At 73.4% G+C, this 115,343-nt stretch carries 92 protein-coding genes and 1 riboswitch (2 of these 93 only partly in view); of the genes, 66 read left to right on the top strand and 26 right to left on the bottom strand.

All coding sequences use genetic code 11. The features are described from left to right. The 3 genes from AB0C73_RS13820 to AB0C73_RS13810 form a co-directional block, all read left to right on the top strand. Positions 1 to 305, top strand: partial view of a CinA family protein gene (locus AB0C73_RS13820; RefSeq protein WP_362528684.1) — the 3' portion only. 238 nt of this gene lie to the left of the window's left edge; only the last 305 of its 543 coding nucleotides appear in the window; its start codon lies beyond the left edge, outside the window; it ends in the stop codon at positions 303 to 305. A 109-nt stretch (positions 306 to 414) separates the two neighbouring features. Continuing rightward, positions 415 to 798, top strand: a complete 384-nt coding sequence (locus AB0C73_RS13815; RefSeq protein ID WP_362528681.1) for a helix-turn-helix transcriptional regulator — start codon at positions 415 to 417, stop codon at positions 796 to 798. A 262-nt stretch (positions 799 to 1,060) separates the two neighbouring features. Beyond that, on the top strand, positions 1,061 to 1,330 hold the full coding sequence (locus AB0C73_RS13810) for a hypothetical protein (RefSeq protein ID WP_362528678.1): 270 nt from the start codon (positions 1,061 to 1,063) through the stop codon (positions 1,328 to 1,330). Positions 1,331 to 1,363: 33 nt separating this feature from the next. Here the strand turns inward: AB0C73_RS13810 and AB0C73_RS13805 are convergent, their stop codons facing one another. Continuing rightward, positions 1,364 to 2,185 carry a DNA-formamidopyrimidine glycosylase family protein gene (locus tag AB0C73_RS13805; protein WP_362528676.1) on the bottom strand — a complete coding sequence of 274 codons (822 nt, stop codon included), beginning with the start codon at positions 2,183 to 2,185 and terminating at the stop codon, positions 1,364 to 1,366. Between the two features lie 57 nt (positions 2,186 to 2,242). After that, positions 2,243 to 6,880, bottom strand: coding sequence for an ATP-dependent helicase (locus AB0C73_RS13800; protein WP_362528673.1), 4,638 nt, complete (start codon positions 6,878 to 6,880; stop codon positions 2,243 to 2,245). Between the two features lie 579 nt (positions 6,881 to 7,459). Here AB0C73_RS13800 and AB0C73_RS13795 point away from each other — a divergent pair. From AB0C73_RS13795 to AB0C73_RS13785, 3 genes are all read left to right on the top strand, one after another. Further along, positions 7,460 to 8,242, top strand: a complete 783-nt coding sequence (locus tag AB0C73_RS13795; protein WP_362528737.1) for an AraC family transcriptional regulator — start codon at positions 7,460 to 7,462, stop codon at positions 8,240 to 8,242. Between the two features lie 209 nt (positions 8,243 to 8,451). Continuing rightward, positions 8,452 to 9,099 carry an AzlC family ABC transporter permease gene (locus tag AB0C73_RS13790; protein ID WP_362528735.1) on the top strand — a complete coding sequence of 216 codons (648 nt, stop codon included), beginning with the start codon at positions 8,452 to 8,454 and terminating at the stop codon, positions 9,097 to 9,099. Next, on the top strand, positions 9,096 to 9,404 hold the full coding sequence (locus AB0C73_RS13785; protein ID WP_362528670.1) for an AzlD domain-containing protein: 309 nt from the start codon (positions 9,096 to 9,098) through the stop codon (positions 9,402 to 9,404). The genes AB0C73_RS13790 and AB0C73_RS13785 overlap by 4 nt, the downstream gene beginning before the upstream one ends. Before the next feature lie 29 nt (positions 9,405 to 9,433). On the opposite strand, the gene AB0C73_RS13780 is transcribed toward AB0C73_RS13785, so the two are convergent. Continuing rightward, the gene (locus AB0C73_RS13780; RefSeq protein ID WP_362528667.1) at positions 9,434 to 10,378 is read right to left on the bottom strand and encodes a hypothetical protein; all 945 of its coding nucleotides are present in this window, start codon (positions 10,376 to 10,378) and stop codon (positions 9,434 to 9,436) included. Between the two features lie 79 nt (positions 10,379 to 10,457). Between AB0C73_RS13780 and AB0C73_RS13775 the strand changes: the two genes are divergently transcribed. The 4 genes from AB0C73_RS13775 to recX all read left to right on the top strand — a co-directional run bounded on the left by AB0C73_RS13775 (position 10,458) and on the right by recX (position 13,906). After that, positions 10,458 to 10,652: a DUF3046 domain-containing protein gene (locus AB0C73_RS13775; protein ID WP_362528664.1), complete on the top strand. Its 195-nt coding sequence runs from the start codon at positions 10,458 to 10,460 to the stop codon at positions 10,650 to 10,652. A 58-nt stretch (positions 10,653 to 10,710) separates the two neighbouring features. Then, positions 10,711 to 12,009, top strand: coding sequence for an AI-2E family transporter (locus AB0C73_RS13770; RefSeq protein ID WP_362528732.1), 1,299 nt, complete (start codon positions 10,711 to 10,713; stop codon positions 12,007 to 12,009). Positions 12,010 to 12,204: 195 nt separating this feature from the next. Then, entirely contained in the window at positions 12,205 to 13,335 is a 1,131-nt protein-coding gene (gene recA, locus AB0C73_RS13765) for a recombinase RecA (protein ID WP_362528661.1), read from the top strand. 4 nt (positions 13,336 to 13,339) lie between these two features. Continuing rightward, positions 13,340 to 13,906 carry a recombination regulator RecX gene (gene recX, locus AB0C73_RS13760; protein WP_362528658.1) on the top strand — a complete coding sequence of 189 codons (567 nt, stop codon included), beginning with the start codon at positions 13,340 to 13,342 and terminating at the stop codon, positions 13,904 to 13,906. Positions 13,907 to 13,966: 60 nt separating this feature from the next. Here recX and AB0C73_RS13755 read toward each other — a convergent pair whose 3' ends face one another. The 5 genes from AB0C73_RS13755 to AB0C73_RS13735 form a co-directional block, all read right to left on the bottom strand. Then, on the bottom strand, positions 13,967 to 15,673 hold the full coding sequence (locus AB0C73_RS13755) for an FAD-dependent monooxygenase (RefSeq protein ID WP_362528656.1): 1,707 nt from the start codon (positions 15,671 to 15,673) through the stop codon (positions 13,967 to 13,969). 170 nt (positions 15,674 to 15,843) lie between these two features. Continuing rightward, positions 15,844 to 16,785 carry an amino acid ABC transporter permease gene (locus tag AB0C73_RS13750; RefSeq protein ID WP_362528654.1) on the bottom strand — a complete coding sequence of 314 codons (942 nt, stop codon included), beginning with the start codon at positions 16,783 to 16,785 and terminating at the stop codon, positions 15,844 to 15,846. Then, positions 16,782 to 17,429 carry an amino acid ABC transporter permease gene (locus AB0C73_RS13745; RefSeq protein ID WP_362528652.1) on the bottom strand — a complete coding sequence of 216 codons (648 nt, stop codon included), beginning with the start codon at positions 17,427 to 17,429 and terminating at the stop codon, positions 16,782 to 16,784. The genes AB0C73_RS13750 and AB0C73_RS13745 overlap by 4 nt, the downstream gene beginning before the upstream one ends. Positions 17,430 to 17,590: 161 nt before the next feature. Further along, entirely contained in the window at positions 17,591 to 18,508 is a 918-nt protein-coding gene (locus AB0C73_RS13740) for a glutamate ABC transporter substrate-binding protein (RefSeq protein ID WP_362528650.1), read from the bottom strand. A 207-nt stretch (positions 18,509 to 18,715) separates the two neighbouring features. Next, complete coding sequence (locus tag AB0C73_RS13735; protein ID WP_362528729.1) at positions 18,716 to 19,444, bottom strand: amino acid ABC transporter ATP-binding protein; 729 nt, start codon at positions 19,442 to 19,444, stop codon at positions 18,716 to 18,718. A gap of 289 nt (positions 19,445 to 19,733) precedes the next feature. On the opposite strand from AB0C73_RS13735, the gene AB0C73_RS13730 reads away from it, so the two are divergent. After that, positions 19,734 to 20,438 carry a response regulator transcription factor gene (locus AB0C73_RS13730; RefSeq protein WP_362528647.1) on the top strand — a complete coding sequence of 235 codons (705 nt, stop codon included), beginning with the start codon at positions 19,734 to 19,736 and terminating at the stop codon, positions 20,436 to 20,438. A gap of 23 nt (positions 20,439 to 20,461) precedes the next feature. Then, complete coding sequence (locus AB0C73_RS13725; RefSeq protein WP_362528645.1) at positions 20,462 to 21,922, top strand: HAMP domain-containing sensor histidine kinase; 1,461 nt, start codon at positions 20,462 to 20,464, stop codon at positions 21,920 to 21,922. A gap of 30 nt (positions 21,923 to 21,952) precedes the next feature. On the opposite strand, the gene AB0C73_RS13720 is transcribed toward AB0C73_RS13725, so the two are convergent. Beyond that, entirely contained in the window at positions 21,953 to 22,951 is a 999-nt protein-coding gene (locus AB0C73_RS13720) for a TAXI family TRAP transporter solute-binding subunit (RefSeq protein WP_362528642.1), read from the bottom strand. A 464-nt stretch (positions 22,952 to 23,415) separates the two neighbouring features. On the opposite strand from AB0C73_RS13720, the gene AB0C73_RS13715 reads away from it, so the two are divergent. From AB0C73_RS13715 to AB0C73_RS13700, 4 genes are all read left to right on the top strand, one after another. Continuing rightward, complete coding sequence (locus AB0C73_RS13715) at positions 23,416 to 24,579, top strand: four-carbon acid sugar kinase family protein (protein ID WP_362528638.1); 1,164 nt, start codon at positions 23,416 to 23,418, stop codon at positions 24,577 to 24,579. Continuing rightward, the gene (gene pdxA / locus AB0C73_RS13710; RefSeq protein ID WP_362528635.1) at positions 24,576 to 25,610 is read left to right on the top strand and encodes a 4-hydroxythreonine-4-phosphate dehydrogenase PdxA; all 1,035 of its coding nucleotides are present in this window, start codon (positions 24,576 to 24,578) and stop codon (positions 25,608 to 25,610) included. The genes AB0C73_RS13715 and pdxA overlap by 4 nt, the downstream gene beginning before the upstream one ends. 92 nt (positions 25,611 to 25,702) lie before the next feature. Next, a complete protein-coding gene (miaB, locus tag AB0C73_RS13705) occupies positions 25,703 to 27,235 on the top strand; it encodes a tRNA (N6-isopentenyl adenosine(37)-C2)-methylthiotransferase MiaB (RefSeq protein WP_362528633.1) in 1,533 nt (510 codons plus the stop codon). Positions 27,236 to 27,530: 295 nt separating this feature from the next. After that, positions 27,531 to 28,238, top strand: coding sequence for a class III extradiol dioxygenase subunit B-like domain-containing protein (locus tag AB0C73_RS13700; protein WP_362528630.1), 708 nt, complete (start codon positions 27,531 to 27,533; stop codon positions 28,236 to 28,238). Positions 28,239 to 28,338: 100 nt separating this feature from the next. On the opposite strand, the gene AB0C73_RS13695 is transcribed toward AB0C73_RS13700, so the two are convergent. Both AB0C73_RS13695 and AB0C73_RS13690 read right to left on the bottom strand, forming a co-directional pair. Next, positions 28,339 to 28,608 (bottom strand): antitoxin, encoded by a 270-nt coding sequence (locus tag AB0C73_RS13695; RefSeq protein WP_362528627.1) that lies wholly within the window; start codon positions 28,606 to 28,608, stop codon positions 28,339 to 28,341. A gap of 31 nt (positions 28,609 to 28,639) precedes the next feature. Beyond that, a complete protein-coding gene (locus AB0C73_RS13690; protein ID WP_362528624.1) occupies positions 28,640 to 28,891 on the bottom strand; it encodes a hypothetical protein in 252 nt (83 codons plus the stop codon). A 113-nt stretch (positions 28,892 to 29,004) separates the two neighbouring features. On the opposite strand from AB0C73_RS13690, the gene miaA reads away from it, so the two are divergent. From miaA to hflX, 6 genes are all read left to right on the top strand, one after another. Then, positions 29,005 to 29,943, top strand: coding sequence for a tRNA (adenosine(37)-N6)-dimethylallyltransferase MiaA (gene miaA / locus AB0C73_RS13685; protein ID WP_362528621.1), 939 nt, complete (start codon positions 29,005 to 29,007; stop codon positions 29,941 to 29,943). Positions 29,944 to 30,051: 108 nt separating this feature from the next. Then, positions 30,052 to 30,516: a hypothetical protein gene (locus tag AB0C73_RS13680; protein ID WP_362528726.1), complete on the top strand. Its 465-nt coding sequence runs from the start codon at positions 30,052 to 30,054 to the stop codon at positions 30,514 to 30,516. A gap of 110 nt (positions 30,517 to 30,626) precedes the next feature. After that, on the top strand, positions 30,627 to 31,502 hold the full coding sequence (dapF, locus tag AB0C73_RS13675) for a diaminopimelate epimerase (RefSeq protein WP_362528619.1): 876 nt from the start codon (positions 30,627 to 30,629) through the stop codon (positions 31,500 to 31,502). Between the two features lie 236 nt (positions 31,503 to 31,738). Then, the gene (locus tag AB0C73_RS13670) at positions 31,739 to 33,886 is read left to right on the top strand and encodes an HD domain-containing protein (protein ID WP_362528616.1); all 2,148 of its coding nucleotides are present in this window, start codon (positions 31,739 to 31,741) and stop codon (positions 33,884 to 33,886) included. Between the two features lie 97 nt (positions 33,887 to 33,983). Next, positions 33,984 to 35,648, top strand: a complete 1,665-nt coding sequence (locus AB0C73_RS13665; protein ID WP_362528613.1) for a M1 family metallopeptidase — start codon at positions 33,984 to 33,986, stop codon at positions 35,646 to 35,648. A gap of 123 nt (positions 35,649 to 35,771) precedes the next feature. After that, positions 35,772 to 37,265 (top strand): GTPase HflX, encoded by a 1,494-nt coding sequence (gene hflX, locus AB0C73_RS13660; protein WP_362528610.1) that lies wholly within the window; start codon positions 35,772 to 35,774, stop codon positions 37,263 to 37,265. Between the two features lie 80 nt (positions 37,266 to 37,345). Here the strand turns inward: hflX and AB0C73_RS13655 are convergent, their stop codons facing one another. Together AB0C73_RS13655 and AB0C73_RS13650 are read right to left on the bottom strand one after the other, a co-directional pair. After that, the gene (locus AB0C73_RS13655; RefSeq protein ID WP_362528608.1) at positions 37,346 to 38,530 is read right to left on the bottom strand and encodes a hypothetical protein; all 1,185 of its coding nucleotides are present in this window, start codon (positions 38,528 to 38,530) and stop codon (positions 37,346 to 37,348) included. A 168-nt stretch (positions 38,531 to 38,698) separates the two neighbouring features. Then, positions 38,699 to 39,874: a hypothetical protein gene (locus tag AB0C73_RS13650; protein ID WP_362528605.1), complete on the bottom strand. Its 1,176-nt coding sequence runs from the start codon at positions 39,872 to 39,874 to the stop codon at positions 38,699 to 38,701. Between the two features lie 413 nt (positions 39,875 to 40,287). On the opposite strand from AB0C73_RS13650, the gene AB0C73_RS13645 reads away from it, so the two are divergent. From AB0C73_RS13645 to AB0C73_RS13625, 5 genes are all read left to right on the top strand, one after another. Next, entirely contained in the window at positions 40,288 to 41,727 is a 1,440-nt protein-coding gene (locus tag AB0C73_RS13645) for a diaminobutyrate--2-oxoglutarate transaminase family protein (RefSeq protein WP_362528723.1), read from the top strand. Positions 41,728 to 41,776: 49 nt separating this feature from the next. Next, entirely contained in the window at positions 41,777 to 43,684 is a 1,908-nt protein-coding gene (locus AB0C73_RS13640) for an IucA/IucC family protein (RefSeq protein ID WP_362528603.1), read from the top strand. A gap of 169 nt (positions 43,685 to 43,853) precedes the next feature. Next, entirely contained in the window at positions 43,854 to 44,552 is a 699-nt protein-coding gene (locus AB0C73_RS13635; protein ID WP_362528720.1) for a GNAT family N-acetyltransferase, read from the top strand. A gap of 160 nt (positions 44,553 to 44,712) precedes the next feature. Further along, positions 44,713 to 46,470, top strand: coding sequence for an IucA/IucC family siderophore biosynthesis protein (locus tag AB0C73_RS13630; protein ID WP_362528717.1), 1,758 nt, complete (start codon positions 44,713 to 44,715; stop codon positions 46,468 to 46,470). Between the two features lie 50 nt (positions 46,471 to 46,520). Further along, entirely contained in the window at positions 46,521 to 48,506 is a 1,986-nt protein-coding gene (locus AB0C73_RS13625; protein WP_362528600.1) for an ATP-dependent DNA helicase, read from the top strand. 188 nt (positions 48,507 to 48,694) lie between these two features. Here AB0C73_RS13625 and lexA read toward each other — a convergent pair whose 3' ends face one another. After that, entirely contained in the window at positions 48,695 to 49,483 is a 789-nt protein-coding gene (gene lexA / locus AB0C73_RS13620; protein WP_265864878.1) for a transcriptional repressor LexA, read from the bottom strand. Between the two features lie 525 nt (positions 49,484 to 50,008). Between lexA and nrdR the strand changes: the two genes are divergently transcribed. The 3 genes from nrdR (at position 50,009) to AB0C73_RS13605 (ending at position 54,513) form a co-directional block, all read left to right on the top strand. Continuing rightward, entirely contained in the window at positions 50,009 to 50,518 is a 510-nt protein-coding gene (nrdR, locus tag AB0C73_RS13615; protein WP_362528597.1) for a transcriptional regulator NrdR, read from the top strand. A gap of 179 nt (positions 50,519 to 50,697) precedes the next feature. After that, complete coding sequence (locus AB0C73_RS13610; RefSeq protein WP_362528594.1) at positions 50,698 to 53,604, top strand: vitamin B12-dependent ribonucleotide reductase; 2,907 nt, start codon at positions 50,698 to 50,700, stop codon at positions 53,602 to 53,604. A 255-nt stretch (positions 53,605 to 53,859) separates the two neighbouring features. Next, positions 53,860 to 54,513 (top strand): DUF6215 domain-containing protein, encoded by a 654-nt coding sequence (locus AB0C73_RS13605; RefSeq protein WP_362528591.1) that lies wholly within the window; start codon positions 53,860 to 53,862, stop codon positions 54,511 to 54,513. Positions 54,514 to 54,605: 92 nt separating this feature from the next. Here the strand turns inward: AB0C73_RS13605 and AB0C73_RS13600 are convergent, their stop codons facing one another. Continuing rightward, entirely contained in the window at positions 54,606 to 55,145 is a 540-nt protein-coding gene (locus AB0C73_RS13600; RefSeq protein WP_362528589.1) for a TerD family protein, read from the bottom strand. Between the two features lie 126 nt (positions 55,146 to 55,271). Between AB0C73_RS13600 and AB0C73_RS13595 the strand changes: the two genes are divergently transcribed. Then, complete coding sequence (locus AB0C73_RS13595) at positions 55,272 to 56,093, top strand: arylamine N-acetyltransferase (protein WP_362528586.1); 822 nt, start codon at positions 55,272 to 55,274, stop codon at positions 56,091 to 56,093. A gap of 32 nt (positions 56,094 to 56,125) precedes the next feature. Next, positions 56,126 to 56,731, top strand: coding sequence for a YdbC family protein (locus tag AB0C73_RS13590; RefSeq protein WP_362528583.1), 606 nt, complete (start codon positions 56,126 to 56,128; stop codon positions 56,729 to 56,731). A gap of 80 nt (positions 56,732 to 56,811) precedes the next feature. On the opposite strand, the gene AB0C73_RS13585 is transcribed toward AB0C73_RS13590, so the two are convergent. Beyond that, positions 56,812 to 57,462 carry a TetR/AcrR family transcriptional regulator C-terminal ligand-binding domain-containing protein gene (locus tag AB0C73_RS13585; RefSeq protein ID WP_362528581.1) on the bottom strand — a complete coding sequence of 217 codons (651 nt, stop codon included), beginning with the start codon at positions 57,460 to 57,462 and terminating at the stop codon, positions 56,812 to 56,814. 73 nt (positions 57,463 to 57,535) lie between these two features. Here AB0C73_RS13585 and AB0C73_RS13580 point away from each other — a divergent pair, with 73 nt between their 5' ends. From AB0C73_RS13580 to AB0C73_RS13555, 6 genes are all read left to right on the top strand, one after another. Next, a complete protein-coding gene (locus AB0C73_RS13580; RefSeq protein ID WP_362528578.1) occupies positions 57,536 to 57,814 on the top strand; it encodes a hypothetical protein in 279 nt (92 codons plus the stop codon). A 33-nt stretch (positions 57,815 to 57,847) separates the two neighbouring features. Next, positions 57,848 to 58,507: a histidine phosphatase family protein gene (locus tag AB0C73_RS13575; RefSeq protein WP_362528576.1), complete on the top strand. Its 660-nt coding sequence runs from the start codon at positions 57,848 to 57,850 to the stop codon at positions 58,505 to 58,507. A 12-nt stretch (positions 58,508 to 58,519) separates the two neighbouring features. Further along, positions 58,520 to 59,428, top strand: coding sequence for an ADP-ribosylglycohydrolase family protein (locus tag AB0C73_RS13570; protein ID WP_362528574.1), 909 nt, complete (start codon positions 58,520 to 58,522; stop codon positions 59,426 to 59,428). 248 nt (positions 59,429 to 59,676) lie between these two features. After that, complete coding sequence (locus AB0C73_RS13565) at positions 59,677 to 61,392, top strand: DUF4153 domain-containing protein (RefSeq protein ID WP_362528571.1); 1,716 nt, start codon at positions 59,677 to 59,679, stop codon at positions 61,390 to 61,392. 203 nt (positions 61,393 to 61,595) lie between these two features. Further along, positions 61,596 to 62,306: a ribonuclease HII gene (locus tag AB0C73_RS13560; RefSeq protein ID WP_362528569.1), complete on the top strand. Its 711-nt coding sequence runs from the start codon at positions 61,596 to 61,598 to the stop codon at positions 62,304 to 62,306. A gap of 130 nt (positions 62,307 to 62,436) precedes the next feature. After that, positions 62,437 to 63,066, top strand: coding sequence for a hypothetical protein (locus AB0C73_RS13555; RefSeq protein ID WP_362528568.1), 630 nt, complete (start codon positions 62,437 to 62,439; stop codon positions 63,064 to 63,066). Positions 63,067 to 63,295: 229 nt separating this feature from the next. On the opposite strand, the gene AB0C73_RS13550 is transcribed toward AB0C73_RS13555, so the two are convergent. Next, complete coding sequence (locus AB0C73_RS13550; RefSeq protein ID WP_362528565.1) at positions 63,296 to 63,922, bottom strand: hypothetical protein; 627 nt, start codon at positions 63,920 to 63,922, stop codon at positions 63,296 to 63,298. A gap of 310 nt (positions 63,923 to 64,232) precedes the next feature. Here AB0C73_RS13550 and AB0C73_RS13545 point away from each other — a divergent pair, with 310 nt between their 5' ends. The 8 genes from AB0C73_RS13545 (at position 64,233) to AB0C73_RS13510 (ending at position 77,143) form a co-directional block, all read left to right on the top strand. Beyond that, on the top strand, positions 64,233 to 66,395 hold the full coding sequence (locus AB0C73_RS13545; protein ID WP_362528563.1) for a RecQ family ATP-dependent DNA helicase: 2,163 nt from the start codon (positions 64,233 to 64,235) through the stop codon (positions 66,393 to 66,395). Between the two features lie 218 nt (positions 66,396 to 66,613). Beyond that, positions 66,614 to 68,149, top strand: coding sequence for a DUF4192 domain-containing protein (locus tag AB0C73_RS13540; protein ID WP_362528560.1), 1,536 nt, complete (start codon positions 66,614 to 66,616; stop codon positions 68,147 to 68,149). A 178-nt stretch (positions 68,150 to 68,327) separates the two neighbouring features. Then, the gene (locus AB0C73_RS13535) at positions 68,328 to 70,382 is read left to right on the top strand and encodes a glycogen debranching N-terminal domain-containing protein (RefSeq protein ID WP_362528557.1); all 2,055 of its coding nucleotides are present in this window, start codon (positions 68,328 to 68,330) and stop codon (positions 70,380 to 70,382) included. A gap of 136 nt (positions 70,383 to 70,518) precedes the next feature. Further along, positions 70,519 to 71,286, top strand: a complete 768-nt coding sequence (locus tag AB0C73_RS13530) for an NUDIX domain-containing protein (RefSeq protein WP_362528554.1) — start codon at positions 70,519 to 70,521, stop codon at positions 71,284 to 71,286. A 119-nt stretch (positions 71,287 to 71,405) separates the two neighbouring features. After that, a complete protein-coding gene (locus AB0C73_RS13525) occupies positions 71,406 to 73,184 on the top strand; it encodes an ABC transporter ATP-binding protein (RefSeq protein WP_362528553.1) in 1,779 nt (592 codons plus the stop codon). A 106-nt stretch (positions 73,185 to 73,290) separates the two neighbouring features. Beyond that, entirely contained in the window at positions 73,291 to 74,226 is a 936-nt protein-coding gene (locus AB0C73_RS13520) for a FadR/GntR family transcriptional regulator (protein WP_362528550.1), read from the top strand. A gap of 376 nt (positions 74,227 to 74,602) precedes the next feature. Then, positions 74,603 to 76,147, top strand: a complete 1,545-nt coding sequence (locus AB0C73_RS13515) for an RNA polymerase sigma factor (protein ID WP_362528547.1) — start codon at positions 74,603 to 74,605, stop codon at positions 76,145 to 76,147. A 174-nt stretch (positions 76,148 to 76,321) separates the two neighbouring features. Beyond that, a complete protein-coding gene (locus tag AB0C73_RS13510; protein ID WP_362528546.1) occupies positions 76,322 to 77,143 on the top strand; it encodes a serine protease in 822 nt (273 codons plus the stop codon). Between the two features lie 168 nt (positions 77,144 to 77,311). On the opposite strand, the gene AB0C73_RS13505 is transcribed toward AB0C73_RS13510, so the two are convergent. After that, positions 77,312 to 77,542, bottom strand: coding sequence for a hypothetical protein (locus AB0C73_RS13505; protein ID WP_265864903.1), 231 nt, complete (start codon positions 77,540 to 77,542; stop codon positions 77,312 to 77,314). Between the two features lie 432 nt (positions 77,543 to 77,974). Between AB0C73_RS13505 and AB0C73_RS13500 the strand changes: the two genes are divergently transcribed. The 3 genes from AB0C73_RS13500 (at position 77,975) to AB0C73_RS13490 (ending at position 82,371) form a co-directional block, all read left to right on the top strand. Continuing rightward, positions 77,975 to 80,092, top strand: a complete 2,118-nt coding sequence (locus AB0C73_RS13500; protein WP_362528543.1) for a DNA topoisomerase IV subunit B — start codon at positions 77,975 to 77,977, stop codon at positions 80,090 to 80,092. 207 nt (positions 80,093 to 80,299) lie between these two features. Next, the gene (locus AB0C73_RS13495; protein ID WP_362528540.1) at positions 80,300 to 80,782 is read left to right on the top strand and encodes a DUF485 domain-containing protein; all 483 of its coding nucleotides are present in this window, start codon (positions 80,300 to 80,302) and stop codon (positions 80,780 to 80,782) included. Continuing rightward, entirely contained in the window at positions 80,779 to 82,371 is a 1,593-nt protein-coding gene (locus tag AB0C73_RS13490; RefSeq protein WP_362528538.1) for a cation acetate symporter, read from the top strand. Before AB0C73_RS13495 ends, AB0C73_RS13490 begins: the two co-directional genes overlap by 4 nt. Positions 82,372 to 82,813: 442 nt before the next feature. Here the strand turns inward: AB0C73_RS13490 and AB0C73_RS13485 are convergent, their stop codons facing one another. Beyond that, positions 82,814 to 83,506 (bottom strand): response regulator, encoded by a 693-nt coding sequence (locus AB0C73_RS13485; RefSeq protein ID WP_362528535.1) that lies wholly within the window; start codon positions 83,504 to 83,506, stop codon positions 82,814 to 82,816. After that, a complete protein-coding gene (locus AB0C73_RS13480; protein WP_362528533.1) occupies positions 83,503 to 85,197 on the bottom strand; it encodes a sensor histidine kinase in 1,695 nt (564 codons plus the stop codon). Before AB0C73_RS13480 ends, AB0C73_RS13485 begins: the two co-directional genes overlap by 4 nt. Positions 85,198 to 85,363: 166 nt before the next feature. Here AB0C73_RS13480 and AB0C73_RS13475 point away from each other — a divergent pair, with 166 nt between their 5' ends. Then, positions 85,364 to 86,422, top strand: a complete 1,059-nt coding sequence (locus AB0C73_RS13475; protein ID WP_362528530.1) for a GTP-binding protein — start codon at positions 85,364 to 85,366, stop codon at positions 86,420 to 86,422. A gap of 78 nt (positions 86,423 to 86,500) precedes the next feature. Here the strand turns inward: AB0C73_RS13475 and AB0C73_RS13470 are convergent, their stop codons facing one another. Beyond that, the gene (locus AB0C73_RS13470; protein ID WP_362528527.1) at positions 86,501 to 88,960 is read right to left on the bottom strand and encodes a DNA topoisomerase IV subunit A; all 2,460 of its coding nucleotides are present in this window, start codon (positions 88,958 to 88,960) and stop codon (positions 86,501 to 86,503) included. A gap of 187 nt (positions 88,961 to 89,147) precedes the next feature. Here AB0C73_RS13470 and AB0C73_RS13465 point away from each other — a divergent pair, with 187 nt between their 5' ends. The 4 genes from AB0C73_RS13465 to AB0C73_RS13450 all read left to right on the top strand — a co-directional run bounded on the left by AB0C73_RS13465 (position 89,148) and on the right by AB0C73_RS13450 (position 93,849). Further along, a complete protein-coding gene (locus tag AB0C73_RS13465; RefSeq protein WP_362528526.1) occupies positions 89,148 to 90,494 on the top strand; it encodes a pitrilysin family protein in 1,347 nt (448 codons plus the stop codon). Between the two features lie 26 nt (positions 90,495 to 90,520). Next, positions 90,521 to 91,888, top strand: coding sequence for a pitrilysin family protein (locus AB0C73_RS13460; protein WP_362528715.1), 1,368 nt, complete (start codon positions 90,521 to 90,523; stop codon positions 91,886 to 91,888). A 193-nt stretch (positions 91,889 to 92,081) separates the two neighbouring features. Next, positions 92,082 to 92,247, top strand: a riboswitch (cyclic di-AMP (ydaO/yuaA leader). 12 nt (positions 92,248 to 92,259) lie between these two features. Beyond that, positions 92,260 to 93,030 (top strand): M23 family metallopeptidase, encoded by a 771-nt coding sequence (locus AB0C73_RS13455; RefSeq protein ID WP_362528523.1) that lies wholly within the window; start codon positions 92,260 to 92,262, stop codon positions 93,028 to 93,030. 135 nt (positions 93,031 to 93,165) lie between these two features. Further along, entirely contained in the window at positions 93,166 to 93,849 is a 684-nt protein-coding gene (locus AB0C73_RS13450) for a GntR family transcriptional regulator (protein ID WP_362528521.1), read from the top strand. A gap of 197 nt (positions 93,850 to 94,046) precedes the next feature. Here the strand turns inward: AB0C73_RS13450 and AB0C73_RS13445 are convergent, their stop codons facing one another. Continuing rightward, on the bottom strand, positions 94,047 to 94,328 hold the full coding sequence (locus AB0C73_RS13445) for an HPr family phosphocarrier protein (RefSeq protein ID WP_362528518.1): 282 nt from the start codon (positions 94,326 to 94,328) through the stop codon (positions 94,047 to 94,049). A gap of 174 nt (positions 94,329 to 94,502) precedes the next feature. Between AB0C73_RS13445 and AB0C73_RS13440 the strand changes: the two genes are divergently transcribed. The 8 genes from AB0C73_RS13440 (at position 94,503) to AB0C73_RS13405 (ending at position 106,778) form a co-directional block, all read left to right on the top strand. Beyond that, positions 94,503 to 97,463, top strand: a complete 2,961-nt coding sequence (locus tag AB0C73_RS13440; protein ID WP_362528515.1) for a GNAT family N-acetyltransferase — start codon at positions 94,503 to 94,505, stop codon at positions 97,461 to 97,463. A 62-nt stretch (positions 97,464 to 97,525) separates the two neighbouring features. Then, positions 97,526 to 98,119: a DUF5998 family protein gene (locus tag AB0C73_RS13435; RefSeq protein WP_362528513.1), complete on the top strand. Its 594-nt coding sequence runs from the start codon at positions 97,526 to 97,528 to the stop codon at positions 98,117 to 98,119. Continuing rightward, a complete protein-coding gene (locus AB0C73_RS13430; RefSeq protein WP_362528511.1) occupies positions 98,119 to 99,333 on the top strand; it encodes a nucleotide pyrophosphatase/phosphodiesterase family protein in 1,215 nt (404 codons plus the stop codon). The genes AB0C73_RS13435 and AB0C73_RS13430 overlap by 1 nt, the downstream gene beginning before the upstream one ends. An 81-nt stretch (positions 99,334 to 99,414) precedes the next feature. Next, positions 99,415 to 100,062, top strand: coding sequence for a thymidine kinase (locus tag AB0C73_RS13425; RefSeq protein ID WP_362528508.1), 648 nt, complete (start codon positions 99,415 to 99,417; stop codon positions 100,060 to 100,062). 193 nt (positions 100,063 to 100,255) lie between these two features. After that, positions 100,256 to 101,632, top strand: coding sequence for an aromatic acid/H+ symport family MFS transporter (locus AB0C73_RS13420; RefSeq protein WP_362528505.1), 1,377 nt, complete (start codon positions 100,256 to 100,258; stop codon positions 101,630 to 101,632). A gap of 223 nt (positions 101,633 to 101,855) precedes the next feature. Then, positions 101,856 to 104,468: a YfhO family protein gene (locus AB0C73_RS13415; RefSeq protein ID WP_362528502.1), complete on the top strand. Its 2,613-nt coding sequence runs from the start codon at positions 101,856 to 101,858 to the stop codon at positions 104,466 to 104,468. A gap of 40 nt (positions 104,469 to 104,508) precedes the next feature. Continuing rightward, positions 104,509 to 105,474, top strand: a complete 966-nt coding sequence (locus AB0C73_RS13410; protein ID WP_362528499.1) for a glycosyltransferase family 2 protein — start codon at positions 104,509 to 104,511, stop codon at positions 105,472 to 105,474. 2 nt (positions 105,475 to 105,476) lie between these two features. Beyond that, a complete protein-coding gene (locus AB0C73_RS13405; protein ID WP_362528497.1) occupies positions 105,477 to 106,778 on the top strand; it encodes a polysialyltransferase family glycosyltransferase in 1,302 nt (433 codons plus the stop codon). Between the two features lie 6 nt (positions 106,779 to 106,784). On the opposite strand, the gene AB0C73_RS13400 is transcribed toward AB0C73_RS13405, so the two are convergent. Beyond that, positions 106,785 to 107,561, bottom strand: a complete 777-nt coding sequence (locus AB0C73_RS13400; RefSeq protein WP_362528494.1) for a VOC family protein — start codon at positions 107,559 to 107,561, stop codon at positions 106,785 to 106,787. A gap of 213 nt (positions 107,562 to 107,774) precedes the next feature. Between AB0C73_RS13400 and AB0C73_RS13395 the strand changes: the two genes are divergently transcribed. Next, positions 107,775 to 108,605 carry a sulfurtransferase gene (locus AB0C73_RS13395; protein WP_362528491.1) on the top strand — a complete coding sequence of 277 codons (831 nt, stop codon included), beginning with the start codon at positions 107,775 to 107,777 and terminating at the stop codon, positions 108,603 to 108,605. Positions 108,606 to 108,679: 74 nt separating this feature from the next. On the opposite strand, the gene sepH is transcribed toward AB0C73_RS13395, so the two are convergent. After that, positions 108,680 to 109,738: a septation protein SepH gene (sepH, locus tag AB0C73_RS13390; RefSeq protein ID WP_362528489.1), complete on the bottom strand. Its 1,059-nt coding sequence runs from the start codon at positions 109,736 to 109,738 to the stop codon at positions 108,680 to 108,682. A gap of 433 nt (positions 109,739 to 110,171) precedes the next feature. Here sepH and AB0C73_RS13385 point away from each other — a divergent pair, with 433 nt between their 5' ends. Next, positions 110,172 to 110,948 (top strand): hypothetical protein, encoded by a 777-nt coding sequence (locus AB0C73_RS13385; protein ID WP_362528486.1) that lies wholly within the window; start codon positions 110,172 to 110,174, stop codon positions 110,946 to 110,948. 17 nt (positions 110,949 to 110,965) lie between these two features. Here AB0C73_RS13385 and AB0C73_RS13380 read toward each other — a convergent pair whose 3' ends face one another. Then, the gene (locus tag AB0C73_RS13380; protein WP_362528714.1) at positions 110,966 to 112,291 is read right to left on the bottom strand and encodes a D-arabinono-1,4-lactone oxidase; all 1,326 of its coding nucleotides are present in this window, start codon (positions 112,289 to 112,291) and stop codon (positions 110,966 to 110,968) included. Continuing rightward, positions 112,245 to 113,522: an MFS transporter gene (locus AB0C73_RS13375; RefSeq protein ID WP_362528484.1), complete on the bottom strand. Its 1,278-nt coding sequence runs from the start codon at positions 113,520 to 113,522 to the stop codon at positions 112,245 to 112,247. Before AB0C73_RS13375 ends, AB0C73_RS13380 begins: the two co-directional genes overlap by 47 nt. A gap of 249 nt (positions 113,523 to 113,771) precedes the next feature. On the opposite strand from AB0C73_RS13375, the gene AB0C73_RS13370 reads away from it, so the two are divergent. Beyond that, positions 113,772 to 114,899, top strand: a complete 1,128-nt coding sequence (locus tag AB0C73_RS13370) for a ferrochelatase (RefSeq protein WP_362528483.1) — start codon at positions 113,772 to 113,774, stop codon at positions 114,897 to 114,899. A gap of 52 nt (positions 114,900 to 114,951) precedes the next feature. Further along, on the top strand, positions 114,952 to 115,343 hold the 5' portion of the coding sequence (locus AB0C73_RS13365) for an inositol monophosphatase family protein (protein WP_362528480.1). It continues 409 nt past the right edge of the window; the window shows 392 of its 801 coding nt (coding positions 1–392); its start codon is at positions 114,952 to 114,954; the stop codon falls past the right edge of the window.

The raw sequence follows: 115,343 nt of genomic DNA, 5'->3' as shown, positions 1-115,343 counted from the left end.
TGGCGGCCGGTGTGCGGGCCAGACTCGGCGCCGACTGGGGCATCGCGACGACCGGCGTCGCCGGCCCGGACCCGCAGGACGGACAGCCGGTGGGGACGGTGTACGTGGCCGTCGCCGGGCCCGCGGGGGAGGCCGCGGGGGCGGCCCGGGCGGGGAAGGTGGCCGCGTTGCGATTGAACGGCGACCGAGCGGAAATCCGTAGAGAGAGTGTACGGAGCGTGCTCGAATTGCTGAGTGAACTGCTCCGCGACGAACACTCGGAAAATGCGCGGGCACAGGATACGGAACAGAACGGGGGAGATTGATGTTTGCAGCCATGAGTGAACACGACATCGCTCCCCGCACGGCCGCGGCGCGAGGCGGTACGGTGGGGCGTGAAGGATGCGGCTACGCGGTCCGAGGAGGGAGCCACCGATGATTCTGCTCCGTCGCCTGCTGGGTGACGTGCTGCGTCGGCAGCGCCAGCGCCAGGGCCGTACTCTGCGCGAAGTCTCCTCGTCCGCCCGAGTTTCGCTCGGCTATCTCTCCGAGGTGGAGCGGGGGCAGAAGGAGGCGTCCTCCGAACTGCTCTCCGCGATCTGCGACGCGCTGGACGTACGGATGTCCGAGCTCATGCGTGAAGTGAGCGACGAGCTGTCGCTGGCCGAACTGGCCGCGTCGGCAGCTGCGAGCGAACCGGTGCGCGCACCGGTCCGGCCGATGCTCAATTCGGTGTCCGTGACGTCGGTGGCCGGTGTGCCCACCGAGCGGGTGACCATCAAGGCGCCCGCGGAAGCGGTGGACGTCGTCGCGGCCTGAGCCGATCAGCAGCACGAAAAGCGAAGTGGGGCGAAGCCCCGGCCGGCACCCCGAGGGGTGCTTGCCGGGGCTTTTCCCTTGCCCTCTGGATGCGGGCGCGGCCCGGACGGGTGAGACTGGGCCGGGGCCGCGCGGGCGGCCCTCGCAGCGACCGGAAGGAATCCGGACCATGGCGATACGCGTACCGTGCCCCCGGTCCGCCTCCTGTGCGCCCTCCCGCCGCGTGATCCCGCGGGACTAGCGTCGACCGGAGGAGGCGGCCATGGTACGGCGACGGGTTCCGCTGGTGACGCTCACGCTGATCGCGGCCGGACTGGTGGCCGGTGGGCTCTGGTGGTGGGCGGTGGTGCGTCTGCTGCTGATGCCGGGGGAGGCGGGACCGGTCGAGGGGGCGGTGGCCGCGGGCGGCTGGGGGCTGAGCCTGTTGCCGGTGCACGTGGCCGCCTCGTCACGGCGCGGCGGAGGCGCGAGGGCACGGCCGGCCAGGGCATCGTGGTGCCGTCGTCGGGGCGGAGGAACTGACCCGTCGTGAACGACGAGGCGTACGAGCGGATCTGGCGAGACGTCAATCAGCGTGGGGGCCGGCTGCCTGGCCCGATTCCTGCCGTGGGCCCTTCTGACAGCCCGGGCACCAGTACGTCACGCGGTCGCCCAGCTCGGCGCGGTGCACCGGCCCGCCGCAGCGCGGACAGGGGCGGCCCTCCCGGCCGTACACATACAGCCGCTCGCCGGTCCGGCGGGTCGTGGTGGTGCGGCGGTCCGGGCGGTCCTTGTTCGCCTCCAGGAGGCGGTGGGCCGTCGCCACCAGACGCCCGGGCACGCCCTCGGCCAGCTCGCCGACCGGCAGCCACGGGGTGACCCCGGCCAGGAACGCCAGCTCCGACTTGTAGACATTGCCGATCCCGGCGAGATTGCGCTGGTCGAGCAGGGCCTCGCCGAGCGTGCGGGCCGGGTCGGCGGTCAGCCGGCGTACCGCCTCCTCCGGATCCCAGTCCGGGCCGAGCAGATCCGGGCCCAGATGGCCGACCGCCGTGGACTCCTCCGCCGTACGGATCAGCTCCAGGACCGGCAGCCGGTAGCCGTACGCCGTGAACTCGGTGTTGCCCAGGATCGCCCGAATCTGGTGGGCCGGGCCGCCCCGGGGGCGCTCCCCGGTCGGGAAGATCCGCCAGGCGCCGTCCATCCGCAGATGGGAGTGGAGGGTGAGCCCGCCCTCGATCCGGGCCAGGAGATGCTTGCCGCGCGGGGTGACGCCGAGGACCCGCCGGCCGGTGAGATCGGCGGTCGCGAAGCGGGGAACGCGCAGGTCGGAGCGGGTGAGCACCCGGCCGGCGAGGGCCTCGTCGAGGCTGCGGGCGGCGAACCAGACGGAGTCTCCTTCGGGCATGGGACCATCATGCCGCGCCTGGCGCCCGGCGTGCGGCCCCGCCGTCCGAGACAGGCGTCAGGCGCGCAGGCGGAGGCCGCGCGGGGTGGCGTGGAAGCCGGCGGCCTCCAGGGGGCGGGCGAGCGGGGAGGTCAGGGCGGTCGCGCCGTTGATCCGCTCCACCGTGACCGTGCCGAGCGAGCCCGCCGAGGCCGCGGCCGCCAGGGCCTCCGCGGCGGCCCGGAGCGTCGGGGAATCCGGGTCGGTGGGCCAGGAGAGCAGGGTCTTGCCGCCGCGCTCCATGTAGAGCGTCAGCTCGCCGTCCACCAGGACGACCATCGCGCCCGCCTTGCGGCCCGGCTTGTGGCCGGCGCCGGTCGGCGGCTCCGGCCAGGACAGGGCCGCCCCGTACGCGTTCGCCGGGTCGGCGGCCGCCAGGACCACGGCCTTCGGGCCCGCGCCCTCCTCGGCACCCCGGTCCCGGGCGTTCGCGGCGGCCCGCAGCCGGTCCACGGCCCCGTCCATGGCGAACTGGGCGGCGCCCAGACCCTCGACCACATAGCCGCGGCGGGCCTGCCCGCTGTCCTCGAAGGCCGACAGGATCCGGTACGTCGCCGAGAAGCCGCCCTCCACGCCCTCGGCGGCCACCGCGCCCCGGGTGACCACGCCGTGCCGGTCGAGCAGGGTGCGGGCGAGCGCGTGCGCCCGGTGGGTCGGCTCCGGTTCCGGCGGGGGCAGCAGTGACCAGCGGCCGCTGACCGTCGGCGGCCCCGTGCGGGAGGCCGGGCGGGCGGCGGCGCTCAGCGTCCCGTACCGTCCGCGCGGGACCGTGCGCCGGGCGCGGTGCGCGGTGGAGCCGGCCGTGCGGCCCGAGCCGAGCAGCGAGCGCAGCGGGGCGAGGGTGTCGTTGGTGAGCCGCCCGGACCAGGCCAGGTCCCACAGGGCGTCGGCGAGCTGCGGATCGGTCGCGTCCGGGTGGGTGGTGGCCCGGACCTGGTCGGCGATCTGGCGGAAGAACAGGCCGTAGCCCCCGGACAGGATGCCCAGGACGGACTCGTGGAGCCCGGTGAGTTCCAGCGGGTGCGGCGGGGGCAGCAGCAGCGGCGCCGCGTCCGCGAGATAGAGCGAGATCCAGCCGTCCTTGCCGGGCAGCGCCCCGGCGCCCGCCCACAGCACCTCGCCGGTGGTGGTCAGCTCGTCGAGCAGCGCGGGGGAGTAGTCCCGTACCCGGGACGGCAGGATCAGCTTCTCCAGGGCCGAGGCCGGTACGGGCGCGCCCTGGAGCTGCTCGATGGCCCGGGCCAGGCCGTCGATGCCGCGCAGGCTGTTGCTCCCCAGGTGCTGCCACTGCGGCAGGAAGGTGGCGAGCGCGGCCGGCGGCACCGGCTCCAGCTCGTGCCGCAGGGCCGCCAGGGAACGGCGGCGCAGCCGGCGCAGTACGGCGGCGTCGCACCACTCCTGGCCGATTCCGGACGGATGGAACTCGCCTTGTACGACGCGGCCGGCGGCGGCGAGCCGCTGGAGCGCGCCGTCGGTGACCGCCGGGCCGAGGCCGAAGCGGGCGGCGGCCTGTGAGGAGGTGAACGGGCCATGGGTACGGGCATGGCGGGCGAGAAGATCGCCCAGCGGGTCCTTCACCGGCTCCGTGAACGCCTCCGGCACGCCCACCGGAAGCGCCGTGCCCAGCGCGTCCCGCAGCCGGCCCGCGTCCTCGATCGCCGCCCAGTGCTCGGCGCCCGCGATCCGCACCCGGATCGCCCGCCGGGCCCGGGACAGCTCCTGGGGCCAGCCGGCCTCGGCGCCGCGCTCGGCGAGCTCCGCGTCCGTCAGCGGCCCCAGGACCCGCAGCGCGTCGGCGACACCCTCCACGTCCTTGATCCGGCGGTCCTCCGTCAGCCACTGGAGCTCCCGCTCCAGCTCGGCCAGGACGTCCGCGTCGAGCAGCTCCCGCAGCTCGGCCTGCCCGAGCAGCTCGGCGAGCAGCCGGGAGTCCAGGGACAGCGCGGCCGCCCGCCGCTCGGCGAGCGGCGAGTCGCCCTCGTACAGGAACTGGGCGACATAGCCGAAGAGCAGGGAACGGGCGAAGGGGGACGGCTCCGGGGTCGTCACCTCGACCAGGCGCACCTTGCGGGACTCGATGTCGCCCATCAGCTCGCGCAGGCCGGGGACGTCGAAGACGTCCTGGAGGCACTCGCGGACCGCCTCCAGGACGATCGGGAAGGAGCCGAACTCGCTCGCCACCTGGAGCAGTTGCGCCGCCCGCTGGCGCTGCTGCCACAGCGGGGTGCGCTTGCCCGGGTTGCGCTTGGGCAGCAGCAGGGCGCGCGCCGCGCACTCCCGGAAGCGGGAGGCGAACAGGGCCGAGCCGCCGACCTGGTCGGTGACGATCTGCTCGACCTCGCCCTTGTCGAAGACGGCGTCGGCGGCGCCGACCGGCGCCTGCTCGCTGTCGAAGACGGTGTCGGAGAGCCGGCTCGGATCCACCGGCTCGTGGTCGAGGAGGTCGAGCCCCATCAGGTCCGCGTCGGGCAGGCGCAGCACGATGCCGTCGTCGGCGTGCATCACCTGCGCGTCCATCCCGTACCGCTCGGCGAGCCGGGCGCCCAGGGCCAGCGCCCACGGGGCGTGCACCTGCGCGCCGAACGGCGAGTGCACCACCACCCGCCAGTCGCCGAGCTCGTCGCGGAACCGCTCCACCAGGATGGTCCGGTCGTCCGGCACATGCCCGCAGGCCTCGCGCTGCTCGGCGAGATACGCGATGACGTTGTCCGCCGCCCAGGCGTCGAGCCCGGCGGCGAGCAGCCGCAGCCGCGCGTCGTCCGGTGCGAGCGCCCCCACCTCGCGCAGGAACGCGCCCACCGCGCGGCCCAGTTCGAGCGGGCGGCCCAGCTGGTCGCCCTTCCAGAACGGCAGCCGTCCCGGCACACCCGGCGCGGGCGACACCAGGACCCGGTCGCGGGTGATGTCCTCGATCCGCCAGGACGTCGTGCCGAGCGTGAAGACGTCGCCGACCCGCGACTCGTACACCATCTCCTCGTCCAGCTCCCCGACCCGGCCACCGCCCTTCTTCGGGTCGGCGCCCGCCAGGAACACCCCGAAGAGGCCCCGGTCCGGGATCGTGCCGCCCGAGGTGACCGCGAGCCGCTGCGCCCCCGGCCGGCCCGTGACCGTGCCCGCGACCCGGTCCCACACCACGCGCGGGCGCAGCTCGGCGAACGCGTCCGAGGGATAGCGCCCGGCCAGCATGTCCAGGACCGCCGTGAACGCGGACTCCGGCAGCGCCGCGAAGGGCGCCGCCCGGCGGACCGTCGCCAGAAGGTCGTCCACCTGCCAGGAGTCCAGGGCGACCATCGCCACCAGCTGCTGGGCGAGCACGTCCAGCGGGTTCGCCGGGATCCGCATCGACTCGATGGAGCCCGACCGCATCCGCTCGGTGACCACCGCCGACTGCACCAGGTCGCCCCGGTACTTCGGGAAGACCACGCCCGTGGACACCGCGCCCACCTGGTGCCCCGCGCGGCCCACGCGCTGGAGCCCGGACGCCACGGACGGCGGCGACTCGACCTGCACGACCAGGTCCACCGCGCCCATGTCGATGCCCAGCTCCAGACTGGACGTCGCCACCACCGCCGGCAGCCGGCCCGCCTTCAGGTCCTCCTCGACCTGGGCGCGCTGCTCCTTGGACACCGAGCCGTGGTGCGCCCGCGCCAGGAGGGGTGGCGCGCCCTGGGCGGCGCCCGACTGCGCCATGACCTCGGCAGGCGGCTTCCGGTCGGGCAGGGCCTCGCCGGTGGCCCGCTCGTACGCGATCTCGTTCAGGCGGTTGCACAGGCGCTCGGCCAGACGGCGCGAGTTGGCGAAGACGATCGTCGAGCGGTGCGCCTGCACCAGGTCGGCGATCCGCTCCTCCACATGCGGCCAGATCGACGGCCGGTCGCCGCCCTCCGCCGCGTCCGACGCGGGCGAGCCGCCCAGCTCGCCCATGTCCTCCACGGGCACGACCACGGAGAGGTCGAACTCCTTGCCGGACGGCGGCTGGACGATCTCCACCTTCCGCTGCGGGGAGAGATAGCGGGCCACCTCCTCCACCGGCCGCACCGTCGCCGACAGCCCGATCCGGCGCGCCGGGCGCGGCAGGAGCTCGTCGAGCCGCTCCAGGGACAGCGCCAGATGCGCGCCGCGCTTGGTCCCCGCGACGGCGTGCACCTCGTCCAGGATCACCGTCTCCACGCCCGCGAGCGCGTCCCGCGTGGCCGAGGTCAGCATCAGGAACAGCGACTCGGGTGTGGTGATGAGGATGTCCGGCGGCCGGGTCGCGAGCGCCCGCCGCTCGGCGGGCGGGGTGTCGCCGGACCGGATGCCCACCTTGATGTCGGGCTCCGGCAGCCCGAGCCGCACCGACTCCTGCCGGATCCCGGTCAACGGCGAGCGCAGATTCCGCTCCACGTCCACGGCCAGCGCCTTCAGCGGCGACACGTACAGCACCCGGCAGCGCTTCTTCGCGTCGGCGGGCGGCGGCGTGGCCGCCAGCCGGTCCAGCGAGGCCAGGAACGCGGCCAGCGTCTTCCCGGACCCGGTCGGCGCCACGACGAGCACGTCCGACCCCGCGCCGATGGCCCGCCAGGCGCCTTCCTGCGCGGCGGTGGGCGCGGTGAAGGCCCCGGTGAACCAGCTGCGGGTCGCGGGGGAGAACGCGTCGAGTGCGGACCTGACCATGCCCCCCATCGTGCACCCCAGCACTGACAACCGCCCGGACCTGGGGAAACTCGGCCGTGACCGGATCGCGGGGTGGCGCAGAATGGAGGAATGGCGGGCGGCGCGGCGGCGAGCGGGGACGAGGACCGGAGGAACCGGCCCTCGGCGCCCGGCGGGCGCGAGCCCCGGCGGGGCGCCGCGTCGGCGGGTCCGACGGACGCCGACCCGCAGGCCGCGGCGCGGCAACGGGCCCGCGCCGAGGCGGGCCGGGCCGCGGCACAGCCGCACCAACACGCCGTCGCTGACGGCGAGCCCGGCAAGGGCCGGGAGCCGTCGCGTTCCCGTGCCGACCGGGACCGCGTCGGCGGTCCGCGTGGGCATGCCGTCGCCGAGGGCGACCGCAGCGGTGCGCCGGCCGGCGCACCGAGTGCCGGGGACGCACGAGCTGCGGCTTTCCGGGACGGAAGCGGTACGGACCGGGCCGGTCAGGCCGGTGAGCGGCCGCGTGGACACGCCGTCGCCGAAGGCGACCGCAGTGGCGCGCCCGTCGGCGGAGCCGGGCGGGCCGGTGAGCGGGCGCGGTACTGGCAGCCGGTCGGGCTGCCCGGGGTGGATCTGCTGCACGCGCACTATGTGCGGAAGTCGTTCTCGCGGCACACGCACGAGAGCTTCGTCTTCGCGGCCATCACCGAGGGCGTCGAGGCGTTCCACTACGGCAGCGACCTCGTCCAGGCCGGGCCCGGGCAGATCGCGCTGGTCAACCCGGACACCCCGCACACCGGGCACGCGGGCGTGCCCGAGGGGTGGACGTACCGCACGATGTATCCCGATGCCGAGCTGATCCGCTCCATCGCGGACGACACGATCGCGCTGCGCGGCGCGGTCGGCTTCACCGCTCCCGTCGTGGACGACCCGTACGCCGCCCGGCTCGTCGTCGGGGTGCACCGGGCAGCCGAGGAGGGCAACGCGCTGGCCGCCGACAGTCTGCTGCGGCTTGTCACCGCGCGGATGCTGCGCAGCCACGGCGGCCGGATCACGCCGCTCGCGCCGCTCGCCGCCGGGGCGCGGGACGCGGCACGCGCACGTGCGCTCCTGGAGGAGCGGATGGCCGAGCCGCCGACCCTGGAGCGGCTCGCCGCCGAGCTCGGCACCAGCCCCTTCGCGCTGCTGCGGGCCTTCCGGGCCGCGTACGGGATGCCGCCGCACACCTGGCTCACCGACGCCCGGGTCCGGCGGGCCCGGCGCCTGCTCGACGCGGGGACACCGCCGGCCGAGGCGGCCGTCGCCGTGGGGTTCACGGACCAGCCGCACCTCAACCGGCACTTCACGCGGAGCGTCGGCGTGCCGCCGGGCGCGTACCAGCGGGCGCGCGGCCTGCGCTGAGGCCGCAAGAACGTACAAGACCGGCCGCCGCCCCGCCCCGTACCGTCGGCGACGTGGCAGAACAGACAGCAACCCCACCAGCGGAAACCCTCGTGGCAGCCGACCCGAAGGCTGACGCGACGGCTGACGCGACGGCTGACGCGACGGCCGACGCGACGGCGGACCGGAAGAGCGACTCCGCCGTCGTCCGGGACGCGCTCGGGGTCGGGATCGCGGTCGGACTCTCCGGGTTCGCCTTCGGCGTGACCTCGGCGGGTGCCGGGCTCAGCGTGCTCCAGACCTGCGCGCTCAGCCTCCTCGTGTTCACCGGGGCCTCGCAGTTCGCGCTGGTGGGGGCGCTCGCCGCGGGCGGCAATCCGTTCACGGCCGCTGCCGGGGCGTTCTTCCTGGGCACCCGCAACGCGTTCTACGGGCTGCGCCTGTCCCAGCTGCTCGCGCTGCGCCGGCTCGTCCGGCCGTTCGCCGCGCAGTGGGTGATCGACGAGACCACGGCCGTCGCGCTCGCCCAGCCGGACCGCCGCTCGGCGCGGATCGGCTTCACCGTGACCGGACTGAGCCTCTACGTGCTGTGGAACGTCACCACGCTGCTCGGCGCCCTCGGTGCCGAGGCCATCGGCGACACCGATGCCTGGGGCCTGGACGCGGCCGGGCCCGCCGTGTTCCTCGCGCTGCTCGCGCCGATGCTGAGGAGCACCACCGAGCGGGCCACCGCCGCCCTCGCCGTGGTCCTCGGCCTCGGTCTGCTGCCCGTGCTGCCGGCCGGCGTGCCGGTGCTCGCCGCCGCGCTCGCCGCCCCCGCCGTGCTCCTCTTCCAGGGGCGGAAGACCGGCGGCCGCTCCAAGGAGGACACCCGATGAACGTCTGGATCGCCATCGCGCTGACCGCCGGCGGCTGCTACCTGGTCAAGCTGCTCGGCCTGCTCGTGCCCGCCGGCACCCTGGAACGCCCGCTCGTCCAGAAGCTCGCCGCGCTCGTCCCGGTCGCCCTCCTCGCGGCGCTCACCGCCCAGCAGACCTTCAGCGCCCAGGGCGCCCTGACCGTCGACGCCCGCGCCGCCGGCCTGGCCGCCGCGGGCCTCGCACTGCTCCTGAGGGCCCCGTTCCTGGTGGTCGTCGGCGCGGCCGTGGCCGTCACGGCCGGGGTCCGGGCCCTGGGCGGCTGACCCCGCCCCGGGCCGCGGCCCCCGGGGTCTCAGCCGATCGCCCGCCCGTGCGCCCGCAGCGTCCGCAGCGCCTCCACGGTGACCATCGGGCGGGCCTCCAGGGCCGAGCCGGGCGCCCACTGGCGCCAGGTGACCGGCCAGCCGCCGTCCGGCTGCTGGGCCGCCGCGAGGTGGTCCAGGGCGCGGGCCATCTCCTCGTCCGTGAACCAGCGGCGGGCCAGCGAGTCCGGCACGCGCGCGTAGTCGTACGCGTAGTGGTGCTCGTCCGGCGCGTAGCCCTCGGCCACCGGGTAGTCCTCCGGCCGGTCCGGATCGAGCACCGCGAGCCCGTTCTCGCGCACCAGGCGTCCGAGCCGGTCGCTCGCCGCCTGGGCGCGGGCGCGGTCCGGGACCCCGTCGAGGAAGGCGACGGCGGCCTGGACCTCGTACGGATGCGTCTTCTCCAGGGAGTCGACGGCGTCCCAGCAGAACTCGGTGGCCCGGAACAGCCAGGCGTGCCAGACCTGGTTGCGGTGCAGCAGGCCCACCACCGGGCCGGTGGTCAGGAGTTCGCTCGGCGGGTCGTCGACGACGGTGACGAACGGGGCCGTCGGATAGCCGCGTTGCGAGGGGTGCACGGCGGGCAGCGCGCCGTCGTGCGTGGACACCTCGGTGAGATAGCGGCAGATCCGCTCGACCCGCAGCCCGCCGCAGCGTCCGATGGAGTCGAGCACGCGCAGCGCGAGGGCGGTGTGCAGCGGCTGGCTGACCGGTCCGCGCAGATCGGGTTCGAGGGCGTGGCCGTAGCCGCCGTCCTCGTTCAGATACGCGCTCAGCGCGGTCTCGACGGGGTCCGCGCCGCCGCGCAGGAAGTGGTAGGCGAACCGGCGCTGTTCGAGCACGCGGGCAGTCAGCCAGACGAACTGCTCGGCCCGCGCCAGGGGAGACGGCTGCGACGCGGACGGAGCGGGGGTTTCTGGAGGATTTCCGGCCATGTTCCGACGGTAGGAGGAAAAGCGCGTCTGACAAGGCCTTCGGCCGGGGCTGCACTCGTGAGGGCGGGATACTGGGGTCATGCGGTTGACGATTTTCTGGGAACGGATGACCGAGCACTTCGGTTCGTCCTATGTGGAGTCCTTCGCCCGGGACCATGTGATGGCGGAACTGGGCGGACGTACCGTGCACGAGGCCCTGGACGCGGGCTGGGAGGCCAAGGACGTGTGGCGGGCGGTCTGCGCGGCCGTCGGCGTGCCTTCCGAGAAACGATGATGTGACGGGTCCGGGACGGATTGTCCGCGCGGTGCGCGAGACTGGCGGGGTGGCCCCGATCGACGCGAACGACAAGACAGAACAGACCGGTACCCCCATCGACCCCGAAAACCCCCGCAGCGCCCCCGCGCCTGCTGCCGCCTCCGCGCCTGACGCCGACGGCCCGACGTCCGGTGCGCGGACCGGCGCGCAGGCCGCCGCCCCGGCGGCGCGGATGCCGCGCTGGCTGCCCCGCGCCATGGTGCTCGCGCTCGCCCTCTACGCCTGCTTCCTGCTGGGCAACTGGGCCTTCCACCAGCTCGTCGGGCTGCTCGTCAACATCCTGCTCGCCTTCTTCCTGGCGCTCGCCATCGAGCCGGCCGTCGGACGGATGGCGGCGCGCGGGATGCGCCGGGGGCTGGCCACCTTCATCGTCTCCTTCGCCGTCCTGGTCGCCGGCGTCGGCTTCGTCGTGCTCCTCGGCTCGATGCTCGCCGGCCAGATCGTCGACATGGTCGAGAACTTCCCGAAGTACCTCGACTCGCTGATCAACTGGACCAACGAGCACTTCCACACCGAGCTGTCCCGGGTCGAGGTGCAGGACAGCGTGCTGCGCTCCGGCTGGCTGCAGAAGTACGTGCAGAACAGCGCGGCCGGAGTGCTCGACGTCTCCGCGACCCTCCTCGGCGGGCTCTTCAAGCTGCTGACGATCTTCCTGTTCGCGTTCTACTTCGCCGCCGACGGGCCCCGGCTGCGCCGCTCCCTGTGCTCGGTGCTCCCGCCGGCCAAGCAGACCGAGGTGCTGCGCGCCTGGGAGATCGCCGTCGACAAGACCGGCGGCTACCTCTACTCGCGCGGCCTGATGGCGCTGATCTCCGGCATCGCGCACTTCGTGCTCTTCGAGATCCTGGGCGTGCCCTACGCGCCCGCGCTCGGTGTCTGGGTCGGTCTGGTCTCCCAGTTCATCCCGACCATCGGCACCTACCTGGCGGGCGCCCTGCCGATGCTGATCGCGTTCACCGTGGACCCCTGGTACGCGCTGTGGGTGCTGGTCTTCGTCGTGGTCTACCAGCAGTTCGAGAACTACATGCTGCAGCCCAAGCTGACCTCGAAGACCGTGGACATCCACCCGGCCGTCGCCTTCGGCTCGGTGATCGCGGGGACCGCGCTGCTCGGCGCGGTCGGTGCCCTGATCGCCATCCCCGCCGTCGCCACCCTGCAGGCCTTCCTCGGCGCCTATGTGAAGCGGTACGACGTGACCGACGACCCGCGCGTGCACGGGCACCGGCGCTACGGGGAGGCGGTCTTCGCCCGGCTCCAGAAGGCGCTGCACTCCAAGAAGGAGCAGCAGGGCGAGGACGAGGACGCTCAGAAGTAGGAGGGGCCCGGCACCGGCGTGGTGCGCTTGACACGAAAATCGAACATCCATTCTCATGGGAGTGCAGGGCCTTGGGAACACGGGGTTGTCGCCGGGTTTTCCACAGGCTGGAAGGGACGTCGGGGCCCGTTGTCAGTGGCAGGGGTTAGCGTCTTTCCCATGAAGCGATCGACTCAAGCAAACCGGGTGGAACCCATGGCAGGAACCGACCGCGAGAAGGCGCTCGACGCCGCGCTCGCACAGATTGAACGGCAATTCGGCAAGGGTGCCGTCATGCGCATGGGAGAGCGCTCGAAGGAGCCGATCGAGGTCATTCCGACCGGGTCGACCGCCCTCGACGTCGCCCTCGGCGTCGGCGGCCTGCCGCGCGGCCGTGTCGTCGAGATCTACGGCCCGGAGTCCTCCGGCAAGACGACCCTGACCCTGCACGCCGTGGCCAACGCGCAGAAGGCCGGCGGCCAGGTCGCCTTCGTCGACGCCGAGCACGCCCTCGACCCCGAGTACGCCCGCAAGCTGGGCGTCGACGTCGACAACCTCATCCTGTCGCAGCCGGACAACGGTGAGCAGGCCCTTGAGATCGTCGACATGCTGGTCCGCTCCGGCGCCCTCGACCTCATCGTCATCGACTCCGTCGCCGCGCTCGTCCCGCGCGCGGAGATCGAGGGCGAGATGGGTGACTCGCACGTCGGCCTCCAGGCCCGTCTGATGAGCCAGGCCCTGCGGAAGATCACCAGCGCGCTCAACCAGTCCAAGACCACCGCGATCTTCATCAACCAGCTCCGCGAGAAGATCGGCGTCATGTTCGGCTCGCCGGAGACCACGACCGGTGGCCGCGCGCTGAAGTTCTACGCCTCGGTGCGGCTCGACATCCGCCGCATCGAGACCCTCAAGGACGGCACGGACGCGGTGGGCAACCGCACCCGCGTCAAGGTCGTCAAGAACAAGGTCGCGCCCCCCTTCAAGCAGGCCGAGTTCGACATCCTCTACGGCCAGGGCATCAGCCGCGAGGGCGGCCTGATCGACATGGGCGTGGAGCACGGCTTCGTCCGCAAGGCCGGTGCCTGGTACACCTACGAGGGCGACCAGCTCGGCCAGGGCAAGGAGAACGCCCGCAACTTCCTGAAGGACAACCCCGACCTCGCCAACGAGATCGAGAAGAAGATCAAGGAGAAGCTGGGCGTCGGTGTCCGGCCCGAGGAGCCCTCGGCCGAGCCGGGCAAGGACGCGGCGAGCGGCACGGACGCGGCGGGCGACGAGACGGGCAAGTCCGTCCCGGCCCCTGCCAAGGCCGCCAAGGTGACCAGGGCCACCACGGCCAAGAGCTGACCCGGTGACCGGTCGCACCGAATGGCCGGACGACAGCCCCGACTCGTCGAGGGCCGAGAAGGAGCTGTCGTCCCAGGATCCGGCTGAGCGGGCGCGGGCGATCTGCCTGCGCCTGCTCACCGGAACCCCCCGCACGCGCAAGCAGCTGGCCGACGCCCTGCGCAAGCGGGAGATCCCCGACGAGATCGCCGACGAGGTGCTCTCCCGCTTCGAGGACGTCGGGCTCATCGACGACGCGGCCTTCGCCGGGGCCTGGGTCGAGTCCCGGCACCACGGCCGGGGCCTCGCCCGCCGCGCGCTCGCCCGGGAGCTGCGCACCAAGGGCGTCGACCCCACCCTGATCCAGGAGGCGGTCGAACAGCTCGACTCCGACCAGGAGGAGACCCGGGCGCGCGAGCTCGTCGACCGCAAGCTGCGCGCCACCCGCGGCCTGGACCGCGACCGCCGGCTCCGCCGCCTCGCCGGCATGCTCGCCCGCAAGGGCTACCCGGAGGGCATGGCCCTGCGGGTGGTCCGCCAGGCCCTGGAGCAGGAGGGCGAGGACACCGACGGCCTGGAGGAGCCCTTCTAGGGCGTGTGGGCGAGACAAGGGCCCCTCACCTCGGGCCCGCCGCCTCCAGGACCGGCGCGGTCAGTCGCCTCGGCCCGCTCCGGCCGCGTTCGCTCCCGCCTCCGCCTCTGCCTCCGCGTCGGGGACCTTCGGGTCGTCCGGGGCAGGGGCGCCGCCTCGCACCGCGTCGGCTGCCGCGTGGAGTTCCGCCGGGCGCACGCCGTTGAAGGCGGCGGCCAGGTGGCCGTCCGGGCGGATGAGGAGGACCGCGTGGGCCGGGGCGCCGGGGTAGGCCTCGGTGACCAGGAGCTCGGCCGGGGCGGGAAGCGCGTCCACGGCCTCGGCCAGCCGGGGCATCACGCCCGCGCTCACCCAGTGCCGCCGGTCCCACACCCCGGTGCCCGGGGCGATCAGGAGCACGAGCAGCCGGCCGTGGCCGAACCGGTCGCGCAGCCGTACGGTCGCGCCGTCGGGCGCGGTCACCCGGACGTCCTCGACCGGCGCGCCGTCCGGGGTGCCCACCGGGATCCGGCCCTCGGCGGGTTCGGGGGCCAGCGGAGAGTGCGGATAGGCGGGCAGCGCGCCGAGCGGGCCGCGGCCCAGATGCCCGTCGGTGAGCAGGATGTCGTGGCTCCGGCCGCCGCCGGGCAGGATCGTGCGCAGCCCCCCGCCGCCGCGCAGCACCGGAAGCGCCTGGTCGGCGGCGCGCAGCAGACCGGCGACGGCGGCCCGCCGCTCGCTCTGGTAGCTGTCGAGCAGCACCGGCGAGGCATCCCGGTGGTGCCAGGCGAACGCCAGCTTCCAGGCCAGGTTGTCGATGTCCCGCAGGCCCTCGTCGAAGCCCTGGGTGCCGACCGCGCCGAGCAGATGCGCCGCGTCCCCGGCGAGGAGGATCCGGTCCACCCGCCAGCGCTTGGCCAGCCGGTGGTGCACCGTGTAGACGCCGGTGTCGATCAGGTCGTACGCCGGAGTGGTGCCCTCGCACCAGCCGGCCAGGGTGTCGCGGATCCGGGTGACGAGCGCGTCGGGCGTGACCAGGTCGCCGCGCGGCGGCAGCAGCCAGTCGATCCGCCACACCCCGTCCGGCAGCGGCCGGGCGCTGATCTCGTCGCCGACCCCCCGCCACGGCGGCTGACGGTGCAACAGGGCCTCGCCGGCCCATGGGAGTTCGGTGCGCAGCGCGGCGACCGCGTGCCGTTCCACGGCGGTGCGGCCGGGGAAGCGGATGCCGAGCAGCTTGCGGACGGTGGAGCGGGCGCCGTCGCAGCCGACCAGATGGCTGCCGCGCCACCAGGTGCCGTCGGGGCCGCGGGTGTGGGCGCTGACGCCGTGCGCGTCCTGTTCGACGGTGTCGACCCGGGAGTCGGTGACCAGGGTGATGAGGTCCTGGAGGGCGATGGCGTCGCGCAGGCCGCGGGCCAGGGCGTGCTGGGGGACGTGCAGCGGGGCGGCGGGCCCGGCGGCCTCGCCCTCCGTGCCGTCCGCGCCGGAGCCGCCGTCGCCCAGGCTCGGGCCGAGGCCCAGGTCGAGCCGTACCTGACGGGTCTGCCGGTGGCGGCGCATCGCGCGCCAGCCGACCCAGCGCAGACCCTCGTCACGCAGGGTCGCGCAGCCGAGGCGTTCGAGGAGGGCGGCCATGTCGGCGCGGAGCACCACGGTGCGGGCGGGCCGCGGCTCCTCCTTGCCGGCGCTCTCGTCGAGGACGACGCTGGGTACGTCCTGGGCGGCCAGGGCGAGGGAGAGCGCGAGGCCGACGGGCCCCGCGCCCACGATGATCACCGGATCCACGGCGCGGCTCCTGAAGGCTTGCGAGGCCGTACGGTCATGCGGGTTGCACAGCGGCGTGCGGCGCCGGCCCGGAGCTTGATCACAGAACGTATGCAACCCACTGGGGGTGCGTGCGTCAAGTGAGCGGGGGCAGCGGCGTCGCCACTGCCCCCGGATGATGTCACATGCCGTCAGTTCTTCGTGATGCCAGGGCCGTCGGCGGGTCCCGCGGCCGGTCCGGCCGCCGCGCCGTCGGCGGTGTCCACGGCCTCCGCGGTGGCCTGGGCGGGCAGGACGGCGGTCACGACCGGGTCCGCGACCTTGATGCCGGTCTTGGCCCGGCGGCCGCGCCGCTCGATCCAGGTGGCGAGCGCCGAGAGGGCCAGACACAGCGCGATGTAGATGGCGCCGAAGACCACGATCACGGAGACGTACGGGTACTGGCCGTTGACCAGGGTGTTGGAGGCGATCAGCCGGGCCGAGTAGAGCAGCTCGGGGTAGAGGATCACGAAGCCGAGCGAGGTGTCCTTGAGGGTGACCACCAGCTGGCTGATGATCGTCGGCAGCATCGACCGGACCGCCTGTGGCAGCAGGACGCTGGTCATCACCTGGGTCTTGGTCAGGCCGAGCGCGTAGGCCGCCTCGCGCTGGCCGCGCGGCACCGCGTTGACACCGGCGCGCAGCACCTCGGCCTGCACACAGCCGTTGTAGACGGAGAGGCCGAGCGCGAGCGCCCACATCGAGTAGTCGGTGAGGAAGGCGACCCAGACCGCGAAGATGGTGATGAGCAGCGGGATGGAGCGGAAGACCTCGATGAAGCCGGTGGCGACCCAGCGCACCGCGGCGTGGTCGGACATCCGGGCGACGGCGAGCAGCACACCGAGGACGAGGGAGCCGACGGCCGCGAGGCCGAAGGCCTTGAGGGTCGCGAGCAGGGCGTCGGCGATGTTCTGCCGGATGCCCGCGTAGTTGAAGATGTCCCACATCTCGGGGGCGAGATGCCCCTTGTCGCTCAGCCGCATCACGCTGACCACGAGCAGGGCGAGGATCGCGAGGCTGCCGAGGACGGCGTAGATCCGGTTGCGGACCTTGGCCTTGGGGCCGGGGGCGTCGAAGAGAACGCTGGCGCTCATCGGGCGACCTCCATGTTGTGCTCGAGGAGTCGGAAGAGTCCGCTGATGGCGAAGGTGATGACCAGATAGGCGGCGGCGACCCAGAGGAAGATCGGGATGATCGCGTAGCCCTGTTCGCTCATCAGCGTCTGCCAGCCGAAGAGTTCGGTGACGCTGAAGGCGCCGGCGATGGCCGAGTTCTTCGTCAGGGCGATGAAGATCGAGCTCAGCGGGGGCAGCACGGTGCGGGTGGCCTGCGGCAGCACGATCATGCGCAGCGTCTGCGAGAAGGTCAGACCGAGCGAGCGGGCGGCCTCGGCCTGGCCCAGCGGCACGGTGCTGATGCCGGAGCGGACGGCCTCGCACACGAAGGAGGAGGTGTAGAAGCCGAGCGCGAGGGAGGCGAGCACGAAGGGGCTCATGCCCGGGAAGAGGATCTCCGGGACCACGAAGAAGAAGACCAGGAAGAGCAGCGTCAGCGGCGTGTTGCGCAGCAGCGTCACCCACGCGGTGCCGAAGGCCCGCAGCGGGGGGACGGGGGAGACCCGGAAGCCGGCCACGACGATGCCGAGGACCAGCGCGATCACCGAGCTGACGGCGGTGATCTCCACGGTTCCTATGAATCCGTTGCGGAACTCCGCGAAATGGTCGAGCAGTACGTTCATGAGGACTCCGCGTCGGCAGTCGGCGGCGGGCTTGCGTGAGGCAGGCGTACGGGGGCGAAGAGCGAAGGGCGGAGCACCCCGCGCCCCCGAGGGGAGGGGGACGGGGCCACGGGGCGCTCACGCCGGTTTCAGTACCGGCTCAGGACCGGAATCGGGGTGGATCAGTAGCGGGCGACCGCCGGCGGCTCGGTGTAGGCCGAGCCCGAGAGGCCGAGGGTGGCCTCGTAGATCTTCTTGTAGGTGCCGTCCTTCTCGAACTTCTCGAGGATGTCGTTCACCTTGTCGCGCAGGACCTTGTCGTCCTTGTTCATGCCGACGCCGTAGGGCTCCTCGGTGAACGGCTTGCCGACCACCTTGAGCTTGCCGGCGTTGGCGGCCGCGTAACCCTTGAGGATCGAGTCGTCGGTGGTGACGGCGTCGACCTGCTTGGTGAGCAGCTGCTGCACGCAGTCCGAGTACTTGCCGAGCTCGACCGTCTCCGCGCCGTACTCCGGCTTCTTGATCTCCTGGAGCGGGGTGGAGCCGGTGATCGAGCAGACCTTCTTGCCCTTGACGGTGGTCGGCCCGGTGATGGCGGTCTCGTCCTTGCGGACCAGGAGGTCGGCACCGGCCTTGTAGTACGGACCGGCGAAGCCGACCTGCGCCTTGCGCTTGTCGTTGATCGTGTAGGTGCCGACGTAGTAGTCGACCTGGCCGGTGGAGATGGCGGTCTCGCGGAGCTTCGAGTCGACCGTCTTCCACTCGATCTGGTCCTCGGAGAAGCCCAGGTCGGCGGCGATCATCTTGGCGATCTCGATGTCGAAGCCGGAGCGCTTCTTCGTCGCCTGGTCCTCGAAGCCGAGGTACGGCTGGTCGGCCTTGGAGCCGATGACCAGCTTGCCGCGCTCCTTGGCCTTCTTGAAGGTCGGCGAGTCCAGGGTCACGCCGCTCGCCACGGTGTAGGTGGGGAGCTTGGGGGCGGCGGCGTCACCGGGCTTCGTGGCGGGCTTGTCGCCGGCCGAGCCCTCCTTGCCGCCACAGGCGGTCGCGGTCAGGGCGAGCACGGCGACGGCCACGGCCGCGGTCTTGCGGAGCTTCATCGTGAACATCCCTCAGGTCGTGGGTAGTTGATCGTCGTTGATCGTCAGTGTGCAGCAAGTCGCTCGCTGTCACCGAGGATTACGCGCGGCGCGCCTCCCGTGCACCACCGTGCACTTCGGTGCGCCCGCTCCCGTACGCCTCGGTGGCGCATGTCTGCGGGGCACGCGTCAGTGGTGCACGTCTGCGGTGCACATCGGTGATGCACGTCAGTGGTGCAGGATCTTCGACAGGAAGTCCTTGGCACGGTCGCTGCGCGGGTTGCTGAAGAAGTCGTCGGGGCCGGCCTGTTCCACGATCCTGCCGTCCGCCATGAAGATCACACGGTCGGCGGCCGAGCGGGCGAAGCCCATCTCGTGGGTGACGACCACCATCGTCATGCCCTCCTGCGCCAGCTGCTGCATGACGTCCAGGACCTCGTTGATCATCTCCGGGTCGAGCGCCGAGGTCGGCTCGTCGAACAGGATGACCTTCGGGTCCATCGCCAGCGCGCGGGCGATCGCCACACGCTGCTGCTGGCCGCCGGAGAGCTGCGCCGGGTACTTGTCGGCCTGGGTGCCCACGCCGACCCGGTCCAGCAGCGCGCGGGCCTTGGCCTCCGCCGCCTTCTTCTCGGTCCTGCGGACCTTGATCTGCCCCAGCATCACGTTCTCGAGCACCGTCTTGTGCGCGAAGAGGTTGAAGGACTGGAAGACCATGCCGACGTCGGACCGCAGCCGCGCCAGCTCCCTGCCCTCCTGGGGCAGCGGCCGGCCGTCGATCGTGATGCTGCCGGAGTCGATGGTCTCCAGGCGGTTGATCGTGCGGCACAGCGTCGACTTGCCGGACCCGGACGGTCCGATGACCACCACGACCTCGCCCCGGTGGATCGTCAGGTCGATGTCCTGCAGCACGTGCAGCGCGCCGAAGTGCTTGTTCACGTCGGACAGCACGACCAGCTCGTCCGTGGCCGGTACGGCGTTCTCCGGACCCGAACCCGAACTCTTGGTCACTGACACTCCGCTCATCGGCTTCTCGCTCCGTCCTGCTCGGTTGGACAGGACACTAGAGACAGGGAGTACGGAGCGTCACCACATCTGAGCGAAGTTTGAGCATAACGATACGATCGCATCCGGACACTCTGAGTGAACGGGATGGCCCTGCTGTTCACGCCCTGGTACACAGATAGTCATTACCCGCCGCACCCCCACCCCCGCGAGCCCGCGCGCGATCACGAAGGAGGGCCCCATGAGACTGCTGCTCGTCGAGGACGACGACCACGTGGCAGCCGCGCTCTCCGCGATCCTCGCGCGGCACGGCTTCAGCGTCACCCACGCCCGCAACGGCGAAGAGGCGCTGCAGGCCGTGCTGCCCGCCGCGCACGGCGAGCGCCCCTCGTACGGGGTGATCCTGCTCGACCTCGGCCTGCCCGACCAGGACGGCTACCAGGTCTGCGGACGCATCCGGAAGCTCACCAGCACCCCGGTGATCATGGTGACCGCGCGCGCCGACGTACGCTCCCGGATCCACGGCCTCAACCTCGGCGCCGACGACTACGTGGTCAAGCCCTACGACACCGGCGAGCTCCTCGCCCGGATCCACGCCGTCAGCCGGCGCAGCTCCGGCGGCGAGGACCAGGGCGGTACGGCCGAGGACAGCACCCTGCGGCTCGGCGCCGTCACCATCGAGCTGCCCACCCGCCGGGTCAGCGTCGACGACGAGGTGGTGCCGCTCACCCGCAAGGAGTTCGACCTGCTCGCGCTGCTCGCCCAGCGGCCCGGTGTGGTGTTCCGCCGCGAGCAGATCATCAGCGACGTCTGGCAGACCAACTGGGAGGGCACCGGTCGCACCCTGGAGGTCCATGTCGCCTCCCTGCGCTCGAAGTTGCGCATGCCCGCCCTCATCGAGACCGTCCGCGGCGTCGGCTACCGCCTCGTCGCGCCCGCCGCGTAGTCCCGCCCCGCCCCCGCCCGCCCGTGCGCACCCGACTCCTCCCGCTCCTCATCGTCCTGATGGCCGGCGTCCTGCTCGCCCTCGGCTTCCCGCTGGCCGCCAGCACCGCCGCCTCCGAGCAGCAGCGGGTGGTCGTCGACCGGCTCGACGACTCCGCCCGGTTCGCCGCCCTCGCCCAGTTCGTCAGCGAGAGCCGCTTCGGCCCCGACGAGCGCCGCTCGCTGCTGAGCGGTGAACTCGCCAGCTACCACGAGGTGTACGACATCCGGGCCGGCATCTTCTACCGTGACAACCGGTCGATGGCCGTCGCGCCGGACGACTGGGTCGTCCCGTACGAGGGCGAGGCCAGGCGCGCCTTCAACGAGTCGCTGCTCGGCCGCCGCAGCCACGACCCCGCCCAGGTCTGGCCCTGGCAGGGCGACGCCCGGCTGATCGTCGCCTCCCCGGTCGTCCGGGACGGGGACGTCACCGCCGTCGTCGTCACCGACTCGCCCACCGGCGATCTGCGGGCCCGGATCCTGCGCGGCTGGCTGCTGATCTTCGCCGGTGAGGCCGCCGCCATGCTGCTCGCGGTCGGTGCCGCCTTCCGGCTCACCGGCTGGGTGCTCCGGCCGGTCCGCGTCCTCGACGCCGTCACCCACGACATCGCCACCGGACAGATGAACTCCCGCGTGGCCGCCGCCGGCGGACCTCCCGAACTGCGCCGCCTGGCCCGCTCGTTCAACGAGATGGCCGACCATGTCGAGGACGTCCTCGACCAGCAGCGGGCCTTCGTCGCCGACGCCTCGCACCAGCTGCGCAACCCGCTCGCCGCGCTGCTGCTCCGGATCGAACTGCTCGCCCTGGAGCTCCCCGAGGACAACGAGGAGATCGCCTCCGTGCGCACCGAGGGCAAGCGGCTCGCCCAGGTCCTCGACGACCTGCTCGACCTCGCGCTCGCCGAGCACACCGCCGCCGATCTGCGGCTCACCGACATCGGCGCGCTCACCGCCGAGCGGGTCGCGTCCTGGCGGCCTGTCGCCGACGACAAGGGCGTCACGCTGACCGCCGACACCGCCGCCGTCACCGCCTGGGCGGACCCGGTGGCGCTCTCCAGCGCGCTCGACGCGGTGATCGACAACGCCCTGAAGTTCACCCCGGCCGGCGAGGACGTGACGGTCGCCACCCGGCTCGCGCCGGGCGGGGCGACCGTCGAGATCCAGGTCGCGGACCACGGCCCCGGGCTCACCGACGAGGAACTGGAGCGGGTCGGCGACCGCTTCTGGCGCTCGGGCCGCCACCAGAACGTCAAGGGCTCCGGCCTCGGCCTGTCCATCTCGCGGGTGCTGCTCGCGGCGGGCGGCGGCACCCTCACGTACGGGCGGAACGCGCCGCACGGGCTGAGGGTGACGGTGGGGGTGCCGCGCGAGGACCCGAGGGCGGAGACCCCGAGGACGGGGACCCCGAGGACGGGGACCCCGAGGACGGGTCCGGCGGGACCCTGAGGGCCGTACGGGGTTTCCCCGGGTTTACGGCTACGGCTTCACCGAGCGGTAATAGCGCCGGGCGCCCTCGTGCAGCGGCAGCGGCTCCGTGTAGATCGCCGTCCGCAGGTCCACCAGCTGCGCCGGGTGCACCTGGTTGCCGATGCCGTCACGGCTCGCGATCACCGTACGGGTGATGCCCTCCACCAGGTCGGGGTCGGCGTCTTCGGTGGTGACCAGGATGTTCGCCACCGCCACGGTGTCCACCGGGTTCCCGCTCTGGGCCAGGCTGTACGCGTCGCCCGGGATGGTCGCCGAGCGGTAGAAGCGGGTGGAGCCGCCCACGTCGTGCAGGCTGTCGACCAGGGAGGTGTCCAGCGGCACGAGGCGGATCGGCAGCCGCTCGGACAGGTCCTGCACGGCCATGGTGGGCAGTCCGCCGGACCAGAAGAACGCGTCCAGCTTCCGCTCCTCCATCAGGCCCGGCATGGTGTCGATGCCGGCCGAGACCGGCACGATGTCGACGTCCGGGGTGAGCCCGGCCGCCGCGAGCATCCGGTCGGCGATCAGCCGTACGCCCGAGCCCGGCTGTCCGACGCCGACTCGCAGACCGCGCAGATCGGACACCGTCTCCACCGGTGAGCCCTTGGGGACGACCACCTGGACGTAGTCGTCGTAGAGCCGGGCGACGCCGCGCAGCTTCTCGAAGCCCGGCCTGCGGTCGCGCTGGTACTGGGCCACGGCGTCCGCCGCCGCCACCGTGAAGTCGGCCTCTCCGGACGCGAGCCGGGCCAGGTTCTGCTGGGACCCCTCGCTGTTCTCCAGCGTTATCGAGACATCGGGCAGATCGCGGCCGAGGGACTGCTGCAGCAGCTTTCCGTAACGCTGGTACACGCCCGAGGGCACCCCGGTGCTGAAGGTGATGTGCCCGCTGGGCTTGGTCGGGCCGAACGGCGCCAGCCACCAGACGAGGAGCCCGGCCAGCACCAGGAGCACCGCCGAGACCTGGAGGAGGCGACGGCGGGCGGTGCGGGACAGTGCGGCGGGCATGGCCGCGATCCTGCCAGCTCGCTCCCCGCCCTGGCCAGGACGGACGTCACGTTCCCGGCCGGGCCGGGGTTCGTCCTCGGGCGCTACCCGCTGGTAGGCGAAGGTGGACTTCCCGAGCACCGTCGTGCGGCATGGGTGATCCCGCTGCCCGGCGGCAGCGCGCTCGGCGTCGCCCCCCCGGCATCGCCTCCCGGCGCCGACGGCCCGTTCCGGTGCGGTACGGGGCGTCCGCGCGGTCCCGTACGGTCCCGGACGGCCCAGCTCGGCCGACCGGGCCCGAGGGCGGGCCGTCGGCGGAGTGAGCCGGAACCGCTTGTCCCGCGGCCGGGTGCGGGGGCAGGGTTGATCGCGTCACGGACGGTGGTGCGGCCGCCGTCCGAGACGATCGGGTCGACCGGCGCGACCGGGTCGGCCGGGTCGACCGCCGTCCAGCCCGCGCACCCACCCGAGGGACCCACCCGCCGATGCCTGCCGCTCGCACCTCCGAACCCGCTCCCACCTCCACTCCTCCTCGTCCGCTCAGCGTCGTCGTCCTCGCCGACGACCTCACCAGCGCCGCCGACGGCGCCGCGCCCTTCCGCAGGACCGGCCACCGCGCCCTGGTCCGCTTCGCCGCGCCGACCGGGCCCGTCACGCTCGACGCCGGGGTCACCGCGGTGGACCTCGGCACCCGGATCACCGACGAGACGACGGCCGCCGCCCGGATGCGGGAGGCGGCGCAGGCGTACGCGCGCGCGGGCGCCGGGCTGCTCCTCAAGACCGTCGACTCGACCCTGCGCGGCCACGTCGCCGCCGAACTGCGCGCCGCGCTCGCCGGATCGGGCCGCCGCACCGCGATCCTGGCCCCCGCGTTCCCAGCCGAGGGCCGCACGACGGTCGACGGCGTGCAGTACGTGCGGGGCGTACGGGTCGACGAGAGCGCCTTCGCCCGCGACCCGGCGCACCCCGTGCGCACCGCCGACCTCACCCGCCTCCTGCCGGAGGCCACCCTGCTCACCCTCGCCCCGGACGACCTCTCCCCGGACGCCCTCACACAGCTGGACAAGGGCGGGGTGTTCGTCTGCTCGGCGGCCACGGACGCGGACCTGGACGCGCTGGTGGCCGCCGTGCCCCGCCCCGAGGACGTCCTCTGGGTCGGCTCCCCGGGCCTCGCCGACGCCCTGGCCCGCCGCCACCCCCGTACCCCCGCCGCCGCACCGCGCCCCGGACTCCCGCCCGTACACCGCCCCCTGGCCGTCGTCGGCAGCGCCCACCCGGCCAGCCGCCGCCAACTCGCCGCGCTGCGGCCTCTGGACGCCGCCGCGGTGCACACCCCCGAGGAACGGGCCGGCGACCCCGCCCCGCTGCTTCGCCGGCTCGTCGCCGAGAGCCGCGCGGCCGTGCACGAGGGCCGCGCAGACGGCCTCGTGCTCACCGGGGGCGAGACCGCCGCCGCCGTCCTCGTCGCCCTCGGCGGCACCGGGATCGAGCTGTACGACGAACCCGAACCGGGCATCGCCCGCGGCACCCTGCACGGGGAGCACGCGCGCGTGCCCCGGATCCCCGTCCTCGTCAAGGCCGGCGGCTTCGGCGACGACGGCACCCTCGTCCGCCTCACCCGGCTGCTCGCGGCAGGAGGCCCCCGATGACCCACCCCGAGAACGGCCGCCCGCCCGGCCGCCCGCTCGCCGTCACCATGGGCGACCCGCACGGCATCGGCCCGGAGATCACCGTCCGGGCCTGCGCCGACCCGCGGCTGCCCGCGCCCGTCCTCGTCGTCGGCGACCCCGGCACGCTCGCCCGCGCCTGCCGCACCACCGGCGTCGCCCTGCGGGTGCGCCCGCTACGGGACGCGGCGGGGTCGGCGGGCGTGGCGGGCGCGGGCCGTACGCCGGGCGTCCTGGACGTCCTGCCCGAGGGCCCCGCCCTCCCGGCGGAGCCCGCTCTCGGCACCCTCGACGCCGGTGCGGGCGCGGCCTCCTTCGCGTACGTGCGCCGCGGCATCGAGCTCGCCCTCGCGGGAGAGGTACGGGCGCTGGTCACCGCGCCCGTCAACAAGGAGGCGCTGCGGCTCGCCGGTCTCCCGTACCCCGGCCACACCGAGATACTCGCCGAGCTGTCCGGCACCCGGCGCTACGCGATGATGATGGCCAACGACGACCTGCGGATCGTCCTCGTCACCGTCCACCAGTCGCTGCGGACCGCGATCGACTCGCTCACCGTCGCCCGCGAGCTGGAGACGATCCGCCTCGCCGACGAGGCCCTGCGCCGCGCGTGCGGCACGACCGCTCCCCGCATCGCCGTGGCGGGGCTCAACCCGCACGCGGGCGAGAACGGCCTCTTCGGCCGCGAGGACCTCGACATCATCGCCCCCGCCGTGCGCGCCGCCCGCGCCGAGGGCATCGACGCCAGCGGGCCCTGGCCCGCCGACACCGTCTTCATGCGCGCGCGTGCGGGGGAGTTCGACGTGGTCGTCGCGCAGTACCACGACCAGGGGCTGATCCCGGTGAAGTACCTGGGCCTGGAGCACGGCGTCAACATCACCCTCGGCCTGCCCTTCGTGCGCACCAGCGTCGACCACGGCACCGCCTTCGACCTCGCGGGCACCGGCACCGCCGACCACACCAGCCTGCTCACCGCCCTGCGCCACGCGGCCGAGCTGACCACGGCCCGTCCCTGACTCCCGCCCGTCCCTGACAGGGCCCGGTGCCCGGGATCCGCCCCTTCCGGCGAGTCGTGTGAGCACCCTCGCCGCCCCCTTACCCTTGTGGGATGACCAGCAGCAGCGACCGGACCGGAGCAGTGGACGCAGTGGGCGTGACGCGAACGTACGAAGTGCGCACCTACGGGTGCCAGATGAACGTCCACGACTCCGAGCGGCTGTCCGGCCTCCTTGAGGACGCTGGTTACGTCCGCGCCCCCGAGGGTGCCAACGGCGACGCCGACGTCGTGGTCTTCAACACCTGCGCGGTCCGCGAGAACGCCGACAACAAGCTGTACGGCAACCTCGGCCACCTCGCGCCGATGAAGGCCGCCCGGCCCGGCATGCAGATCGCCGTCGGCGGCTGCCTGGCGCAGAAGGACCGCGACACCATCGTCAAGCGGGCCCCCTGGGTCGACGTGGTCTTCGGCACCCACAACATCGGCAAGCTGCCGGTGCTGCTCGAGCGCGCCCGGGTCCAGGAGGAGGCGCAGGTCGAGATCGCGGAGTCCCTGGAGGCGTTCCCGTCGACGCTGCCGACCCGCCGCGAGTCCGCGTACGCCGCCTGGGTCTCGATCTCCGTCGGCTGCAACAACACCTGCACCTTCTGCATCGTCCCGGCGCTGCGCGGCAAGGAGGAGGACCGCCGGCCCGGCGACATCCTCGCCGAGATCGAGGCGCTGGTCGGCGAGGGCGTCTCCGAGATCACCCTGCTCGGCCAGAACGTCAACGCGTACGGCTCCGACCTGGGCGACCGCGAGGCCTTCAGCAAGCTGCTGCGGGCCTGCGGCGAGATCGAGGGCCTGGAGCGGGTCCGCTTCACCTCCCCGCACCCGCGCGACTTCACGGACGACGTGATCGCGGCGATGGCCGAGACCCCGAACGTGATGCCGCAGCTGCACATGCCGCTGCAGTCCGGCTCGGACACCGTCCTGAAGGCGATGCGCCGCTCGTACCGCCAGGAGCGCTTCCTCGGCATCATCGAGAAGGTGCGCGCGGCCATCCCGCACGCCGCCATCTCCACCGACATCATCGTGGGCTTCCCCGGCGAGACCGAGGAGGACTTCGAGCAGACCATGCACGTGGTGCGCGAGGCCCGCTTCGCGAGCGCCTTCACCTTCCAGTACTCCAAGCGCCCCGGCACCCCCGCGGCGACCATGGAGAACCAGGTCCCCAAGGAGGTCGTGCAGGCGCGCTACGAGCGTCTGGTCGCCCTCCAGGAGGAGATCTCCTGGGAGGAGAACAAGAAGCAGGTCGGCCGCACCCTGGACGTCATGGTCGCCGAGGGCGAGGGCCGCAAGGACGGCGAGACCCACCGCCTCTCCGGCCGCGCCCCCGACAACCGGCTCGTCCACTTCACCAAGCCCGACGAGGACGTGCGCCCGGGCGACGTGGTGACCGTCGAGATCACCTACGCCGCCCCCCACCACCTCCTCGCCGAGGGCCCGACCACCGCCGTCCGCCGCACGCGCGCGGGTGACGCCTGGGAGAAGCGGACCGCCGCCGAGGCGGCGAAGCCGGCGGGCGTGCTGCTCGGCCTGCCGAAGATCGGCGTGCCGGAGCCGCTGCCGGCGGCGGACGCGCCGGCCTGCGGGAGCCACTGAAACGCCGACGGGCAGCCGGGCGGCGCCGCGCTGCTGTCGCGCCTGCCCGGCGTGGCAGCCGAGCCCCCGGCGCGCCCGGCCGGGCGGCCCGGTGTCAACCGCCGTGCGTTCGACGCCGCCGTCCCGAGCCGCGGCCTGTGGGGTGGCGGTGGGTGGTGCCCGCCCCCGGGCGGTCGGCCGCACCCGCGCGGATTGCCCGTCCGGCACGGACGGGGCCACCCGTGGCCGCCGTCTGCCGCGCCCGCCGGGTCGGCGAGCCCGCGCCGCAGGCGCCCCGCGCAGTAGGCTGCGGATCATGCTTGTCGCCGCCGCCGTCTGTCCCTGCCCCCCGCTCCTCGTGCCCGCCGTCGCCGCCGGGGCCGCGTCCGAGCTCGACGAGGCCCGGACGGCCTGTTCCGATGCGCTCGGGGTGCTCGCCGCGTCGCGGCCGGACCGGCTCGTCGTGGTCGGGCCCGCCGGTGAGGGCGCCCGCGGGGTGTTCCCCGGCGGATCGGCCGGGAACTTCGCGGGGTTCGGGGTCGGGCTGACCGTACGGCTCGGGGACGGGCCCGGCGGTGACCGGCCGCTGCCCGCGTCCCTGGCCGTCGGCGCCTGGCTCCTGGAGCACACCGACTGGGCCGACGCGCCCGTCGAGGGCCTGGGGGTCGGCGAGTCGCTGGAGACCGTGCGCTGTGCCGACGCCGGCCGCGAGATCGGTGCGTCGGCGGAGCGGGTCGCGCTGCTCGTGATGGGCGACGGCAGCGCCTGCCGCACCGTGAAGGCTCCCGGATACCTGGACGAGCGGGCCGAGCCCTTCGACGCGGCCGCCGGACGGGCCCTCGGCGCCGCCGATCCGGCCGCGCTGCTCGCCCTGGACGCGGAGCTCGCGTACGAACTGAAGGCGGCCGGCCGGGCGCCCTGGCAGGTGCTCGCGGGCGCCGCCGAGGGCGCGGGCCTGGCGGGCCGGCTGCTCTACGAGGACGCCCCGTACGGCGTCGGCTACTTCGTCGCCGCCTGGAGCTAGCGACTCGACGCAGGCGCAGGAGGCGCACGACGGCGGACGGCCGCGGAGCGGTGCGCGCTCCGCGGCCGTCCGCCGTCGCGTGGAGGAGGGGTGACCCGGGTCAGGCGGCCGGCGGCGGCGTCGGGTCGGAGGGGCCCGCCGGGCCCTCGTCCTTGTGGGCAAGACGGTCGATGGCGTGCTTGGCCTTCCCGGTGCCGGACTCGATCTTGTCGCTGTACTTGCCCTTGGTCTTCTCGTCGACCTTCCTGGCGGCCTTCTCCAGGCCGTGCTCCACCTTGTCCCCGTGCTTCTCGGCGAGGCCGGAGACCTGGCCGGAGACCTTGTCCTTGGCAGGGGCGAGCTTGGCCTTCAGTGAATCCAGGAAACCCATGGGGTCACCGTCCCTCGGAGTTCTTCGTGCGCTACTTGCGGGCGCCCTCGCCGGCCGCCCCGCGGTCCGCGGCCTCCTCCACCGACTGCTGCTTGGGGATCTCCACGGTCCCGTCCTTCACCACCGGGGTGGTGTCCTCGGGGGCCTCGGCGGCGGGCTCCGGCGCCTCGGCCCCGGCCTCCGCCTCCTCCTCCGTCTCCGCCGTCTCCTCCGTCACGGCCACGGCCTCGGCGGCCTCCACGGCGTCCTTGCTCTTACGGCGAAACAGTGCGAAAACGCCCATATCTGCTCCCTAGCGTACTCAGGGTCGTCATTCCGCAACAGGCAACGAAGCGGGACAAGAGCCGTCACGTAGCTCATTCGGGGACACGCCACGAGGTTTGCGAGACTGGGGAAGTGAGAAGTGCAGCTCCCGCCTCGCGGGTCATCGCCGTCGTCGGCCCCACCGCGGCCGGAAAGTCCGATCTGGGCGTCTTCCTCGCCAGGGAACTGGGCGGCGAGGTCGTCAACGCCGACTCCATGCAGCTCTACCGGGGGATGGACATCGGCACCGCCAAACTGACGATGGAGGAGCGCGACGGCGTCCCGCACCACCTCCTCGACATCTGGGACGTGACCGAGGCCGCCAGCGTCGCCGAGTACCAGCGCCTCGCCCGCGCCGAGATCGACCGGCTGCTCGCCGAGGGCAAGGTGCCGATCCTGGTGGGCGGCTCCGGCCTGTACGTGCGCGGTGCCCTGGACGTCATGGAGTTCCCCGGCACCGACCCGGAGCTCCGGGCCCGCCTGGAGACCGAACTGGAGGAGCGCGGCTCCGGAGTGCTGCACGCCCGGCTCGCCGCCGCCGACCCCGAGGCCGCCCGCGCGATCCTGCCGAGCAACGGCCGGCGGATCGTGCGCGCCCTGGAGGTCATCGAGATCACCGGCAAGCCCTTCACGGCCAACCTGCCCGGCCACGACTCCGTCTACGACACCGTGCAGATCGGCGTCGACGTCGCCCGCCCCGAACTCGACGAGCGGATCGCCACCCGGGTCGACCGCATGTGGGAGGCCGGACTGGTCGACGAAGTGCGCGCCCTGGAGGCGCACGGACTGCGCGAGGGGCGCACGGCCGCCCGCGCGCTCGGCTACCAGCAGGTGCTCGCGGCGCTCGCGGGGGAGTGCACCGACGACGAGGCCCGGGCCGAGACCGTACGCGCCACCAAGCGCTTCGCACGCCGCCAGGACTCCTGGTTCCGGCGTGATCCCCGGGTGCACTGGCTCAGCGGGGCCGCCGAGGACCGCGGGGAACTCCCCGGACGGGCGCTGACGTTGGTCGAACGAGCGGTTACAGCCTGATCACGTGATGGCATCGGGACGTCATGCCCGTCATTCCGGGGGTCTGCGGCGTGCCATCATCGAGCATCGATCGACCAAGTGGAGTCCGAGTTGGGAGGGCGCGTGGCGATGGAGGCCGGCCCTCGCGACACCGAACAGCAGGCCGCCGTCCGGGGCGAAGACCCCGGTCGGGCGCCCGGTCTGACGCCGGACGGCCCGGACGAGGCCGAGGGCAGCGCCGTCGAGGTGGACGCGGCCGAGGTCGAGGTGGAACTGCGCCCGCAGCGCCGCCTGAGGATCTGGCAGCTCGCCCCGATCGTCGCGCTCGCCGCCGTCGGCTCGCTGATGTTCGCCTTCCCGCTCGCCTTCGGCTCGGGCGACGGCGGCGCCGTCGTCGCCATGCTCGGCCTGCTGATCAGCTCCTGCGCCGCCGGCTGGGGCATGATGGCCGCCCGCCGGGTCGGCTACACCTGGCCCGGGCTCCCGGTCCGCGGCTCCGGCGAGCGCCCGAACTGGCGCGCCCTCGCCCTGTACGTGATCCTCAGCGGCGTCCTGGTCGCCCTGGCCGTCTGGCGCGTCGCCCGTCTGCGCTGACCCCGCCCGTCTGCGCCGACCCCGCCCCGGGGCAGGGCCGGCGCCCCGGCGCCGTACCGCTGGGCGGACCGTCCGGCCCCGCGCCGCGGGGGACCCGTACAGTTGACCCCGTGACCAGCGCGCAGACCTCGCCCCTCGCCTTCCTCAAGGGCCACGGCACCGAGAACGACTTCGTGATCGTCCCCGACGCCGGCAACGCCGTCGACCTGCCCCCCGCCGCCGTCGTGCGCCTGTGCGACCGGCGGGCCGGGATCGGCGGGGACGGGGTGCTGCACGTCGTGCGCAGCGCCGCGCACCCCGAGGCGCGGGAGATGGCCGGCGAGGCCGAGTGGTTCATGGACTACCGCAACGCGGACGGCTCGGTCGCCGAGATGTGCGGCAACGGGGTCCGGGTCTTCGCCCGCTACCTCCAGCACGCCGGGCACGTCACCGCCGGCGAGGTCGCCGTCGCCACCCGCGGCGGGATCAAGCGGGTGCACCTCGACAAGGACGGCTCCGTGACCGTCCGCATGGGCAAGGCCCTGCTGCCCGCGGACGGCGTCACCGTGACCGTGGAGGGGCGCAGCTGGCCCGCCCGCAACGTGAACATGGGCAACCCGCACGCGGTCGCCTTCGTCGAGTCCCTCGACCAGGCCGGCACCCTCTACGACGAGCCGCCGTACGAGCCGGCCGCGGTCTACCCGGACGGCGTCAACATCGAGTTCGTCGCCGACCGCGGCCCCCGGCACGTCGCCATGCGCGTCCACGAGCGCGGCGCCTCCGAGACCCGCTCCTGCGGCACCGGCGCCTGCGCCGTCGCCGTCGCCACCGCCCGCCGGGACGGCGTCGACCCGGCCGAGACCGGCACCCCCGTCACGTACACCGTGGACGTTCTGGGCGGCACCCTGGTGATCACCGAGCACCCCGACGGGGAGATCGAGATGACCGGTCCCGCGGTGATCGTCGCGGAGGGCACCGTCGAGCCGGAGTGGCTCGCCGGCTCGTAAGGTTCTTCGAAGGAAGCACTTGAGGGGTCGCTGGGTGGTTCGTCCGGCTTTCCATGTCTTCTGAGAAGGCCGGAATCGAAACTGTCAACGACTGATTCGTCCCTCGAATGGGTGATCCGTTTCACGCTCGGCGAGAGCGGGACTGCGCCACGTGGTGGGCTCGGTAGCATCAAGCACCGGCCCGCCGGGCACGCCTTGCCCGGCCCCCGCCGGTCGACGCCGCCGGAGGTGCCCCCATGAGCGCAGAGGCCGCCCACCCCGTGAGCGACGCCGAGGCCGCCGCAGGCCCGGACGCTCCGGGCCGCAGACGAGGCCGCCCCAGGATCGATCTGCGCCGCCTCGGCCGTGCCGCGCTGCTCGGCGCGACCGCGGGCCCGGCCGCCCGGGACCGGCTGCCCGACGCCATCGGACATGTCGCCGAGGCCCATCGCGCCCACCATCCGGACACCGACCTGGCCGTGTTGCGCCGGGCGTACGTGCTCGCCGAGTCCTCGCACCGGGGCCAGTTCCGCAAGAGCGGCGAGCCGTACATCACGCACCCGCTCGCGGTCACCCTGATCCTCGCCGAACTCGGCGCCGAGACCACCACGTTGACCGCCGCGCTGCTCCACGACACCGTCGAGGACACCGACCTGACGCTCGACCAGGTGCGGCGCGAGTTCGGCGACGAGGTCGCCTATCTCGTCGACGGCGTCACCAAACTGGAGAAGGTCGACTACGGCGCCGCCGCCGAGCCCGAGACCTTCCGCAAGATGCTCGTCGCCACCGGCAACGACGTCCGCGTGATGTCGATCAAACTCGCCGACCGGCTGCACAACATGCGCACCCTCGGCGTGATGCGCCCCGAGAAACAGGCCCGCATCGCCAAGGTCACCCGCGACGTCCTGATCCCGCTCGCCGAGCGCCTCGGCGTCCAGGCCCTCAAGACCGAACTGGAGGACCTGGTCTTCGCCATCCTCCACCCCGAGGAGTACGAGACCACCCGCGCCCTCATCGCCGGCACCCCCGGCGCGGCCGACGCCCTCGCCGGCATCGCGGACCAGGTCGCCGGTGTGCTGCGCGAGGCGGACATCGGCGCCGAAGTCCTCGTCCGGCCCCGGCACTTCGTCTCCGTCCACCGGGTCCGCCTCAAGCGCGGCGAGCTGCGCGGCAGCGACTTCGGGCGGCTCCTCGTCCTGGTCGCCGAGGACGCCGACTGCTACGCGGTCCTCGGCGAGCTGCACACCTGCTTCACCCCGGTGGTCTCCGAGTTCAAGGACTTCATCGCCGCCCCCAAGTTCAACCTCTACCAGTCGCTGCACACCGCGATCGCGGCCCCCGACGGCGCCGTCGCCGAAGTCCTCATCCGCACCCACCAGATGCACAAGGTCGCCGAGGCCGGCGTGGTCGCCCTCGGGAACCCGTACAACGGGCCGGAGACGGGCGAGGCCGTCGAGGACGGCGAGCGCGTCGACCCCACCCGCCCCGGCTGGCTCTCCCGGCTCCTCGACTGGCAGCAGTCCGCCCCGGACCCCGACACCTTCTGGAGCTCGCTGCGCGCCGAGCTCGCCCAGGACCAGGAGATCACCGTCTTCCGCACCGACGGTGGCACGCTCGGCCTGCCGGCCGGCGCCACCTGCGTCGACGCCGCCTACGCCGAGCACGGCGAGGCCGCCCACAGCTGTCTCGGCGCCCGCGTCAACGGCCGGCTCGCCCCGCTGAGCACCGTCCTCCACGACGGCGACACCGTCCAGCTGCTGCTCGCCCAGGACTCCACCTCGGGGCCCTCCCCGCAGTGGCTGGACCACGCCCGCACCCCCGCCGCGCAGATCGCCATCACCGGCTGGCTCCAGGCCCACCCCGAGGCCGCCAAGATGCCCGCCGCCGCCCCCCGCCCGCCGGTCAGCGTCACCGCCGACCGGCGCACCGGCAGCCGGCTGCGCGCCGAGCTCCCCGGCGGACCGGAGGGCGCCGCGCCGCCCGCCGTACGCCCCGCGGGCTGCTGCACCCCCGTGCCGCCCGACGAGATCACCGGCTTCGTGGTCCGCGGCGGCTCCGTCACCGTGCACCGCACCGGCTGCGCCTCCGCCGACTCCATGAAGCGGCTCGGCCGGGCCCCCGTCACCGTCCACTGGGGCGACACCGCCGAATGCCGGGTCACCCTGGTCGCCGAGTCCTTCGGGCGCCCGCGGCTGCTCGCCGACCTCACCGAGGCCATCGCGGCGGAGGGCGTCGGCGTCGTCGCCGCGACCGTCGAGCCGCCCAGCGAGCAGCGGGTCCGGCACACGTACACCCTCCAACTCCCCGACGCCGCCGGGCTGCCCGCCCTCATGAAGGCCATGCGCGACGTGCCCGGGGTGTACGACGTGAGCCGCGCCCGGCACCCGGCCTCGCCACAGCTGTAGTTGTGCGCGCCGGGGCGATCCGCCGGGCGTGACTCCTTCGGGTGGCGCACGCGCGCGCCGTCCCCGGGAGCGGCCCCGGCCCTGGTAGCGGTAGCGCATGTCGCTCCCCTCCCGCGCCGCCCCCGTCCGCTCCGAGCACACCGGCCGGCCGCCGTCCCCACGCGCGCGTGCGCCACGGCAGACGCCACGGCCGACGCCTCGACCGGGTCCACGCGGTCCACGCGCCCGCGTGCTGCGCTCCGCCGTGCTCGTCGCCCTCTCCGCGGGCCTGGTCGCCGCCGCGGTGCCCGTCCCCGCACCGCTCGGCATCGGCGACCCGCTCTTCCCGCACCTGGGCAATCCCGGCTACGACGTCCTCTCGTACGACATCGCCCTCACCTACCCCGGCAGGAACACCGAGCCGCTGGCCGGCGTCACCACCATCGAGGCGCTGGCGACCGACGACCTGCCGCGGCTCCACCTCGACTTCACCCATGGCACCGTCTCCGCCGTCACCGTGGCCGGTGAGCCCGCCGGCTTCGCGAGCAGCGGCGAGGACCTGGTGATCACCCCCTCCCGGCCGGTCGAGCGCGGCGAGGCCGTCGAGATCGCCGTCACCCACACCAGCGACCCCCGGGGCCCCGCCGACTCCGGCGGCTGGGTGCGCACCGGCGACGGACTCGCCATGGCCAACCAGGCCGACGCCGCCCACCGGGTCTTCCCGTCCAACGACCATCCCTCCGACAAGGCGTACTTCACCTTCCGGATCACCGCCCCCGACCGCTTCACCGCCGTCGCCAACGGCCTGCCGGAGAGCCGGGAGCAGCGCGACGGCAGCACCACCTGGACCTACCGCACGGCCCACCCCATGGCCACCGAGCTCGCCCAGGTCTCCATCGGGGAGTCGGCCGTCGTGCACCGCGAGGGCCCCCACGACCTGGCCGTCCGCGATGTCGTGCCGGCCGCCGACAAGGAGCTCCTGGAGCCGTGGCTGGAGCGGACCCCCGGGCACCTGGAGTGGCTGGAGCGCCGGATCGGCCCGTACCCCTTCGAGAACTACGGGGTGCTGATCGCCGACGCCGACACCGGCTTCGAGCTGGAGACCCAGACCCTGTCGCTCTTCGAGCGCCGCCTGTTCACCGAGCCCGGCTACCCCGAGTGGTACGTCGACTCCGTGCTGGTCCATGAACTGGCCCACCAGTGGTTCGGCGACAGCGTCTCCCCGCGCGCGTGGTCCGACCTGTGGCTCAACGAGGGACACGCCACCTGGTACGAGGCGCTGTACGCCGAGGAGGGCGGCGGGCCCACCCTGGAACGGCGCCTGAAGGCCGCGTACGGCGCCTCCGACCAGTGGCGCGCGGACGGCGGCCCGCCCGCCGCGCCCAAGCCGCCGGAGCCCGGGCAGAAGATCAGCCTCTTCCGGCCGGTGGTGTACGACGGCGCCGCGCTGGCCCTGTACGCGCTGCGCCAGGAGATCGGCACCGAGGCCTTCGAGCTGCTTGAACGCCGATGGGTGGCCCAGCACCGGGACGGCACCGCCACCACCGCCGACTTCGTGGCGCTGGCCGGCGAGGTCGCCGGGCGCGACCTGACCGGCTTCCTGCACGACTGGCTGTACGCGGCGAAGACGCCGCCGATGCCCGGGCACCCCGACTGGACGTCACGCGCGCCGAAGACGGCGAAGGCATCGAAGGGGCCGAAGGCTCCGGAGGCGGTCAGGGCCATGGAGGCGATGAACGGTCCCGAGGCGGTGAAGGCTCCCGAGGCGGTGAAACCGGGGTGACGGGCCCCGTCCGGCCGTGTCACCATCGTCGGGTCGGCGACGCGGCCGGACGGGCGGGAATTCTCCCGCGGTGTCACGCGTTGTGACCGGCGTAACGGATTTCTTCTTCGACGTAAGGATCAAATGACCTCCTCTTCATCCCCTTCCCAGGACAAGCAGAGCTTCGCGGACACCCGCCGCACCGAGAGCCTTCGGGCCGATGCCCTGATGGAAGAGGACGTCGCCTGGAGCCACGAGATCGACGGAGCGCGGGACGGCGAGCAGTTCGACCGCTCCGAGCGCGCGGCCCTGCGCCGTGTCGCCGGCCTCTCCACCGAGCTCGAGGACGTCACCGAGGTCGAGTACCGGCAGCTGCGCCTGGAGCGCGTGGTGCTGGTCGGCGTATGGACCTCGGGGACGGTGCAGGACGCGGAGAACTCGCTGGCGGAGCTCGCGGCCCTCGCCGAGACGGCGGGCGCCCTCGTGCTCGACGGTGTCATCCAGCGCCGTGACAAGCCGGACCCGGCCACCTTCATCGGCTCGGGCAAGGCCCAGGAGCTGCGGGACATCGTGCTCGATACCGGCGCCGACACCGTCGTGTGCGACGGTGAGCTCAGCCCCGGCCAGCTGATCGCCCTCGAGGACGTCGTCAAGGTCAAGGTGGTCGACCGGACCGCCCTGATCCTCGACATCTTCGCCCAGCACGCCAAGTCGCGGGAGGGCAAGGCGCAGGTCGCCCTCGCGCAGATGCAGTACATGCTGCCGCGACTGCGCGGCTGGGGTCAGTCGCTGTCCCGTCAGATGGGTGGCGGCGGCGGTGGCGGCATGGCCACCCGTGGTCCCGGTGAGACCAAGATCGAGACGGACCGGCGACGGATCCGCGAGAAGATGGCGAAGATGCGCCGGGAGATCGCGGAGATGAAGACCGGCCGCGACATCAAGCGCCAGGAGCGCCGGCGCAACAAGGTGCCTTCGGTCGCCATCGCCGGATACACCAACGCCGGCAAGTCGTCCCTGCTCAACCGCCTCACCGGCGCGGGCGTGCTGGTGGAGAACGCACTGTTCGCCACCCTCGACCCGACCGTGCGGCGGGCCGAGACGCCCTCCGGACGGGTCTACACCCTGGCCGACACCGTCGGCTTCGTCCGGCACCTGCCCCACCACCTGGTCGAGGCCTTCCGCTCCACCATGGAGGAGGTCGCCGACTCCGACCTCATCGTGCACGTGGTGGACGGCTCGCACCCGGCCCCGGAGGAGCAGCTGGCGGCCGTGCGCGAGGTGTTCCGCGAGGTCGGCGCCATCGACGTGCCGGAGATCGTGGTCATCAACAAGGCGGACGCGGCGGACCCGCTGGTGCTCCAGCGGCTGCTGCGGGTCGAGAAGCACTCGATGGCCGTCTCCGCCCGCACGGGCGAGGGCATCGCCGAGCTGCTCGCGCTGATCGACGCCGAGCTGCCGCGCCCGCAGATCGAGATCGAGGCCCTCGTGCCGTACACGCACGGCGGACTGGTCTCGCGGGTGCACGGTGAGGGCGAGGTGATCTCCGAGGAGCACACCGCGGAGGGCACCCTGCTCAAGGCGCGGGTGCACGAGGAGCTGGCCGCGCAGCTCGCCGCGTACGTGCCCGCCGCGCACTGAGCGGAGCAGACAGGCACGAAGAAGGCGCCGGCCGCCTCCCGTGAGGGAGACGGCCGGCGCCTTCCGTCCGTGTCGGAGGGTCAGCGGGCGAACTTCTTGCTGACCATGTCGTGGGCCGCCTTGGCGCCCCTGCCCAGCTGCGGTCCGGCCAGCCAGCCGTTGCTCCCCGCCGGGCCGATCGAGGTGTTGGACACCAGCGCCGTGGTGCCGTTGGGCAGCACCCGGAACCAGCCGCCGCCCGACGAACCGGCGGTCATCGTGCAGCCGATCCGGTACATGACCGGCGTGGCCGGGGCCGTGGCCAGGCGGGTGGCCCGGTCCAGGCACTTGTGCATGATCACACCGTTGTACGGCGGCGCTCCCGGGTAGCCCCAGGCGCCGATGGTTCCGGCCTGCGCGGGCTGCGGGGCGGAGAAGTCGACCGGCAGGGCGGCGCCGACAGTTTCCTCCAGGGACTTGCGGCCCTGCTGCGGCTGCACGTGCAGCACGGCGTAGTCGTACGGCCAGGCCTGGTTGGTGCCGCCGCTCTGGATCCACTCGCCGGAGGTCACGGCCCAGTCGGCCCAGTACTGGCCGTAGGGGTAGATCTCGTACCCCTGCGCGTTGCGCAGCGAGGCCGGGGACTTGCCCTTGTCGTTGAAGGCCGGCGCGAACATGATGTTGCGGTACCAGCCGCCCTTCTTGCCGGCGTGCACGCAGTGCCCGGCCGTCCACACGAGGTTGGACTTCCCGGGGCGGCGCGGGTCCTTCACGATCGTGCCGGAGCAGGCCATGTGGCCCTCGGGCGCGTCGAAGAAGATCTTGCCGACGGGAGCCGCGTAGCGGTGGTACGGGGTCTTCTCGCGCTGCGCCGTCACGGGCCGCGGCGTGGGGTCGCTGCCCCCGCTCGTCGCCTGCGTCTCGATGGTCTGGTCGGGGCTCTTGGCGGTCTGCATCCGCTCGCCGTCCCAGAGATCCTCGATCACCGGGTTGACGAAGTCGTCGGCCTCACGGAGCCAGGTTTCCCGGTCCCAGTTCTTCCACTCGCCGCCCTTCCACTTGTCCAGGTCGACGCCGTGCTTCTTCAGCCTGTCGGCGAGGTCCTTGGGAAGGCCGGACGAGGAACCGGCACCGGAGCCGCCCTCGGACGGGCTCGCGGTGGCGGTGGTGCCGGCGGGTTTGTCGGCCGCCGGGGTCTCCGTCGGGCCGCAGGCCGTGGCGGTCAGCGCCAGCGCGAGCGCGGCCGCGACGCCGCCGGCGGCGGGCAGGAGTCGTATGGAACGCATGAAGTGGTGTCCCCCTGGAATGTCCGGCGCGTCCGGCCGGGAGGGCAGGGCCGGTCGCCGCTGCCGCCCGATCGCCATGGACGCGTCATGATGCGGTGCACAGTATGCCCGCGGATGCCCATGGAACCGGGCGGGACCGAGGGGTCCCGCCCGATTCCACACGGAGCCTTACTGGTTCGCGTACTTCTTGCTCACACCCTCGTAGAGGGCCTTGGCCTCGGGGCCGAGCCGCGGGCCGGCCAGCCAGCCCGCCGTCACCGGGCCGATCGAGGTGTTCGACACCAGCGCCGGCTTGCCGTCCTTGCCGGTGGCCACCCAGCCGCCGCCGGACGAACCGCCGGTCATGGTGCAGCCGATGCGGTACATCGTCGGCTGCTCGGCCTTGATGGACAGGCGGCCCGGCTTGTCCGCGCACTGGAACATCTTCTGCCCGTCGAAGGGCTTGCCCGCCGGGTAGCCCGTCGCCGTCATGCTCGCGATCTTCGGGACCGCCGGGGCGTTGAAGTCCACCGGGAGCGCCGAACCGACCGTCTCCTCCAGGGACTTGCCGTTCCCGCCCTTCTCCGGCGTCACGTGCAGCACCGCGAAGTCGTACGGCGCGCCCTTGCCGCCGGTCTGGCCGCCCTCGTCGATCCACTGCTGCGAGGTCTGCGCCCAGTCGCTCCACCACACGCCGTACGGCGCGATCTGCTCACGGGTCGCGTTCTCGAGCGCGGAGGTCGGCTTGCCCGCGTCGTTGTACGACGGCACGAAGGCGATGTTGCGGTACCAGCCGCCCTTCTGGCCGGCGTGCACACAGTGCCCGGCCGTCCAGACCATGTTGGACTTGCCCGGGTGCGCCGGGTCCTGCACGACCGTGGCCGAGCAGACCATCGAGCCCTCGGGGCTGTCGAAGAACACCTTGCCGGAGGCCGGGGAGTTCGCGTGGTACGGCGGCCGCACGGCCTTCGCGGACACGGCGGCCGGCGTCGGGTCGGTCACACCCTTGTCACCCGAGATGTCCTCCTCCTCGACCGGCTTGTCGGGGCGCTCGGCGTCCCGCATCCGGTCCGGGTCCCAGAGGTCCTCGATGATCGGGTTGACGAAGTCCTTCGCCTCGCGCAGCCACTTGTCGCGGTCCCAGTTCTTCCACTCGCCGCCGCGCCACTTGTCGACGTCGATCCCGTGCTCCTTCAGACGGTCCTTCAGATCGTCCGGAATCGTGATCTTGCCGTCGGCGGAAGGCGTCGCGGCGCTGGGCGTGTCACCCCCCGCGTTGTCCTCGGTCGGACCGCAGGCAGTGGCCGTCAGCGTCAGCGCCGCGACGGCGGACGCCGCGGCCAGCAGCGGACGAATCGATCGCATCTCGTGATCCCCCTGGGACTACGTCAACTTGTGCATCAGTGAACAGCGGCGGAACGAACAGGCGTTCCGCGTGAAGCCCCCACTATGCCGGTGCCGGAGGGGACGGTACGACGCAGGTCCGCGGTTCCGGCACCGGCAGGGCCGTTGCCATGCCGTGACCCGGGACACGCCAAGGAACTTGGCCCCGGCCCGTGATCCCCGGCAGGCCCCGTCGTTGGTACGTACGGGGGACACACCGGCAGCCTTTGCGACGCCCTTCCGGGTGGCCCCGCACCGTACTGATGTGCAACGCAACCGTTACAGCGGGAGGACAGCAAGACGTGGCCGTGACCGAACCAGCTCCGGCCGTACCACCGGACGCGCGGACCCGTGACGAGCGGCGCGCGACCGGCGAGGGGGGCGCCCACGAGGGCATCCTGCGCCGCCAGGCGCAGCGTGAATCCGCCGCGCGCACCTACGCGCGCTCGCTGCCGATCGTCCCCGTCCGGGCCCGGGGACTCACCATCGAGGGCGCCGACGGGCGCCGTTACCTCGACTGCCTGTCCGGCGCGGGCACCCTCGCCCTCGGGCACAACCACCCGGTGGTCCTGGAGGCCGTCCGCAAAGTCCTCGACTCGGGCGCGCCGCTGCACGTCCTGGACCTCGCCACCCCGGTCAAGGACGCCTTCGTCACCGAGCTGTTCGCCACCCTGCCGGCCAAGCTCGCCGCCGACGCCCGCATCCAGTTCTGCGGCCCGGCCGGCACCGACGCCGTCGAGGCCGCCCTCAAACTCGTCCGCACCGCCACCGGCCGGCACGGCGTCCTCGCCTTCAGCGGCGCCTACCACGGCATGACGGCCGGCGCCCTCGACGTCTCCGGCGGCGCCACCGACGTCCGGGTCGCCCGGCTGCCCTACCCGCGCGACTACCGGTGCCCGTTCGGCGTCGGCGGCGAGCGCGGCGCCGAACTCGCCGCCCGCTGGACCGAGACGGTCCTCGACGATCCCAAGAGCGGCATCCCCGACCCCGCCGGGATGATCCTCGAACCCGTCCAGGGCGAGGGCGGCGTCATCCCCGCCCCGGACAGCTGGCTGCGCCGGATGCGGGAGCTCACCGAGGCCCGCTCCATCCCGCTGATCGCCGACGAGATCCAGACCGGCGTCGGGCGCACCGGCGCGTTCTGGGCGGTCGACCACGCCGGCGTCGTCCCCGACGTGATGGTGCTCTCCAAGGCCATCGGCGGCTCCCTCCCGCTCGCCGTCGTCGTCTACCGCGCCGAACTCGACGCCTGGGAGCCCGGCGCCCACGCCGGTACCTTCCGCGGCAACCAGCTCGCCATGGCGGCGGGCGCCGCGACCCTCGCGTACGTACGGGAGAACGGCCTGGCCGAGCGCGCCGGCCTGCTCGGCGCCCGCATGATCGCCCGCCTCCAGGGCCTGGCCGCCGCCCACCCGTGCGTCGGGGACGTGCGGGGACGGGGGCTGATGCTCGGCGTCGAACTGGTCGATCCGGAGTACGGAACGGGTGGCCGCGGTGGCGGGGGCGCGGCGGCGGGTTCCGACGGCTCGGCCGGAGCCGGGGCCTGGGACACCGGCACCGAAACGGCCGGGTCCGGGGGGACCGGAGCCACCGGCCCCGGCGCCCACGACCTCGCCCCGCCGCCCGACCCCGAGCTCGCCCTCGCCGTCCAGCGCCAGTGCCTCGACCGCGGTCTCATCGTCGAACTCGGCGGCCGGCACAACGCCGTGGTCCGGCTGCTGCCGCCGCTCACCCTCACCGACGAGCAGGCGGAAGCCGTCCTCGACCGCTTCGCCGACGCCCTGGCCGCGGCCGAACGGGCCCACCGCACCCGCCCGTCCGGGCCGTCCCGCTGAACCCCGGACCGACCCTGCCCGGTCCCTTCCCCCCTCCCAAGGAAGCCCCGTGAACCCGACTCCCACCGCCGCCCCCGCCAGCGGATCCGGCACCGCGACCGCGACCGTCGACGGACCGCCGCCCGCCCCGGCCGGGGTCCCGCGCCAGTACCCGGGCCCCCACCCCGGCCCGTACACCGCCGTGCCCGCCGACCTGCCCGACCGGCCCGCCGACCTGTCGGCCGACCCGCTGGACGACGCCGACCCCGCGCGGGCCGCCGACGCCGCCGCCACCGAGAACCTGCTGCGCTGCTGGGTACGGGAGAAGAACCTGCCGTCCCCGGAACCGGGCACCGCCGGCCCGGGCCCCGCGCTGCGCATCCCGCTCGACGCCAGCGGCACCGCCCTCCTCGTCCCCGTCCGCCACTGGTCGCCCACCGGCTGGCACCGCTTCGGCGCCCCCGTGCTCGAAGGCCTCCCCGGCACCGCCCCCGCCGTCGACGCCGTCACCCTGGCCGCGCTGATCAGCCGCGAGACCGGCCGCTCCGAGGCCACCGAACTCGTCGGCCGGGTCGCCGACTCCGTCCGCCGCACCGCCGAGTTCATCGCCGACCGCCGCCACGACCCGGGCCCCGCCCCCGAGGCGGACCTCTTCCTCACCGCCGAGCAGTCCCTGCTGCTCGGCCACCCCCTCCACCCCACCCCCAAGAGCCGCGAAGGACTCTCCGAGGCCGAGGCCCGGCTCTACTCGCCCGAGCTGCACGGCTCCTTCCCGCTGCACTGGATGGGCGTCCACACCGACGTCCTCGCCACCGACTCCGCCTGGACCGAACAGGGCCGCCCGGTCGCCGCGGCCCAGCTCACCGCCGGTCTCGCCGACGGCCTCACCCTTCCCGCCGACACCGTCGCCCTGCCGGTCCACCCCTGGCAGGCCCGCGAGCTTCGGCACCGTCCCGCCGTCGCCGCGCTGCTCGACGCCGGGCTGCTCCACGACCTCGGCCCGTACGGCGAGCCGTGGCACCCCACCTCCTCCGTCCGCACCGTGCACCGCCCCGGCGCCCGTGCCATGCTCAAGCTCTCCCTCGGCGTCCGGATCACCAACTCCCGCCGGGAGAACCTCCGCAAGGAACTCCACCGCGGCGTCGAGGTGCACCGGCTGCTCCGCACCGGACTCGTCGACCAGTGGCAGGCCGCCCACCCCAGCTTCGACGTCGTCCGCGACCCGGCCTGGATCGCCGTCGACACCCCCGACGGGCAGCCCGTCACCGGACTCGACGTGATGATCCGGCACAACCCCTTCGGGCCCGCCGACGACGCCGTCTGCCTCGCCTCGCTCACCGCCCCCCGGCCCTGGCCCGGCTCCCCCCGGATGCGCTCCCGCCTCGCCGACCTCGTCCTCCGGCTCGCCGCCCGCACCGGCCGGCCCACCACGGCCGTCGCCACCGAGTGGTTCCTGCGCTACCTCGACCTCGTGGTCCGCCCCGTCCTGTGGCTGGACGGGCAGGCCGGCGTGGCCCTCGAAGCGCACCAGCAGAACACCCTGGTGCTCCTCGACCCCGAGGGCTGGCCCGCGGGCGGCCGCTACCGCGACAACCAGGGCTACTACTTCCGCGAGTCCCGCCGCGACGAGCTGGAGAGCCGGCTGCCCGGCATCGGCTCCGTGAGCGACACCTTCGTCTCCGACCAGGTCACCGACGAGCGCTTCGCCTACTACCTCGGCATCAACAACGTCCTCGGCCTCATCGGCGCGTTCGGCTCCCAGCACCTCGCCGACGAGCGCGTCCTGCTCGCCGCGCTGCGCCGCTTCCTCAGCGGCGCCACCGGTCTCGGCTCGCCGCTGCCGCACCGGCTCCTGGAGGCCGCGACCCTGCGCTGCAAGGCCAATCTGCTCACCCGGCTGCACGGCCTCGACGAACTGGTCGGCCCCGTCGACACCCAGTCCGTCTACGTCACGATCACCAACCCGCTGCGCGCCTGACCCGTCTGGTACGTACCGGACCGCCTGACCCGTCTGGTACGTACCGGACACAAGCCCCGGCCCTGTCCCTGTCCCGTCCCCGAACCCGCCGACCCCGTACCGCCGAGAGGAGAGCGCCCCCGTGCCTCCCACCGAAGCGCGCCCCGGCCCCGCGACCCCGTACGGCGCCGTGCCCCCGTACGGCGCCGAGCCGCCCGCCGCCCCGGACCGCAGCCCGGACGACACCCTCGACCTGCACCTCCCCGAGGCGTTCCTCGCCCTGCTCTCCTCGGGCGAGCGGTTCCCGTCCACCGACGACGACCTGCTCGACCACCTCGCCGACTGGCGGCCCGCCGACACCCCGGCCGGCCGCTTCGCGCTCGTCCCCGTACGCCTCGACCGGGACCTGCCGCTGATCGCCCACTGGATGAACGACCCGGCGGTGGCCGCCTTCTGGGAGCTCCAGGGCCCCGAGAGCGTCACCGCCGCCCACCTCCGCGCCCAGCTCGACGGTGACGGACGCAGCGTGCCCTGCCTCGGCGTCCTCGACGCCACGCCCATGAGCTACTTCGAGATCTACCGCGCCGATCTCGATCCGCTCGCCCGCCACTACCCGGCGCGCCCGCACGACACCGGCATCCACCTGCTCATCGGCGGGGCGGCCGACCGGGGCCGCGGCATCGGCACCACCCTGCTGCGGGCCGTCGCCGACCTCGTCCTCGACCACCGGCCCCGGTGCAGCCGCGTCCTCGCCGAACCCGACCTGCGCAACACCCCTTCCGTGGCCGCCTTCCTCGGCGCCGGCTTCCGGCTTTCCGCCGAGGTCGACCTGCCCGACAAGCGCGCCGCGCTCATGGTCCGCGACCGGGACCTGCGCGACGTGCTCTGACCATCCACGTCTCACCGCCACCGCGCCACCCACCGCGGTGCCCACCCCGAGGAGCCTCGTGTCGACGTCCCGTGCACCCCACGACTCCGCACAGCCCGAGCCCACGCCCGAGCCCACGTCCCTACGCCCCGGCGCGTCCGTTCACCCCGCACCGCCGGTCCTGCACAGCCCTCCGGAGCTCACCCCGGAGGCCTGGAACCGGGCCGGTGCCCGCCTGCTCGCCAAGGCCGTCGCCGAGTTCGCGTACGAGGGGATCGTCGAGCCCCGGCCGGTACGGCCCGGGCCCGCCGGCCACTACGCCCTCGCCCTCGACGACGGTGCCGTGCTCGCCTTCACGGCCCGCCGCGGCGCGTACGAGAGCTGGCGGATCGACGCCGGTTCGCTCACCCTTGACGGCAGGCCCGCCACGGACCCGCTCGACTTCCTGGTCCGCGCCCGCCGGCTGCTCGGCCTGGACGGCGCCACCCTGGGGCACCTCATCCGCGAGCTCACCACCACCCTCGCCGCCGACAGCCGCCTCGACCACACCGCGCTGCCCGCCGCCCGGCTCGCCGAGCTCGGCTACGCGGAGCTCGAAGGCCACCAGACCGGGCATCCCTGGCTCGTCCTCAACAAGGGCCGGATCGGCTTCTCCGCCGCCGACACCGCCCGGTGGGCCCCCGAGGCCCGCCGCCCCGACCGGCTGCCGTGGATCGCCGTCAGCAGCCGCATCGCCGCCTACCGGGGCGTGGCAGGACTCGACACCCCGGACCGGCTGTACGAACGGGAGCTCGACCCCGAGGTCCGCGCGGCCTTCCACGACGTGCTCCGCGCCCGCGGCCTCGACCCCGACGGCTACCTTCTGCTGCCGGTCCACCCCTGGCAGTGGGACGAGATCCTGCTGCCCCTGTACGCCCCCGCCATCGCCTCCGGAGCCCTGGTGCCGCTCCCGGCCGACGGCGACCTGCGGCTGCCCCAGCAGTCCATCCGTACCTTCCTCAACACCAGCCGCCCCGACCGGCACACGGTGAAGCTGCCGCTCTCCGTCCTCAACACCCTGGTCTGGCGCGGCCTGCCCACCGAGCGGACCCTCGCCGCCCCCGCCGTCACCGCCTGGATGCACGGCCTGCGCGACGCCGACCCCTTCCTGCGCGAGGAGTGCGGGGTGATCCTCCTCGGCGAGGTCGCCTCCGTCACCGTCGAGCACCCGCTCTACGACCGGCTGCCGGAAGTGCCGTACCAGTACAGGGAACTCCTCGGCGCGATCTGGCGCGAACCGCTGAAGCTGCCCCCGGGCGAACGCGCCCGCACCCTCGCCTCGCTCCTGCACACCGACCCGGCCGGCCGGGCCTTCGCCGCCGAGCTCGTCGAGCGCTCCGGACTCGCCTCCCGTGCCTGGCTCCAGCGCCTCTTCGCCGCCCTGCTCCCGCCGCTGCTCCACTTCCTCTACCAGTACGGCACCGTCTTCTCCCCGCACGGCGAGAACGCCATCGTGGTGTACGACGAGCGGGACGTGCCGGTCCGCCTCGCGATCAAGGACTTCGTCGACGACGTCAACATCAGCGCCGTGGCACTCCCCGAGCACGACACGATGCCCGACGACGTGCGCGCCGTGCTGCTCACGGAGGAGCCCGACTTCCTCACCCAGTTCATCCATTCGGGCCTTTTCGTGGGCGTCTTCCGCTATCTCGCGCCGCTGTGCGAGGAACAACTGGACGTCCCCGAGGAGGAGTTCTGGGCCCTGGTGCGCGCCGAGATCCTGCGCCACCAGGCCCGCTTCCCGGAGCTGAAGGAACGCTTCGAGCTGTTCGATCTCCTGGTGCCGCGGATCGAGCGGCTCTGTCTCAACCGCAACCGGCTCCACCTCGACGGCTACCGCGACCGCCCCGAGCGGCCCCACGCGGCCGTCGACGGCACCGTCCCGAACCCGCTCGCGTGACGGCCGGGAGGGACCGCGGTGTCAGTGCCGACCCGTAGGGTGGAAGGGCTATGACGAAGCCATCCCTCCCCGATCTCCTCCACGCCGCCGTCTCCGCCGTCGGCGGTGTGGAGCGCCCCGGCCAGGTCACCATGGCCGAGGCCGTGGCCGAGGCCATCGACGACGGTTCCCACCTCCTCGTCCAGGCCGGCACCGGCACCGGTAAGTCCCTCGGCTATCTCGTGCCCGCCCTGGCGCACGGGGAGAGGGTGGTGGTCGCCACGGCGACGCTGGCGCTCCAGCGCCAGCTCGTCGAGCGCGACCTGCCGCGCACGGTGGACTCGCTGCATCCGCAGCTGCGCCGCCGCCCGGAGTTCGCCATGCTCAAGGGCCGGTCGAACTATCTGTGTCTGCACCGGCTCCACGAGGGCGTGCCGCAGGACGAGGAGGAGGGCCTCTTCGACCCCTTCGAGGCGGCGGCCCCCACCAGCAAACTCGGCCAGGACCTGCTGCGGCTGCGCGACTGGTCGGACGAGACGGAGACCGGCGACCGGGACGACCTGACCCCGGGCGTCTCCGACCGGGCCTGGGCCCAGGTCTCGGTCTCCTCCCGGGAGTGCCTGGGCGCGAGCAAGTGCGCGTACGGGGCGGAGTGCTTCGCCGAGGCGGCCCGCGAGCGCGCCAAGCTCGCCGAGGTCGTCGTCACCAACCACGCGCTGCTCGCCATCGACGCCATCGAGGGCGCCCCGGTGCTGCCGCAGCACGAGGTGCTGATCGTGGACGAGGCGCACGAGCTGGTCTCCCGGGTGACCGGGGTGGCCACCGGCGAGCTCACGCCGGGCCAGGTGAACCGGGCGGTGCGCCGGGCGGCCAAGCTGGTCGACGAGAAGGTCGCCGACCAGCTGCAGACCGCCGCCGAGGGCTTCGAGAAGCTGATGGAGCTGGCGCTGCCGGGCCGTCTGGAGGAGATCCCGGAGGACCTGGGCTATGCGCTGATGGCGCTCCGCGACGCCTCCCGCGCGGTGATCACCGCGCTCGGCTCCACCCGCGACCGCTCCGTGCAGGACGAGGACGCCGTGCGCAAGCAGGCGCTCGCCTCGGTGGAGACGGTGCACGGGGTCGCGGAGCGGATCACCCAGGGCTCGGAGTGGGACGTCGTCTGGTACGAGCGGCACGACCGCTTCGGCGCTTCGCTGCGGGTCGCGCCGCTGAGCGTCTCCGGTCTGCTGCGGGAGAAGCTGTTCGCCGACCGCTCGGTGGTGCTGACCTCGGCCACCCTCAAGCTGGGCGGCGACTTCAACGGGGTGGGCGCCTCGCTGGGCCTCGCTCCCGAGGGCACCCAGGGCGAGGACGTGCCGGTGTGGAAGGGCATCGACGTCGGCTCGCCCTTCGACTACCCGAAGCAGGGCATCCTCTATGTCGCCAAGCATCTGAACCGGCCCGCCCGGGACGGGGAGCGCGGCGACATGCTGGACGAGCTGACCGAACTGATCCAGGCCGCCGGCGGGCGCACGCTCGGCCTGTTCTCCTCGATGCGCGCGGCCCAGCAGGCGGCCGAGGAGCTGCGCACCCGGATCCCCGAGCTGCCGATCCTGCTCCAGGGCGAGGACACCCTCGGCGAGCTGATCAAGAACTTCGCGGCGGACGCGAAGACCTGTCTGTTCGGCACGCTCTCCCTCTGGCAGGGCGTGGACGTGCCGGGGCCGAACTGCCAGCTGGTCGTCATGGACAAGATCCCCTTCCCGCGCCCGGACGACCCGCTGATGAGCGCCCGGCAGAAGGCGGTCGAGGAGGCCGGGGGCAACGGTTTCATGGCGGTCGCGGCGACGCACGCGGCGCTGCTCATGGCACAGGGCGCCGGCCGGCTCGTACGGGCGACGGGGGACCGGGGCGTGGTCGCGGTGCTCGACCCACGTCTGGCGACCGCGCGCTACGGCAGCTATCTGAAGGCCTCGCTGCCGGACTTCTGGTACACGACGGACCGCAACCAGGTGCGCAAGTCCTTGGCCGCGATCGACGCAGCGGCCACCAAGGCGGCTGCCCTCCCGGGCGAGTGAGCCGAAGGGGCGCGTCGAGGGAACAGCGCCGAGCGCGCGCAGCCCCTGAGGAACGAGGGGGCGAGCACGGTCGGTGTTGTGAGCTCGACTGCAGCGCCCCGGAGGCGAACCGAGCCCTTGAAAAGACAGCAGGCCCCGGGACCGGCGCAGTGGGTCCCGGGGCCCGGTTCAGGGCCGACGAGGTGGGGTCACACCCGTCGCAGCACGGCGACGACCTTGCCGAGGATGGTGGCCTCGTCGCCGGGGATCGGCTGGTACGCCGAGTTGTGGGGGAGCAGCCAGACGTGTCCGTCCTCGCGCTTGAAGCGCTTGACGGTGGCCTCGCCGTCGAGCATGGCGGCGACGATGTCGCCGTTCTCGGCGACCGGCTGGCGGCGGACCGTGACCCAGTCGCCGTCGCAGATCGCGGCCTCGATCATGGAGTCGCCGACCACCTTGAGGACGAACAGCTCGCCGTCACCGACCAGCTGCCGCGGGAGCGGGAAGACGTCCTCGACGGACTCCTCGGCCAGGATGGGGCCGCCGGCCGCGATACGCCCGACCAGGGGGACGTAGGAGGCGGCGGGCTTGCCGGTGGTGTCGGTGGGCTGGGTGCTGGGCTGGTCCGAGCCGCGCACCTCGTACGCCCGGGGGCGGTGCGGGTCGCGGCGCAGGAAGCCCTTGCGCTCCAGGGCCATCAGCTGGTGCGCCACGGAGGAGGTGCTGGAGAGGCCGACGGCCTGGCCGATCTCGCGCATCGACGGCGGGTAGCCGCGGCGCTGCACCGAGTCGCGGATGACCTCGATCACCCGGCGCTGGCGGTCGGTGAGGCCGGAGCTGTCGGCCCGGATGCCTGGAGGTCGTCCGGGGAGCGAGCGCGCGGGTCGGCCGGGCTCCTCCCCGCTCATGGCGGCGTCATTCATCGCATGCACCGTCTCGAGTCGGCCCTGGGAGCGGCCCTGGGCAGTGATGGTGGCACTGTCTGCGGTGGTGGTCACGTCGTCGGCCCCTCTCGAATGTTCTCCCTGGCTGGCACAACGGTAGTGGCTTTCGAAAGGTTGCGCCAAACACACGTTCGAGTGAAAATTTGCAGTTCGCCGTACGTGTGTGTGTGCGGGGGTGTATACGCCGACCTGAGTGCGCTCTCAAATCGGTCATTACGGTAACGTTCGACGCCGGACCGGAGGGGCTTCAGGGGCCCCTGTGCGCCCCGCCGTGCGGGTCCGCGGGGCGGCTCCCCAGTCTGGCACCGGTCACCCCGGAATCGGCGCCGCCGCGCCCTTCCCGTACCCTCGTGGCCGGTCGCGGACGCCTCGTACGGCCTCCAGACGCGCGACACGCGCATGGGGCCGAAATCGTGTACCGCCCCAAGATCTAGTGGTTGGATTGCATCAGCCACCCACAAGTAGTGGTCCTCGGTCCGCCGGGGGCGCTCGGATCGCCTATGCTGGTGGTCGCTTCGCGGGGCCTTGACAGGCCGGGCGGGGTTATTCAGTCGTGCCTTGAGGGAGGGTCGGAACCACATGCACTGCCCCTTCTGCAGGCACCCCGACAGCCGTGTCGTCGACAGTCGCACCACCGACGACGGGACGTCGATCCGACGCCGCCGCCAGTGCCCCGACTGCTCCCGTCGTTTCACGACGGTGGAGACGTGTTCGCTCATGGTGGTCAAGCGGTCCGGGGTCACCGAACCCTTCAGCCGTACCAAGGTCATCTCCGGCGTGCGCAAGGCGTGCCAGGGGCGGCCCGTCACCGAGGACGCCCTCGCCAAGCTCGGCCAGCGGGTCGAGGAGGCGGTGCGCGCCACCGGGAGCGCCGAGCTGACCACCCACGACGTGGGTCTGGCCATCCTCGGCCCGCTGCAGGAGCTCGACCTCGTCGCGTACCTGCGCTTCGCGTCCGTGTACAAGGCTTTCGACAGCCTCGAAGACTTCGAGGCCGCCATCGCGGAACTCCGTGAGCGGCCTCCCGCTGAGAACGGCGGGACCGGAGCGACCCCCGGGGTCCCCGTTCCCGCCACCGCCGCCGACTAGACCGGCGGGCCGGACCCGTGGAGGTCCGGCGGCCGGCCGCCGTGCGGCCGGGACGAAGACCTGCCCCGAGCGTCCCGTGAGGCGCTCGTGGCACTTGCACTACATATCGCAGTACAGAAGACGGAGCGCTGGAATTTTCCGGGCGCTCCAGGGTGTTTTGCCCGTATATGGGAGGCGGCATGACAGAGACGGCGAGCGGTCCGGCACGTGGTTCCCGAGCCAAGGGAGCCAAGGCGGCGAGCAAGGGCCTGCGTATCGAGCGCATCCACACCACCCCCGGCGTGCATCCGTACGACGAGGTGAACTGGGAGCGCCGTGACGTCGTCATGACCAACTGGCGCGACGGCTCGATCAACTTCGAGCAGCGCGGCGTCGAGTTCCCCGACTTCTGGTCGGTGAACGCGGTCAACATCGTCACCAGCAAGTACTTCCGCGGGGCCGTCGGCACCCCGCAGCGCGAGACCGGTCTCAAGCAGCTCATCGACCGGATCGTGAAGACCTACTCCAAGGCCGGCGAGGACCACGGCTACTTCGCCTCGCCCGCCGACGCCGAGATCTTCGAGCACGAGCTGGCCTACGCCCTCCTGCACCAGATCTTCAGCTTCAACTCCCCGGTGTGGTTCAACGTCGGCACCCCGCAGCCCCAGCAGGTCTCCGCCTGCTTCATCCTGTCCGTCGACGACTCCATGGAGTCGATCCTCGACTGGTACAAGGAAGAGGGCATGATCTTCAAGGGCGGCTCCGGCGCCGGCCTGAACCTCTCCCGCATCCGCTCCTCCAAGGAGCTGCTCTCCTCCGGCGGCAACGCCTCCGGCCCGGTCTCCTTCATGCGCGGCGCCGACGCCTCCGCAGGAACGATCAAGTCGGGCGGTGCCACCCGCCGCGCCGCCAAGATGGTCATCCTGGACGTCGACCACCCCGACATCGAGGACTTCATCGAGACCAAGGTCAAGGAGGAGGAGAAGATCCGCGCCCTCCGTGACGCGGGCTTCGACATGGACCTGGGCGGCGACGACATCACGTCCGTCCAGTACCAGAACGCCAACAACTCCGTCCGCGTGAACGACGAGTTCATGAAGGCCGTGGAGTCCGGCGGCACGTTCGGCCTGCGCGCCCGCATGACCGGCGAGGTCATCGAGGAGGTCGACGCCAAGTCACTCTTCCGCAAGATGGCCGAGGCCGCGTGGGCCTGCGCCGACCCGGGCATCCAGTACGACGACACGATCAACCGCTGGCACACCTGCCCCGAGTCCGGCCGCATCAACGGCTCGAACCCGTGCAGCGAGTACATGCACCTGGACAACACGTCCTGCAACCTCGCCTCGCTGAACCTGATGAAGTTCCTCAAGGACGACGGCAAGGGCCACCAGTCCTTCGACGTCGAGCGCTTCGCCCAGGTCGTCGAGCTCGTCATCACCGCGATGGACATCTCCATCTGCTTCGCCGACTTCCCGACCGAGAAGATCGGCGAGAACACCCGCGCCTTCCGCCAGCTCGGCATCGGCTACGCCAACCTCGGCGCCCTGCTGATGGCGACCGGCCACGCGTACGACTCCGACGGCGGCCGTGCCCTCGCCGGTGCCATCACCTCCCTGATGACCGGCACCTCGTACAAGCGCTCCGCCGAGCTCGCCGCGGTCGTCGGCGCGTACGACGGCTACGCCCGCAACGCCGAGCCGCACCAGCGCGTCATGAAGCAGCACGCCGACGCCAACGCCACGGCCGTCCGCATGGACGACCTGGACACCCCGATCTGGGCCGCCGCCACGGAGGCCTGGCAGGACGTGATCCGCCTCGGCGCCAAGAACGGCTTCCGCAACGCCCAGGCCTCCGTCATCGCCCCGACCGGCACCATCGGTCTCGCGATGTCCTGCGACACCACCGGCCTCGAGCCCGACCTCGCCCTGGTCAAGTTCAAGAAGCTGGTCGGCGGCGGCTCGATGCAGATCGTCAACGGCACCGTCCCGCAGGCCCTGCGCCGCCTGGGCTACCAGGAGGAGCAGATCGAGGCGATCGTCGCCCACATCGGCGAGCACGGCAACGTGATCGACGCCCCCGGCCTGAAGACCGAGCACTACGAGGTCTTCGACTGCGCCATGGGCGAGCGTTCCATCTCCGCGATGGGCCACGTCCGCATGATGGCCGCCATCCAGCCCTGGATCTCGGGCGCCCTCTCCAAGACCGTGAACCTGCCGGAGACGGCCACGGTCGAGGACGTCGAGGAGGTCTACTTCGAGGCCTGGAAGATGGGCGTCAAGGCGCTCGCGATCTACCGCGACAACTGCAAGGTCGGCCAGCCGCTCTCCGCCAAGAAGAAGGAGGACGAGAAGGCCGAGGTCACCGCGAAGTCCGAGGCGACGATCCGCGAGGCCGTCGAGAAGGTCGTCGAGTACCGTCCGGTCCGCAAGCGCCTCCCGAAGGGCCGCCCGGGGATCACCACCTCCTTCACCGTGGGTGGCGCCGAGGGCTACATGACCGCCAACTCCTACCCGGACGACGGTCTCGGCGAGGTCTTCCTGAAGATGTCGAAGCAGGGCTCGACCCTCGCGGGCATGATGGACGCGTTCTCCATCGCCGTCTCCGTGGGTCTGCAGTACGGCGTGCCGCTGGAGACCTACGTCTCGAAGTTCACCAACATGCGCTTCGAGCCGGCCGGCATGACGGACGACCCGGACGTGCGGATGGCGCAGTCGATCGTCGACTACATCTTCCGCCGCCTGGCGCTCGACTTCCTGCCCTTCGAGACCCGCTCCGCCCTCGGCATCCACTCCGCCGAGGAGCGCCAGCGCCACCTGGAGACCGGCTCCTACGAGCCCGCCGATGACGAGGTCGACGTCGAGGGCCTGGCCCAGTCGGCCCCGCGCGCCCAGGAGCTGAAGGCCGTCACCGCCGCCCCGGCCGCCGTGACCAAGGCCGAGACCCCGGCCCCGGCCCCGAAGCAGGCGCACACCAGCGCCGAACTGGTCGAGATGCAGCTCGGCATCCAGGCCGACGCCCCGCTCTGCTTCTCCTGCGGCACGAAGATGCAGCGCGCCGGCTCGTGCTACATCTGCGAGGGCTGCGGCTCGACGAGCGGCTGCAGCTGATCCCGGGGGCCCTCCGGGGCCCTGGCCCCGGGTGCGGCACACGCGCGTGAAAGAGGGGACCGACCATGGGTCGGTCCCCTCCTGCGTGTCCGGGGACGGGGCGGGGCGGGGTCGGGCCGGGGACGGTTGACGGCGGAATTCCCTCGTAGGGACGTTCTACCCGCGGGTAGTCTCTGCCGCGCGCGAACGGAGCGCGCATGACAGGGGCGGGGGATCATCGTGGGACAGGCGGCGGGGGCGGCTCAGGGGCCGAGCGTGGGGGCGCAGGTGACGGCCGCGCTGGCGTTGGGGGCGGTGCTGGCGGGGAGTTTCTGGTACATGGCGAAGAACTCGCACGAGGGCGTGTCCGATCGGGGGCCGGCCGTCTGCACGGCGTCGAGCGGGACGCTGCCCGCGAAGTACGTCTCCGGGACGCGGTTGTGCGAGGCGCTGAACCGGCCGGATCTGCCGGTGCTCCTCGGTACGCCCCGGGAGCGGGCGCAGAACGCGTGGGGCAGCGACGGCACCCTGAAGGGCCCCGAGGGCACCGACCGGACCCCGACGCCCTCGGCGAACGTCAGCCTGCCCACGTACGAGATGGAGCTCTCCGTCTCGTACGACCGCTTCCCGGTCGCGGAGCTGGGCAGGCTGCTCGGCAGCACGGCGGAGCCCACGACCTTTCAGGGGCGCCCCGCGGTTCTCTACTACGACCGCACCATCGCGCTGAAGATCCCGTTCGGCGGCAAGGGCAAGGCCGAGTCGCGCCCCGGCGGGCCCGCACGGCACCTGCTGGTCGCCAAGGACGCCAAGGACGGCGGCGGTGCGTACGAGCTCGTCATCTGGCGCCAGGACGAAGGCATTCCGGACGACGTGGCGCTCCTGAAGGTCGCGGAGCGGGTGCTGCCGACCGTGCCAGGCTGGGCGGGCTGAGGAACCGGGCAGGCGGAGATGCCGGGGGGCCGGGGGGCGAGATGCCGAGGGGGCGTACGGGGCAGGGCGCCCGCCCCGTACGTACCACCCGGTCAGGCCCGCCGGGCGCCCATCACGGCACCGAAGGTGCTCGGGTCGATGTCGAAGCCCTGGAGCAGCGGCTCGAACCGCCACTCCGCCGAGTCGTCCGCCCCGACGCGCACGAACTCCGCGACCGTCGCCGCCGTCGCGTCCGCCACCGACGCGAGCGGGTCCTCCAGCAGGTCCGTGTAACCCTCGCGCACCCGCACGCCGGTCCGCGCCACCTGCCCGAACGTCAGCCGCCCGCCGGCCTGCTGTATCGCCACACCCACCACCACGCGCGCGTACCGCGCGGCGAGCCGGGTGAGCTCCACCGTCATCGACTCGTCGTAGCCGAGGCCCAGCCCCGTACGGCTGTCGCGGTGGAGGGTGATCGTGCCGTCCGGGGAACGGCTGTCGAAGTGCACCAGATAGGCCGGCGGCCCGTACGGGGCGTCCGCCGCGTAGACCGCGGCGACGAGGTCGAGGTCGTGCTCGGGGGCACCGGCCGGACTGGGGTCCCACTTGAGCGAGACCTCGACCTTGCCGACTCCCTTGTTGAGTCCGCTCACGGTGAATCCCCTCTCTCGGTACGGTCTCTGACGAACTGCTCACGGTGCCTTTCCGTGAGGCCAGTTCGCGACGGCCGTTCATGGTGTCATGTGATCAACATGTCATCTGTTGAGGGGGAGTGGCATATGTGGGGCGCGGAAGAGCTGGATCTGGACACATATCTGGCGCGGATCGGGTACTCCGGCGGAGAGGTCGCCGCCGATCTCGCGACCCTGCGCGCCGTGCACCGCGCGCACGTGGAGAGCATCCCCTTCGAGAACCTGGACGTGGCGCTCGGGCGCCGGATCCCGCTCGACGTGAAGAGCCTCCAGGCCAAGCTCGTCGCCCGGCGCCGCGGCGGCTACTGCTACGAGCAGAACTCCCTGCTCGCCGCCGCCCTGGAGCGGATCGGCTTCACGGTCGCGGGGCGCGGCGCCCGGAACCGTACCCGCGGCGCCGCCCTGACACCGATCACCCACGCGCTGCTCGTCGTCACGCTCGACGGGCAATCCTGGCTCTGCGACGCCGGGTTCGGCCGGCAGGGCCCGCTGGAGCCGGTGCCGCTGGCCGACGGCGCGCGCGTCGAGCAGGACGGCTGGGTCTACGGCGTCACCGCGGAGGCGGAGGGCGTCCACGTGCTGCGCGCACTTCGCCGGGAGGGGTGGACGGATCTCTACTCCTTCGCCCCGCACGCCCTGCACCCGGTCGACTTCGAGCTCATGAACCACTACAGCTCCAGCCACCCGCACTCGCGTTTCATCGGCCAGGTGGTGGCCCACCGGCCCGGCGCGGTCGTGCGGCACTCGCTGGTCCGCGACGGCCTGACCTCGGTGCGCGCGGACGGCACGCAGGAGGAACGCCGGGTGGGGCCCGACGAGTTGATGCGGACCCTGTCCGAGGTGTTCGGGATCGAACTGGACGACGAGGAGGCCGCGGGCCTGCTGCGGGTGCACTCTCCGGAGGTCTGACGGCGCGTCGTTCCGCCCCGTACCATGGCGCGGTGCTGGTCAAGTGGATTCGCTGCACCGTGGTGGACCGTCGAGGGTTCGAGCGGGGGCAGCGGAAGTGGGCGGGGCTGCTCGGTGAGCCGGGATTCCGGGGGCAGGGCGGGGGATGGAGCCGGCGCAGGCCGGACGTCGCCCATGTCTTCGCGTTCTGGGAGAGCCGGGCGTTCTACGACTCCTTCATGGCGCGCTCGCACGACCGGCTCGCGGCCGCCCAGGTCGGCACCTTCCGGAACGCTCAGGTCAAGCTGTTCGACCACCGCTTCGACGTGAAGACCGGCTTCGAACCGCGGTTCACGGACGCGGACGTGGCCCGGGTCGCGCACTGCCGGGTGCACGAGGAGCGGGTGGAGCACTTCGCCCTGATGCAGGAGAAGGTGTGGAACCCGGCGATGGCCGGGTCCCCCGGCATGCTCCGGGGCCTGTTCGGGGAGGCCCCCGGACACGAGTTCCTGGTCCTCTCGATGTGGAACTCGCCGGCGGAGCACGGGAAGTACCGCGTGGAGCGGATCGAACGGCTCGGACTGAGGGCGCAGACCGAGGCCGATGTCGCCGCGATGAGCGGCGACGTGGTGCAGCTCGAACCGGCCTGGACGGTCTGAGCCAGGGCAGGGCGTCCGGCTTCCGCCGGCGCTGAGCCGGGGCGTCCCGATTCCCCGGCGACGCAGGACGCGCCGCCCGGTCACCGAGGGGCGCCGTCCCCCGTCTCTTCCGCCGGTACGAACGCGCCCGCCCGCACCGCCGCCAGGACCGTGCCCGCCGCCTGGTCGGCGACGGCGGCGTCCACCGGCTCGCGGGTGACGAAGAGGCGCAGGAAGAGCGGCGCGGAGACGGCGCGGACCACCGCGCCCGCGTCCGTCCCGGCCGGGGCCTCGCCGCGGGCCACCGCCCGGTCGACCACCGTCTCGCAGCGCCGGAAGCGCTCCTCGTAGAAGCTCCGCAGGGAGTCCGCGGCGCGCGGGGACTGGAAGCCGGCGGCGACGAAGGCCGTCGGGGCGGCCGCGAGCCCGGGGTCGGCGAAGGCGTCCACCACCTCGCGCGCGAGCGCGCGCAGGTCCCCGTCGAGGCCGCCGGTGTCCGGCGCCGTCCACGCGTCCTCGCCCGCGAGGGCCAGCGCGTCCGCGACCATCCCCTCCACCCCGCCCCAGCGGCGGTAGAGCGTCGTCTTGTGGACGCCGGAGTGCTCCGCCACGTACTCGACGGTGAGGGCGGGGTACCCGTGCTCGGCGAGTCCGGTCAGGACGGCGTCGCGGACCGCGGCGCGGGTGCGGGCGGTACGGCCGCCGGGGCGCCGGCTGCCGGGGGCCGGGGAGGCGGTCTGCGCATCATTCAATTGCTACTCCCGTTGCGTTAGTGTGTCGAGTGTGTCACACTCGGCGTAATGCGACGATCGTTGCATTAGTCGAATGCCTCTGATCGGCTTCCTGGTCCAGGAGATACACGTGCGCCGCTCCGCCGAACGGCTGCTCACCGCTTTCGGCCGCGCCCCGAGGGCGAGGCGGCCGAACTGCTCCTCTCGTACGGACTGTTCCGCCCCGCCGACCTCACGGTCCCGGTCGGCCGGCTCTCCGCAGGCCCTGGAGCAGTGGCCGGGCGCCGTGGTCGTGGTCTCGCACGACCGGGAGCTGCGGCACCGTTTCACCGGCCGCATACGCCGGATGGACTCCGGACGCCTGGCCGACTGAGCCGGTCGGCGGAGCGTTGTCTAGGGTCGAGCCATGGCACGACCGCGGCGCATCGTCCTCGTACGGCACGGAGAGTCCGAGGGCAATGTGGACGACACGGTGTACGAGCGCGAGCCCGACCACGCGCTCCGGCTCACCGCGACCGGCCTGCGCCAGGCCGAGGCCACGGGGGAGCGGCTGCGGGAGCTGTTCGGCGAGGAGCGGGTCAGCGTCTACGTCTCCCCGTACCGCCGCACCCACGAGACGCTGCGCGCCTTCCGGCTCGACCCCCGGCACGTCCGGGTCCGGGAGGAGCCGCGGTTGCGCGAGCAGGACTGGGGCAACTGGCAGGAGCGCGAGGACGTGCGCCTCCAGAAGGCGTACCGCGACGCCTACGGGCACTTCTTCTACCGCTTCGCCCAGGGCGAGTCGGGCGCCGACGTCTACGACCGGGTCGGTGCCTTCCTGGAGAGCCTCTACCGCAGCTTCGAGGCCCCCGACCACCCGCCGAACGTCCTGATCGTCACCCACGGACTGACCATGCGCCTGTTCTGCATGCGCTGGTTCCACTGGTCGGTCGCCGAGTTCGAGTCCCTGTCCAACCCGGGCAACGCGGAGACCCGCATGCTGCTGCTCGGCGAGGACGGGAAGTACCGTCTCGACCGCCCCTTCGAACGCTGGCGTACCCCGGAACCGTACGGCCCCACCGGATAGAGTGGCAGACCGATGACCGCTGACTCCTCTCTCGACCGGCGCTTCGCACGCGCCCTGGCCAGCCTGCGCGGGCTGTCCGTGGGAGACGCCCTGGGCTCCCAGTACTTCGTTCCCGCCAACTACCCCCTGCTCAAGCGGCACGAGACGCCGACGGGTCCCTGGCAGTGGACCGACGACACGGAGATGGCCTGCTCGGTCCTCGCCGTGCTCGCCGCCCACCACCGCATCGACCAGGACGCGCTCGCCCAGTCCTTCGCCCACCACCACGACTTCGACCGCGGCTACGGTCCCGCCGTCAACCGGATGCTCCGGCTCGTCCGCGAGGGAGGGGACTGGCGGCAGCTCGCGGCGGCGCTCTTCAACGGGCAGGGCTCGTGGGGCAACGGCGCCGCGATGCGGATCTCGCCGCTCGGCGCCTGGTACGCCGACGACCCGGAGCAGGCGACCCACCAGGCCGAGATCTCGGCGTACACCACCCACCAGCACCGCGAGGCCGTGGTCGGCACGATGGCCGTCGCCGCCGCGGCCGCCCTCGTCGCCTCCCCGGCCGGCCCGCCCACGCCCGAGGCGCTCCTCGACGGCGTCATCGCGCTCGTGCCGCGCAGCGCCGTCGGGGCCGGGCTGCGCAGGGCGCGCGACATGCTCGACTACGGCGACGCCGCGACCGTCGCCGCGGTCCTCGGCAGCGGCCGGCGCACCAGCGCGCACGACACGGTGCCGTTCGCGCTCTGGTCCGCCGCCCGCGGCCTCGGTGACTTCGAGCGGGTGTTCTGGACGACCGCGGGCGTCGGCGGAGACGTCGACACCACCTGCGCCATCGCCGGCGGAGTCGTCGCGGCCGCCCCGGCCGGCGCACCGCCCGCCGCGTGGCTCGAGCAGACCGAGAACCTGCCCGACTGGACGCCCAGCACGGCCGCCTAGGACCTGTCCGGTCGCCCAGGGCCGTTCCGGCGATCCGGCGGACGGGCCCCGGACCGGGACACTTCCGGACGGTACGGCTCCGCAAGTGTCACGGTCCTGCCACAGCTGGGGTGCGGCCGGTTCGGCGGGGCGTACCGCGGTTAGAGTCGGCCACTCGCAGCGCTGATCATGACAAGCAGCGTGCCGACGAGACACCCGGGACGCCAGGGGCCGCACGGCCGGGCGGCACCGGGCCGGGAGGGGGTCCCGTGACCGACATACCGTCCGCCGAACAGCCCAAGGACAGCCCGCCGCCGGGCAGCGCACCGCAGAGCGGTCCGCCTCGGAGCGCTCCGCCGCAGGGCGGTCCGCGGCCGCACGCTCAGACGCGCCCGCCGGCCGGCGGGCCGCCCGCGGGCGCCTACCCGCCCGGGGCGTACCAGCAGGGCGCCTACGCGCCGTACCAGGCCTGGGCACCGCCGCGGAAGCCGAAGCCCAGCATCCTGCGGCCCCCGGCGCCCGCCCGGCCGACCGCCGCGACGCTCTGGGCGGTCCTGGCCACCGGCCTGGCCGCCGCGCTGCTCCTCACCGGCGGCGCGGGCGTCAACCTGCTGCTCGTGGCCGTGCCCGCCACCGTCGCCGGAGTGTTCGCCGCCCGCGCGGCAGGCCGCCGGCTGCGCCCCTGGACCCTCGTGTGGGCCATCGGTGGCGCCGCGCTGCTCGTCGTCCCCGCCGTCAGCGACGCGGGCTGGCCCACCTTCCTCGCCGTCGTCGCCGCCATCGGCCTCACCGGCTACGCCCTGCACGGCGGCCACGGCTGGCCCAGCGTGCTGTTCGGGCCGGTCGGCCTCTTCGACTCCCTCGGCAGCGGCATCCTGTGGACCTGGCAGGGGGCGCGCGAGCGCGCCGGCGCCTCACAGGGCCGCTGGGGCCCGCTGCTGCGCACGATCCTGATCGCCCTGGGCCTCCTGGTGGTGTTCGGCGCGCTGTTCGCCGGCGCCGACGCCGCCTTCGCGGACCTCCTCGGCTCCGTCATCCCGGACATCTCGCTCGACCAGGCGCCCTGGCGGATGCTGTGCTTCCTGTTCGGCCTCTTCGGCGCCGTCGCGGTCGCCCGTACCGCCGCCGCCCCGCTGCGCTGGGACCGGATGGCCTTCAAGCCCGGCCGCCCCCGCACCCGCCTGGAGTGGGCGCTCCCGCTGATCGTCCTCGATCTGCTCTTCGCGGCCTTCAACGCGATCCAGCTCACCGTGCTCTTCGGCGGCTACGACAAGGTCCTCAGCGAGACCGGCCTGACCTACTCCGAATACGCCCGCCAGGGCTTCTGGCAGCTGCTCTTCGCCACCCTGCTCACCCTCGCGGTCATCGGCCTCGCGCTGCGCTGGGCGCCCCGCGGCAACGCGGGCGACACCCGCCTGGTCCGTACCGTCCTCGGCACCCTGTGCGTCCTCACCCTGGTCGTGGTCGCCTCGGCGCTGCGCCGGATGCAGCTGTACGTGGACGCGTACGGCCTCACCCGGCTGCGTATCTCCGTGACCGCCATGGAGATCTGGCTGGGCGTGGCGATCCTGCTGATCATGGCGGCCGGGATCTGGGGAGCCCGGCTGCTGCCCCGCGCCCTGGCCGCGAGCGCCGCCGGATTCGTCCTCGCCTTCGGCCTGATCCAGCCCGACGCCGTGATCGCCGAGCAGAACGTCCAGCGCTTCGAACGCGACGGCAAGATCGACGTCCCGTATCTCTCCGGGCTCTCCGCCGACGCCGCACCGGCCCTCGACCGGCTGCCCGAGCGGATGCGCGACTGCGCACTCGGAGATCTCGCCCTTCGCTTCGACGACGCGGACGACGAACCCTGGTACGCCACCAGCCGCTCCGAGACCCGCGCCCGCGAGATCCTCGAACACCGCCCCGCCTCCACCAGCGTGTTCTGCGACGAGCCCTCTCGCGAGGAGGAGTACGACCCGGACGCCGACCCCTACGCTCCTTAGGACACGCGGGCGCCGACAAGCCGACAACGCCGAGTCGCCAACAGGGTGCTCCCGGCGCCCACTTCGCGGCTCCGGCCGACCCGCCGCCCACCCGCCACCGGCCCGTCCGGCGGCGGGTCGGCGGCGGGTTTCGGCCGGGTGCGCATGCCCGAGGGGAATCCGGGTACCGCGTCAGGTGCCCGTCGGCGTAACCTGTCAGCGCCATGCCGTACGAACCACCCACCCACAGCGTCGAGCGTTCGATCCGAGCCACCACCGGAGCCAAGATCGTCGCCGGTGTCGACGAGGTCGGACGCGGGGCATGGGCCGGTCCCGTCACCGTGTGCGCCGCCGTCACCGGCCTGCGCCGCCCGCCCGCCGGGCTCACCGACTCCAAACTGATCACCCCCAAGCGCCGTACCGCGCTCGCCGCGGAACTCGAGAGCTGGGTCACGGCCTACGCGCTGGGCGACGCCTCGCCCGCCGAGATAGACGAACTCGGGATGACCGCCGCCCTCCGCCTCGCCGCCGTCCGCGCCCTGGAGGCCCTGCCGGTCCGCCCCGACGCGGTGATCCTCGACGGCAAGCACGACTACCTGGGCAGCCCCTGGCAGGTCCGTACGGTGATCAAGGGCGACCAGTCCTGCGTCGCCGTCGCCGCCGCCTCCGTGATCGCCAAGGTCCGCCGCGACACGTTGATGGCCGAGCTCGGCGACGAGGCCGAGCAGTACGCGCCGTACGCCTTCGGGGCCAACGCGGGCTACCCTTCGCCGGTCCACAAAGCCGCGCTCGAAGAGCTGGGGCCCACCCCGTACCACCGGCTCTCCTGGGCGTACCTCGACGCCATGCCCCGCTGGCGGCACCTCAAGAAGGTCCGCCTCTCGGCCGAGGCCGCCGCACTCGAAGGCGGGGGACAACTCGGCTTCGACTTCTGAACTTCGGCTTCCGGCATGTCCGGCGGAGACACGGGGAAACCTGTCCGTCGGACTCGCGCAAGGAGCCGGGGCGCCCCAGTGCGCCCACCCGCCCGAGCCTGGTGCGACGGCGTTTGATAGACATCCACTCATGCCTCTCATCCCCGAGGAGCCTCAGATTCACGAGAGTGCCCAGGGTCCCCGCGCGACCGCGGCCGCAGGCCGCCCCGCGCCGACCCCTCGACCCGTTCCCGGCCCGCGTTCCGCGGCCTCCCCGCGACCCGGGCGTCCCGTCCCCGGTCCGGCCAGGCCCGCGCCGCCGGCGCCCCGTCCGCCCGCTGCCGGAGCGGCTTCTCCCGTCCGTACGGAGAATCGTTCCGACCAGCGGACCGAACCGCAGATCCAGCTGATCCCCGCGCCCGCCGACGGAGCCGTCGACGCCGCGGAGGAAGCGGTGGACCTGCTCCTGGAGACCGGCCGCGCCCCCGGCGACGTCCTGGTGCTCACCACCGGCGAGCAGCACCCCTGGGCGGCGCACGAGCTGTCCTTCGGAGAGGCCGCCTACTGGGCCCAGCAGGACGCCCGCGAGGACGTGTTCTTCGCGGACGCCGCCGCCGTGGACCGGGCCGCCACCCGGCCCGTGGTGGTCGTCGCGGTCAACGGCGGTTCCGACGAGGACATCGCCCGCCGGCTGCCCGAGGCGATGGGCCGGGCGACCGCCCTGCTGATCGTCTGCGGCGACCCCACGCGGGTCAACGCCGCGCTCGGCGCCGGCGTCTGACCACGCCGTCCGGCCAGCCCCCCCCCGGCCGCCCACCGGCGGCCGGGCCGACGTCCGTCCCGGCCCCCCGGGCACGCACCGGCCCGGCGCACGGGAGGGCGGCTCTTGCCGTGCCGGGTGGTACGGGCAAGGACCGCTCCTGTCGTACGGCGCCGAGGGCGCGGTCACGCCGACCGGTGCCGTACAGCCATCGCAGCCGTACGGCCGTCCCGGCGGCGCGGCCGCCTGCTCAGCGGGCCGCGACCCGGCGCAGCGGCTCGGGGGCCCCGCTCGCGATCCGCGGGACGAGCCGGTCGAGGGCCGGGTCCTCGCCCAGCGGGGCCGGCGTCGAGTCCGAGCTGGGCCGGCGCCCGCCCCGGCCTTCGCCGAGCACCTGCCAGCCGCCGGCGGTCAGCGTGATGTACGCCCCGCAGCGCAGCCCGTGCAGGGTGCAGGCGTCACGCAGGCCCCACATCCACGCCCCGTCCTCCTCGGTCCAGCGCTCGTCGCCCTCACGGCAGTAGAGCAGCACGGCCGTGCGCACCGGCGCACGCCGGCGCAGATCGTGCGGGATGACCCGGCGCAGATGCGCGAGGAGCGCGTTGCGGAACTCCCAGCCGTCCGCGGGCACGGCGCGGCGGGTGAACGAGGCGCTGGCCGCGAGCCGTTCCTCGTGGTCGAGCACCGCGACGACGGCCGTGGACGGGGTGGGCCGGTGGCGGGAGTGCAGACCGCTGACGACCTCACGCGGATTGCGCAGGAGCGGGATCCCGGCAGCGGTCCACTCGGCCGGTTCGAGCATCCGAGCGAGGCGGCTGGCCGACCCGGACGACGAGGTCGCCGGGGCGGTCGAGGGCGGAGCGAATCCGAGGGTCACGATCCTCCCTTCGGATACGCGCCCGCTCCGCGGGCAGGGTCGGATGAGGGCGCACCACGGCACGGCCAACGGGCCGCATTGGGCGTGCGAGGTGAATGCCAATTCTTCCCTGGCCCGTGCGCGGGCGGCAACGAGCAATTGGCGCCGCTGACTGGAATCCACCGGTATGACTCTCATATCCCTGCCCAGTTGCCCATTGTTCACGCTCTGTTTCACGAATGGACGTGAACCGAGGGCGTGCGCCGGAGGCACGGACCGTCACACGGAGTGAAGTAGCCGATTGTCAGTGCCATCGGGTTGCATGGGGGGCATGGACAACCTGGACCTCCGCACCGAAGCAGACACCGTCCTCGCCGAGCTGGTCGGCGACCCGGGAGGCTCGGCGCGGCTGCGCGAGGACCAGTGGCAGGCCGTCGCGGCCCTGGTCGAGGACCGCCGCAGGGCGCTGGTCGTCCAGCGCACCGGCTGGGGCAAGTCCGCGGTCTACTTCGTCGCCACCGCGCTGCTGCGCCGCCGCGGTGCCGGACCCACCGTCATCGTCTCCCCGCTGCTCGCCCTGATGCGCAATCAGGTCGAGGCGGCGGAGCGGGCCGGCATCCGCGCCCGCACCATCAACTCGGCCAACCCGGAGGAGTGGGACACCATCCACCAGGAGGTCGAGCGCGGCGAGACCGACGTGCTCCTGGTCAGCCCGGAGCGGCTGAACTCCGTCGACTTCCGCGAGCAGTTGCTGCCGAAGCTCGCGGCCACCACCGGCCTCCTCGTGGTCGACGAGGCACACTGCATCTCCGACTGGGGACATGACTTCCGGCCCGACTACCGCCGCCTGCGGGCGATGCTGGCCGAGCTCGCCCCGGGCGTGCCGGTGCTCGCGACGACGGCCACCGCCAACGCACGGGTCACCGCCGACGTCGCCGAGCAGCTCGGCACCGGCGCCGGCGAGGCCCTGGTGCTGCGCGGCACGCTGGAGCGCGAGAGCCTGCGCCTCGGCGTGGTCCGGCTGCCCGACGCCGCGCACCGGCTGGCGTGGCTGGCCGAGCACCTGGACGAGCTGCCCGGCTCCGGGATCATCTACGCGCTGACCGTGGCGGCCGCCGAGGAGGCCACCGCCTACCTCCGCCAGCGCGGCTTCGCGGTCGCCTCGTACACCGGCCGCACGGAGAACGCGGACCGGCTGCAGGCCGAGTCCGACCTCATCCGGAACAAGGTCAAGGCGCTCGTCGCCACCTCCGCCCTCGGCATGGGCTTCGACAAGCCCGACCTGGGCTTCGTGCTCCACCTCGGCTCGCCGTCCTCCCCTATCGCCTACTACCAGCAGGTCGGCCGTGCGGGCCGCGGCGTCGACCACGCCGACGTGCTGCTGCTGCCGGGCAGGGAGGACGAGGCGATCTGGCGCTACTTCGCGGACACCGCCTTCCCGCCGGAGGCCCAGGTCCGCCAGACCCTCGCCGCGCTCGCCGAGGCCGGCGGCCGGCCGCTGTCCGTGCCCGCCCTCGAAGCCGCCGTCGACCTGCGTCGCAGCCGCCTGGAGACCATGCTGAAGGTGCTCGACGTGGACGGCGCCGTGAAGCGGGTCAAGGGCGGCTGGATCGCCACCGGTGCCCCCTGGGTGTACGACGCGGAGCGTTACGCCTGGGTCGCCCGCCAGCGGGCCGCCGAGCAGCAGGCCATGCGCGACTACGTGAGTACCGACGCGTGCCGGATGGAGTTCCTGCGCCGCCAGCTGGACGACGAGGGCGCCGTGCCGTGCGGCCGGTGCGACAACTGCGCGGGCCCCTGGGCCGATTCCGGCGTCTCCGCCGAGACCCTGACCGCCGCCGAGAAGGAACTGGACCGCCCGGGCGTGGAGATCGAGCCGCGCCGCATGTGGCCCACCGGGATGCCCGCCCTGGGCGTCGACCTCAAGGGCCGGATCCCGGCGGGCGAGCAGTGTGCCCCCGGCCGCGCCCTGGGCCGCCTCTCCGACATCGGCTGGGGCAACCGGCTGCGCCCGCTGCTCGCCGAGCACGCGCCGGACGGCCCGGTGCCCGACGACGTGCTGCGGGCCGCGGTCGCCGTCCTCGCCGACTGGGCCCGCTCGTCCGGCGGTTGGGCCTCCGGCGCCCCGGACGCCCCGGAGCGTCCGGTGGGCGTGGTGGCGCTGCCGTCGCTGACCCGGCCGCAGCTGGTCGGCTCGCTGGCGCAGGGCATCGCCACGGTGGGCCGCCTGCCCTTCCTGGGCAGCCTCGTGTACGCCACGGAGGACGGCGCCCACGCGGCCCGCCGCAGCAACTCGGCCCAGCGCCTGCGGGCACTGTCCGGCGCCCTCGCCGTCCCCGAGGGCCTGGCCGCCGCGCTGCGCGAAGCCCCGGGCCCGGTCCTCCTCGTGGACGACTCCACGGACTCCGGCTGGACCCTCGCGGTCGCCGCCCGACTGCTCCGGCGGGCGGGCAGCGGCCCGGTGCTGCCGCTGGTCCTGGCCGCGGCGGGCTGACCGGGTTCCGGGGCCCGCCCGGCGTCTCCGGGCTGGGAGGGCCGGACCGCGCCCCGGCACTCCGGGGCGCCGGCCGACCGACCATCGAAGCGCATCCGGCGGTCTCGCGCGACCGTGCCGGCCGCTGCCTGTGGACAACCCCGGAGGGACATCGCGCCCCAACCGGGAGTTATCCACAGGGGTTTCGTGATCGCGGAGATCGCGGGACCGTCGTGACCATGAACACGAACCGCCATGAATCCCACAACTCCTCCGCACCCCAGCAGATCACCCTGCGCGGGCCCGCCGAGCTCGCCGACGCGCTGCCGTTCATGCTCGGCTTCCACCCCAGCGACTCCGTCGTCCTCGTCGCGCTCCACGGCGGTCGCGGCCGCTTCGGCGGGCGGGTCAGGGTCGGCATCCCGGGCTCGCCGCGCGAATGGTCCGCCACCGCGGAGCACTTGGCCGACTGCCTCGTCGCGGGCGCCGGACGCCGCGGCGAGCGGCCCGACGCCATCGTCGTCTTCCTCTGCCAGGACCCCCGGCCGGGCGAGACCGGACGGCGGGTCATGGAGCGGCTGCGCCCCTTCCACCAGCGCCTGCAGGCCGCCTGCGGCGCCCTCGACATCCCGGTCCTCGAATCCCTCTGCGTCTCCGACGGTCTGTACTTCTCCTACTGCTGCCCGGACACCCGCTGCTGCTCGCCGGACGGCACGCCCCTCGCCCTGTCCGGTACGTCGGTGATGGCGGCGTCCGCCGCCTACGCGGGCATCCAGGTGCGCGGCACCCTCAAGGACATGGAGGCCCGGCTGAGGCCCCGGGCGACCGAGGACGACGCGGCGCAGCGCGCCGCGCTGAACGAGGCGGCGACGGTGATCGTGCCGCGGATCCTCGACACCCCCGCGAGCGGCGCCGGCAGGCGCGAGACGCGCGAAACCACGCTCGGCCTCGCCCGGCGGCTGATCGAACGCTTCGCCGCGGCCCCCGGCCGTCCGGTGCCCGGACCCGGACCCGTCGCCGTCGGCGCCACGATGCCGCCCGCGCTAGCGGCGGCCATGTCGGGTCCGGCGCACGGCTCGGCGGCCGCCGACGAGCGGGACGACGCGCTGCTCTCACCCGACGAGGCCGCGACCCTCATCCTCGGCCTGCAGGACCGCGACACCCGCGACCAGGCTGCCGAGTGGATGGAGGGCCCGGAGGCCGGACCGGCGCTGCGGCTCTGGCGAGCGCTGTCCCGGCGCTGTGTGCCGCCCTACGAGGAGTACGCGGCGGCCCCGCTGACCCTGGCCGGCTGGGTCGCCTGGTCCACCGGAGACGAGCCCTCCGCCCGGGTCGCCCTGGGACTCGCCCTGGAGACCGACCCCGAGTACCTGTTCGCCCGGCTGCTGCACCAGGCGTGCAACGAGGGCCTGGACCCGGAGGCGCTGCGGGAGTGCCTGCGCAAGGAGCGGGACGCGCGGCCGGCCGCCGAGGGAGGTGCCGGTGCCGGGGCCGGGACTGACGACGAAGGCGGGGACGGGGGAGACGACGGCGACGAGGCCGCCGGGCCCGGGCCCGCCCGGGCCCTCACCACCCAGGCCGGTCCCGCGCCGGCCTCTCCCGCGGCGGACGTCCGGGCCCGGCAGCGGGCGAGGTCGGCGGCCCGCCGTACCGCACGGCAGGCCGGGCTGCGGGCCGCCGGGGCGGTCCGGCGCAGGGAGACCGAACCCCGGCCGCCCCGGCGGCCGGTGGTGCGGCCCACCCGTCGGCACGGCGGGGCGAGGAGCGGGGCATGAGGGCCGTGACCGGTGGGGCCGCGGCGGCGTTCACCTCTGTGGCGGCAGCGCAGCAGCCGCGCCGTCGTTCCTCGGCCGGACGAGCGGACCGCCGGGGCCGCCCACGCGGACCCGGTCACGGCCCCGCCCGGGCCCGGCCGGACCGTGAGGACCGCACAGAGAGCGCCGCAGACCCGTCATGGCCCCCAGTACCGTCCAGGCCCCCGGACCCGCCACCGGACACCCGCCCCGGCCCGGAGCGACACCGACCGGACCCGGCGCCGGGGCGGCCCGCCCCGGCGAGCCGCCGACCGTGCACGACACCCTCGTCGGTGTCGCCCTGCCCGCCCTCGCCCTCAGCCCCCGGCACGGACAGCTCACCGGCGCGGGCATCGAAGGGGTCTTCAACGACGGGCGCCGGCTCCTCGCCCGCTGCGTCCTGCGCGTCGCCGGACGCGAACCCGTCCCGCTGCGCGGCCGCGCGGACGGCGCGGACCGCGCCGAGTTCCTCGGCGTCCTGCGCGCGCCCGGCGACCTCGGCCCCGACCCGAGCCTGGTCGTCGAGCGCACCCGGGAGGCCGACGGCACCGAGCGGATCACCCTGCGCAGTTCCGCGCCCCGCCCGGTGCGGATCCCGGTGGAGCTCGCTCTGGGCACGGATCTCGCGGACCTGGGCGCGGTGGCGGCCGGCCGGCCGGGACCCGAACTCCCCGCGAGCGTCCACGGCACCGGGCTCCGCTGGACCGCCCCCGACGGCACAGCCGTCGCCGTCTCGGCCGATCCGGCGCCCAGCGACGCGCTGGCGGCGGCCGGACTGCTCCGCTGGGACGCCGAACCGGCCCCCGGCGCCCCCTTCGTCCTCACCCTTCGCGTCCGCGGCGAGCGCGCCGGCCGGTCCCATGCCCCCGGCGGGGGAAGGCCCGGCGGCCATGTCCTCGCCGACCCCGTCGCCGAGGGCGACGACCCCCGGCTCGGACCGCTGCTGCGGGCCTGCGTCGCCGATCTGCGCGCACTGCTCCGGCGCGATCCCGCGCACCCCGCCGACGTCCACCTCGCGGCCGGAGTCCCCTGGCGCATGGGGCCCGTCACCGCCGAGGCCCTGTGGGCCGCCCGGATGGCCCTCCCGCTCGGCACCCGGCTCGCCGCCACGACCCTGCGCGCCCTCGCCCGCACCCGGCCTCCCGGCCAGGGGTTCGAGTCCGGGCGGATCCCCGGGCCGCTCAGGGACGCCGGCCCGCTCCTCCCACCCCGCTGCACCGGCGTCGAGGCCACCCTCGCCTTCCCCGCGGTGCTCGCCGAGGCCCACCGCTGGGGTCTGCCCGAGCAGGACCTCGCCGAACTGCTGCCGGCCGCCGAGCGCTGCCTCGACTGGCTGCGCGGCGCCGCCGACGCCCACGGGTTCGTACCGGACCCGTGGCCCGCCGGGCCCGTGCGGGCCGAGACCCAGGCCCACGCGCACCGCGCCGCCGTGCTCGGCGCCGATCTCCTCGACGCCTGCGGGCGGCCCGGAGGGGAGGCCTGGCGGGAGTGGGCCCGGGCGCTGCGCGAGCGGTTCCGCACCCGGTTCTGGCAGGACGATCCGGCCGGCGGGCGCCCGCTGCTCGCCCGGCTGCCCGACGGGCGCCCGCTGCCGCACCTGGGCGGCTGGGCCGCGCACCTCCTCGACACCGGCCTCACCGCCGCGGGGAACACGGCGCCCGGGCTGCTGGACAAGGGGCAGACCGAGCGCCTGGCCCGGCTGCTCGCCGCCCCGGCGCTCGACTCCGGCTGGGGGCTGCGGGGGCTCGGCGAGAAGGAGCCCGGGTACAGCCCGTTCGGGCACCGCTCGGGTGCGGTCCGGGTGCACGAGACGGCGGTCGCCGTCGCGGGCCTCGCCGCCGCCGGACACGAGCGCGAGGCCGCGGCGCTGCTGCGCGGGCTGCTCGACGCGGCGGAGGCGTTCGACCTCCGGCTTCCCGAGATGTACGCGGGGGAGCGGCGCACACCCGGTGCGCCTCCGGTCCCGCACCCGGCCGCCTGCCGGCCCGCCGCGGTGGCCGCGGCCTCGGGCGTCCACCTCCTGGCCGCCGTGCTCGGCATCCGCCCCGACGCCCCCGGCCGTTCGGTCGCGCTCCACCCGCTGCGCTCCTCGCCGCTCGGCGAGGTCCGGCTGTCCGGCCTGGTCCTCGCGGGCGCGCCGTTCGCGGCCCGGGTCGGCCGACTGGGCCTCGGCATGGTGGAGGAGGCCGCCCCCGGACTCCAGCTGGGGGTCTAGTGGGGTGGTGGCTGGACAGGGATGTGCTGGGGGGTGGGGGGGGAGGGGAGGGGAGGGGGCGGGCCCCCGGAAGAAGCGGAAGCGGATCCATCCGGCAGGCGTGTTTATCGTCAGGAAGACGACTATGATCGCGGGCATGTCTCCCTACGACCCGTCGGCCTATCCGCCTTTCGCTGTCACCGTCGATCTGGTCGTCCTCACCGTGCGGCGCCATGCGCTGTGCGCGCTGATCGTGAAACGGGGAGAGCCGCCCTTCCAGGGGCACTGGGCGCTGCCCGGCGGATTCGTCCGGGACGACGAGGACCTCGATGCCGCCGCCGCGCGCGAGCTGGTGGAGGAGACCGGGCTGTGCGTGCACGACCCGGGGACCCCGGAGCCCGTGCAGGGGAACGGCGCGCACCTGGAGCAGCTGGCGACGTACGGGGCGCCCGACCGCGATCCGCGGATGCGGGTGGTCAGCGTGGCCCATCTCGCGCTGGCCCCGGACCTGCCCGCGCCGCGGGCCGGCGGGGACGCCAACAGTGCCCGCTGGGCGCCCGTGGAGGAGCTGCTCGGTGAGGACGGCGCCGCGGAGCGCGACGGCGAGCCGGTGCCGCTCGCCTTCGACCACGCGAAGATCCTCGCGGACGGGGTGGAGCGGGCCCGCTCCAAGATCGAGTACTCGTCGCTGGCCACCGCCTTCTGCCCGCCCGAGTTCACGGTCGGTGAGCTGCGCCGGGTCTACGAGGCGGTCTGGGGCGTCGCCCTCGACCCGCGCAACTTCCATCGCAAGGTGACCGGCACGCCCGGCTTCCTGGTGCCGGCCGGCGGCACCACGACCCGTCAGGGCGGCCGTCCCGCCCAGCTGTTCCGTGCTGGTGGGGCGACACTGCTGAACCCGCCGATGCTCCGCCCGGAGGTCTGACGGGCGCTCGCGGGGCCCCGCGAGGCGCCAACCCTGCGCCGAAAGTCCGAAATGTAGCGTTATCTTGCTGGGACAGCCGCCCTGCCGCGGAGCGGTCTCACCTACCCGCGAGAGAAGCGATGCTCCAGGCCATCGGACTCACCAGCACCCCCCGCCCGGGCCGCCCGCCCGCCGTGGACGACCTGACCTTCGAGGCGCGGCCGGGCACCGTCACCGCCCTGCTCGGCCCGGCCGGCGCGGGCAAGACCACCGCCCTGCGCCTCATGCTCCAGCTCGAACCGGGCCGTGGCGTCACCTACTTCCGGGGCCGCCCGCTGCACCGTGTCGCCCAGCCCGCCCACGAGGTCGGCGTGCTGCTCGGCGACGTCCCCGGCCACCCCTCCCGCACCCTGCGCAGCCAACTGCGCATGCTCTGCGCCGCCACCGGTGTGCCCGGCTCGCGTGCGGACGACATGCTCCGGGCGGTCGGCCTCACCGGCCTCCACGACCAGCGCGTCGGCGCCCTCTCCCTCGGCATGGACCGCCGACTCGGGCTGGCCTCAGCGCTGTTGGGCGACCCGCACACCCTGCTGCTCGACGAACCCGCCGCCGGGCTCTCCGTGCGCGAGAGCGCCTGGCTGTACGAACTCCTGCGCACCCACGCCGACGAGGGCGGCACCGTCCTCTACACCACCGGCGACCCCAAGGACGCCGCCCGCAACGCCGACCGGGTCGTCACCCTCGACGGCGGCCGGCTCGCCGCCGACCAGGACGCCGCCGAGTTCGCCCGCACCCGCCTCCGTCCCCGGGTCGCCGTGCGCACCCCGCACGCCGCCCGGCTCGCCGCCGTCCTCGCCCAGGAGTCCCGCGCCGCCCGCCGGCCGGTGGAGGTGGTGGCCGAGGGCGGCAACCGGCTCTCCGTCTACGGCAGCGACTGCGCGACCGTCGGCGAGACCGCCTTCCGCAACGGCGTGCTGGTGCACCGCCTCGCCGACGAGACCGGCGACGCCCTTCCCGTACCGGACGAACGGAACGAGCCGGAGCCCGACGCACCCACCGAACCCGCCACCGCCGCGCCGGACGCCCCCGCGCACCCGGGCGGGGCGTCCGAGGCGCCCCGCGCGAGACGCTCGCACCGCGCACCCCACCGCTCGCCGCTGCGGCCGGTGCGTTACGAGATCCGCCGGCTGCTCGGCGTGCCGTCCACGCCGCTGGTCGCCGCGGGCGTCCTCCTGGTGTCCGTCGTCCTCGCCGTGCTGCTCGCGCGCAGCGGAAGCAACCCGCTGCCCGGCCTCCTGGCCGGCTGGCCGGGGATCTCCCCGCTGCCGCCCGCCGCCGTGGGCGCCGGACTGCTCGGCGCCTTCTCCTTCGGCGAGGAGTACCGCTACCCGGCGCTGACCACCGGCCGCGGCGCGGTCCCGCGCCGGCTCGGCCTGCTGCTCGCGAAGCTGACGGTCGCGGCGGCCGTCGGGGCGGCCCTCGCGGTGCTGACCGTCGTGGCCGATCTGGAGGCCCTGAGGCTCGTCTACGGCGGCGAGTTGATCCCCGTACCACCGAACTGGCCCACCCTGTGCGCGAATTGGTTCGGCCTGGTGATCGGCTGCGCCTGGGCCGGGGTGCTCGGCGCCGGAGTCTTCCGCGCCGCGGCCGCCGGTGTCGCGGCCGTGCTCGCGGTGCCCGTGCTCTTCGCCCCGCCGCTCCAGCGGATGCTCGCGGGCGTGCCCCGCCGCTCGGTGGCGGGACTTCCGGCGCGGATCCGGCAGTTCGCGAGCGTGGAGTGGTCCTCGGCCGCCGACCGCTGGGTGATGGGGGCGCTGCGGGTGCTCGGGCAGCCCGTGGGAGTGGCCCTCGCGCTGACGTTGACGGTCCTGCTGTGCGCCTATGTGCTCACCGGACGCCACAGCAGGGCGCGTTGGTGACCACTGGCGGATCGAGAGCTTCCGTTTCCTCGGCAACTCCCTTGGAAAGTGCCAGGAATGTCCGGTAAATCGTCAATTGCGCACAGGGTGCCGATCACCCTTTCGTGTGCTTTTCACCAAAGACCTCAAGGGGCACGGGAGCCACGCCGACAAAGGATGCGTGAGTACCCTTGCGCACACGATGATGACCCCCGCCCGCCCCGTCGAGTCCGGCCTCGGCGCCCCGGGCGACCTCGACCGCTACCCCTACGCGGAGGCGCCCGGAGCCGACCGCGTCGGCCTGCCGACCTGGGACACGACGGACGACCTCGGCCGGGTGGGCCGCAGGGCCGCCGGCAGTCGCGGGCGCGGACTGCACGGACAGCTCGTCCAGCAGCTCGGCCAGATGATCGTCTCCGGCGACCTCGGTGCCGACCGCCCCCTCGTCCCCGAGGAGATCGGTCAGCGCTTCGAGGTGTCGCGCACCGTCGTCCGGGAGTCGCTGCGCGTACTGGAGGCCAAGGGCCTGGTCAGCGCCCGCCCCAACGTCGGCACCCGGGTCCGGCCGGTCAGCGACTGGAACCTGCTCGACCCCGACATCATCGAGTGGCGTGCCTTCGGCCCCCAGCGCGACGACCAGCGACGCGAGCTCAACGAGCTGCGCTGGACCATCGAGCCGCTGGCCGCCCGGCTCGCCGCCGGTCACGGCCGCGAGGACATCCAGCAGCGCCTCGCCGACATGGTCGAGATCATGAGCCACGCGTACGCCCAGGGCGACGGGATCACCTTCTCCCGCGCCGACGCCGAGTTCCACGCCCTGCTGATCCAGCTCGCCGGCAACCGCATGCTGGAGCACCTGTCCGGCATCGTCGCCGCCGCCCTCCAGGTCTCCGGGGCCCCCGCCACCGGCTGCGACCGGCCCAGCGAGAGCTGCCTCACCCACCACGGCCGGATCGTCGACGCGCTGGCCGCCCGCGACGCCAACGGCGCCGAGGCGGCCATGCGGCAGCTGCTGACGGGTATGGAACGCGTCGTGCCCGGTCCCCGTGACCGCGAGCACTGACCCGCGCTCCGTCGCGAGCGGCGCCGTGACGCACGCAGCGCGTGCCGCCGGACCCGAGCGGAGCCCGGGGGCGGCCGTCGTCCCCGGGCGCGCCGGGGTCCGGCGGCACGATCTCGTGCCGTTCCGTATGTTTTCTGGTGGATTCGCCGCGAATGAGGTGTGACTCGGGCCACGCGGATTGGGCGTAACACTCCTCGAAGCCGCGCGATGACCTAAGAGGTGACAGCCGAGGAAGGAATACAGCAGCCGTTCAGGGCGCTGTGCAGTTCCCCGGTCCAGCCCGCGCCGTCGGCACATTCCCGGCCGACGGTCGTCGGCTCCGGCCCGATCCAGGGCGGGGCCGGAAGCCGTTTTCCATCGTTCCGAGAGGTTGTTCGTGTCGGCCAGCACATCCCGTACGCTCCCGCCGGAGATCGCCGAGTCCGAGTCTGTGATGGCGCTCATCGAGCGGGGAAAGGCTGATGGGCAGATCGCCGGCGATGACGTGCGTCGGGCCTTCGAGGCTGACCAGATTCCGCCAACCCAGTGGAAGAATGTTCTGCGCAGCCTCAATCAGATCCTCGAGGAAGAGGGTGTGACGCTGATGGTCAGTGCAGCGGAGTCGCCGAAGCGCGCCCGCAAGAGCGTCGCAGCGAAGAGCCCGGCCAAGCGCACCGCCACCAAGACCGTCACCGCCAGGACGACCGTGACGAAGACCGTCGCGGCCGCCACCGCGGCCCCGGCGGCCGAGAGCGCGGACCCGGCCGACGAGGCCGCGACGCCGGCCAAGAAGGCCGCGGCCAAGAAGACCGCCGCCAAGAAGACGGTGGCGAAGAAGGCCGCCGTCAAGAAGACCGCCGCCAAGAAGACCGCGGCGAAGAAGGACGACGAAGAGCTGCTCAAGGGCGAGGAGCTGCTCGAGGACGTCGCGCCCGGCAAGGACGAAGAGGAGTCCGAGGGCGAGAGCAAGGGCTTCGTCCTGTCCGACGAGGACGAGGACGACGCGCCCGCCCAGCAGGTCGCCGTCGCCGGTGCCACCGCGGACCCGGTGAAGGACTACCTCAAGCAGATCGGCAAGGTCCCGCTGCTCAACGCCGAGCAGGAGGTCGAGCTCGCCAAGCGCATCGAGGCCGGTCTGTTCGCCGAGGACAAGCTGGCGAACTCCGACAAGATCGCACCGAAGCTCAAGCGCGAGCTGGAGATCATCGCCGAGGACGGGCGCCGCGCCAAGAACCACCTCCTGGAGGCCAACCTCCGTCTGGTGGTCTCGCTGGCCAAGCGCTACACCGGCCGCGGCATGCTCTTCCTGGACCTGATCCAGGAGGGCAACCTGGGTCTGATCCGCGCCGTCGAGAAGTTCGACTACACCAAGGGCTACAAGTTCTCCACGTACGCCACCTGGTGGATCCGTCAGGCGATCACCCGCGCGATGGCCGACCAGGCCCGCACCATCCGTATCCCGGTGCACATGGTCGAGGTCATCAACAAGCTCGCCCGAGTGCAGCGCCAGATGCTCCAGGACCTGGGCCGCGAGCCCACCCCGGAGGAGCTGGCCAAGGAGCTCGACATGACCCCGGAGAAGGTCATCGAGGTCCAGAAGTACGGCCGCGAGCCGATCTCGCTGCACACCCCGCTCGGCGAGGACGGCGACAGCGAGTTCGGTGACCTCATCGAGGACTCCGAGGCGGTCGTCCCGGCCGACGCGGTCAGCTTCACCCTGCTCCAGGAGCAGCTCCACTCCGTCCTCGACACGCTCTCCGAGCGCGAGGCCGGCGTCGTCTCCATGCGCTTCGGCCTGACCGACGGCCAGCCGAAGACGCTCGACGAGATCGGCAAGGTCTACGGCGTGACGCGCGAGCGCATCCGCCAGATCGAGTCGAAGACCATGTCGAAGCTGCGCCACCCGTCCCGCTCGCAGGTCCTGCGCGACTACCTCGACTGATCGGTCCTCTGATCGGACCGTCCCGCCAGGGACGTACGACGCAGGCCGACGCAGCAGGAAGGGCCCGGTTCCCCGTTCGGGGGCCGGGCCCTTTCGCGCGTATGCGCGGGTGCGGGGAAGGCCGGGGAGGACGACGCTGGGTGAGAGGATGTCGGCGGAGAGTCAGGAGGCTTCATGCATCGTCCCATCGCCCGTGCACTGACCGTGGCCCTGGGCCTGATCGTGGCGGCGGCCGGACCGCTCGGCGGAGCGGAGGCCGCGCAGGCGGACAGCGTCGTGGTCGGCGGGCAGCCGGCCGGGATCACCGAGGCGCCGTGGGTCGTGGCCCTGTCCAGTCGTGACCGGTTCGGGGGTACGAGGGCGGGGCAGTTCTGCGGAGGCGTGGTGGTGGCCCCCACCAAGGTGCTCACCGCCGCGCACTGCCTGGGCCGGGAGGTGCTGGGCGGGGAGCCGGGGCAGCTGGCCGACTTCTCGGTGATCGCCGGACGCACCTCGCTGCGCGGGCACGGCGGCCGGGAGGTCCGGGTCGCGGACACCTGGGTCAACCCGGAGTACGACCCGTCGACCAACTCCGGCGACCTGGCGGTGCTCACGCTGGCCGGGGCGCTGCCGGAGTCGTACGCGATCACGGTGGCCCGCCCGGGCGATCCGGCGCTCGCGGAGGGGACGGCGGCGGACGTGTACGGCTGGGGCGACACGAGCGGCAACGGTACGTACGCGATGTCGCTGCGCTCGGCGCATGTACGGGTGCTGCCCGACGCGGCCTGTGAGCGGGCGTATCCGGGCGGCTTCGGCCGGGCCGGGTACCGCGGCGACACCATGCTGTGCGCGGGCGATCCGAACGGCGGCCGGGACGCCTGCCAGGGCGACAGCGGTGGCCCGCTGGTGGCACAGGGCCGGCTGATCGGCCTGGTGTCGTGGGGGAGCGGCTGCGGCCAGGCGGAGTACCCCGGCGTCTACACCCGGGTCCCGGCGGTGCTGCCGCGGCACATCTGACCCGGCGTCGAGACGGGCCCCGTGACCGGCGTCGTGACCCGACGAGAGCGGGGAACCACCGGACGGTGACGGTGCGAGAACGGGCGGCCACCCCCCTTTGACGCGGGGGTGGCCGCCCGTCGGCCGGTCGTCAGGAGCCGGCCCGTGGCTCGTCGGGGATGCGAGGCGTCAGTGGTCGTCGCCCTGGGTGCGGGCCGGCACGTCGGTGAGCCGGTCCGTCTCATCCTGTATCTCTGCGGCGATCTTCTTGAGTTCCGGCTCGAACTTGCGCCCGTGGTGGGCACAGAAGAGCAAGTCACCGCCGCTGACAAGGACGACACGCAGGTATGCCTGGGCGCCGCAGCGGTCGCAGCGGTCAGCGGCCGTCAGGGGGCTCGCGGGGGTCAGAACAGTAGTCACGTCGCCTCTTCTCTAGCTCGACGAGCTGTCGTACCAGGGTCAACATCCAACCAGGCCGGAAACGTTCCCGCTCGTGGCTTTTCCTCGAAACTTTTTCCCAAGGTGGCTGTCTGCTGCCGGTTGGCGGCGAATGAGCCGTATTGCTTCGCTCTACGGGTTTCGCGTTGCTGTGTGTGGTCGTGCCCTCCCGGCGGGTTGCCGGTTGTTCATGAGGACGTGCCCGGAGCCTAAATGGTTCATGCCTGGAAGGGAACGTGATGTTCGCGTCACCCCATCGAGTGATCGAACATCCATACGACTCTGGACTAGCATGAAGAATCAGGAGGGTGGCGTGACAACGGCTCTACCAGGGCTCTGTACCCTCTGACCGGTGACCGATGCCGGGCCTTACCCCACCGGGCCAGATTTCAAATTCAGCGAGGAGCGAACCGCGTGACCGCCGAGACGTCCGTGCCGTCCAGTGCGCTGCTGACCGCAGACCGTGACGGTTCCAACTACACCGCGCGGCACCTGCTCGTCCTCGAAGGACTCGAAGCCGTCCGCAAACGACCCGGCATGTACATCGGGTCCACCGACAGCCGCGGCCTGATGCACTGCCTCTGGGAGATCATCGACAACTCCGTCGACGAGGCCCTCGGCGGCTACTGCGACCACATCGACGTCGTCCTCCACGACGACGGCTCCGTCGAGGTCCGTGACAACGGACGCGGCATCCCCGTCGACGTCGAGCCGAAGACCGGCCTGTCCGGCGTCGAGGTCGTCATGACCAAGCTGCACGCCGGCGGAAAGTTCGGCGGCGGCTCGTACGCGGCCTCCGGCGGTCTGCACGGCGTCGGCGCCTCCGTGGTGAACGCCCTGTCCGCCCGCCTCGACGTCGAGGTCGACCGCAACGGCGCCACCCACGCGATCAGCTTCCGCCGTGGCGTCCCCGGGTTCTTCACCGAGCAGGGCCCCGACAGCCCCTTCGACCCGGCCGGCGGCCTCGTCAAGGGCAAGCGCGTCCCCAAGACCCGCACCGGCACCCGCGTGCGCTACTGGGCGGACCGCCAGATCTTCCTCAAGGACGCCAAGCTCTCCCTGGAGACGCTGCACCAGCGCGCCCGGCAGACCGCCTTCCTCGTCCCCGGCCTCACCATCGTCGTCCGCGACGAGCGCGACCTCCAGGGCATCGGCAAGAGCGAGGAGACCTTCCGCTTCGACGGCGGCATCAGCGAGTTCTGCGAGTTCCTCGCCCAGGACAAGGCCGTCTGCGACGTGCTGCGCCTCACCGGCCAGGGCACCTTCAAGGAGACCGTCCCGGTCCTCGACGACCGCGGCCACATGACCCCGACCGAGGTCACCCGCGAGCTCGGCGTCGACGTCGCCCTGCGCTGGGGCACCGGCTACGACAGTACGGTCCGCTCCTTCGTGAACATCATCGCCACGCCCAAGGGCGGCACCCATGTGTCCGGCTTCGAGCAGGCGATCACCAAGACGGTCAACGAGGTGCTGCGCTCCGCCAAGCTGCTGCGCGTCGCCGAGGACGACATCGTCAAGGACGACGCCCTCGAAGGCCTGACCGCCGTCGTCACCGTGCGCCTGGCCGAGCCGCAGTTCGAGGGCCAGACCAAGGAGGTGCTCGGCACCTCCGCGGCCCGCCGGATCGTGGCCACCGTGGTCGCCCGCGAGCTGAAGGCCTTCCTGACCTCCACCAAGCGGGACGCCAAGGCGCAGGCCCGCGCCGTCCTGGAGAAGGCCGTCGCCGCCGCCCGTACCCGGATCGCGGCCCGCCAGCACAAGGAGGCGCAGCGCCGGAAGACGGCCCTGGAGTCCTCCTCGCTGCCCGCCAAGCTCGCCGACTGCCGCAGCGACGACGTGGAGCGCAGCGAGCTCTTCATCGTCGAGGGCGACTCCGCGCTCGGCACCGCCAAGCTCGCCCGCAACAGCGAGTTCCAGGCGCTGCTGCCGATCCGCGGCAAGATCCTCAACGTCCAGAAGTCCTCCGTCTCGGACATGCTGAAGAACGCCGAGTGCGGAGCGATCATCCAGGTCATAGGAGCGGGCTCGGGCCGCACCTTCGACATCGACGCGGCCCGGTACGGAAAGGTCATCATGATGACCGACGCCGACGTCGATGGCTCCCACATCCGCACCCTGCTGCTGACCCTCTTCCAGCGCTACATGCGGCCCATGGTCGAGCAGGGGCGCGTCTTCGCCGCCGTGCCGCCGCTGCACCGGGTCGAGCTGGTCCAGCCCAAGAAGGGCCAGGACAAGTACGTGTACACGTACTCGGACAACGAGCTGCGGCAGACCCTGCTCGAGTTCGAGCGCAAGGGGGTCCGCTACAAGGACGCCATCCAGCGCTACAAGGGTCTCGGCGAGATGGACGCCGACCAGCTGGCGGAGACCACCATGGACCCCCGCCACCGCACCCTGCGCCGGATCAACATCGGCGACCTGGAGGCGGCCGAGCAGATCTTCGACCTGCTCATGGGCAACGACGTGGCGCCCCGCAAGGAGTTCATCACCAGCTCCGCCGCGACCCTCGACCGCTCGCGCATCGACGCCTGACGCGCGAGGCCCGGTCACAGGCCCGCGCACCCGCACCTCTCCACCGGCTGGCCCGCCCGATACGACTTTCGGACGGGCCGGTCAGCCATGCCCGGGATTTTCTCACCTTATGGGGTGAAGAAGACGGGAGAAGAGTCCGGTATCCGCCCAGTCTGTCCATCCTTGGGCACGCGGCCGAAACGGTTCGCTGACAAGGGGAGTTCACCGGTGGAGAAACAGGAAGGGCCCGACCCCGCGACACTGCGGATCGAAGACCCCTGGTACGACGAGCTCGCCGCCGGCTGGGGCGAGCATGACGGGGAGGGGACGGTGCCCGGCGCCGTTCCGCACCAGCAGGCCCACGCCCAGGACGGGGCGGGGGCCAGCGCCGCGGACATCTATCTGGAGGTCCAGCGGAGCCCCGCCTTCCAGGAAGTGCGCCGCCGGTACCGCCGCTTCGTCTTCCCGGCCTCGCTGGCCTTCCTGCTCTGGTACCTGGCGTACGTCGTCGCCGCCACCGCCGCCCCCGGCCTGATGGCCCGCCCCGTCGCCGGAGCGGTCAACGTCGCCATGGTCGCCGGACTCGCCCAGTTCGCCACCACCTTCCTGCTGACCTGGGCCTACGCCCGGCACGCCCGGCTGCGCCGGGACCGGGCCGCACTCGAACTGCGCTGGGACACCCAGGAGATGACCCGGGGGGTGCGGCGATGACCGGAGACCACCAGACCCTCGCGCTGCTGCTGTTCAGCGTCTTCGTCGCCGTCACCCTCGGCATCACCACCTGGGTCGGCCGCAACCGGCGCGGCTCGGCCGAGGAGTTCTACGCCGGAGGCAGGCTCTTCTCGCCTCTGGAGAACGGATTCGCCATCGCCGGCGACTACATGTCCGCCGCCTCCTTCCTGGGCATCTCCGGCCTCATCGCGCTCTTCGGCTACGACGGCATGCTCTACTCCGTCGGCTTCCTCGTCGCATGGCTCGTCGTGCTGCTGCTCGTCGCCGAACTCGTCCGCAACTGCGGCCGCTTCACCCTCGCCGACGTCGTCGCCGCCCGGATGGCCGAGCGCCCGGTCCGGATCGCGGCCGGGGCCTCGTCCGTCACCGTCTCCGTGCTCTATCTGGTGGCCCAGATGGTCGGCGCCGGGAGCCTGGTCGCCCTGCTGCTCGGCGGCACCAGCGACGCCGCCCGCGCCTGGACGGTGATCGGCGTCGGCGCCCTGATGGTCGTGTACGTGTCGCTCGGCGGCATGCGGGCCACCACCTGGATCCAGATCGTCAAGGCCGTCCTGCTCATGGCCGGCACGATCACCCTCACGGTCCTCGTCCTGGTCCGCTTCCACTTCGACATCGACCAGCTGCTCTCCACCGCCGCCGAACGCAGCGGCCACGGCCGGGACTTCCTCGCCCCCGGGCTGCGCTACGGCGGCGACTGGACCTCCCGGGTCGACTTCGTCAGCCTCGGCCTCGCGCTCGTCCTCGGCACCGCCGGACTCCCGCACATCCTGTCGCGCTTCTACACCGTGCCCACGGCCCGCGCCGCCCGCCGCTCGGTCGTCTGGTCCATCGGCCTCATCGGCGGTTTCTACCTGATGACGATCGTCCTCGGCTTCGGCGCCGCCGCCCTCGTCGGCCCCGGTGCCGTCCGCGCCTCCAACGCCGCCGGCAACACCGCCGTACCGCTGCTCGCCCTCGACCTCGGCGGCGGCGCCGGATCCACCGGCGGCACGGTCCTGTTCGCGGTCGTCGCCGCCGTCGCCTTCGCGACCATCCTCGCCGTGGTCGCCGGCATCACCCTCGCCTCCTCGGCCTCCGTCGCGCACGACCTCTACGCCTCGCTGCGCCGCCCGCACGGCAAGCAGCGCAGCGAGGTGGCCGTGGCCCGGCTCGCCGCCGCCGGCATCGGGGTCGCCGCGATCGGCCTGGGACTGCTCGCCCGCGACCTCAACGTGGCCTTCCTCGTCGGCCTCGCGTTCGCCGTCGCCGCCTCCGCCAATCTGCCCGTGCTGCTGTACTCGCTCTTCTGGCGGCGGTTCACCACCCGGGGCGCGGTCTGGTCGGTGTACGGCGGACTCGTCCCCGCCGTGCTGCTCGTGGTGGTCTCGCCGGTCGTCTCCGGCAGCCCCGCCTCGCTGTTCCCCGGCGTCGACTTCCAGCTCTTCCCGCTGGAGAACCCCGGCCTGGTGTCCATCCCGCTCGGCTTCCTCGCGGGCTGGCTCGGCACCGCGACCTCGCCGGAGCCGCCGGACGAGGCCCGGCACGCCGAGACGGAGGTACGGGCCCTCACGGGCGCGGGCGCCGTCTGACGGCTCGACGGCCTGAGCGCGTCGACCGCCTCGGCCGCCTCGGCCACCTCGACCGGTTCGACTATCGACCGGTTCGGCCGGCGCACCAGCCGCCCCTGACGTCCGGCCCGCCGCCGCGCTCGGCCGCCGCCTTCCGGCGCGGCCCGGCGGCGCCGGTGCGGTCCGGCGGCGGGCCGGACGGGTCCTGGGCCCGTGCATACGCCCGGGCGGTGCTGGAGGGGCACGACGACCACTGTGACCGTCTCGGCCGAGGCGAGCGTGGCGGAGCCGAGCGGGACGACCGGGCCGCGCTCGGCCGCCGCCTTCCGGCGCGGCCCGGCGGCGCCGGTGCGGTCCGTGGTCCGTGCGCGCCGGGGCGCCGCCGGAGAGGCACGCCGGCGAGCGCGGCGAGGCCAAGAGCGACGTCCGCGCCGGGGTTCCTCCCGGCCCGCCGAGCGGCGCCTCAGCGGGCCGCCTGGCCCGCCCACGCGTACCGGTGCTCGGGGCGGCCCGTCTCGCCGTACTTCAGCGAGAGCCGCACCCGGCCGGTGCGCTCCAGGAGCTTGAGATAGCGCTGGGCGGTCTGCCGGCTCACCCCGGCCCGCTCGGCGATCTCCTGCGCCGACAGCGGCCCGTCCGCCGCGAGCAGCACCTGCCGCACCAGCTCGGCCGTCGTGGGGGAGTGGCCCTTCGGCAGGTCCGGGACCACCGGACCGGCCGACAGCGCGCCGAAGATCCGGTCCACCTCCGCCTGCTCCGCCTCTCCGCCGCCGTCGAGGGTGCGGCGCAGCGCCGCGTACGCCTCCAGCTTGGCCCGCAGCCCCGCGAAGCCGAACGGCTTCACCAGGTACTGCAGCGCCCCGTGCCGCATGGCCTCCCGCACGGTCGCCACGTCCCGCGCCGCGGTCACCATGATCACGTCGCTCTCCCGGCCGAGGGCGCGCAGCTCCCGTACCACCGCCAGACCGGTCCCGTCCGGCAGGTAGTGGTCGAGCAGGATCAGATCCACCGGCTGGTCCGCCGCGGCGAGCACGGCCAGCGCCTCCGCCGCCGAGTGGGCGACAGCGGCCACCCGGAAGCCCGGGACCTTGGCCACGTACGCGGCGTTGACCCGGGCCACCCGTACGTCGTCGTCGACGACCAGGACGTCGATCACCGTGCCTCCTCAGGGGCGACGGGGGCCACTGGGGCCACCGGGCTCACGGGGGCGGGCTCGGGGTCCGCCTCGGCCAGCGCGTCCGGCAGGACCACGGTGAACTCCGCGCCGCCGTCCGGGCCGGAGCCGACCACGGCACTGCCGCCGCGCCGCTCCGCGAGCCGGCGCACCAGCGGGAGCCCCAGGCCCCGCTTGCCGTGGGCGGGCGGCTCCTTGGTGCTCCAGCCCTCGGTGAAGATCAGCTCGCGCCGTTCCCCGGGCACGCCCGGTCCGCTGTCGGTGACCGTCAGGACCACCGTCCGCCCCTCGGCGCGCAGATCCACCTCCACGCGCGCGTGGAGGCTGCCGGAGGCGGCGTCCAGGGCGTTGTCGACCAGATTGCCGACGACCGTGACCAGCTCGCGCGGGTCGACCAGGCGGTCCGGGAGCAGTGAGCCGGGCGCGATGCGCAGCGCGACGCCCCGCTCGGCGGCCACGGCGGCCTTGCCGACCAGGAGCGCGGCGAGCAGCGGGTCGTGGACCCTCTCGGTGACCTGCTCGGCCGTCGCCCGGTGCACGCCCACCACCTCGGTGACGAACTCGACCGCTTCGTCGTACATCTCCAGTTCGAGCAGCCCGAGCAGCGTGTGCATCCGGTTGGCGTGCTCGTGGTCCTGCGCGCGCAGCGCGTCGATCAGACCGCGCGTGGAGTCCAGCTCGCGGCCGAGGCGCTCAAGCTCCGTGCGGTCGCGGAGGGTGGCCACGGCGCCGCCGTCGTCGGTGGGCATCCGGTTGGCGATCAGCACCCTGGTGCCGCGCACCGTGACCAGGTCCCGGCCGGTCGCCCGGCCCGCGAGCACCTCGGTCGTGCGGCCCGCGCCGAGCACCTCCTCCAGCGGGCGGCCGGTGGCCTCGGGGCCGATCCCGAGCAGCCGCTGCGCCTCGTCGTTCACCAGCCGGATCCTGCCGGTGCCGTCGAGCGCGACGACACCCTCGCGGATGCCGTGCAGCATCGCCTCGCGCTCCGCGAGCAGCGCCGAGATATCGGAGAAGGCCAGGTCGTGGGTCTGCCGCTGGAGCCGTCGGGAGATCAGATACGCGGCGAGCGCGCCCGCGGCCAGGGCGCCGCCGGCGTAGCGGAGCAGCCCGGGGATCGCGGCCACGAGCCGGTCGCGCACACTGTCGTACTCGATGCCGACCGACACCGCGCCGACGATCTCACCCCGCCGGTCCCGCAGCGGCGCCTTGCCCCGCGCGGAGCGGCCGAGGGTGCCGCTGTCGATCTCCATCACCTCGTGCCCGGCGAGCGCGGCGCTGGGGTCGGTGGAGACACGCCGGCCGATCTGGGCCGGGTCGGTGTGCGACCACCGGATGCCGCGGGTGTCCATCACCACCACGTACTCGGCGCCGGTCGAACGCCGGATCCGCTCCGCCTCGGCCTGCACCGGCCCGCCCGCCGAAGGGCGGCTGGTCGCGAGCTCGGCGGCGACCTGCGGGGAGGCCGTGGTCTGCGCGATCGCCAGGGCGCGGCGCATGGCCTGGTCGTCCAGCTGCGCGCTCAGGGGCGCCAGGAACAGCCCGGTGGCGAGCACCGTGACCCCGGTCGCGATGGCCAGCTGCATCAGCAGGACCTGCGAGAACACCCGTCGCGGCCACCCGAACCCGCGCCGGCGGCCGGACGGCCGCGCGGGGGAGGTCGGTGCGGGGCTCATGGCGGAAACGGTACGGGGACGAGGGCGCCGAGCGGAAATACCGCTGCCCGGCCGCCCTGATCCGCGGGACACCCGGCCCTGATCCGCAGGACGCGGCCCGACCCGGGCGCCCGCCTATTCTGGGGGCTTCCTAGTCGCAGGCACCGATGGCCCGGAGGCATGACCCTTGACCACCCAGCAGATCCCCGTCGTCGTCCTGGCCGGGTTTCTCGGGGCGGGGAAGACCACCCTGCTCAACCATCTGCTGCGCAGCGCGCGCGGGACGCGGATCGGGGTCATGGTCAACGACTTCGGGGACATCGGCATCGACGCCATGACCGTGGCCGGCCAGGTCGGCTCCACCGTCTCCCTCGGCAACGGCTGTCTGTGCTGCGCCGTGGACGCGAGCGAGCTGGACACGTATCTGGAGGTGCTCACCCGGCCCGAGGTCGGTCTCGACGTGATCGTGATCGAGGCGAGCGGCCTCGCCGAGCCGCAGGAGCTCGTCCGCATGCTGCTGGCCAGCGAGAACGCGCGGATCGTCTACGGCGGTCTGGTCGAGGTGGTCGACGCGGCTGAGTTCGCCGCGACCCGGGAGCGGCACCCGGAGACCGACCGGCACCTGGCCGTCGCCGACCTGGTGGTGGTCAACAAGGCGGACCGGGTGCCGGCCGAGCGGCTGGCGGCGGTACGGCAGGAGGTCGCCGCGCTCGCCCCGCGCGCCGCGGTGGTCGAGGCCGCGCACGGGCGGGTCGACCCCGAGCTGCTCTTCGACCGGGTGGTGCCGGACGGCGAGATCCAGGGCCAGATGTCCATCGAGGACATCCTCTACGGCGACGACGATCCACACGCGCACTCGCACGCCGCCTACGACACGATCTCCCTCGGCACGGCCGTCCCGCTGCACCCGCGCCGCCTGATGGCCTTCCTGGACGGGCGCCCCGAGGGCCTCTACCGGATCAAGGGCTTCGTCGACCTCGGCCCCGCGGATCCGGCCAACCGCTATGCCGTGCACGCGGTCGGGCGCTTCCTGCGCTTCTACCCCGAGCCGTGGCCGGCGGGCGAGGAGCGCCTGACGCAGTTGGTCCTGATCGGCTCCGGCATCGACGCGCCGGCCCTGCGCAAGGAGCTCGCGGGCTGTGAGCTGGACGGCCCGGACGATGTGCCGGACGAGCACGCCATGTGGGGCGTGCTGCGGTACGTGCGCGACGAGCCGTCGGATGACCGTTCAGATGCGGAGGCCTAGGCCCGGCACGTACGCCGACGCCCCCGGCCCCGCGCCGAGTGGCGCGGAACCGGGGGCGTGTCCACGGACGGCGGGCGGTCAGCCCGTCGGGCCCGCGAGGACCTCCACCGGGGTCGCCGGGGGCGTGCCCGAGCCGTCACGGCGCGGGTCGAGCTCCGGGAGCTCGGCCGGGGTGCCGTTCTTCTGGGCGGCGCGGGCCGGGGCGGCGCCCGCCCAGGCGAGCACCAGGACGTCCTCGCCCTTCAGGAAGCGCTGGCAGCGCACACCGCCGGTGGCGCGGCCCTTGCGCGGGTACTGGTCGAACGGGGTCAGCTTCGCCGACGTGCCGGCCGAGGCGTCCAGCGTGCCGGTCGAGCCCGCGACCGTGTACACCACCGCGTCCGCGGCCGGATCCACCGCCGTGAAGGAGAGGACCTCCGCGCCCGCCGCCAGCTTGATGCCGGCCATGCCGCCGGCCGGGCGGCCCTGCGGCCGCACCTGGGAGGCCTGGTAGCGCAGCAGCTGCGCGTCGGAGGTGATGAAGACCAGGTCCTCCTCGCCGGTGCGCAGCTCGGTCGCGCCGACGATCCGGTCACCGTCCTTGAGGGTGATGACCTCCAGCTCGTCCTTGTTCGCCGGGTAGTCCGGCACCACGCGCTTGACCACGCCCTGGAGCGTGCCGAGGGCGAGACCGGGCGAGGACTCGTCGAGGGAGGTCAGACAGACCACGGTCTCGCCGTCCTCCAGGGAGAGGAACTCCGAGAGCGGCGCGCCGCCCGAGAGGTTCGGCGCGGCCGCCGTGTCCGGCAGCTGCGGCAGGTCGATCACCGCGATGCGCAGCAGCCGCCCCTCCGAGGTGACCACGCCGACGTCGCCGCGCTGGGTGGCCGCCACCGAGGAGACGATCAGGTCGTGCTTGGCGCGCTTGGCCTCCGGGTCGTACGGCGGCAGTTCCGCCGTCGCCGTACGGGCGAGCAGGCCGGTGGAGGAGAGCAGCACCCGGCACGGGTCGTCCGCGACCTGCAGGGCCACGGACGTGGCCGGCGCGCCCGCCGACTCCAGGAGGACCGTGCGCCGGTCGGTGCCGAACTTCTTCGCGACGGCCGCCAGCTCCGCCGACACCAGCTTGCGCAGCTCCGAGTCGGACTCCAGGATCCCGGTCAGCTCGTCGATCTCGCCGGTGAGCCGGTCGCGCTCGGTCTCCAGCTCGATCCGGTCGAACTTGGTGAGCCGGCGCAGCGGGGTGTCCAGGATGTACTGCGTCTGGATCTCGCTCAGCGAGAAGCGCTCCATGAGGCGCGCCTTGGCCTCCGCCGAGTTCTCGCTCTCCCGGATCAGCCGGATGACCTCGTCGATGTCGAGCAGCGCGACGAGCAGGCCCTCCACCAGGTGGAGCCGGTCGCGCTTCTTGCCGCGGCGGAACTCGGAGCGGCGCCGTACGACGTCGAAGCGGTGGTCGAGGTAGACCTCCAGGAGCTCCTTGAGGCCGAGGGTGAGCGGCTGGCCGTCGACGAGCGCCACGTTGTTGATGCCGAAGGACTCCTCCATCGGCGTCAGCTTGTAGAGCTGCTCCAGGACCGCCTCCGGCACGAAGCCGTTCTTGACCTCGATGACCAGACGCAGGCCGTGGGTGCGGTCGGTGAGGTCCTTGACGTCGGCGATGCCCTGGAGCTTCTTGGAGCCGACCAGGTCCTTGATCTTGGAGATGACCTTCTCGGGGCCGACCGTGAAGGGCAGTTCGGTGACGACGATGCCCTTGCGGCGGGCCGTCACCGTCTCGATCGAGGTGGTCGCGCGGATCTTGAAGGTGCCGCGGCCCGTCTCGTACGCGTCCTTGACGCCGGACAGGCCGACGATCCGGCCGCCGGTGGGCAGGTCCGGGCCGGGCACGAAGCGCATCAGCGCTTCCAGGTCCGCGTTCGGGTAGCGGATCAGATGGCGGGCGGCCGCGACGACCTCGCCCAGGTTGTGCGGGGGCATGTTGGTCGCCATGCCGACCGCGATCCCGGACGCGCCGTTGACCAGCAGGTTCGGGTAGGCGGCGGGGAGCGCGACCGGCTCCTGCTCCTGGCCGTCGTAGTTGGGCGCGAAGTCGACGGTGTCCTCGTCGATGGACTCCGTCATGAGGAGTGCCGCCGGGGCCATCTTCGACTCGGTGTACCGCATGGCGGCCGGCGGGTCGTCGTTGCCCAGGGAGCCGAAGTTGCCGTGGCCGTCGACCAGCGGCACGCGCATGGAGAACGGCTGCGCCATGCGCACCATCGCGTCGTAGATGGACGCGTCGCCGTGCGGGTGCAGCTTGCCCATGACCTCGCCGACGACCCGGGCGCACTTGACGAAGCCCCGGTCGGGCCGCAGGCCCATCTCGCTCATCTGGTACACGATGCGCCGCTGCACCGGCTTCATGCCGTCGCGGGCGTCGGGCAGCGCGCGCGAGTAGATCACCGAGTACGCGTACTCGAGGAAGGAGCCCTGCATCTCGTCAACGACGTCGATGTCGAGGATTCGCTCCTCGAACGCGTCGTCCGGCGGCGGTGTCTTCGTGCTGCGGCGGGCCATCGCGGCTGCGGCTCCTTCACCAACAAGGTTGATCTGACGCGGACCATTGTGGACCGTGGCACCGACAACGCCGACCGCGACCCGGAAGAGGGACATCCGGGAGGGCCGGGAACTTCGCCAGGTGTCGGCGCGCTTGCATACAGTGGCAGGACTTTTTCCCGATCGCGATCGAAGGGGACACATGCCCATGGGTCACACGGCTGCGGCCGAGGCCGGCTCCGGCGGCCTGACAGCGACCGAGCACCGGCTGGCCAACGGCCTGCGCGTGGTGCTGTCGGAGGACCACCTGACCCCGGTCGCCGCGGTCTGCCTCTGGTACGACGTCGGCTCCCGGCACGAGGTCAAGGGCCGCACCGGTCTCGCCCACCTCTTCGAGCACCTGATGTTCCAGGGCTCGCAGCAGGTCCACGGCAACGGCCACTTCGAACTGGTGCAGGGCGCGGGCGGCTCGCTCAACGGCACCACGAGCTTCGAGCGCACCAACTACTTCGAGACGATGCCCGCGCACCAGCTGGAGCTCGCGCTCTGGCTGGAGGCCGACCGGATGGGCTCGCTGCTCGCCGCCCTGGACGACGACTCTATGGAGAACCAGCGGGACGTCGTCAAGAACGAGCGCCGCCAGCGGTACGACAACGTGCCCTACGGCACCGCGTTCGAGCGCCTCACCGCCCTCGCGTACCCGGACGGGCACCCGTACCACCACACCCCGATCGGCTCCATGGCCGACCTGGACGCCGCCACCCTGGAGGACGCGCGGGACTTCTTCCGCACGTACTACGCGCCGAACAACGCGGTGCTCTCGGTCGTCGGCGACATCGACCCGGAGCGGACCCTCGCCTGGGTGGAGAAGTACTTCGGTTCCATCCCCGCGCACGACGGCAAGCCCGCGCCGCGCGACGGCTCGCTGCCCGAGGTCATCGGCGGCCAGCTGCGCGAGGTCGTCGAGGAGGAGGTCCCGGCGCGCGCGCTGATGGCCGCCTACCGGCTGCCCGAGGACGGCACCCGCGCGTGCGACGCGGCCGACCTGGCCCTCACCGTCCTCGGCGGCGGCGAGTCCTCCCGGCTGCACAACCGGCTCGTGCGCCGCGACCGCACCGCCGTCGCCGCCGGCTTCGGCCTGCTGCGGCTCGCCGGCGCGCCCTCGCTCGGCTGGCTGGACGTCAAGACCTCCGGCGGCGTCGAGGTGCCGGCGATCGAGGCGGCCGTCGACGAGGAGCTCGCCCGGTTCGCCGCCGACGGCCCCACGGCCGAGGAGATGGAGCGCGCCCAGGCCCAGTTGGAGCGCGAGTGGCTCGACCGGCTCGGCACCGTCGCCGGCCGCGCCGACGAACTCTGCCGCTTCGCGGTGCTGTTCGGCGACCCGCAGCTGGCGCTGACCGCCGTCGACCGGGTCCTCGACGTCACCGCCGACGAGGTGCGCGAGGTCGCCGCCGCCCGGCTGCGGCCCGACAACCGCGCCGTGCTCGTCTACGAGCCGGTGGGCGGCACGGCCGACGAGACCGACAGCGACGAGGAAGAGGGAGCGGACCAGTGACCGACGCTGCCGCGTCTTTGACGAGCATGGAGTTCCACCCGCAGCCGCAGGCCGGCGAGGCCAAGCCCTGGGCCTTCCCGGCCCCGGAGCGCGGCGCGCTCGACAACGGGCTCACGGTGCTCCGCTGCCACCGCCCCGGCCAGCAGGTGGTGGCCGTCGAGATCTTCCTCGACGCGCCGCTCGACGCCGAGCCCGAGGGCCTGGACGGTGTCGCCACGATCATGGCCCGGGCCCTGTCCGAGGGCACCGACCGGCACACCGCCGAGGAGTTCGCCGCCGAGCTGGAGCGCTGCGGCGCCAGCCTCGACGCGCACGCCGACCACCCCGGCGTACGGGTCTCCCTGGAGGTCCCGGTCTCCCGGCTGCCCAAGGCGCTCGGCCTGCTCGCCGAGGCCCTGATCGCCCCGGCGTTCGCCGAGAGCGAGGTCGAGCGCCTGGTGCGCAACCGCCTCGACGAGATCCCGCACGAGACGGCCAACCCGTCCCGCCGCGCCGCCAAGCAGCTCTCCAAGGAGCTGTTCCCGGCCGGCGCGCGCATGTCCCGGCCGCGCCAGGGCACCGAGGAGACCGTCGCCGCGATCGACGCCGCCGCCGTGCGCGCCTTCTACGACGCGCATGTGCGCCCGGCCGCCGCCACGGCCGTCGTGGTCGGCGACCTCACCGGTGTCGACCTGGACAAGGAGCTCGCCGACACCCTGGGCACCTGGAGCGGCAAGCCCGCCGCGCCGCGCCCGATGCCGCCCGTCACCGCCGACGACACCGGACGGGTCGTCATCGTGGACCGGCCCGGCGCCGTGCAGACGCAGCTGCTCATCGGCCGCGTCGGCGCCGACCGCCACGACAGCGTCTGGGCGGCCCAGGTGCTCGGCACGTACTGCCTCGGCGGCACCCTCACCTCCCGCCTGGACCGCGTCCTGCGCGAGGAGAAGGGCTACACCTACGGCGTACGGGCCTTCGGCCAGGTGCTGCGCTCCGACGGCGAGGGCCACGGCGCGTCGATGCTCGCCATCAGCGGCTCGGTCGACACCCCCAACACCGGTCCGGCACTCGACGACCTGTGGAAGGTGCTGCGCACCCTGGCCGCCGAGGGGCTGACGGACACGGAGCGTGACGTCGCCGTGCAGAACCTGGTGGGCGTGGCCCCGCTCAAGTACGAGACGGCCGCCTCGGTCGCGGCGACGCTCGCCGACCAGGTCGAGCAGCACCTCGCGGACGACTACCAGGCCCATCTGTACGCGCGGCTCGCCGCGACGGGCACGGTGGAGGCGACCGCCGCGGTCGTCAACGCCTTCCCGGTGGACCGGCTCGTGACGGTGCTCGTCGGCGACGCGGCGCAGATCGCGGACCCGGTGCGGGCGCTCGGCATCGGCGAAGTGACCGTCGTCACCGGCTGATTGAGCCGCCGTCACAGGGACCCCGACGGCTGGTTCGTCGGGGTCCTCCTGTTTGTCCGTATTGCAGAGTGCTGTGGGTGAATGCCCTGTGGCATGTCTTACAAAAACCCGTGTCCGTTTGGTTATTGAAAGGTGATCGGCCTAGCGTCGATGCGGCTGTCCGGCCACTGCACGACGCCGCGTCCGCGGCAACGGACAGTCATCGCCGAGTCCCCGCAAGGCGCGAGCCTGGGGAGCCGGGGACCCATACGCAGTCCCTGGGGTGAATCGGACGCCTTCGCTCCGCGCGGAGGGGCCCGTAGGAGACCTTCCTGCTCCGAACCCGTCAGCTAACCCGGTAGGCGAGAGGGAAGGAAAGGACCAGCCACTACATGGCGTTCACCCGTGCCACCGGGAAGCATCGTGGTTCGAGCCGGATGGCGCGCCGCGGCGCGGGCTTCGCCGGCATGGCGACTCTCGCCACCACCGGCGTCATCGGCACCCTGGCCTCCCCGGCGCTCGCCGCCGACACGGAGAGCCCCTCCGTGGAGGACACCGGCCTCACCCAGGTGATCGCCGAGGAGTCCCTCGCCGAGCGGGTCGACGCCCAGGCGTCCGCCCAGGAGAAGGCCGCCGCCGAGGAGGCCGCCCGCGTCCGGGCCGCCGCCGAGGCCAAGCGCAAGGCCGAGGCCCGCGCCAAGGAGATCCGCGAGGCCAAGGAGCGCGCCGCCCGTGAGGCCGAGCGCAAGCGCCTCGCCTCCTTCCAGCTCCCCGTGGCCGGCTCGTACGTGAGCACCGGCTACAAGGCCGGCGGCTCGCTCTGGTCCTCCGGCAGTCACTCCGGCATCGACTTCCACGCCGCCTACGGCACCAAGGTCGTCTCCGTGGGCTCCGGCACCGTCGTCGAGGCCGGCTGGGGCGGCGCCTACGGCAACAACATCGTGATCCGGATGAACGACGGCACGTACACCCAGTACGGCCACCTCTCCGCCATCCGCGTGTACGTCGGCCAGAAGGTCACCCCCGGCGAGCAGATCGGCGTCTCCGGCTCCTCCGGCAACTCCACCGGCCCGCACCTCCACTTCGAGGCGCGCACCACCGCCGAGTACGGCTCCGACATCAACCCGATCAGCTACCTCCGCGCCCGCGGCGTGAGCGTCTGACGGTCCCACTTCAGTAAAAATGCCCCGGCTGGTTTCGAGTCGGGGCATTTTTGCGTCCGTTTCCAACGGGCGCCGTCGGAATTTCCGGCGTCCTGCAATAGAGTCGCAGGACGCGGACGAAATCGGAGGTCTCAGATGCGCATTCCCGCGCAATCGGTATGCACGGCGATCCGGGACGACATCGTCTCCGGGGTGTACGCGCGGGGCGCCCGGCTCACCGAGGAGCAGCTGGCCCGCCGCTACGGGGTCTCCCGCGTCCCGGTCCGCGAGGCGCTGCGCACCCTGGAGTCCGAGGGCTTCGTGGTGAGCCGCCGGCACGCCGGCGCCCATGTCGCCGAGCCCGGTGAGCAGGAGGCCGCCGATCTGCTCGACATGCGCTCCCTGCTGGAACCGATGGGTGCCGCGCGGGCCGCGCAGCGGCGCACCGACGCCCACCTCAAGGTCCTGCGCGGCCTGGTCAGGATCGGTCAGGAGCGCGCCAGGGACGGGCGCGGCGCGGACCTGGCCGCGCTCGGCGGCTGGTTCCACGAGACGCTGGCACAGGCCTCGGGCAGCCCGCCGCTCACCACGCTGCTCACCCAGCTGCGGCACAAGATCGCCTGGATGTACGCGGTCGAGCCGGCCGAGCGGCCCGCCGAGGCGTGGGCCGAGCACGGGGCGATCGTGGACGCGGTGGCCCGCCGGGACGCCGAGCGGGCCCGCGCGCTGACCGCGCTGCACGTGGAGCGGTCGGTCCCGCTGCACCGTCTGAAACGGACGGACCGGCCGCGCGTGAGGGTTTCGCAACATGCCGTAAACAGTGCGGGACCGCGGAATTAACGCGGGCGCCGTATACAAAGAGGTGAGAATTCCCCGGCCCGTTTCGTGCTGCCCTGAATTCGTCCGTGCATTCCCGCGGAAGCGGGAATGGAGTGTAGACGGCACACGAAAGGTGCGGGAAAACGAAAACGCCGCGTCCGCCCGGGAGGAGCCGGGGGACACGGCGTTCCGTGATCCGTCGTCGGGGAGGTGACGGGTCAGACGGTCTCGGGGAGCTCGTCGAGCCCCTCGGCGACCAGCTTCGCCAGGCGGTCGAGCGCGATCTCGGCGCCGTCGGCCTCCGAAGTGAGCACGATCTCCTCGCCGCCCTGGGCACCCAGGCCGAGCACCGCGAGCATGGACGCGGCGTTGACCGGGTTGCCGTCCGCCTTGGCGATCGTCACGGGGACGCCGGAGGCCGTGGCGGCACGGACGAAGATGGAGGCGGGGCGGGCGTGCAGGCCCTCGGCCCAGCCGACGTTGACGCGGCGCTCAGCCATGGTGGTTGCCCTTCAACTTTCAGCGATTGTCTAGACCAGTCTCTCATGGGTGACGAGGTGCTCGTACCGACCTCCGGCCCCGGCCGGACGGCCGTTCGGCCCTCCCTAGACTGCCCGGCGGACCGGGGCCACGCGACCCGTGCCCCTGTCGGACCCCGGCCGTAGGCTTGCCCCATGCAGAGGGGTTCGGAGCAGTCGGGGCAGCCGGAGCACGCGTATCCGGACCACTGGGAAGCGGATGTCGTCCTCCGGGACGGCGGCACCGCGCGGATCAGGCCGATCACCGCCGACGACGCGGACCGGCTGGTCAGCTTCTACGAGCAGGTCTCGGACGAGTCGAAGTACTACCGCTTCTTCGCGCCCTACCCGCGCCTGTCCGCCAAGGACGTGCACCGCTTCACCCACCACGACTTCGTGGACCGGGTCGGCCTCGCGGCGACCGTCGGCGGCGAGTTCATCGCCACCGTGCGCTACGACCGGATCAACGACCAGGGCCACCCCGCCTCGGCGCCCGCCGACGAGGCCGAGGTCGCCTTCCTCGTGCAGGACGCCCACCAGGGCCGCGGCGTCGCCTCCGCGCTGCTCGAACACATCGCGGCCGTCGCCCGCGAGCGCGGGATCCGCCGGTTCGCCGCCGAGGTGCTGCCCGCCAACAACAAGATGATCAAGGTGTTCACGGACGCCGGGTACACCCAGAAGCGCAGCTTCGAGGACGGAACCGTCCACCTCCACCTCGACCTGGAGCCCACCGACCGCTCCCTCGCCGTCCAGCGCGCCCGCGAACAGCGCGCCGAGGCCCGCTCCGTACAGCGCCTCCTCGCCCCCGGTTCCGTCGCCGTGATCGGCGTCGGCCGCACCCCCGGCGGCGTCGGCCGCACCGTCCTGCGCAACCTCCTCGACGCCGGCTACACCGGCCGCGTCCACGCGGTGAACGCCGCCCTGGACGAGGGACCGCACGAACTGGAGGGCGTCCCCGCCGTCCGCTCCGTCGCCGCCATCGGTGAACCCGTCGACCTCGCCGTCGTCGCCGTCCCCGCCGAGCGGGTCCCCGAGACCGTCGCCGACTGCGGCGAGCACGGCGTGCGCGGCCTGGTCGTGCTGTCCGCCGGCTACGCCGAGAGCGGGCCCGAGGGCCGCGAGCGCCAGCGCGCGCTGGTCCGCCAGGCCCGCTCGTACGGCATGCGGATCATCGGGCCCAACGCCTTCGGAATCATCAACACGGCCGCGTCCGTCCGCCTGAACGCCTCCCTCGCCCCGCAGATGCCGGCCGCCGGCCGGATCGGGCTCTTCACCCAGTCCGGCGCCATCGGCATCGCCCTGCTCGCCGGACTGCACCGGCGCGGCGCGGGCCTGTCCTCCTTCCTCTCCGCCGGCAACCGCGCGGACGTCTCCGGCAACGACCTGCTCCAGCACTGGTACGACGACCCCGCCACCGACGTCGTGCTCCTCTACCTGGAGTCCATCGGCAACCCCCGGAAGTTCACCCGGCTCGCCCGCCGCACCGCCGCCGTCAAGCCGGTCGTGGTGGTCAAGGGCGCCCGGCACAGCGGCAGCGCCCCGCCCGGACACCGCGTCCCCGTCACCCGTATCCCGCACGCCACCGTCTCCGCGCTCCTGCGGCAGGCCGGCGTCATCCGCGTCGACACCGTCACCGAACTCGTCGACGCCGGCCTCCTGCTCGCCGAGCAGCCGCTGCCGGCCGGCCCCCGGGTCGCCATCCTCGGCAACTCCGAGTCCCTCGGCCTGCTCGCCTACGACGCCTGCCTCACCGAGGGACTGCGCCCGCTGCGGCCGCGCGACCTCACCACCGGCGCCACCCCCGCCGACTTCCGCACCGCGCTGAACGCCGCCCTCGCCGACGACGCCTGCGACGCCGTCGTCGTCACGGCGATCCCCTGGGTCGGGGAGAACGGAGCCACCGAGTCCGGCGACGGTGAGGTGCTCGCCGCCGCCCTCCGCTCCGCCGTCACCGCCGCGCCCGGGCCGGCCAAGCCGGTGGTCGTCGTCCATGTGGAGATGGGCGCACTCGCCGAAGCCTTGTCCGAAGCCGCCCGCACGGGCCCGGCGCGCCGCGCGGCCCGGACGACCGCCGCTGAGCCCGGGGCCGCCGCTGAGCCCGGCACCGCCCCTGAACCTGGCACCGCCTCCGCCTCCTCCGCCGCCTCCTCCGCCGCCGCGCCGCAGGCCCCGGCCGTACGGGCAGCCGCGGCCGCGCCGGAGCCCCCCGTCGCCCCCGCGGCCCCCGAGCCCGGCGTCATCCCCGCGTACCCCGCCGCCGAGCGCGCCGTCCGCGCCCTCGCCGCATCCGTCCGCTACGCCCAGTGGCGCCGCCAGGCCGCCGACCCCGGCCGCGTCCCCGAGTTCGACCGCATCGACGAGCCCGGCGCCGCCGCCCTCATCGAGGGCGCCCTCGGCGGACCGGACGCCGACCCGCGCGGCGTCACCCTCGACGCCGACGCCACCCGCGCCCTGCTCGGCCACTACGGGATCGAGGTGCTGCCCACGCTTCCCGCGCCCAGCGCCGACGAGGCCGTACGGGCCGCCGCCCGGCTCGGCCTGCCCGTCGCCCTCAAGACCACCGCGCCCCATCTGCGCCACCGCCCCGACCTCGGCGGCGTACGCCTCGACCTGGCCACCGAGGAGCAGCTGCGCACCGCGTACGCCGAGCTCACCGCGACCCTCGGCAAGCCCGAGGAGCTCCAGCCGGTCGTCCAGGCCATGGTCCCCCGGGGCGTCGACACCGTCGTGCGCTCCGCCATCGACCCCGCCGTCGGCGCCTTCCTCTCCTTCGGCATCTCCGGCGCCGCCTCCGAACTCCTCGGCGACATGTCCCACCGGCTCGTCCCCGCCACCGACCGGGACGCCGCCGAACTCGTCCGCTCCATCCGCACCGCGCCCCTCCTCTTCGGCTGGCGCGGCTCCGCACCCGTCGACACCCCCGCCCTGGAGGAACTGCTGCTGCGGGTCTCCCGCCTCGTCGACGACCACCCCGAGGTCGTCGCGGTCTCCCTCGAACCCGTGGTCGTCGCCCCGCGCGGCCTCTCCGTCCTCGGCGCCACCCTCCGTCTCGCCCCGCCCGCGCCGCGCACCGACCTCGGCCCGCGCAGCCTCCCGGCCTATGAGGGTCCACCGTGACCGGCGCCACGGGCGGGCCGCAGGGGCCTGAGGGGGCCCCTGCGGGCCGTAGGATGGAGCCCATGGCGAAGACCGGTACGACGACCCAGGGGCTGCGCGCGGCGATCGAGCGCAGCGGCTACTACCCGGCCCTCGTGGCCGAGGCGGTGGAGGCCGCCGTCGGCGGCGAGGCCGTCACGTCGTACGTGGTCCACCAGGAGACCACCTTCGACGCCAACGAGGTGCGGCGGCACGTCACCGTGCTCGTGCTCACGGCCAACCGTTTCATCGTCAGCCACACCGACGAGCAGTCCGCCGACAACAGCTCCCCGACGCCGTACGCCACGACCTCCACCGAGTCCGTGAAGCTCGACCGGATCTCCTCGATCGTCGTCAGCCGTGTCGTCGCCAACCCCGAGTCGTACACCCCGGGCACCCTGCCCCGCGAGGTCGTCCTCACCATCGGCTGGGGCGCCGTCTCCCGGATCGACCTGGAGCCGGCCGCCTGCGGCGACCCCAACTGCGACGCCGACCACGGCTACACGGGCAACTCCACCGCCGACGACCTCAGCCTCCGGGTCAGCGACGCCGGCGACGGCCCGGAGACCGTCCGGCAGACCCTCGCCTTCGCCCAGGCGCTCTCCGAGGCCACCGCGACGACCCCGGCCGCCCGCTGATGGTGCAGCCCACGGCCGTCGCCCAGGGCTGGCCCGACGAGCCGGTACCGCTCGACCCCGCCACCGCGCCGCTCCCCGAGTACGGCAGCGGTTCGCTCGCCGACCTCCTGCCGACCCTGGTCGCCGGCCAGGGCGTGGCCGGCTGCACACCGCGGATCGCGGAGCTGACGCCCGCCGACCGCAACTGCGTCTTCCTCATCGACGGGCTCGGCTGGGAGCAGATCCTCGCCCACCCGGACGAGGCGCCCTATCTGACCTCGCTGCTCGGCTCCTCCCGCGGCGGCACCGGCCGCCCGATCACCGCCGGCTTCCCCGCGACCACCGCGACCTCGCTCGCCTCCGTCGGCACCGGACAGTTCCCCGGCACCCACGGGCTGCCCGGCTACACCGTCCGAAACCCGGCCACCGGCGAGCTGATGAACCAGCTGCGCTGGAAGCCCTGGGCCCCGCCGCAGGTCTGGCAGCCGTACCCGACGGTCTTCCGGCTCGCCGACGAGGCCGGCATCCACACCGCCCAGGTCTCCTCGCCCGCCTTCCAGGACACCCCGCTCACCAAGATCGCGCTCAGCGGCGGCACCTTCCACGGGCGCCTGACCGGCGAGGAGCGGATGGACCTGGCCGCCGAGCAGCTGGCCGCCGGCGACCGCTCGCTCGTCTACACGTACTACAGCGAACTGGACGGCGCCGGACACCGTTTCGGCGTCGCCTCCGACGCCTGGCAGGGCCAGCTGATGTTCGTCGACCGGCTGGTCCAGCGGCTCGCCGAACAGCTCCCGCCGCGCTCCGCGCTCTATGTCACCGCCGACCACGGCATGGTGGACATCCCCTTCGACGAGGACCACCGGATCGACTTCGACGAGGACTGGGAGCTGCGCGCCGGTGTCGCCCTGCTCGGCGGCGAGGGCCGCGCCCGGCACGTCTACGCCGTCCCCGGCGCCGCGTCCGACGTCCTGACCTGCTGGCAGGAGGTCATCGGCGACCGCTTCTGGGTGGCGAGCCGCGACGAGGCCATCGCGCTCGGCTGGTTCGGCGACCGGATCGACGAGCGGGTGTACGGCCGGATCGGCGATGTCGTCGCCGCGGCCCAGGGCGACCTCGCCATCACCGCGTCCGTCAACGAGCCCAACGAGTCCGCGATGGCGGGCATGCACGGCTCGATGACCCCGGCGGAGCAGCTGGTGCCGCTCCTCGAAGTGCGGTCCGAGGCCTCCTGAGGCCCACGGCCGCCCCCTTCTCCTGTCAGTCCCCACCCGTTCCCTCCCCGATCCCCGATCTCGAAAGGTCTCCGACCTCCCATGCCCGAGCTGGTGTTCTTCTCCGGAACGATGGACTGCGGAAAGAGCACCCTCGCTCTTCAGATCGAGCACAACCGTTCCGCGCGCGGCCTCCAGGGCATGATCTTCACCCGGGACGACCGGGCCGGCGAGGGCAAGCTGTCCTCCCGCCTGGGCCTGGTCACCGACGCCGTCGAGGCCGCCGAGGGCTTCGACTTCTACGCGTATCTCGTCACCCTGCTGTCGAAGGGCGGGCGCTGCGACTACGTGATCGCCGACGAGGCGCAGTTCCTCGCCCCCGAGCAGATCGACCAGCTCGCCAGGGTGGTCGACGACCTGGAGCTCGATGTCTTCGCCTTCGGCATCACCACCGACTTCCGCTCCAAGCTGTTCCCCGGCTCGCAGCGCCTGGTCGAGCTCGCCGACCGGGTGGAGGTCCTTCAGGTCGAGGCCCTGTGCTGGTGCGGTGCCCGCGCCACGCACAACGCGCGCACCGTCGGCGGCGCCATGGTCGTCGAGGGCGCGCAGGTCGTGGTCGGCGACGTCAATGCGGGCGACGAGGTCGGCTACGAGGTGCTGTGCCGGCGGCACCACCGCAAGCGGATGACGAGCGCGTCGGCACGGGCGGCGGCCCTGTCGCCGGACGTCCTGCCGGTCACGATGAGCTGATGAGCTGATGAGCTGATGAGCTGATCGGCTGAGACGCCGGCGGGGCCGCCCCGTATAGGGCCGGACTGCCCTGGCGCATGCCAGATCGTTCGCCGTATGGCCCGACTTTCCCGCCGGTCACCGTTTGTTCCTCAATAATTCTGCTCTGCGGAATATTCTGTTCCGTCGGCTGTGGCGCAGGCACGGTGCGACCATGAGCACACCAACGAGCGGCCCCGTCGGAGCGGCCGTCCACTGGAGACCCGCCGCCCTCGTCATCGGGCTGTGCTGGTTGATCGTCGTCTTCGACGGCTACGACCTCATCGTCTACGGCACGACCATCCCGGCCCTGCTCAAGGAGCCGGGCTGGGAGCTCACCCCGGGCCAGGCCGGCACCATCGGCAGCCTCGCGTTCGCCGGCATGCTCGTCGGCGCGCTGTTCGCCGGCAACCTCGCCGACCGGCTGGGCCGGCGGCGCACGATCCTCGCCTGCGTCACGTGGTTCACGCTGTTCACCGGCCTGTGCGGCTTCGCGCCGAACGCGGAGGTCTTCGGCGTGCTGCGCTTCGTCGCCGGCATCGGCCTCGGCGGCCTGGTGCCGTCCGCGAACGCGCTCGCCGCCGAGTTCGTCCCGCACCGGTTCCGCTCGGTCGGCGCCACCGCGATGATGTCCGGCGTCCCGATCGGCGGCGCGCTCGCCGCGATCATCGGCATTCCCACCCTGCCGGCGCTCGGCTGGGAGGCGCTCTACCTGTTCGCCTTCAGCGGCTTCGTGCTCGTCGCGGCCCTGGGCCGCTGGCTGCCGGAGTCGGCGGTCTGGCTGCGCAGCAAGGACCGCGCCGACGAGGCCCGGGCCATCGAGGCGCGCTACGGCCTCAGCGTGGCCGAGGATGCCGTCGGTGGCCCCGAGGCCGCCGCCGACGCCGCCACCCCGGCCTACCGCCCCGCCCTGAGCACCGTCCTGCGCGCGCCGTTCCTGCCGGCGACGCTGCTGTTCGGCGTCGCGACGGTCGCGACCCTGTTCGCCTGGTACGGCCTGGGCACCTGGCTGCCGAAGCTGACCGCGAGCGAGCCGCGTTTCGACCTCGGCAGCAACCCGCTCACCTATCTGCTCGCCCTCAACCTGGGCGCGGTCGCGGGCTCGGCGATCACCGCCTGGGTGGCCACCCGCATCGGCCCGCTGCGCAGCGCGATCATCGGCGCCGCCTGCGCCGCCCTCGGGCTGGCCTCGCTGGTGACCTATCCGTCCTCGATCGTTGTCGTGTACGGAGCGCTCATCCTCGCCGGCGTCGGGACCCACGGCACCCAGTGCCTCATCATCTCGGCGATCGCCGGCCACTACCCGCCGATCCTGCGCGGTACGGCCCTCGGCTTCGCGCTCGGCGCCGGCCGGATCGGTGCCGTGATCGCGCCGACCACGGCCGGCTGGCTGCTCGACGGCGGCTACGGCGTGAGCTCCAACTTCCTGCTCTTCGCCGGAGCCTCCGCCCTCTCGGCCGTGCTGCTCATCGCGACCTACCTGCTCACCCGTACCCGGTCCGCCGGCACGGCCGAGCCCGAGCCCGAGCCCGCCGGAGCGCTCGCCCACTGAGCGGGAGCCGGGGAGGCCGTCCACCGCGACGTACGTGAGGGCGTCGCGGTGGACGGCGTGGTACTCGGGTGCGATGTCCGGATCTGCTTGGTGGACGCGTGCACCGGCTGTTCACCTGCGGTGTGCCCGGAGACCTCCTCCTGATCGGGCGGCGGTCGCACAGCTCGGAGGTAATGCGTCTCTACGACGATCAGGCCCGTGCGCCGACCGCCCAGGAGGACGTGTGCCACCCGCAGCAGCCGAGACCGAGTCCCGTCCGTCCCGGCCTCGGCTGCGGGCGGCGGCCGGTGCGGCCCTGCTCACCGGGGTGCTCTTCTGCCTGGCCTCGCGGCTGGCCGGCAGCTACCCGTTCGGCTCCCGGACCCGCAACATCGTCGACCTGGGCCAGCAGTACCTGCCGTTCCACGCGTACTGGCGCACGCTGCTTCTCGGCGAGAGCCACGGCGACCTGTTCCTGAACTGGTCCTCCGGCTTCGGCACCAACTTCCTCGGCGACTTCGGCACCTACCTCGGCAGCCCCTTCGACCTGCTCGTCGTCCTCTTCCCGGCCGACCGCCCCGAACTCGCCCTGTACGTCATCACCGCGCTCAAGATCGCCACCGCGGGCGCGGCGATGGCGGCCCTGCTGCTCACCCTGCGGCGCGGCCCGTGGCCGGTCGCCGCGATCCTCGGCACCGCGTACGCACTGTCCGGCTGGACCTTCAACTACGGCGCCACCGTGCCGATGTGGCTCGACGGCCTGGTCGCGTTCCCGCTGCTCTGCCTGGTGGGGGAGTGGGCCCGCAAGGGGCGCCGGCCGGTGCTCGGGCCGCTGGTCGTCGCGCTCTCCTGGTTCGCAAACTTCTACACCGCCTACATGGCCACGATCGGCGCCGCCGTCGTCCTCGTCGTCCGGCTGCTCACCACCGACGACACCGAGTCCGGGAGCAGGATCCGCCGCCCCGGCCCCGCCGCGCTGCTGCGCGCCGCCCGCACCGTCGGCATCGGCATCGGCCTCGCCGCCCCGCTCGTCCTCGTCATCTTCCTCGGCACCAAGGCCGCCGACCCGACCCCGCCGACGCCGTTCGTCCCGGCCGCCTGGACCGATGTCCTCGCCCGCTTCCTGCCCGCCACGGCGAGCACGGCCTCGCCCGCCCTCTTCATCGGCACGCCCGCCCTGGCACTCGCCCTCACCCTGCCGTTCAACGGCTCCGTCGCCGGCCGCGTCCGGGCCGGCTGGGTCACGGCGATCGTGCTGGTCACGCTGTCCCTGCAGTGGGAACCGACGCATCTGCTCTGGCACGCCGGGGCCTCGCCGAACGGCATCCCGTACCGTCAGACCTTCGTGCTGTGCGGCCTGTTGCTGATGGCGGCCTGGCTCTCCGTGGCCGGCGGGCTGCCCCGGCCGCTCGCGCTGCTCAGCGGCGCCGGCGCGCTCGCCCTCCTCGCCGGGGCCGCGTCCGGCAGCGTCGTCATCGACCGCTGGACCTATCCGGCCGTCGCGGGGGCCGCCGCCCTGGGCATGCTCGCCGCCGTGGCCGCGCTGCTCGCCCGGTCCCGCCCGGCCGGACGGCTGCTGCCCGTGCTCGCCGTCGGCCTGCTGCTCGCCGCGCAGGCGGGGGAGACCCTGGTCACCGGCGAGCGCATCGAGGAGCAGCAGCTGAGCCAGGTCTCCTGGTCGCCCAGGATCGGCCCCTGGCACACCGACATGGCCGCCGCCGTCGCGGAGAAGGACGCCTGGCCGCGGCACCGCACCGACCCCGGTGAAGTCCCCGGCGGCAACGACGTGCTCCTGGTCGGCGGCGAAGGCGCCGACTACTACAGCAGCCTCACCTCCGACACGTATTCCCGCACCCTCTCCGCCCTCGGCTTCGGCTACTACGCCAAGGGCCGCCACCCGGTGAGCCTCGACAACCCCGTCACCGACGCGATCTTCTCCATCGGCACCCGGATGCGCTCGACGCCCGAGGGTCCGCTCGCACTCGACCGGCTCCCCGAGGCCGCGATCACCGTCACCGACACCCCCGTGCCGCCGCTCGTCACCGTCCGCCCCGGCCCGCCCGCGCCGGCCCCCGCGCCCGGCTCGGCCGCCGACACCGCCTTCACCCGCCAGGAGCGGATGCTCGGGCGCCAGGTGTACGAGGTGCCGGCCGAGCCGCGCCGTACCGACACCCCCAACGGCACGGGCGCCACCCTCACCGCGAGCTGCCCGGCCGGATCCGAGGTCTGGTTCTGGGCCCCCCGGTACCGGGGCACCGCCACCCTGTCCACGACTTCGGCCACCCCGGCCGTGGGATTCGCCGGCAAGCTGCCCTCCGTGCTCGCGCCCATGCAGCGGCTCGGCACCGTCCCCGCCTCCGGCGCCGTACGGATCGAGCTCACGCCCGACCCGAAGGCCAAGCCACGGCTCAAGCTGCCCGCGCGGCCCGTCGGCTGCCTGGAACGGCAGCGGCTCGACAGCGCCGTACGCGAGCTCACCGCCACCGGCGCCACCGCCGTCCGCGCGACCGGCCACACCCTCACCGCCGAACTGCCCGCCGGCAGCACCGGCACCGCCGTGCTCGCCGTCCCCCGGATCTCCGGCTGGCGCTGCGCCGCCGGCGACGCGCCCCTGGAACCCGCGCACCGCCGCCTCGGCCTGCTCGCCGTCCCTCTCGACGGCAAGGCCACGTCGGTGACCTGTTCCTTCCGCCCGCCGGGCGTGAGGCTCGGCGGCGCGGTCGGCGCGGCGGCCCTGCTCGCCCTGCTCCTCACCGCGCTGCTCCACCGGAGCCGCCGGACCCGTGAACCCGGCGGACGGCAGGAGTTCACCGCCCGTGCACATCCGGCTCGTTCAACGGAGAAGACCCCTGTCTAGCCTGCCCGACCAGTACCGATCAGCGAGTTGGTGAATCCGAGTGCCGAAACTGTCCGTCGTCGTGCCCTTCCACAATGTCGGGCCCTACGCCCCCGACACCCTGCGCAGTCTCGCCGACAACGCGGACGACGACACCGAGTTCCTGCTGATCGACGACCACTCCACCGACGAGACGCCGGACCTCCTCGACCGCTGGAAGAGCCGCATCCCGCAGGCCACCGTCATCCGCCACGAGACCAACCTCGGCGTCGCCCAGGCCCGCAACACCGGTATCGACGCCGCCACCGGCGACTACATCACCTTCCTCGACGGCGACGACTGGTACGCCCCCGGGCACCTGCGCGCCATGGTGACCGGGATCCACCGCCTGGGCGTCGACTTCGCGCGCACCGACCACGTCCTGTCCACGGACCGGACCCGGCAGATCCGCTACGCCCCGGCGAAGGTCCGCGACGCCGCCATGGACCCGCGGGACGGCATCGCCCCGTCCAGCATGATCACCATGGTCGACTACCCCTTCGTGCCCTTCGGCGTCTACAGCGCCCGCCTTTTCGAGAACGGCACCGGCCGCTTCGAGACCAAGCTGCGCACCGCCGAGGACCGGCTCTGGATCTGGCGCCTCCACCTCAACGCCACCAGCTACGCGGCGCTCTCCCTGCACGGCGTCTTCTACCGGCGTGGAGTCACCACCTCGCTCACCCAGATCACCGACAACCGGCAGCTGGACTTCATCCCGTCCTACGACCTGCTGCTCGACGAGGTCTCCCGGGACCGCGACGCCGACCGCTTCCTGCCCAAGGCCGTCCGCACCTACTGCGCGATGATCGCCTTCCACATGGCGAAGTCCGACCAGTACGAGGCGGCCGTCGGCAAGCGGCTGCGCCGCGACGTCACCGACGCGCTGCGCCGGATGCCGCAGCAGGTCCTCGACGAGACCCTCACGACCATGGACACCCCCCGCAGCACCGTCCTGAAGAGCCTGCGCGACACCGGAAAGGCCGCCTGAGCATGCCGACCACGGAACGGACACCCGTCCAGATCTTCCAGGTGTCCACGCTGTACGGCGCCGCCACCGTGGCCGCCGCCATCGACGCCGGCCGCTTCGGCGCCCCCGGCGGGGCCCGCCGCCTGCTGCTCGTCTCCAACAACGCCGAGATCCCCGAGACCGCCGTCCGCATGGAGACCATGACCGGCTACGAGCAGGTCGCCGGCCGCTTCGACGGCGTCCTCGACTGGAACGAGGCCGTACACCCGCACCACCCCAGCTCCTGGGCGCCCCGCCCCGAGGAGGCCCCGCTCTGGCAGCGGGTGCTGCGCACCGCCTGGGACCTCGGCACCGCCCCGGTCGAGCTGGTCGTCGAGTCCATCCAGGTCAACCCGGCCAAGGCGCTCGCCGCCGTGTTCGCCGAGAGCTCCGTCCACGTCTACGCGGACGGCCTGATGAGCTACGGCCCCACCCGTGACGAACTGCCCCAGTCCATCGCCTGCCGCATCCGCCGGGTGCTCCACCTCGACCTGGTTCCCGGCCTGCGGCCGCTGCTCCTCACCGAGTACGGCGTCGGCGCCGAGCTCGTCCCCGACGAGGCCTTCCGCGCGGTGCTGCGGGAGATCGCGACGGCCTCGGAGAGCTCGGCGGAGAACGCGGCCCTCAGCGTCGCGACCGCCGCCGCGCCCACCGCCCTGCTCCTCGGCCAGTATCTCGCCGTCCTCGGCATCCTCACCGTCGAGGAGGAGGAGGACCTGCACGTACGGATGCTGCGCGGCGCCGCCGCGGCCGGCCACCGTGCCGTGGTCTTCAAGCCGCACCCGACGGCCCCCGCCAGCTACTCCACCGCGCTGCACGAGGAGGCCGCCCGCACCGGCGTCGACCTCACCGTCCTGGACGGCCCGCTGCTCGCCGAGACCTTCTACGAACGATGCCGTCCAAACCTGGTCGTGGGCTGTTTCTCCACCGCCATGCTGACCGCCGCCGTCTACTTCGGCGTGCCCATCGCGCGGGTCGGCACCGGCACGGTCCTGGACCGCCTCACGCCGTACGAGAACAGCAACCGGGTCCCGCTCACGGTCGTCGACCACCTCGTGCCCGACCTGGAGGGCGACACGGCGCCCGCCGTGCCGGGCGCCGCCCCCGACAGCCTCGCGCCGCTGGTCCGCGCGGTCGGCTACTGCATGCGCCCGACCGCGCACCCCGGCCTGCGCGAGGAGACGGCCGCCTATCTCGCGGAGCACGGCACGGACCCGGCCCTGGCGCACCACTTCCCGGCCGAGCGCCTCGCCGAACTGGAGCTGAAGGTCCCGGCCCGCGCCTAGCGGGTGTTACGTCCGACCGGCCGACCTGACCAGCGTGAAGACCGCGCCCTCCGGGTCGGCCACCAGGGCGAGCCGCCCCGCCGTGCCCTCGCGCGGCGGGCGGACCACCTGGCCGCCCAGCTCGGTGACCAGGCGCGCGGAGGCGTCCACGTCGGCCACCTCGAAGTACGTCATCCAGTGCGCGCCCCGGTCACGGGGCAGCGCCGTCCCCACCCCGTGCAGCGAGGCGACCGGCCGCCCGTCGAGGTGGAGGGTGAGGTAGTCGAAGTCCGCGGACACCACCGGCTCGACCTCGTACGGGAAGACCGTCCCGTAGAACTTGCCGACGGAGGCCGTCTCGTACGTCAGAAGCTCGTTCCACACCGGGGTGCCGGGCGGACCCGCCGCCGCCGTGCCGTGATGGGCGTCGGCCTGCCAGACGCCGAAGACGGCGCCCGCCGGGTCCGCGCAGATCGCGAGCCGCCCGGCCTCGCCCGCGTCCAGCGGGCCGACCGCGACCGTGCCGCCGCAGCACCGGATGGTCTCCGCCGTGTCGTCGGCGTCGTCGGTGGCCAGATAGGGGGTCCAGGCGATCGGCAGATGCCGGTCCGGCGGCAGCTGGCCGATCCCGGCCACCTCCCGGCCGTCGAGCAGCGCGCGCACATACGGTCCGAGCTGCTCCGGACCGGGCGTGAACTCCCAGCCGAAGAGCTCGGCGTAGAACTCCCGCGTCGCGTCAAGTCCGTGCACCATCAAGCTCACCCAACAGGGTGTACCGGGTGTGCGCCGAGTCGCCTCGGTCATCGTCACTCTCTTCTCGCCAGTGGCCCCACACGCCGGGACCGGCGGGCCGTACGGAGGGCCTCTGGCGGGTCACTGCCCGCGCTTCGCCCGCCGTACACATGCACCGGGCGTCCGTCCCGTCCCGATGGTGGCACCACGGCGCGGCCCGCGCGCCTCCGGACGATTCGGGAGGGCGCCGTCCCTCAGGGGGCGGGCTGCGCGAGGATGGCTCCTATGAAGCCCATCATCTCCGCAAGCGAACTCGCGAGCGAATCGGCCGGGGCGACGCCGCCGGTCCTCCTGGACGTGCGTTATCTGGCCGTCGGCGGCCCGCCCGGACGGCCGGAGTACGAGACCGGTCACCTCCCCGGCGCCGTGTACGTGGACCTGGACGCCGAACTCGCGGGACCGCCCGGGGCCGGCGGGCGGCACCCGCTGCCGGACCTGGCCGCCTTCGGCGCCACGATGCGCCGGGCGGGCGTCTCGGCCGGCACCCCGGTCGTGGTCTACGACGGCGGGCTCGGCTGGGGCGCGGCCCGCGCCTGGTGGCTGCTGCGCTGGGCCGGGCACCCGGACGTCCGGGTCCTGGACGGCGGTCTCGCCGCGTGGACGGGGGAGCTGTCCAAGGACGTGCCCGTGCCCGTGCCGGGCGACTTCGAGCCGCGGCCGGGCGGGCTCCGGATGCTCGACGCGGACGGCGCGGCCTCACTCGCCCGCTCGGGCCTGCTGCTCGACGCGCGCGCGGCCGAGCGCTACCGGGGCGACGTGGAGCCCATCGACCGGATCGGCGGCCACATCCCCGGCGCGGTCTCGGCCCCGACGATGGAGAACGTGGCCGCGGACGGCCGCTTCCTGCCGGCCGAGACCCTGGCCGCCCGGTTCGCCGGTCTGGGCGCCGGGCCGGACACCGAGGTGGGCGTCTACTGCGGCTCCGGCGTCTCCGCCGCCCAGGAGGTGCTCGCCCTGGCGATCGCGGGCTTCGACGCCGCCCTCTACACCGGCTCCTGGTCCGAGTGGTCCTCCGACCCGGCCCGCCCGGTGGCGACGGGCCCGGACCCGCAGTAGCCGGCGGTACGGGGAAGGGCCCGCGCCACCACCGTGGCGCGGGCCCTTCCCCGTACGACAGGCCGGTCCGAAGGTCAGTCCGACTGCTTCTTGCGGCGGGTGCCGAAGACGATCTCGTCCCAGCTGGGGACCGCCGCGCGGCGGCCCGGACGGACGCCGTCGGCCTCGGCCTGCCGGTCCGTGGTGCCGATCAGCCGGTCGCGGTGGCCGGAGACGGCCCGGGGCATCAGGACGTCCGCGTAGGCGGAACCGGCGCCCGCGGACGCCGCCGGGGCCGGCGGCTCCTCGGCCGCGACCTCGTCCGAGGGCTCGCTGCTCGGCTGCTCGGGCACCACCAGGTCGCCGCGGAAGCTCGGCACCGCCTCCAGGAGGCTGGTCAGCGAGTCGCGCTCGTCCTCCGGCTCGGGAACCGGGGCGGGCGCACGCTCGATCTGCCGGTCGAGGGCGCGGTCCAGCGGCCGGTCCCGGGGCAGCCGGGCGATCCGCGGTACGAACGGGAAGCTCGGCTCCGGCACGGCCGCGAGGGTGTCGTCGGTCTCGCCGATCAGCGCCCGCGCCTCGTCGTCGACGGCCTGGACGAGCCGCCGGGGCGGGTCGTACGTCCAGCTCGCCGTGTGCACCTCGCCCGCGACCCGGTAGACCAGCAGCACCTCCCAGGTGCCGTCGTCGCGCCGCCAGGAGTCCCACTGCACGGTGTCCTTCTCGGCACCGCGCAGCAGCAGCCGCTCCTGCACCGCCTCGCCGAGCTGGGGACCGGTGTTCTCGCCCGGCCGGCGCACGGGAGTCTTGCGGGCCCGCTCCGCCATGAAGGCGCGCTCGGCGAGCACCGGGCCCTCGAAACGGCGCACCCGGTCGACGGGGATGCCGGCGAGCTGAGCGACCTCCTCAGCGGAGGCACCGGCTCGTATCCGGGCCTGGATGTCGCGGGGGCGGAGGTGGCTCTCCACCTCGATCTCGATCTGACCGAGCCGGGCGCGGTCGTTGCGGACCGCGGCACGCAGCCGCTCGTCGATCGGAAGTGTGTACTCCGTGTTGTCAGCAGCCTTCAGCACCAGTCGTGTGCCGTCGTTCGAGACGGCCACGACACGCAGTTCGGGCATGGGAACCTCCCGGGTGGTGCCTGCCGACGTCACGTGCGTCGCTGCTTCCGCTAGTCGAGTGTGGCCTGCCCGGGTGCAGCCTGCCACAACCCTGCCGAGTTGCCCGGCGTGTCGGGCATGGACCCTGGCACGCCGTTATGGCACGGTTACCTGAATGCCACGCAGAGTGACTGGCCGTCACGCTGTGTCGCGGGCGTCCGTGCGGTGCCGTGGCGCCGCCGGTTCGAGTGCCACCTTCGGCCCCCTTCCGTCGATTCCGGACACCCATGAGGGAGTCCGGACCCAGGGCTCGCCACAGTACTCCATTCGGGCCACCTGGGTGGAGCGGCGCGCCGCCCAACTTGTCGGGCGGTTCGGGAGTTGAGTCTCCGCGATCTCCGCCCTCGCGTGTCGCTCTTCACAGAAGCGCCGGAAACGGAACTAATCCCTTCGCCCATTTGTCCCTTCTGGGTGCACGGTGGAACGAATGAACAAGCGGGTGTTGGAGATGCGTCACACGCCGGACAGCGGCACGGAGCGGAGCGGGGACGAGAAGAAACGGTTCGGCCTGAGCGTCCCTCAGGTGGCGGGCAGCGCGCTCGCCGCCGTCGTCGCCGCCAAGCTCGCCTCCAGTCTCGGGGTCTACGGCACCATCCTCGGCGCCGGTGTGATCAGCGTCATCGCCACCTGCGGCGGCCCGGTGCTGCAGCACCTCTTCAAGCGCACCGGTGAGCAGATGCGCGAGGTCACCCAGCAGGGCAGACAGTCCGGCACCGCCCCCGCGAAGGAATCGCAGCGGCCCCAGGCGCAGGGGGAGTTCGGCGAACCCACCGTCCACGGCACCCGGATGCGCGGCTGGAAGCGGCCTGCCCTCGGCGCTGCCGCGGTCTTCCTGCTCGCGATGGGCGGCATCACCGCGTACGAGCTGACCTCCGGTCAGGACCTCGGCGGCACCAAGGGCACCACGACCTTCGGCTCGGTGGTGCGGGGCGGCGACCCCGCCGGCGACGGCGGGAAGGGGGACGACGGGCCGTCCCCGACGCCCCGGCAGGAGGGCGGGGCCGGCACGGCGACGCCGACTCCGGGTGACACTCCCGCCGGCGGCGGGACCGGCACGGCGACCCCCGAGCCGACCGGTACCCCGACCGAGACCCCGACTCCGTCCGGCTCCACCGGGCCCACCGGCGGGACCGGCACCACGCCGCCTGCGACCACCCCGCCCGCCACCGAGTCCGCGAGCCCGCCCGCGACGGACGCCGGGTGATGTCGGCCGGGTGACCGTCAGTCGCCGAGCACCCTGCGCAGGTAGTCGTTCGCGAAGCGCCGGTCCGGGTCCAGCCGGTCGCGCAGCGCCGTGAACTCGCCGAAGCGCGGGTAGACCTTCTCGAAGTAGGCGGCGTCCCGGGTGTGGACCTTGCCCCAGTGGGGGCGCCCGCCGTGCTCCGTCATGATGCGCTCCACCGCCGTGAAGTACGCGCGGTGGGGCGTGCCCTTGTAGAGATGCACGGCGATGTACACGGACTCCTGGCCCGAGGCCGTGGACAGCGCGATGTCGTCGGCCGGCGCCGTCCGCACCTCCACCGGGAAGCTCACCTTCAGCGGCGAGCGCTCGATCATCGCCTTCAGCTCGCGCAGCGCGGAGACGGCCGCCTCGCGGGGCAGCGCGTACTCCATCTCCAGGAAGCGGACCCGGCGCGGCGAGGTGTAGACCTTGTACGGGATGTCCGTGTACGTACGGGCGGACAGGGCGCGGCTGGAGACCTTCGCGAGCGCAGGGATGACCGGCGGCACGGCCCGGCCCAGCGAACACGCCAGCTGGAAGACGCCGTTGGACAGCAGCTCGTCCTCGACCCAGCCGCTGACCCGGCCCACCGGGGCGGCGGGGCCGGCGCTGCGGTTGTTGCGCTTGGTGTTGCAGTTGTCGGTGTGCGGGAACCAGTAGAACTCGAAGTGCTCGTTCTCCGCATGCAGCTGGTCGAACTCCGAGGTCACGCGGCCGAAGGACATCGGCTCCTCGCGCGCGGTGAGCAGGAAGACCGGCTCCACGGCGAAGGTCAGGGCGGTGATCACACCGAGCGCGCCGAGACCGATCCGGGCGGCGGCGAAGACCTCGGGGTTCTCGGTGGCCGAGCAGGTCATCAGGGTGCCGTCGGCGGTGACCAGTTCGATCCCGCGGATCTGCGCGGCGATCGAGGCGGAGTCGCGCCCGGTGCCGTGGGTGCCGGTGGAGGTGGCGCCGGCGACCGTCTGCTCCATGATGTCGCCCATGTTCGTGAGCGACAGGCCCTCGCGCGCGAGCGCCGTGTTGAGCCGCTTCAGCGGAGTGCCGGACTCCACGGTCACGGTCATCGCCTCGCGGTCGATCCGGCGGATGCCGGTCAGCAGATGGGGCCGTACGAGCACCCCGTCGGTGGCGGCGACGGAGGTGAAGGAGTGGCCGGTGCCGACCGTCTTCACCCGCAGTCCGTCCTCGGCCGCCCCGCGTATCGCGTCGGCGAGCTCCTCGGCGGAGGCCGGGCTCACCTCCCGTACGGGGCGGGAGGTGACGTTCCCCGCCCAGTTACGCCATGTGCCGCTCGCCGTCCTGCCGCTCGCCGGCCCGCTGATCGGCCCCGGCTGCGTCGTCGACCTGCTCAAGCTGCCCCTCCCGCGTCGGCGCCGGCCTGCGCAGCCGGCGGTGGCCGAGGAGTGCCACGGCGACCGCGAGCGCACCCGAGACGACGGGCGCCACGTACCCCGACTCCGCCCCGGACGCGTCGACCACCCAGCCGGCGGCCGAGGAGCCGAGCGCCACACCGATCGCGAGCCCGGTCCCTGTCCAGGTCATGCCCTCGGTCAGTTTGGTGCGCGGTACGTGCGCTTCGACGAGGGCCATCGTGGTCACCATCGTCGGTGCGATGGAGAGGCCCGCGACAAAGAGCGCCACGGCCAGCAACGGCAGGTTCCCGGCCAGTAGGAGGGGGATCATACTCACGGCCATCGCGCCCACGCCCACGAGCCAGCGCACCGCCGGCTCGCCCTTGACCCGGAGCAGCCCGAAGACCGCGCCGGCCAGGCACGAGCCCAGCGCGTACACGGCGAGCACCAGGCTCGCGGCGGACTTGTGGCCCTGCTCCTCGGCGAAGGCGACGGTGACCACGTCCACCGAGCCGAAGACGGCGCCGGTGGCGACGAAGGCCAGGGCGAGCACCTGGAGGCCGGGGGAGCGGAGCGCCGAGCCGCCGGAGTGGGTCTCGCGCGGGTGCGGGGCCGGTTCGGTGGCGCGCTGCGCGGTCAGCCAGAAGACGCCGACGGCGAGGAAGGCACCGGCGAGCAGCGGGCCCGCCTCGGGGAACCAGGTGGTCGACAGGCCGATCGAGATGATCGGGCCGAAGATGAAGCACACCTCGTCGACGATCGACTCCCACGAGTAGGCGGTGTGCAGCCGTTGCGCGTCGCCCCGGTAGAGCTCCGCCCACCGCGCCCGGGTCATCGCGCCGAGGCTCGGTACGGTGCCGACGCAGGCCGTGAACACGAACAGGGTCCAGTCCGGGGCCTCGAAGGTCACGCACAGCAGCAGCCCGGCGGCGGCCGTCAGCGAGATCAGGGTGGCCGGGCGCAGCACCCGGCGCTGCCCGTGGCGGTCGACGAGCCGGGAGATCAGCGGGCCGAGCGCGGCGGCCGAGAGCGCCAGCGTCGCGGACAGCGCGCCGGCGAGCCCGTAACGCCCGGTGACCTGCGAAATCATGGTCACGATGCCGATGCCCATCATGGACAGCGGCATGCGGCCGACGAAGCCGGCGAGGGAGAAGGACGTGCTCCCGGGGGCCGCGAAGATCGCGCGATAGGGACTGGCCAAGGGGATCTCCGGGCTCGGGCAGGGTGCACGCGCTCGCGTGGGCGGACGCACCCTCATGAATCAGCGGCGTGAGTCAGCGCCGTGAAACAGCGGTGTGAATCAGCGCCGTGAATCAGCGCCGTGAATCAGCGGCATGAGTTAACGGCTAAAGCCTACGGCTTCGAACTGATCTGGTCACTCGCTTTTCCGGCCGCTCTCCCCGGTCGGGCCGCGCCACCGGCTGTCAGCCCCGGGTGGGAGGATCGGTGCATGTCCGACGAGCACGATCCCGCCCCGTACGACGCCCTGTTGCTGCTCTCCTTCGGAGGCCCCGAGGGCCCGGACGACGTGGTCCCGTTCCTGGAGAACGTGACCCGCGGCCGCGGCATCCCCAAGGAACGGCTGAAGGAAGTGGGGCAGCACTACTTCCTCTTCGGCGGCGTCAGTCCCATCAACGACCAGAACCGCGCCCTGCTCGACGCCCTGCGCGCGGACTTCGCCGAGGCCGGCCTCGACCTGCCGGTCTACTGGGGGAACCGGAACTGGGCGCCGTACCTCACCGACACCCTGCGCGAGATGATCACCGACGGACGGCGCCACATCGCCGTCCTCGCCACCAGCGCGTACGCCTCCTACTCCGGCTGCCGCCAGTACCGGGAGAACCTCGCGGACTCGCTCGCCGAGCTGGAGGCGGAGGGGCTGCCGCTGCCCCGCATCGACAAGCTCCGGCACTACTTCAACCACCCCGGCTTCGTCCGCCCCATGATCGAGGGCGTGCTCGCCTCCCTCGACGGGCTCGACGCCTCCGTACGGGACGGGGCCCACCTCGCCTTCACCACCCACTCCATCCCCGACTCCGCCGCCGACACGTCCGGTCCCGCCTCCGAGCACGGCGAGGGCGGCGCCTATGTGAAGCAGCACCTCGACGTGGCGCGCCTGATCGCCGACGCGGTCCGCGAGGAGACCGGCGTCGAGCACCCCTGGCAGCTCGTCTACCAGTCGCGCAGCGGCGCCCCGCACATGCCGTGGCTGGAGCCCGACATCTGCGACCACCTGGAGGCGCTGCACGGCGCCGGCACCCCGGCCGTCGTCATGGTCCCCATCGGCTTCGTCTCGGACCACATGGAGGTCCGGTACGACCTCGACACCGAGGCCACCGCCAAGGCCGCCGAGCTGGGGCTCCCGGTGCGGCGCTCGGCGACCGTCGGGGCCGACCCCCGGTTCGCCGCGGCCGTGCGCGAGATGATCCTGGAGCGCGCCGCGAGCGAGCGCGGACAGCGCGTCGAGCGCTGCGCCCTGGGCACCCTCGGGGCCTCCCACGACCTGTGCCCGATCGGCTGCTGCCCCGGCCGGACGGAGCGTCCGGCGGCCGCCGGCGCCGACAGCCCGTACGCCTGACCCGTACGCCCGATCCCCACGCCCGACCCGTGATGCCCAAGGAGCCCGAGGCATGACCGATCCCCTGCTGTCCGAACTGCACGAGCTGGCCCTGGAGGCCGGCCGCCGGGCCGGCGAGCTGCTGCGCGACGGGCGGCCCGACGACCTGGCCGTGGCCCAGACGAAGACCAGCGCCGTCGACGTGGTCACCGAGATGGACATCGCCGCCGAGAAGCTGATCACCGGCTTCCTCGCCGAGCACCGCCCGCACGACGGCCTCCTCGGCGAGGAGGGCGCCGCGACCACCGGCACCAGTGGTGTGCGCTGGGTCATCGACCCGCTCGACGGCACCGTGAACTACCTCTACGGCCTCCCGACCTGGGCCGTCTCCATCGCGGCCGAGCGGGACGGCGAGACCGTCGTCGGCGTCGTCGAGGTCCCGATGCGCGGTGAGACCTTCCACGC

It is taken from the genome of Streptomyces sp. NPDC048623 (assembly GCF_040650755.1).
Lineage (GTDB): Bacteria > Actinomycetota > Actinomycetes > Streptomycetales > Streptomycetaceae > Streptomyces.
The sequence above is the reverse complement of the archived record's forward strand: the minus strand, read 5'-3'. Positions and strand labels throughout refer to the sequence as shown.

Coding starts and splice junctions, on each gene's coding strand:
- AB0C73_RS13815 (WP_362528681.1), top strand. CDS start 415: ATGATTCTGCTCCGTCGCCTGCTGGGTGACGTGCTGCGTCGGCAGCGC.
- AB0C73_RS13810 (WP_362528678.1), top strand. CDS start 1,061: ATGGTACGGCGACGGGTTCCGCTGGTGACGCTCACGCTGATCGCGGCC.
- AB0C73_RS13805 (WP_362528676.1), bottom strand. CDS start 2,185: ATGCCCGAAGGAGACTCCGTCTGGTTCGCCGCCCGCAGCCTCGACGAG.
- AB0C73_RS13800 (WP_362528673.1), bottom strand. CDS start 6,880: ATGGTCAGGTCCGCACTCGACGCGTTCTCCCCCGCGACCCGCAGCTGG.
- AB0C73_RS13785 (WP_362528670.1), top strand. CDS start 9,096: ATGAACGTCTGGATCGCCATCGCGCTGACCGCCGGCGGCTGCTACCTG.
- AB0C73_RS13780 (WP_362528667.1), bottom strand. CDS start 10,378: ATGGCCGGAAATCCTCCAGAAACCCCCGCTCCGTCCGCGTCGCAGCCG.
- AB0C73_RS13775 (WP_362528664.1), top strand. CDS start 10,458: ATGCGGTTGACGATTTTCTGGGAACGGATGACCGAGCACTTCGGTTCG.
- recA (WP_362528661.1), top strand. CDS start 12,205: ATGGCAGGAACCGACCGCGAGAAGGCGCTCGACGCCGCGCTCGCACAG.
- AB0C73_RS13750 (WP_362528654.1), bottom strand. CDS start 16,785: ATGAGCGCCAGCGTTCTCTTCGACGCCCCCGGCCCCAAGGCCAAGGTC.
- AB0C73_RS13745 (WP_362528652.1), bottom strand. CDS start 17,429: ATGAACGTACTGCTCGACCATTTCGCGGAGTTCCGCAACGGATTCATA.
- AB0C73_RS13740 (WP_362528650.1), bottom strand. CDS start 18,508: ATGAAGCTCCGCAAGACCGCGGCCGTGGCCGTCGCCGTGCTCGCCCTG.
- AB0C73_RS13730 (WP_362528647.1), top strand. CDS start 19,734: ATGAGACTGCTGCTCGTCGAGGACGACGACCACGTGGCAGCCGCGCTC.
- AB0C73_RS13720 (WP_362528642.1), bottom strand. CDS start 22,951: ATGCCCGCCGCACTGTCCCGCACCGCCCGCCGTCGCCTCCTCCAGGTC.
- AB0C73_RS13715 (WP_362528638.1), top strand. CDS start 23,416: ATGCCTGCCGCTCGCACCTCCGAACCCGCTCCCACCTCCACTCCTCCT.
- pdxA (WP_362528635.1), top strand. CDS start 24,576: ATGACCCACCCCGAGAACGGCCGCCCGCCCGGCCGCCCGCTCGCCGTC.
- miaB (WP_362528633.1), top strand. CDS start 25,703: ATGACCAGCAGCAGCGACCGGACCGGAGCAGTGGACGCAGTGGGCGTG.
- AB0C73_RS13700 (WP_362528630.1), top strand. CDS start 27,531: ATGCTTGTCGCCGCCGCCGTCTGTCCCTGCCCCCCGCTCCTCGTGCCC.
- AB0C73_RS13695 (WP_362528627.1), bottom strand. CDS start 28,608: ATGGGTTTCCTGGATTCACTGAAGGCCAAGCTCGCCCCTGCCAAGGAC.
- AB0C73_RS13690 (WP_362528624.1), bottom strand. CDS start 28,891: ATGGGCGTTTTCGCACTGTTTCGCCGTAAGAGCAAGGACGCCGTGGAG.
- AB0C73_RS13680 (WP_362528726.1), top strand. CDS start 30,052: ATGGAGGCCGGCCCTCGCGACACCGAACAGCAGGCCGCCGTCCGGGGC.
- AB0C73_RS13670 (WP_362528616.1), top strand. CDS start 31,739: ATGAGCGCAGAGGCCGCCCACCCCGTGAGCGACGCCGAGGCCGCCGCA.
- AB0C73_RS13665 (WP_362528613.1), top strand. CDS start 33,984: ATGTCGCTCCCCTCCCGCGCCGCCCCCGTCCGCTCCGAGCACACCGGC.
- hflX (WP_362528610.1), top strand. CDS start 35,772: ATGACCTCCTCTTCATCCCCTTCCCAGGACAAGCAGAGCTTCGCGGAC.
- AB0C73_RS13655 (WP_362528608.1), bottom strand. CDS start 38,530: ATGCGTTCCATACGACTCCTGCCCGCCGCCGGCGGCGTCGCGGCCGCG.
- AB0C73_RS13650 (WP_362528605.1), bottom strand. CDS start 39,874: ATGCGATCGATTCGTCCGCTGCTGGCCGCGGCGTCCGCCGTCGCGGCG.
- AB0C73_RS13625 (WP_362528600.1), top strand. CDS start 46,521: ATGACGAAGCCATCCCTCCCCGATCTCCTCCACGCCGCCGTCTCCGCC.
- nrdR (WP_362528597.1), top strand. CDS start 50,009: ATGCACTGCCCCTTCTGCAGGCACCCCGACAGCCGTGTCGTCGACAGT.
- AB0C73_RS13610 (WP_362528594.1), top strand. CDS start 50,698: ATGACAGAGACGGCGAGCGGTCCGGCACGTGGTTCCCGAGCCAAGGGA.
- AB0C73_RS13595 (WP_362528586.1), top strand. CDS start 55,272: ATGTGGGGCGCGGAAGAGCTGGATCTGGACACATATCTGGCGCGGATC.
- AB0C73_RS13580 (WP_362528578.1), top strand. CDS start 57,536: ATGCCTCTGATCGGCTTCCTGGTCCAGGAGATACACGTGCGCCGCTCC.
- AB0C73_RS13575 (WP_362528576.1), top strand. CDS start 57,848: ATGGCACGACCGCGGCGCATCGTCCTCGTACGGCACGGAGAGTCCGAG.
- AB0C73_RS13570 (WP_362528574.1), top strand. CDS start 58,520: ATGACCGCTGACTCCTCTCTCGACCGGCGCTTCGCACGCGCCCTGGCC.
- AB0C73_RS13560 (WP_362528569.1), top strand. CDS start 61,596: ATGCCGTACGAACCACCCACCCACAGCGTCGAGCGTTCGATCCGAGCC.
- AB0C73_RS13555 (WP_362528568.1), top strand. CDS start 62,437: ATGCCTCTCATCCCCGAGGAGCCTCAGATTCACGAGAGTGCCCAGGGT.
- AB0C73_RS13545 (WP_362528563.1), top strand. CDS start 64,233: ATGGACAACCTGGACCTCCGCACCGAAGCAGACACCGTCCTCGCCGAG.
- AB0C73_RS13540 (WP_362528560.1), top strand. CDS start 66,614: ATGAACACGAACCGCCATGAATCCCACAACTCCTCCGCACCCCAGCAG.
- AB0C73_RS13535 (WP_362528557.1), top strand. CDS start 68,328: ATGGCCCCCAGTACCGTCCAGGCCCCCGGACCCGCCACCGGACACCCG.
- AB0C73_RS13530 (WP_362528554.1), top strand. CDS start 70,519: ATGTCTCCCTACGACCCGTCGGCCTATCCGCCTTTCGCTGTCACCGTC.
- AB0C73_RS13525 (WP_362528553.1), top strand. CDS start 71,406: ATGCTCCAGGCCATCGGACTCACCAGCACCCCCCGCCCGGGCCGCCCG.
- AB0C73_RS13510 (WP_362528546.1), top strand. CDS start 76,322: ATGCATCGTCCCATCGCCCGTGCACTGACCGTGGCCCTGGGCCTGATC.
- AB0C73_RS13490 (WP_362528538.1), top strand. CDS start 80,779: ATGACCGGAGACCACCAGACCCTCGCGCTGCTGCTGTTCAGCGTCTTC.
- AB0C73_RS13480 (WP_362528533.1), bottom strand. CDS start 85,197: ATGAGCCCCGCACCGACCTCCCCCGCGCGGCCGTCCGGCCGCCGGCGC.
- AB0C73_RS13470 (WP_362528527.1), bottom strand. CDS start 88,960: ATGGCCCGCCGCAGCACGAAGACACCGCCGCCGGACGACGCGTTCGAG.
- AB0C73_RS13465 (WP_362528526.1), top strand. CDS start 89,148: ATGGGTCACACGGCTGCGGCCGAGGCCGGCTCCGGCGGCCTGACAGCG.
- AB0C73_RS13460 (WP_362528715.1), top strand. CDS start 90,521: ATGGAGTTCCACCCGCAGCCGCAGGCCGGCGAGGCCAAGCCCTGGGCC.
- AB0C73_RS13455 (WP_362528523.1), top strand. CDS start 92,260: ATGGCGTTCACCCGTGCCACCGGGAAGCATCGTGGTTCGAGCCGGATG.
- AB0C73_RS13450 (WP_362528521.1), top strand. CDS start 93,166: ATGCGCATTCCCGCGCAATCGGTATGCACGGCGATCCGGGACGACATC.
- AB0C73_RS13445 (WP_362528518.1), bottom strand. CDS start 94,328: ATGGCTGAGCGCCGCGTCAACGTCGGCTGGGCCGAGGGCCTGCACGCC.
- AB0C73_RS13440 (WP_362528515.1), top strand. CDS start 94,503: ATGCAGAGGGGTTCGGAGCAGTCGGGGCAGCCGGAGCACGCGTATCCG.
- AB0C73_RS13435 (WP_362528513.1), top strand. CDS start 97,526: ATGGCGAAGACCGGTACGACGACCCAGGGGCTGCGCGCGGCGATCGAG.
- AB0C73_RS13430 (WP_362528511.1), top strand. CDS start 98,119: ATGGTGCAGCCCACGGCCGTCGCCCAGGGCTGGCCCGACGAGCCGGTA.
- AB0C73_RS13425 (WP_362528508.1), top strand. CDS start 99,415: ATGCCCGAGCTGGTGTTCTTCTCCGGAACGATGGACTGCGGAAAGAGC.
- AB0C73_RS13420 (WP_362528505.1), top strand. CDS start 100,256: ATGAGCACACCAACGAGCGGCCCCGTCGGAGCGGCCGTCCACTGGAGA.
- AB0C73_RS13405 (WP_362528497.1), top strand. CDS start 105,477: ATGCCGACCACGGAACGGACACCCGTCCAGATCTTCCAGGTGTCCACG.
- AB0C73_RS13400 (WP_362528494.1), bottom strand. CDS start 107,561: ATGACCGAGGCGACTCGGCGCACACCCGGTACACCCTGTTGGGTGAGC.
- AB0C73_RS13395 (WP_362528491.1), top strand. CDS start 107,775: ATGAAGCCCATCATCTCCGCAAGCGAACTCGCGAGCGAATCGGCCGGG.
- AB0C73_RS13385 (WP_362528486.1), top strand. CDS start 110,172: ATGAACAAGCGGGTGTTGGAGATGCGTCACACGCCGGACAGCGGCACG.
- AB0C73_RS13370 (WP_362528483.1), top strand. CDS start 113,772: ATGTCCGACGAGCACGATCCCGCCCCGTACGACGCCCTGTTGCTGCTC.